Here is a 90,633-nt window from a genome sequence, read left to right as displayed (position 1 = left end):
CCAGCGCGGCCTCCGTCGGCTGGATGCCGTTCTTGTCCTCAGCGATGTCAGCCACGTCCGTACCGCTCCTCGGCCTTCCAGAAGTACACGAAGCCGCCGATTCCCATCACCAGCGCCCAGCCGACGGCCCAGGCCCACACATGGTGCGGCAGCTGGTTCTTCGTGAAGCTGTCGATCAGTGCGAACCGCATCAGGTCGATGTAGACGGCGGCCGGATTGGCGTTGAGCAGGAACTCCACGAACCCCGGGACGTGCTTGCCCTTGAGGATCACGCTGATGCTGAACATCACGCCGGACGCGTACATCCACGTCCGCATGACGAAGGGCATGAGCTGCGCGAGGTCCGGGGTCTTGCTGCCCATCCGGGCCATGACCATCGCCAGGCCGGTGTTGAAGACGAACTGCAGCAGCAGCGCCGGGACGACCAGCAGCCACGACCAGGTCGGCATCTGCCCGCAGCTGAGCAGGATGACGACCAGCACACCCATCGAGAACAGCAGCTGCTGGAGCTGCATCAGGCAGAACGAGATCGGCAGGCACGCCCGCGGGAAGTGCAGGGCCCGGACCAGGCCGAGGTTGCCGGCGATGGCGCGGGTGCCGGCCATCACCGAGCTCTGGGTGAAGGTGAAGATGAAGACGCCGGTCACCAGGAACGGGACGAAGTCGGGAACGTTGTTCCGGGTCCCGATCAGCAGACCGAAGATGAGGTAGTACACGAGCGCGTTCAGCAGCGGCGTCGCCACCTGCCACACCTGGCCCAGCTTCGCCTGGCTGTACTGAGCGGTCAGCTTGGCACTGGCGAAGGCGGAGATGAAGTGCCGCCGGTCCCACAGCTCCCGGACGTACTGCGGCAGGCTGAGGCGGGCCCCGCTCTGCGAGAGCCCGTACTTCTGGGCCCGCTGGGCCGCAGTGAGCCCTTCGTCGGAAGCTGGCGGGGCACTCATGGCGACCGCACTGTCGTGCGTTGTCTCGCTCACAGTTGACACTTTCGTCCTCAATGTGCGCTGCCGGGGCTACGCCCCGGTTCACGCCTGATGCTCTCAGATACGAGCTTGTCAGATGACGGGAGGGCGGCCCAGTCGGGTCAGTCGCCAAACGGTAGCCCACTTCATGGGGCGCCTGGGACCGCAGGGCGTGGTCCAGCCCTCCTTGAAACCCGCCAGCCAGACCCGCAGCGCGGGCCAGGAGGGACGACGGGCCAGGGTGAGCAGGAACCAGACGCCGAGGTAGACCGGAACAAGCGGGGCGGGCAGGTTGCGGCGGGCCAGCCACACCCGGTTACGGGCCACCATCCGGTGGTAGACCGCGTGCCGGCTGGGAGCCATGGTCGGGTGGAGCAGCACCATGTCCGACCGGTAGTCGATCAGCCACCCCGCGTTCAGCGCCCGCCAGGCCAGGTCGGTCTCCTCGTGGGCGTAGAAGAAGTCGTCGGGCAGCCCGCCGATCTCCTGGAACACCTTCGTACGGACCGCATTGGCGCCACCGAGGAAGGTGGTGACCCTCGAGGAGCGCATCGGGTCGGCGGCCCGCAGCCGCGGTACGTGCCGACGCTGGGTCTCGCCGGTGTCCGGATCGGCGATGCGGAAACTGATGATGCCGAGCTCGGGGTCCGCCGTGAACGCCTCGCGGCACAGCTCGGCGGTGTCCTCCCTGGCCAGCAGCCCGTCGTCGTCGAGGAACAGCAGCACATCGACCTCGCTGCCGCCGGGCCCGAACGCCTCGATGCCGACGTTGCGGCCCGCCGGGATGCCGAGGTTCTCCGGCAGCTCGACGGTCCGTACGCCCTCGGGGAGCTCGGGCAGCGGCGAACCGTTGCCGACGACGACGGTCTCGACCCGCTCGCCGTTCTGCTTGGCGACCGAGTCCAGCAGCGCGCGCAGCTCGTCGGGGCGGTTGCCCATGGTCAGAACAACCGCACCGACGCGCATCCGGGACGCCCCCGTCACTTGAGCCTGCTGGAGGCGAGGATGGACACGAGGTGGAGCAGGGTCTGGACGATCGCGATGCCGGCGAGCACGGCCACGCCGAGACGCGAGAAGAACAGGTCGCCCCGGACCGTGTCCAGGATCGCCAGGAAGAGGATCAGCAGGGACGCCTCGACCCCGAGGACGAGCCGGTGGAACTTCAGCGCGGCGGCGGCCTTGCGGGCCAGCGCCATACCGGACGAGCGCGGCTCGGACGCCGCCTCCTTGACCGGCGGCAGGCCGCCCTGGTGCCGGGCGACGCCGACGAGGTCGGTCTCGGCCTTGATCAGGATGGCGCCGAGAGCGGCGAGCGTGCCGAGGAAGGCCCAGAGCCAGTCGATCCGCCCGGAGCCCCACAGGTCGGCGGCCCGCAGCCCGAAGCCCACCAGGACCGCGGCGTCGCACAGGTAGGCGCCGACACGGTCCAGGTACACGCCGCCGAGCGAGAACTGCTTCCGCCAGCGGGCGACCTCACCGTCGATGCAGTCGAGCAGCAGGTAGAGCTGGACCATCACCACACCGAGGACGGCGCCCGCGATTCCCGGCACCAGCAGGGCCGGGGCGGCCAGGACGCCGGCGACGGTCATCAGGTAGGTGAGCTGGTTGGGCGAGATCCTGGTGTTCACCAGGTACCTGTCGCAGCGCAGCGAGATTTCCCGCATGTAGAGGCGACCGGCCCAGTGCTCACCGCTGCGCCGGTCCTTGACACCCGCGGGGTGCACGACCGGGCGGAGTTCAGCTACTGACGGCTTGTGCATAGTCGGCGTAAGCGTCCCTGATCTGGTCGGTGGACAGGTCGAGGTGCTCCAGGATGGTGTAGCGCCCCGGGCGGGTCTTGGGTGCGTACTCGACGGCCGCGACGAATTCCTCGGCGGTGAAGCCGATCTCCTCCGACGTGACCGGCAGGCCGTGCCGGCGCAGCACCTGGACCATCAGCGCGCACATCTCCTTGTCGCCGCGCAGGTGCGTGGCGAAGGCCGCGGCCAGGCCGCACTGCTCGCCGTGGCTCGCCGCCCGCTTGGGGTAGAGGATGTCGAGCGCGTGGTTGATCTCGTGGCAGGCGCCGGACGCCGGGCGGCTGTCGCCGGCCACCGACATCGAGATGCCGGTGAGCACCAGACCCTCCGCCAGCACCTGGAGGAAGGCGTCCTCGCCGACCCCGCCCGGGTGACGGAGCACGGCCTCACCGGCCTGGCGCGCCATGGCGGCGGCCAGTCCGTCGATCGCCTCGCCGGTCTCGCGGTGCGAGAGCTCCCAGTCCGCGACCGCGGAGATGTTGGAGATCGCGTCGCCGATGCCGGAGCGGACGAACCGGACCGGGGCCTCGCGGATGATGTCGAGGTCGATCACTACGGCGATCGGGTTCGGCACACCGTACGAGCCGCGGCCCGCGTCGTTGTCGAGGGTGGCGACCGGCGAGCACAGGCCGTCGTGCGACAGGTTCGTCGCGACGGCGACCAGCGGCAGGCCGATGCGCGCGGCGGCAAACTTGGCACAGTCGATGATCTTGCCGCCGCCGAGGCCCACGACCGCGTCGTAGTGCCCCTTCTTCATGGCGTCGGCGAGCTTGATCGCGTCGTCCAGGGTGCCGCCGCCGACCTCGTACCACTCGGCGCCCGGCAGCGCGGGCGACAGCCGCTCGCGCAGCCGTGCCCCCGAGCCGCCGCTGATCGCGATGGCGAGCTTGCCGGACGCGGAGATGCGCTGATCGGCCAGCAGGCCCGCCAGGTCGTCCAGGGCGCCGGCGTTGATGTCGACGACGACCGGGGACGGGATGAGGCGGGTCAGTACTGGCATGCGATGTCACGGCCCTTCGCGAGGTCGTCGTGGTTGTCGATCTCGACCCACTTGACGTCGCCGATGGGGGCCACGTCCACCTTGAAGCCACGGTTGACGAGCTCCTGGTAGCCGTCCTCGTAGTAGAGGTCGGGGTCGCGCTCGAAGGTGGTCTTCAGGGCGTCGGCCAGCTCGTCGGCGGCCTCGCCCTCGATGAGGGTGACGCCGATGTACTCGCCGGTCGCGTCGGCCGGGTCCATCAGCTTGGTGATGCGCTGGACGCCCTTGGCGGGGTCCACGATGACCTTCATCTCCTCGTCGGCGAGGTTCTTCACCGTGTCGAGGGCGAGGATGATCTTCTTGCCGTCGCCGCGGGCGGCGAGCAGCGTCTTCTCGACGGAGACCGGGTGCACGGTGTCGCCGTTGGCGAGGATCACGGTGTGCTTGATCGAGTCACGGCCGCACCACAGGGAGTAGGCGTTGTTCCACTCCTCGGCCTTGTCGTTGTCGATGAGGGTGAGCTTGAGGCCGTACTTCTGCTCCAGGGCCTCCTTGCGCTCGTAGACGGCTTCCTTGCGGTAGCCGACGATGATCGCGACCTCGGTCAGGCCGATCTCGGCGAAGTTGCCGAGGGTCAGGTCGAGGATGGTCGTGTCCCCGTCGACCGGCACCAGAGCCTTGGGCAGGGTGTCGGTGTAGGGGCGCAGACGCCGTCCGGCGCCGGCAGCCAGCACGAGGCCGATCATGCGGGTTCTCCTTCATCGTGTACGGCGGGTGCTCCGGAGGAGACCCAGAAGCGGATGCTCTCGATGAGCACCAGCAGCGCAAGGACCACGGCAAGGGCCGTGAGCGCGATTGTGAAACCTGTGGGGGACAGCGCGGCGGCCAGGACGGTCACTACGAGGACGCGTCCTTCGTGCCCGCCGGTTGCCCGGACCAGCCATCGCGGCGGCGCCCCGCTGCCACCACGGATGCGGTAGACGGTGTCGTAGTGATGGTAGGCGACCGCCGCGACCAGCCCGAACGCCGCGGGCAGCGCTCCGGGAGCGTCCGACCGGACCGCGAGGACGAGGATCGCGGTGTACTCGCCGGCCCGGAAGAACGGCGGCACCAGCCAGTCGAGGGCGCCCTTGAGCGGGCGGGACACGGCCGCGCCGGCCAGCAGCGCGGAGCAGAGCGCGACGCCGACGGTCAGCCACGAGGCGGGGTCGCCCTCGAAGATCACCCAGACCAGCAGCACCGCGGCCGAGAGAAACGCCATAACCGGGGCGAGGAAGGAACCGGCCCGGCCGCGGCCGCGGGCACCGCCGGCGATCAGCTCGGCGAGCGGGCCGGAGTCGGCGAGATCGGCGAGGGCCTGGGCCGCGCGGTCGGTGCGCCGGGCCCGGCGGGTCAGCGAGCGCAGCACCCGGCCGGCCGTGGTGTAGCAAGCCGCCAGGGCGCAGCCGATCAGCAGGGCGTAGAAGACGATGCGCGGGGTGGTGAGCGCGGTGAGTACGGCGATCATGGCCCAGCGTTCGCCGATGGGCAGCACGATCATCCGGCGCACCCAGACCGTCCAGCCGACGCCGTCCAGCTTGTCGGAGAGCGCGGCGGTGGGGCTGGTGTTGGCCGTGGCACCCCTTGCATCGTGATTCGACTCGTTGAAGGAGAAGTCGACGACGTGGCGGCACGTCTGGAGCACCATCGCGCCGAGCGCCAGCGCCCAGACGTCATCGCCGCCGCGGGCCGCTCCGAGGGCCAGGCCCGCGTAGTACGCGTACTCCTTGGCCCGGTCGAAGGTGGCGTCGAGCCAGGCGCCCATCGTCGAGTACTGGAGCGAGTAGCGGGCGAGCTGCCCGTCGGTGCAGTCCAGGACGAAGGAGAAGAGGAGCAGGAGGCCGGCCGCGACGAAGCCGCCGCGGGTCCCGGTGGCCGCGCAACCCGCCGCGATCAGCGCGGTGAGCAGCGATGCGGTGGTGACCTGGTTGGGCGTGAGCCCGCGGCGCGCGCACCAGCGGGCGAGGTAGCGGGAGTACGGGCTGATGCAGTAGGTCGTGAAGAAGCCGTCGCGGGACTTCACGGCGGTACGCAGCCGTACGGCCTCGTCGTCGACGGCGGCCACGGCCTCCTGCGCGTCCTCGCGCTGCGCCGGGGTGAGGGCGACGGTGGCGACCAGGCTGCCCAGCTCGACGCGGTGCAGGCCGACGTCCTCACGGTCCAGGGACTCGGTGAGGGTGTCGGTCAGGACGTCGGTGAGGTGGGCGGTGCCGGCGCCGACCGGGATCTTGCCGGTCGCCCGGACCAGCGCGGCGCGCGCCTCGGGCTGCACGGTGAGCGCCCCCGGTACGGCGGCGGCCGGGAAGCGCGGATCGGTCAGTGCCAGCCGCAGGGCGTGCAGATGTCCGACGAAGCGGGGGTCCACGACGGCGACCCGATCCTGGGCGGGCACGGCGGCGATCAGCTCCGCCGCGGCCGCGGCATCGTTCGCCGTGCGGACGTCAAAGCCCAGCGTGCGCAGGTCGGCTTCGAGCGGCGACCCGGCGACCGGCGGACCGGTGAGGATGACGGTCGACAGACGAACTCACTCCTTGGATGCTGACAAGGCAGCACGGGCCGGTTCGCAGTCGGTTCCGCATTCGATACGAACTACCCGGGCAGCGGGCGTGGCACACCTGGCACCCGGCGGGGCTGGGTGGCACGTCGGCAGAGGCTATCGGATCGCCGGAGGGGCCCGTTCACCGCGCATTCACCGCACGATCGAGTGACCGACGGCTGCGCCTGCCGCGATCATCATGGTGGATCGGACGGCCATGAACAACCGCCGTCCTGACCAGCCGCTCGATCCCGTGCCGGTTATGAGTGGGCTGGTCACCGGTGGTGCGAGTTGTACCGCGACGGGTGTGGCGAGGGCCATGCGGCAGGTGGCCGATGTGGCCCCTCTCACGGCCGGATGCACCGGTGGCCGGTGATCGTTTTGCATTCGGACACAAAATCGCACACGGATCGGAACCTGACGAACCCTGCGGCATCGTGCACCACCTGCCCCGGTGTGCGCCTGATGTGCACGCGGGTGGGGCAGACTTGGCGTCGAAGACCGACGACAAGGATGGGCATGCCGATCACACCTGCCAACGGACAGACCGCCGGGATCCCGGCGGCGAGCACAGCGGACGGCGCCGCCGAACCGATCATGCTGGAGCTGGTCGACGAGGACGGCAAGACCATCGGCACCGCGGAGAAGCTCGCCGCCCATCAGCCTCCCGGCCAGTTGCACCGGGCGTTTTCGGTCTTCCTCTTCGACGAGAAGGGCCGGCTGCTGCTGCAGCGCCGGGCGGTGTCGAAGTACCACTCCCCCGGTGTGTGGTCCAACACCTGCTGCGGGCACCCGTACCCGGGCGAGACGCCGTTCGCGGCCGCGGCCCGGCGCACGGCCGAGGAGCTGGGCCTGGCGCCGGCGCTGCTCGCCGAGGCCGGCACGGTCCGCTACAACCACCCCGACCCGGCGTCCGGCCTGGTGGAGCAGGAGTACAACCACTTGTTCGTCGGGCTGGTGCGGGCGGATCCCGCGCCCGATCCCGAGGAGATCGGCGAGATCGCGTTCGTGACGCCGCAGGAGCTGACCGACCGGCACGACCGGGCACCGTTCTCCGCGTGGTTCATGACCGTCCTGGACGCGGCGCGCCCGGCGGTCCGCGAGCTCACAGGCGAATCGGCGGGCTGGTAGCCGGAGCGACGAGCGGCAGCTCGGCCCAGATGGCCTTGCCGCCGCTCGCGGTGTGCTCGACGTCGCACTTGCCGCCCGCCTCCGCGGTCAGCACCTTGACCAGCCACAGTCCACGGCCGCCGACATCACCGTCCTCCGCCTCGAGTGCCTTGGGGCGGTAGGGGTGGTTGTCCTCGACCGCGATCCGCAGCCAGTTCGCCCCGATGGTGAGCTGTACGGCGATCTGGGGCGAGAGCAGGGCGGCGTGCTGGACGGCGTTGGTGACGAGTTCGGAGACGATCAGCAGCAGACCGTCCATGATGCCGGCGGCGACCGGCACACGCTGTTCGTCGAGCAGATCCCGTACCGCGTGGCGCGCCTGCGGCACCGACGACTCCAGTGCCGGGGCGGTGAACCGCCACACACCTTCGTACGCGAGCGGGGAGGTCAGCTCCTCGGGGGGTTCTGCGGGGGGTCCGGAAGGCATCCTCACAGGGAGAGTGTTGAGAATGCACTGGCCCGGGCCGGCCCGCTGAACACAAGTCAGCACCTATCGACGCCTTCTGGCCGTTCTGCTGCGGTTCCAGCGCTTCGGCGACCGGTTCTTTTCCTTAAATTCGCCGTCGTGGACTGCGGCGGAAGCCTGGACGAACGGTCCACGCCATGAGGATCGCTCCAGGCGGGTTCCGGAGGGGCCAGATCCGGCCACGTTGCGCTGCCGTCATCTCGACCGGGGGTGTCGTCCGGGCAGGCCCGGTAACGGGAAGCGCAGCGGATCGCCGAACGACAGCAGGCCCGGTGCGAATGCACCGGGCCTGCTGTCGTCACGAGTAGCGGGGACAGGATTTGAACCTGCGACCTCTGGGTTATGAGCCCAGCGAGCTACCGAGCTGCTCCACCCCGCGTCGGTTCGCACCACACTACGGGGCGCCGCGCGCAGAACCAAATCGATTATCGGAGCAGCGGCGCAGCTCACACCGCGCGGTCGGTGATCCGGCCGGCATCGACCTCGATACGGCGCGTGGTGTGGACCGCGTCCAGCATCCGCCGGTCGTGCGTGACCAGCAGCAGGGTGCCCGGGTACGAGGCGAGGGCCGACTCCAGCTGTTCGATGGCCGGCAGATCGAGGTGGTTGGTGGGCTCGTCGAGGACGAGGAGGTTGACCCCGCGGCCCTGGAGCAGGGCCAGCGCGGCGCGGGTCCGCTCCCCCGGTGAGAGCGTGCGCGCCGGGCGCAGGACGTGCCCGGCCTTGAGCCCGAATTTCGCCAGGAGGGTGCGGACGTCGGCGGGCGAGAGGTCGGGGACGCAGGCCCGGAAGGCGTCCATCAGGGGCTCGTCGCCCAGGAACAGGCCGCGCGCCTGGTCGATCTCGCCGACCACCACGCCGGGGCCCAGCGTGGCCTGCCCCTCGTCCGGTACGAGCCGGCCGAGGAGGGCGCCGAGCAGGGTGGACTTGCCGGAGCCGTTGGGGCCGGTGATGGCGACCCGGTCCGCCCAGTCGATCTGCAGGTCCACCGGGCCGAGGCGGAAGCCGCCGCGGCGGACCTCGACGCCGCGGAGGGTGGCCACCACCGCGCCGGCCCGGGGCGCCGCGGCGATCTCCATCCGCAGCTCCCACTCCTTGCGCGGCTCCTCGACGACATCGAGCCGATCGATCAGGCGCTGGGTCTGCTTGGCCTTGGCGGCCTGCTTCTCGGTGGCCTCGACCCGGCCCTTGCGTGCGATCTTGTCGTTGTCGGTGGCCTTGCGGCGGGCGTTCTTGACGCCCTTCTCCATCCAGTTGCGCTGGGTGTGCGCGCGGGTCTCCAGGCCGGCCCGGGTCTCCGCGTACTCCTCGTACTCCTCGCGGGCGTGGCGCCGGGCCCGCTCGCGCTCCTCCAGGTAGGCGGCGTAGCCGCCGCCATAGGTGTTGACCTGCTGCTGGGCGAGGTCGAGTTCGACGACGCGGTCGACGGTGCGGGTCAGGAACTCGCGGTCGTGGCTGACCAGGACCGTGCCGGCACGCAGCCCGGTGACAAAGGACTCCAGCTGCCGCAGGCCGTCCAGGTCGAGGTCGTTGGTCGGCTCGTCCAGCAGGAAGATGTCGTAGCGGGAGAGCAGCAGCGAGGCGAGCGAGGCGCGGGCCGCCTGACCGCCGGAGAGGGAGGTCATCGGCTGGTCGAGGCCGACCGCGAGGCCGAGCTGGGCGGCGGTCTCCTCGGCGCGTTCTTCGAGGTCTGCGGCACCCAGGGCGAGCCAGCGCTCGAGGGCGACCGCGTAGGCGTCGTCCGCGCCGGGGCGCTCCTCGGCCAGGGCCTGAGTGGTGGCGTCCAGGGCGCGCTGGGCGTCGGCGACGCCGGTGCGGCGGGCGAGGAACTCCCCTACGGACTCTCCGGGGCGGCGGTCGGGCTCCTGCGGGAGGTGGCCGACGGTGGCGGTGGGCGGGCTCAGCGCGAGCTTGCCGTCCTCGGGGGTGTCCAGGCCGGCCAGCAGGCGCAGCAGGGTGGACTTGCCTGCGCCGTTGGCGCCGACGAGGCCGATCACCTCGCCGGGGGCGACGACCAGATCGAGACCGGAGAACAGGACGCGCTCGCCATGGCCGGCGGCGAGGTCTTTGGCGACAAGGGTTGCTGACATCAGACCATCGATCGTATCCGGCCGTCGCCGCACGGGCCGCTCTAATATCCGGGCATGGAACCGGCTCTGAAGACGCATGTCAGCGACGGCACGGCGACCGTCACCATCAGCAACATCGGCAAACGCAACGCCATGACCCTGCAGATGTGGCGGGACCTGCCGCCCCTGCTGGAGCGGCTGGCGGGCGACCGGGCCGTACGGCAGCTGGTGCTGACGGGCGAGGGCGGGACGTTCTGCGCGGGGGCGGACATCGGGTCGCTGCGGGAGCCGTCGGGCGTCTCCCCGGGGCCGACGGTGGCGGCGGCCGAGGAGGCGCTGGCCGCCTTTCCCGGGCCGACGCTGGCGGCGATACGCGGGTACTGCGTGGGGGGCGGCTGTCAGCTGGCGGCCGCCTGCGATCTGCGGTTCGCGGAGGAGGGGACGCTGTTCGGGGTGACCCCGGCGAAGCTGGGGGTCGTGTATCCGGCGTCGGCGACCCGGCGGCTGGTGCGGCTGATCGGCCCGTCGGCCGCCAAGTACCTGCTCTTCTCAGGGGAGTTGATCGACTGCGCGCGGGCGCTGCGCACCGGGCTGGTGGACGAGGTGCTGCCCGAGGGCGAGCTGGACAAGCGGGTCGCGGAATTCGCGGCCGTGCTGGGCGGCCGGTCGCTGCTGACGCAGACCGCGGCGAAGGAACTGGCGAACGGGACCTGGGACGTCCCGTCCCGAGTGGCCGAGGAGCGGGGCGCGTACTGGGCGGCGCAGGCACGCGAGAGCGGCGACACCCTGGAGGGTGCCGCCGCCTTCCTGGAGCGCAGGGCGCCGCGCTTCACCTGGCGGGGTGAGCAATAGGGCCGGGCCTACTCCTCGCCGGCGAGGAGGAACCGGCCGCGCTCGCGCATCATCGCGGTGATCTCCGCCGGGGCCTTGTCGGGGGCGCCCGCGTCGTACGGCGGCTGCGGGTCGTACTCGATGCCGAGCTGGATCGACTGGGCGACGGTGTCCCCGGAGATCCGGCCCGCCAGGGTCAGTCCCATGTCGATGCCGGACGACACGCCGGCCGCGGTGACGTACTTGCCGTCGAAGACCACCCGCTCCCCGGTCGGCTCGGCCCCGAGGCCGGGCAGCTGGTCCAGCGCCAGCCAGTGGGAGGTGGCCCGGCGGCCCTTGAGGAGCCCCGCGGCGCCCAGGATGAGCGAGCCGGTGCACACCGAGGTCGTCCAGGTCGTGGTGGCGTCCACGGCACGGATCCAGGCGAGCAGGGCCTCGTTGTCCATGTGCGCGATCTGCCCCGGGCCGCCGGGCACGACGAGGATGTCGGGCGCGGTGACGTCCTCCAGCGTGGCGTCGGCGACCAGGGCGAGCGAGCCGTTGTCGTTGCGGTAGGCGCCGGTGCGCTCGCCGACGAACACCGTCTCCGCGCCCGGCAGTCGGCTGAGGGTCTCGAACGGGCCCACGGCGTCCAGGGTGGTGAAGCGGTCGTAGAGAAGGATCGCGATCTGCATCTGAGGCTCCTGTTGGCAGTTGGCAGTTGGCAGTTGGCAGTTGGCAGTGGTCAGGGGAATGTGGCAGTGGTCACGGGAATCGGACGGGGAAAGCGCGCGGCGAGCCACGGGAACACCGCCCGACCCCGCCGCGTTGTGGCCCCGTAGGGGGCGCTCGTATCCCCTACGGGGAGTGTTCGAGCGCGCCGTAGGGGCACGGCCCGGTCAGCTCACCGGCGAAGGGGACGGCCGGAATCGGCGCCGGTATTCGGCCGGGGCGGCGCCGAGTGTCCGCAGGAAGGCCCGGCGCATCGCCTCCGGGGTGCCGTATCCGCAGTGGCGGGACACCTGCTCGATGCCGTCGGCGGTGTCCTCCAGGCGCCGCCGGGCGGCTTCCAGGCGGGTCCGGTCGACATAGCGTCCCGGCGTCATACCGACCTCGTCGCGGAACGCGCGGGCGAAGTGCCGGGGTGAGAGTCCGGCGCGGTCGGCGAGGGCCTCGACGGACAGGTCCGCCGCCGGGTTCTCGGTGATCCACTGCTGGACGTCGCGCAGGGGGCGCCGCTCCGCGGTCTGGGCGGCGAGCTGAGCGCTGAACTGGGTCTGATTGCCCGGCCGGCGCAGGAAGACGACCAGATGGCGGGCGACGGTCAGGGCGAGGTCGCGGCCCAGGTCCTCCTCCACCAGGGCCAGTGCCAGATCGATGCCGGCCGTGACGCCCGCGGAGGTGACGATGTCGCCGTCGCGTACGTAGATCGGTTCGGGGTCGACGCGGACGGCGGGGAACCGCCGCGCGAGGACGTCGCACACCGCCCAGTGGGTGGTCGCGCGCCGCCCGTCCAGCAGCCCGGCCTCGGCGAGCAGGAACGCGCCGCTGCACACCGACACCTTCCGCCGGGCGCGGGGCGCGTGCGTCCGCAGCCAGTCGATCAGCCGGGGGTCCGGGCTGCGCGTGCCGTTGCCGCCCGGCACCAGGAGGGTGTGCGGCGCCGGAGCGTCCGTGAGTGCGAGGTCCGGGGTGAGGGTCAGCCCGCTGGAGGTGCGGACCGGGCCGCCGTCCAGGCTCGCCGTGCGGATCCGGTAGGAGCCCGGAGCACCGGCGTCGGCGCCGCTGAAGACCTCGACCGGGCCCGTGACGTCCAGGCTCTGCAGGCCGTCGAAGAGGACGACCAACACCTCGCGCTGTTCCATGTCTCCATCCTGGGGACTCCTCACGATGGCCGCAACGACGAATATCCCACCTTTACTGCCATCAGGACCCCTCGGCAGGGGCCGCGGACGCTCCATACCGAGCGGTCGGTAACCTGCTGGGATGACCTCTCACAGCGAACTGCCGGACAACGCCGGACGCCAGTGCCACAACGTCATCAACCCGTATCACTCGACGCACTACTTCGCGCCGGAGTTCCCCGCCGAGCTCGCCAAGATCGGTCTGGAGAACCGCAGCGCCGCCTACTTCGCCGCGCGCGGCGCCGCGATGGGCCCGGTGGGCCCCGGCACCATCACCGCCACCTTCTACAACTTCAAGCACGACCTCGTCGCCCGCCACGTGCCGGGCGTCTGGTCGCTCACCACGCCCGAGGCCGTTCTGGAGGCCCGGCTGCGCGCGGCCGACGCCACCCTGCGCCGGCTGCTCGGTGACGAGGCCCTGGCGTCCGCGGAGATGGCGGAGGCGGCGGAGCTCGCGCTGCGCGCCACCGAGGGCTGCGCCCGCCAGGCCCGGCCGCTGTACGCCGCGCACGCCGACCTCCCGGTGCCGGACGCCCCTCACCTGGCCTACTGGCACGCCGCGACGCTGCTGCGCGAACACCGCGGTGACGGCCACCTGGTGGCGCTGCTGAACGCCGGACTCGACGGCCTGGAGGCGCTGGTGACCCACAACGCCAGTGGCCGCGGCATGAGCTACAAGGGCGTGATGGCGACCCGCGGCTGGTCGCAGGAGGACTGGGAGGCCGCCCAGGACCGCCTGCGCACCCGCGGCCTGCTGGACGCCGAGGGCGAGTTGACCGAGGCGGGCGCCCAGCTCCGCAAGGACCTGGAGCACACCACGGACCGGCTGGACCGGGCCCCGTACGAGCACCTGGGTGCCGAGGGCGTCGCCCGGCTCACCGAACTCGCGACCGGCTTCACCGCCGCCGCCCTGGAGGCCGGGGCGTTCCCCGCGGAGATGTTCGGCAAGTGAATCGGCAGGTCACCGGCGCGTGACGGGCCGCCGCCGGGGTGTGCGTGCGCCTTCTCACACCCCGGCGCGCACGGCTGGGCGGCGCGACAGTGCGGGCCGCCACCCTGCACAATGCAGGCTCAAGCAAGCGCTGGAAGGCGGGACAGGATCAACGTGACGGCATCCACTGTGTCCACCGGGCCTCTCGGGTCCCTCGAAGCGAGGATCGCCGAGGAGCTCGGCGTCAAGGAGCGGCAGGTCAGGGCCGCGGTCGAACTGCTCGACGGTGGCTCGACCGTCCCGTTCATCGCGCGTTACCGCAAGGAAGCCACCGAAATGCTCGACGATGCGCAGCTGCGCTCGCTCGAGGAGCGGCTGCGGTATCTGCGGGAGCTGGAGGAGCGCCGGACCTCGATCCTGGAATCCGTACGCTCCCAGGGCGCTTTGGACGCCGCCCTGGAGGCGCAGATCCGGGGTGCCGAGTCCAAGGCGCGGCTGGAGGACATCTATCTGCCGTACAAGCCCAAGCGGCGCACCAAGGCGCAGATCGCGCGGGAGGCCGGCCTGGAGCCGCTGGCCGAGGGGCTGCTGAGCGACCCCTCGGTGGAGCCGACCGCGGCCGCCGCGGCGTTCGTGGACGAGGGCAAGGGCGTCGCCGACGCGACCGCCGCCCTGGAGGGCGCGCGGGCGATCCTGACCGAGCGCTTCGGCGAGGACGCCGACCTGATCGGTGACCTGCGCGAGCGGATGTGGTCGCGCGGACGGGTCGCGGCGAAGGTGCGGGAGGGCAAGGAGGAGGCCGGCGCGAAGTTCGCCGACTACTTCGACTTCGCCGAGCCGTTCACGGAACTGCCCTCGCACCGGGTGCTGGCGATGTTCCGGGGTGAGAAGGAGGAGATCCTCGATCTCGCGCTGGAGCCCGAGGCCCCGGCGGCGGCGACCGAGGGGCCCAGCTCCTACGAGCAGTCCATCGCGCACCGCTTCGGGATCACCGACCGGGGCCGCCCGGGCGACAAGTGGCTCAAGGACACGGTCCGCTGGGCCTGGCGCACCCGCGTCCAGGTGCACCTGGGGATCGATCTGCGGCTGCGACTGCGACAGGCCGCCGAGGACGAGGCGGTGCGGGTCTTTGCGTCCAACCTGCGCGATCTGCTGCTGGCGGCGCCGGCCGGGACGCGCGCCACGATGGGCCTGGACCCCGGTTTCCGTACGGGTGTGAAGGTCGCCGTCGTGGACGCGACCGGCAAGGTGGCGGCGACCGAAACCATCTACCCCCATGTGCCCCAGCAGAAGTGGGACGCCTCGCTGGCCACGCTGGCGAAGCTGGCGCGGGAGCACGACGTCGAGCTGATCGCCATCGGCAACGGCACCGCCTCGCGCGAGACCGACAAGCTGGCGGCGGACCTGATCGCCGCGCAGCCCGAGCTGAAGCTGACGAAGGTGATGGTGTCCGAGGCGGGCGCCTCGGTCTACTCCGCGTCGGCGTTCGCCTCCCAGGAGCTGCCGGACATGGATGTGTCGCTACGCGGCGCGGTGTCCATCGCCCGGCGCCTCCAGGACCCGCTGGCCGAGCTCGTCAAGATCGACCCGAAGTCGATCGGCGTCGGTCAGTACCAGCACGACCTGTCCGAGGTGAAGCTGTCGCGCTCGCTGGATGCGGTGGTCGAGGACTGCGTGAACGGCGTCGGGGTGGACGTCAACACCGCCTCCGCGCCGCTGCTTTCCCGGGTGTCCGGCATCGGCTCCGGCCTCGCCGAGAACATCGTCGCGCACCGGGACGGCAACGGCCCGTTCCGGTCCCGCAAGGCCCTCAAGGACGTGGCGCGGCTCGGCCCGAAGGCGTACGAGCAGTGCGCGGGCTTCCTGCGGATCCGGGGCGGCGACGACCCGCTGGACGCCTCCAGCGTGCACCCGGAGGCGTATCCGGTGGTGCGCCGGATGGTCGCGTCGGCGGGCGGCGAGGTCGGCTCGCTGCTCGGCAACGGCACCGTGCTGCGCACGCTGAAGGCCGCGGACTTCGTCGACGACTCGTTCGGCCTGCCGACCGTCACCGACATCCTCCAGGAGCTGGAGAAGCCGGGGCGCGACCCGCGGCCGGTCTTCAAGACGGCGACCTTCAAGGACGGTGTGGAGAAGATCGGCGATCTCCAGCCGGGGATGTTGCTGGAGGGCGTGGTGACCAACGTCGCCGCCTTCGGGGCGTTCGTGGACGTGGGCGTCCACCAGGACGGCCTGGTGCATGTGTCGGCGATGTCGAAGACCTTCGTCAAGGACCCGCGGGACGTGGTGAAGCCGGGCGACGTCGTGCGGGTCAAGGTGCTCGAGGTCGACATCCCGCGCAAGCGGATCTCCTTGACCCTGCGGCTGGACGACGAGCCGGGCAAGGGCGCGCCGGCGAGCGGCGGCGAGCGGCGCGGTGGCGGCGAACGCCGCGGCGGGGCGCGTGACGGCGCCCGTGGTGGTGCGCCGCGGCAGCGTCAGGGCGGCGGGGGCGCGGGGCGCGGCGGTGACCGCCGGGGCGGCCGCGACGCCGCACCGGCCAATGACGCGATGGCCGACGCGCTGCGGCGGGCCGGGCTCCTGGGCAAGGAGGGCGGCGGGCGGCGGTAGGCGCCGGTGTCAGGGGCGGGCGGGGGCGATGCCTCCGCCCGCCCGTGCGTCCGGGCCGGTGGCGCCCGGCGGCCCCGTCCGCACTGCGGCCTCGGCTTCCGCTCGTGACAACGGGCCGCGATCGAGGTGGAGTTCCGAGCACCTGGGCGTGCCACGCGGCGTGGTCCGCCGCCCAGTCGGCCCGCCGCGCCGCGATCCCCCAGTCCGCCTCGTCCCGAGCCGGGCCGGCACCGCGTCGATCGGCCGGTCCTGCCGCGGACCGGTGAAGTCCCCGATGCGTTCCGGCCCCCAGGTCCGCATGCCGTCTCATCACCACAACGAGGCGGTCCGGGACCCGTGGCCACCTCGGAAGTCCGCTTGCACATGGGCTATCGGCCCACCCTGTGACAGGTCGCCCAGGGTCTGCGGCAGCTCGTCCAGGAGCGGCGGGGTGAGCGGCATCAGTCCCAGGCGCTGCCGAGCGGGGCCACCGGCTGATCCGGGGCTTCGGCGGTCCGTCCGACTCGGCAATCGGTCGAACTTTCCGATGACGGGGTCGAGTTGGCACGACATCCGCTCACGGTGGGCGTGCCCGCGCCGGGCCTCCGGCCGCGTTCTCCGCGTCCGCGGGCCGTGCTCTCCGCGTCCGCGGACGGCTGTCGAGGGCGCGAAGATCCGTTGTCAGTGGTGGCTGGTACCAATAGAAGCAGCTGAGATGGGGGGTGGGCGTGGTGTACGACGCGAAAGGGGCGGGGCACCGGCCGGTGGTCGACCTGACCGACCGCCGGGCACTGGAGCTCTGGCAGCCGGCGGACCCGGCGGTGGTGGCGGAGGCGCGGCGACTGAAGGAAGCGGCGCTGCTGGACTTCGGGTTGACGGATTCCGTGGTCGCATCTTGGATCTACGCCAAGTGCCCTCACCAGATCCCGACGGCGGCCGTGCCGACGGCCGCCGTGGTGGCCTCGGGGGACGGCACCTGCCCGCTGCTGTACAACCCGGAGTTCTTCGTCGGACTGGGCCTGGCGGGCGTCAAGTTCGTCCTCTTCCACGAGGCGCGGCATCTGGTCCACCGCCATCTCCTCGCCGATCCGGGGCTGCGCGAGGACCCGGTCTTCGCGCTCGCCGCGGAGGTCGCCATCAACCATGTCGCGCTGGTGCGGCTGGGCCGCACGGAGCTCCCGCTGCTCGACGGCAGTCCGACGGGCGTGGACCCGCGCGTGGTCCACCAGGAATACGTCGCCGATCTGACGGACCAGGGCCTGGAGCCCGTGAGCTACGCCGACTTCACCGAGACCGACATGAGCGTGTTCCGCGAGCTGAAGCGGATGACCCGGCCGCCGACGCCGACGGCCTTCTGCGTGCATCTGGACGACGCAGCGGGGGGCGCGGACCAGGAGACCGTGGACGAAGCCGTCTCCTCGGCGCTGCTGAACACCCTGCTGGCCGCCCGCCGCGGACACCCGGGCGCGGAGCGGGAGTTGCTCGACCTGATGGACCGCACGGACGGGGCCTCGGAGCATGCGAGCCAGGTGTGGGGGCGGCTGGGGGCGGGGGCGCTGCGCGGTGAGACGGTGCGCACCAGGAAGGTCGACTGGTGGCAGCGCTGGCTCGTCGACGTCCTCGCCTCGAAGCTGCGGGAGGGCGAGCGCCTGGTCTACCCGAAGAAGCGCGGCGCGCTGCTCGCCGCGCTGGGCCATGAGCCGATGCTGTCGCGGCGCGGGGCGGAGCGCGAGAAGGTCCTGGTGATCGCCTACGACACCTCGGGGTCGATGCCCAACAGCGTGGTGTCCTGGCTGATGAAGCTGGTGGGCGAGATCGACGGAGTGGTGGCGCACTGGCTGTCGTTCGACGGCGTGGTCATGCCGTTCCGGCCCGGCGAGCGCGTCCACGGCGGCGGGGGCACGAGCTTCCAGGCGGTGGCCGATTACGTCGAGGGCCGTACGCAGGTCGACGGCGAGTACTTCACGGAGATACCGGACGCCGTCGTGGTGCTCACCGACGGATACGCCCCGCACATCACCCCCGCCGAGCCGGACAACTGGATCTGGCTGATCACCCACGGCGGCGACGACTGGCCCGAGCACCACACCCCGCAGATGGCCTGCCATCGCGTGACGACTGGAGACCGATGAGCACGTCCACGCCGACCACGCCGCCGCGGATGGCGGAGAGCGAGCGGCCGGGCCGGCGGGCGGCTGCCACCGGTCCGCAGGCGCCGGAGGGCCGGCCGGGTGCGTCCCGGCTGGAGTCGTTCATCGACGCGATGATCGACATGGGGCAGACCGGCCAGATCTTCGGTGAGCACGGCATCGGCAAGACCTCCACCTTCTTCTCCCATCTGCCCCGCGCGTACCCCGATGCCGAGCTGGTCCACGTGCCGGCCGCCAATCTCACGCCGGACGATCTGCTCGCCAACGTGCCGGTGCGCGACGCCGCCACGGGCGAACTGGTGCTGCGGCAGCTGGTGATGAGCCAGTTGCGGCCCGGAAAGCCGTTCGTGCTGCTGATCGACGACTCGCTGCAGGCCGGTGCGACGGTCCAGTCGCAGCTGATGCAGATCGCCTGCAACTGGACGCTCGGCGAGTACGACCTGCGGGCGCTCGGCTGCATCGGGGTCTTCCTGACGGACAACGAGTCGCTGGCGGAGACGGCGGCCCGGCGCAGCGACCTGGCCGTACTGGATCGGATGGTGACCATCCGGATCACCGCGAATGACACGGCCTGGCGTCACGAGCTGGCCGCGAAGTACCCCGAGTGGGATCTGCGCGAGGTGTTCACCCTCTGGGCGTCCCTCGCTCCGGCGCTGCGCGAGCTGCTCTCGCCCCGGACCCTCGACCACGTCCTGGCCAACGCCAGGGAGGGCTTCCCCCTGCGGTGGGGGCTGCCGCTGGTCAACGGCGAGCGTCTGCGGCTGCGTGAGCAGCGCAGCGACGGCAGGCCCGGCAAGGACCGTACGGACGAGGTGCTGGACCGGATCGCGGCGGCGGTCGGTGCGGCGAATCCCGTCACGATCCCCGATCCGGTGCGTTCGGTCGTCCGCGCGGCGCTGCGCAACCGCTGGTCGGTGCTGCTCCAGGGGCCCCCGGGGTGCGGCAAGACGGAGCTGGTGCGCGAGACGGTCCGGGAGGGGCTTCAGGGGCGCGAGCCGCTCTACTTCTCCCTGCCGGTGACCAATGTCGAGGACCTCTGCGCACCCATCCCGACCGTCGACGGCTCGCTGGACAACCTCCTGGCCGGTGCGTTCCTGGGGCCGGAGCCGAAGGCGATCGTCTGGGACGAGTACAACCGCCCCAAGGACAAGACCGCGTTCGCGAAACTGATGGAGATCACTCAGGAGTGGTCGCTGGCCGGGCGGCGGATCGAGAATCTGCGGGGGCAGATCGCGGTGCAGAATCCGCCGTACCACCTCGGCCGCAAGCTCCTGGTCGCCCGGAACAACATCGCCCAGGCGACCCGCTTCACCGCGTCGCTGACGGTCGAGCCCGGCGACATCCCGGCCAACGAGTGGCTGATCGCGAAGTACGGCGCGGTCGCCGAGACGGTCCTGGAGTGGTGGAAGCACGACATCGACGAGGACGGCCGGGCCTGGATCACCAAGCGCACCATCGAGCGGATGATCAAACTCCATCAGCGGGGCCTGCCCCTGGAGATGGCGATGGTGTATCTGGGCGACGGCGAGTACGCGCCGGTGTCCCTGACCGCCCTGATCGACCGGCTGAGCGAACGCCCGGTCACCGGTCTGCGCGAGGTGGCCGAGGACATCGACGCCTGGGAGGAGCGGCTGCGCAAGGCGGCGGCCGAGACGAGCGAGGGGACGAACGACAGCGATCTGGTCCACCAGGTCCTGGCCAACGCCGAGTTGTCGCAGCTGCGGCACCACCAGGACGTGGTGGCCCGGCTGTTGCCCCTGCTGCCGCCCAAGCTGCGCTCCACCTACCTGGTCGGTGCGTCGAGCGAGGTGCAGCGCTTCTGGATCGAGACGTTCGCGCGCATACCCCGCACATGAGACGGGGCCGGCGGGCGGCCGCCGCATCCCCGCCCCGCGCGGCCGGGTGTGCTCACCAGTCGGCCTCCCGGTAGTCCTTGAGGAAGACTCCGGAGAGCGGGTGGCCCGCCTCGCCGCGCACTATCGGGTCGTAGATGCGGGCCGCGCCGTCCACGATGTCCAGCGGGGTACGGAAGCCGGCCCGGGAGCTCCGTTCCTTGACGGGCAGGGGGTTCTCGTCGGTGATCCAGCCGGTGTCGACGCTGCACATATGGATGCCGTGGGCGGCGAGTTCGGGTCCGCTGGTGCGGGTGAGCATGTTGAGGGCGGCCTTGGCCATGTTGGTGTGCGGATGCCGGCCGGTCTTCTTGTGCACCGCGAATCGTCCTTCGACGGCGGTCACGTTCACCACATAACGGCGGGGGTGCGGTGAGGCGAGCAGCAGGGGCAGCAGCCGGTCGCACAGCAGGGTGGGCGCCAGGGCGTTGACCAGCTGGGTCTCCAGCAGTTCGGCGGGGTCGAGGTCCCCGATGCGGACCGTCCAGGAGTTTTTGGGTGAGGCGTCGGGCAGCAGCCCGGCCTCGTCGACGGCGGGCACGGGCGGCCCCCCGGGCGCTGCGGCCACTGCGGGCGCGGGGGCCGCCGGTGGCACGGTCGCTGCGTGCACGGGGGCGGCCGGTGGCGCGGTCGCCGGTGGCGGGGCGGTCGGGGACATGCGGTCGGGCTCGTGCGGCAGCAGCCCGAGGGCGCCGGTGGGCTGCCGGTCCTCCAGGGCTCGGTCCTCCAGGGCTCGGTCGGTGCGGAAGCCGGGGGCGAGGCGTACCCCCTCCGGCTGTCGGCCCCGCTCCCCCGCGGCGAGCAGCGCGTACGACGCGGGCGGGCGGCGGATCGTCTGCGCCGCGTTGTTGACGAGGATGTCGAGCGGTCGGCCCTCTTCCCGCAGGCTCTGGCACAGACCGAGCACCTGGCGCGGGTCCCGCAGGTCGATGCCGACGACGGTGAGCCGGTCGAGCCAGTCCGCGCTGCCCGGGGCAGCGCGGAACCGGCGCCGGGTGTCCTGCGGGAAACGACTGGTGACCAGCAGCTCCGCGCCGTCGCGCAGCATCATCAACGCCAGCTGGAACCCGATCTTGACCCGGCCGCCGGTGAGCAGCACCCGCCGTCCGGTCAGGTCCGTCCGCAGCTCCCGGCGCGCGGCGTTGTCGGCGGCGCACTCGGGACAGAGCAGGTGGTAGAAAGCGTCGGTCCGCCGGTAGTGCGCCTTGCAGACGTAGCAGCGGCGCGGCCGCAGCAACTCCCCGCCCGCACCGGTCCGTTGATCCAGGGCGGTGTCCTCGCGCCGCTCGGGGCACCCGGTCGCCGTCGCGGCCAGCACCGCCGCGTCGGCCGCGGCCTGCTCCAGCCTGTGCGCCCGGCGCCGGCGGAGCCGCGCATCGCGGACGAGCGTTCCGGCAGCCCGCTCCGCCCGCACTCGCCGGGGGTCGTCGAGGGGCAGCGCCCGCAGCCGGGCGAGCGTGCGGTCGAAAGCGGCGAGTTCGTCCTCACCGACCCCGCCGTCCGCGGCCGTCCCGCCGTCCGCGACCATCCCGTCGTCCACGGCGGTCCCGTCGCCCATGGCGGAATCGCCCCGCTGCTCCGCGTACACCCCGGCCCCCCTTGCCGTCCCCGTGGCCCACCGTCGTTCCGTGGCCCGCGATCAGCCTATGCGAGCCGGCGGAACGCGGGCGCAGGGCGGTTCCCGGCCGCGGACGCGGCACCGCTACGTCGTCCCCGCGTACCCCCGCAGCCGCTCCAGTTCGGCCGCCACGTCCGTGAGGGTGGCGCAGTCCGGGTCGGGCCGGAGCTCGGGCCCGGGTGTGCCGGAGCCACGGGCATGCGGGTCCTCCAGGGCGTCGGCCGTGGCGGAGAGTGCCTGGCACAGGCGTTCGGCCTCGTCGGGGCTCGGGCGACGGGCGCCGTGATCGAGACGTACCGCGCAGGCGGTGGCGGCGTCCACGATGCGTTCGGCCGCGGTGACGGTGGTCAGCCAGTCGGGGGTGCGGCCGCGGTCGGCGAGGAGTTCGGCGGCGGCGGTCTCGGCGGTCGCGCGGGCCTCCCCCAGGGCCCGGTAGGCGGCCCGGCGCAGCGCCAGCCGCTCGGCCGGATCCCGGCCCGGTTCGGATGTCAGGACGTGCCGCAGGAAGCGTTCGGTGGCCCGCAGCGCCGCCGTGACGCGCTGGCCGACCCGGCGGCGGGAGTCCGCGAGGTGGGGCAGATGGCCGACGACGAGGACGATCCCGCAGGCGATGGAGGTGTCGACGATCCGCTCGGCGGCGGCCTGAGGATCGCCGCCGACGTGGACGAACGACAGCACCATGAGGGTGATCGCCACGGTCTGCAGCGCGAAGTGGCGGGTGGCGAACGGCAGCAGCGCACCGCCCGCGCCGGCCACCAGGGCGGGCCACCACGTCCCCGTACCCGTCAGCAGAAGCCCCGCCCCGGCGAAGACCAGGACGCCCGCGACGGTCCCGGCGAAGCGGTTGACCGTCCGGGAGAAGAGCGGGCCCAGGTCCGGCTTCACCAGGAAGGTGGCGGTGACCGGCAGCCAGTACCAGTGGTCGGCCCGCAGCAGCAGCGCGACGGCGGCGCTGGCGGTGATGCAGAGGGCGACCCGCAGGCCGTAGTCCCGTCCGGCGGGGCCGAGGAGGCTGCGCCCGGGGCGGGTGCGGCGGCTGACGGCGCCGAGCGCACGGCGGGCCAGTGACGGCCACCCGGGGCCGTCCCGCTCCGGCGGCGCCGACTGCGGCTGTGGTGCGGACCGGGCGAAGGCCACCACGGCGTCGAGCAGGGCGCGGTCGAAGGCGCCCCGGGCCGCGGAGCTGGACTCCAGGGCGGACAGCCGCCCCGGTGGCCGGCCGGTCCGCAGGGCCTCGGCGAACTGCCGGGGGCTCCGGGTGACCCGCTCCGGCAGCGGGCGGGCCTCCCACAGCAGCGCGACGCTGGCCTCGCACAGCGCCGTCGCCGCGACGAACCGCTCGGCGAGCAGCAGTTCTTCGGTACGGGCCGGGCGGCGCAGCAGCCTGCTGGTCAGGCGGCGCAGGCGCAGGGCCTCGTCGGCGCGGTCCAGGGCCGCGGTCAGGCGGCGCCGCGCCGGTTCGGCGCCGGGTCCGCCCGCGGCCGCGAGGGCGTCGGCGAGCGCGTCGAAGACGGTGGCGACGGCCGCGCGCTCACCGCTGAGCGGACCTCCCGCGGGACGCGGGGAGCGCAGTACGAGGCGCAGCAGAAGCAGCCAGAGGCAGCCGGCGAGGACGTAGAGGGCCTTCTCCCAGGGCGCCCCGGGCAGCGGCATGCCGGCGCCCAGGATGGTGGTGGCCAGCATCTGCATCCCGGCGGTGGAGCGCACGGGTCCGGCGACGCTGCCCGCACCGGAGACGAAGCCGACCGCGAACAGTGCGGCGAGGATCCACCATCCGGCGTCGGCCGAACGCAGCAGGGCGCCCAGCAGCATGCCGAAGGCGGAGGCGAGGGCGGGCAGACCGATGTGGACGATGCCGGTGCGCCGGGTGCCGGGGCGGTCGTTGACGCCGGCCAGCATCGAGCCGAGTCCGGCCGGCACACCGATCTCCGGGTGGCCGGTGGCGATACCCACGCCGAGGAGCGGCCCCGCGCACAGGGCGCCGCGGGCGACGGCCGCCCACGGGACGGGCAGCCGCTGCCAGCGGAAGGGGTGGGCGAGCCAGGCGGGCAGGGCGCGCAGAGCGCGGGGCATGGGCTTCCTCATCGGCCGACGGTGCTGCCACCAGCCTAGGGTCCGGGTTTGTCCGGATGACGGCCGGCGGGTTACGCCAAGATCACGTCCCCGTGGCGGCGCGCCGCGCGGGCTGCCCGCCGGACGCACGGGAGCCGGCGGGCCGGCCGTCCACCGCGCGAGCGGCAACCGGGCTGCGCCGGCCCCGTCGTATCCGGCCCGTCGTATCCGGCCCGTCGTATCCGGCCCGTCGCCTGCGCCCTTGTCGCATCCGGCCGGACGCGGAGGGCCGGTGCGTCCGGCCCTCCGCACACTCACCGCTCCGTCGTCCGGGAGCCGGCGTCCCCGGAGCCGGCATCACCGGGTCCGGCGTCGGCAGGAACGGCGTCGGCGAGGACCGCGGCCGCTTCCCCGGTCCCTTCGCCGTTCCCTCCGCCGCTGCCCGGCCCGATCCGGATCTCGAAGTCGCCGTCGTACTGCTCGTGGCCCGCGATGACGGCCATCTCGACGGCCTCCTCGCCCCGTTGTCCCCGCACGATCAGCGGGTCGCTGCGCAGATCCCGCAGCAGGGCCCAGCACATGGCGATCATCACGACCATGAACGGCACCGCAACCAGGATCGTCAGATTCTGCAATCCGGTCAGGGCGTCGCCCGAACCACCGCCGATCAACAGCATGACCGCGGCGACCGCGCCGGTCACCACGCCCCAGAACACCACCACGAAGCGGGACGGTTCGAAGGTTCCCTTCTGCGAGAGGGTGCCCATGACGATGGAGGCGGCGTCGGCACCGGAGACGAAGAAGATGCCGACCAGGACCATCACCAGGATGCTGGTGAGGGTCGCGACCGGGTACTGGTGCAGCACGTCGAAGAGCTGGCCCTCGGAGGTCGTCGCGCCGTTGAGCTGCTTTCCGCTCTGCAGCTTCATCGCCGAACCGCCGAAGATCGCGAACCAGACCAGGCTGACCACGCTCGGCACGAGGATGACGCCGCCGATGAACTGGCGGATGGTCCGGCCCCGGCTGATGCGGGCGATGAACATGCCCACGAAGGGCGTCCAGGAGATCCACCACGCCCAGTAGAAGACGGTCCAGCTGCGCAGCCAGTCGCCCACGTGGCTGCCGCTGCTGGCCTCCGTACGGCCCGCCAGCTGCGGGAGCTCGCCGAGGAACGAAGCGATGGAGGTCGGCACCAGGTTGAGGATCAGGATGGTCGGTCCGACGACGAACACGAAGACGGCCAGGATCAGCGCCAGCACCATGTTGATGTTGGACAGCATCTGGACGCCCTTGGCGATGCCGGAGACCGCGGACAGGATGAAGGCGATGGTCAGCACGGTGATGATGACGACCAGCAGGGTCGTGCTCACGCTGTCCATCCAGCCGAGGACCTTGATGCCGCTGCCGATCTGCAGGGCGCCGAGGCCGAGCGAGGCCGCGGAGCCGAAGAGGGTGGCGAAGATGGCCAGGATGTCGATGACCCGGCCGCCCCAGCCGTTGGCCCGCCGCTCACCGATGAGAGGGGTGAACACCGCGCTTATCGTCTGCCGCCTCCCCCGCCGGAAGCAGCTGTAAGCGATGGCCAGACCCACGACGGCGTAGATGGCCCAGGGATGCAGCGTCCAGTGGAACAGCGTGGTGGCCAGCGCCGTGTCCATCGCCTGCGCGGCGTCCTTGGGGGCGGTCCCCGGCGGCGGCTTGATGAAGTGCCCCAGCGGCTCGCTGACGCCGTAGAACATCAGGCCGATGCCCATGCCGGCGCTGAACATCATCGCGACCCACGAGACCGTGCGGAACTCCGGCTCCTCCCCCTCCTTGCCGAGGGTGATCCGGCCGTACTTGCTCACCGCCAGCCAGATGGCGAATATGACGAAGCCGGAGGCGGCCAGGACGAAGGCCCAGCCGCCGTTGTCGATGACCCAGTTCAGCATCGACGTCGAGACGTTCTTGAGCGATTCGGTGGATCCCGCTCCCCAGGCGATGAACGCCAGGGTGAGCAGCGCGGTGACGCCGAAGACCACCCGGTCGGTCTGTGGAGGCGCCGTCTGCTGCGGATCGTCGGGCAGCTCCACCACCGGCGGCGGGCCACCTCCCTCTCCGTCCCCGTTCTTCTTGAGTGTGTCCGACACTGTTGACCTTTCAATTGGCCATATTTTCCTTACGTGTTACCCCCTATCACATCGCGGCAGTACCGCACCGGCGTCGCGACCGTAAGGTGATAACTGGCCCGTCGGTCCAGCAGCAGCGGGACGAGCGGGCGCAGCGGCTGACGCAGCGGCACGACGGCGCCGCCGGCGGCATCCCGCCGCCATGTCACCCCGTGCAGTGCCAGCACCTTCCTGACCTGCGCGAACCGGGTGGCGTCGAGGCGGTATGCGCAGGGTGGATCGGCCAGGATCTGGTCGTCGGTGGGGGGTTCGTTGTCCGCGCCGCCGAGGAGGACGGGGCCGCGGTCGGCGTATCCGGCGAGGCGTGCGGTGGCGGTGGCCGCTTCGATGCGTCCGCGGTGGACGTCCAGGAAGGTGAACGCCCCCTTGAGGGCCGCCAGTTGGGTGTTCACGCGGCGCCTTCGGGTGAACGCGGGGTCGGCCGTCCCGGCGTCGGCGAGCGCGGTGGGGCGGGAGTCCCCCCGGCCGGAGGCCGCGGGAGCGGCGATGCGGGTCTCGACGAGCAGGCCGACCGATCCCTTCACGCCCGCCGTATTGCGGAGGATCCGCTCCTGGCCGTCGCCCGCGACCTGTTTGACGGGGTCCCCCGTTTCCGGGTCGGTCCAGATGCCGTAGACGCCGGTGGTGAAGCCCGCTTCGTGGACGGCTGGTTCGACGAAGTCCCGGGACAGCGCCCTCGACTCGCGGTGCACCGCGTCCGCGGTGTTGAGGTTGCGCGGCCACAAGGACAGCAGGTCCTTCTGGTAGTACGGGGCGGTGGGATCGTATTCGTGCAGGTCGTAGATGGTGTCGGGGCGGTAGTCGCGGATCGCCGCGGCCATCGCGCGGGCCTCGGCGGTCGCCAGGGCGAGGTGGTCGCGGTTGATGTCCGTGCCGTCGGCATTGCCGCGGGTGTCCGCCGCCCGGCCGTCGGGGTTGGCGGTCGGTACGACCAGCACGCTGGTGCGCGCCAGAAAACGCAGGATCGCCGGGTCACTGGTGTAGGCGAGGTCGCGGATGGTGGTCAGGCACGCCTCGCGCCCGGAGGGTTCGTCGCCGTGCTGCGAGCAGACGAGGAGGACGGAGTTGCCGCGGCGGACGTCCCGGGGGCGCTCGGGGGCCGGGGCGCCGATGCGCACCAGCCGCATGGGGCGGCCCTGCCGGGTGGCACCGATGCGGTCGATCCGTACCCGCGGCGTGGCGCGGTCGACGGCGGCGAGGAAGTCCCGCTCCTCGGGCCCGCTGGTCCACCGTGCGCCGTGGCTGGTCTCGAAGCCGGTACGGGGGACGTGCGGTGCGGCCGCGCCGGCGGGGGGCGCCGGCAGGGTCGCGCCGAGCGTGGACAGCAGGCCGGCGGCCAGCGCACCGAGGGCCAGGCAGCGGGAGCGGAGTCTCACGAGGGGGCCTCCCTTGGGCCGAGGACGTGGGGGGGTGGGGCCGCCCCTCGGGGGGGGCGGCCCCTGCCTGGTCATCCCGCGGACGGCCGGCGGCTGATCGAGCGCGGCGGGGCGACGCCGTCCAGCGGCGCATCCGCCCCCGCCGCCTGCGGCGCGGCACCCGCGGTGGCCCGGGCGAGCGCGGGCGCACCGCCGACGAGCGGCAGTCGGGCGGAGGTGCGGGCCAGGTCGAGGGTCAGCTTCGGCCTGGTGGACGGCGGGTCGATCAGGCCCGCGTCGGTCCCGGCGACGATCAGCGCCAGGCGGTGTCCGGCCGGCACGATGTGGTCGCTCGCGGCCAGGTCCAGGGTGATCGTGTACGGCGTACCCGGCGTGAGCGGGCGGCCCCGGTGGGCGTCCGCGTAGTTGCCGAGGTCGGCCCAGCCGCGGCTGAAGACGGTGTACCCGACCTTCCGGGTGTCGGCGGCGGTCTCCTTGAAGCACCCGGTGTCGCCCTTGGTTCCGGCGCCCCAACAGGTCTGCCGCGCAAGGGTGGTGATGCCCTCGCCGTCGGCCCCGTAGTCACGGATGGTGTCCGGGCCGAGATCGACCAGGACGGCGGACAGGTGCGCGGTCGAGGTGCTCGGGGTGGCGGTGACGGTCACCTTCCCGGACCCGGACAGCCGCAGGGGTGCCTTCAGCGGCGCCGTACGGAACCCGGCCTTGTCCGGCGTCGGACGGTCGATGCCCGCCGCCCAGTCGGCCTCGCTCAGCTTCGGGTCGTCGGTGAACACCGCGGTGGCGCCCTGCGGGGCGGGCGCGCCGCCCAGGACGCCGACGCCGGGCGTGGCACCGTTGCGGGGCCGCAGGGTGGTGGCCGCCGTGCCGGGCGCTGGCCACCGCGCGTCGGTGGACCACGTGCCGGGTGTCCGCTCGACGTCCGCCATCGGGGCGCGCTCGATGCCGTTGTCGTAACCCATCAGATAGTGGTCGAACCACCGGTGGAGCGTTTTGACCCACGCTCCGCGGCGGTAGTCGAAGGGGTCCACATGCCCGGTCTGGGACAGCCACACCTTGCGTTCGACGCCGTGCGCGGCGAGCGCGTCCCACCAGCGGCCGGCGTGCCGGGTACGGACGTTGAGGTCCTGCATCCCGTGCACCATGAGGACGCTGGCGCGGACCCTGCCCGCGTTGCGGACGTAGTCCCGCTCGGTCCACAGCCCGGTCCAGTCGCCGGTCCGCGGCGCGCCCTCGACCAGCTTCCGCTGTACGGCGGCGCAGCGCTTCTGCGCTTCGGGGCTCTCGACGGCCGTCGCCAGCGCGTCGGGGCCGGAGTCGTAGAGCGGGGCCCCCTTGGCGAAGTAGTAGTCGTACCAGGAGGAGATGCCGGCGATCGGGACGATGGTCTTGAGGTTCTCGACCCCGGTGGCCGCGACGCCGTTGGCGATGGTGGCGTCCCAGCTCTTGCCGATCATGCCGGTTCTGCCGTTGGACCAGCCGGCGTCGACGCGCGTGCCTCCCGTACGGGCGGAGTAGGCCCGCCCCCTGCCGTCCAGCCAGTCGACCACCGCCTTCGCCGAGCCGATGTCGGAGCGTCCGCCGATGTCGATGCAGCCGTCGGAGCGGTTGGTGCCCGCCAGGTCGACGAGGACCGTCGCATAGCCGCGCGGCACGAAGTAGTTGTCGTAGAACAGCGGGAACTGGACCGGCCGGCCCTGGTCGTCGTAGGTCTTCTTCTGGCTCTCGTTACCGCGTCCGCAACAGGAGTAGTAGGGACTGGCATCCATGATCACCGGTATCCGGCGGCCCTGCCGGGCGGGCTCGGACGGGCGCACGATGTCGACGGCGACCCGGTCGGTCCTGCCGTCCCCGTCGCCGTCGAGCCGGGTGTCCACCCATACCGATTCACGGATGGCGTGGTCGTAGGAGTACACGGGCGTGCTCTCGCCGGGCGCGGAGGTCGCGTCCGCACCGCCCGGCGCGATGAGCACGGAGAGCAGGGCGACGGTGGCCGCCATTACGAGCGCCGTCCAGGGGATGCGGGGTATCCGCGCACGTATCGTCACGGGCGGACGGTAGCGCGGTCGAACTCCCGTACAGAAGAGGGCCGCAGAGGTCCGTGAAAGCGAGATGTCGGTCATGTGTCAGATAAGGCCATGGACATGACTACGGCCCCGATGAATACATAGGCTCCCAAGAGATCGACCTCCCCTACGAGTTGGAGTACTCGTGCGTCACAGACTTATCGTCCCGGGTGCGGCCGTACTCAGCCTGCTGCTGGCGATCCCGGCATCCGCGGCCGACTTCCGGCCCGGGGCTCCGGGAGTGGGCGACACCTACTACCCCGAGAGCGGGAACGGCGGCTACGACGTCTCCCACTACGACCTGCGGCTCAAGTACCAGCCGAAGACGGACCTGCTGGAGGGCACGGCGACGCTGCTCGCCAAGACCACCCAGGACCTCTCCCGCTTCAACCTGGACTTCGGCCTCAAGGTCGACGAGATCCGGGTCAACGGCAAGAAGGCGGCCTTCGCCACGTCCGGCAAGCACGAGCTGGAGGTCACCCCGGCTTCGCCCCTGGAGAAGGGCAAGCAGATCAGCGTCGTGGTGCGCTACGCGGGCAAGCCCTCCGACCTGAAGATAGACGGCTTCACCGCCTGGGCCCGTACGCCGGACGGCGGCGTGGTGGCGCAGGAGCCGGACTCCGCCGTGTGGTGGTTCCCCAGCAACGACCATCCCACCGACAAGGCGACCTACGACGTGTCGGTGTCCGTCCCGGACGGGACCCAGGCGCTCAGCAACGGCGTGCTGGCCTCGCAGTCCTCCAAGCTCGGCTGGACACGCTACAACTGGCGGTCGGACAAGCCTCAGGCGACGTATCTGACGACGCTGGCCGTCGGCAAGTTCGACATCACCACCGACACGACCGCGAACGGCCTGCCGGTGATCAACGCCGTCAGCAAGGACCTCGGCGCGAACGAGGGCTCGGCGAAGGCGAGCATCGAGCGGACCACCGAGATCACCGAGTGGCTGGAGAGCGTCTTCGGGCCGTACCCGTTCAACGCGGTGGGCGGCTATGTGCCCAATGTGCCGGCGGGATACGCCCTGGAGACCCAGACCCGCCCGTTCTACGGCAAGAAGGCCTTCGACCGCGGTACCAACGTCTCCGTCGTGGTGCACGAGCTGGCGCACCAGTGGTACGGCGACAGCGTCTCGCTCAAGGACTGGAAGGACATCTGGGTCAACGAGGGCTTCGCCGCCTACAGCCAGTGGCTGTGGTCGGAGAAGGAGGGCGAGGGCACCGCGCAGGAGCTGGCGGACTACGTCTACGCCCAGCACCCGGCCGACGACCCGTTCTGGAAGGTCAAGCCGGGTAACCCGGGCGCGGAGAACCAGTTCGACGACGCGGTCTACGACCGGGGCGCCCTCGCCCTCCAGGCGCTCCGCAACAAGCTCGGCGACAAGGTCTTCTTCGGCCTCCTCAAGTCCTGGCCGACGGAGCACCGGTACGGCAACGCCTCGGTGGCCGACTTCGTGGCGTTCGCCGAGAAGAAGTCCGGCAAGAAGCTGGGCGACTTCTTCGACACCTGGCTGTTCCAGCCCGCCAAGCCGGCGGCGAGCGCCGCCAAGCGGGCGTTCGGCACGGCACGGGGACCGCTCGCACAGCCCAGGTCGTGGAAGCAGATCGCGGCCACGCACCATGTGCACGGGGTGCACGGACACTGATCCGGCGGGAGTCGGGGCCCCGGCCCCGGCTCCCCTCCGGCGCCGGAGCCGTCCGCGCCCTCCGGTTCCGTTCCCCTCCATCTCCTACCTCCCGGGTGGTTACCTAGAAGTAACCCCAGCTGGTTGGATGAGCGTCGCCGGATCACGCCCCCACCCCACAGGGAGTTCCCGTGTCGCACTCAGCGCTGCGCGTCTGCCGGACCGCCGCGACCGCCGCAGCCCTGGCAGCCGTCACCCTCACCGCCGTGTCCCCGACGGCGTCGGCCGCCACCACCCCCCACCTGAAGGTGCTCACCTACAACGCCTTCCTCATGAGCCAGAACCTCTATCCCAACTGGGGCCAGGACCACCGCGCGCAGGCGATTCCGGCTGCCGACTTCTTCCAGGGCAACGACGTCGTCATCCTCCAAGAGGCCTTCGACAACTCCTCCTCCGACGCCCTGAAGTCCCATGCCGCGGCGCAGTATCCGCACCAGACGCCCGTCGTGGGCCGCACCAAGGACGGCTGGGACGCCACGGGCGGCGCCTACTCCGCCGTCACCCCCGAGGACGGCGGGGTGACGCTGCTGAGCAAGTGGCCGATCCTGCACAAGGAGCAGTACGTCTATCAGGACGCCTGCGGTTCGGACTCCTACTCCAACAAGGGCTTCGTCTACGCGGTGTTGGACGTCAACGGCACCAAGGTGCATGTCGTCGGCACACACACGCAGTCCACCGATTCGGGCTGCAAGGCGGGCGAGGCGGTCGCCGACCGTGCCCGCCAGCTCAAGGAGATCGACGCCTTCCTCGACGCCAAGCACATCCCGGCGGACGAAGAGGTCATGCTCGCCGGCGACCTGAACATCGACTCGCACGGCGAGGAGTACAACGCGCTGCTCGCCAACGCCGATCTGGCGCCCGCCGACAGCCGCACGGGCCACCCGTACTCCTTCGACACCCAGGAGAACTCGATAGCGAAGGACCGCTACCCGGACGACCCGCGCGAGGACCTGGACTATGTCCTGTACCGCAACGGCCACGCCCGGCCGACGGGCTGGCACAACACGGTGATCAAGGAGGAGTCGGCGCCCTGGACGGTCTCCAGCTGGGGCAAGAAGTACACCTACACCAACCTCTCCGATCACTATCCGCTGCTCGGCGGCTGACCGCCGGGGCCGCGGCCTGCCGCTGCCTCCTCAGTGGTCGTAGACCGTGACGGGTATGCCCTGCCGGGTGAGCCGCTCCGCTACCAGCGGCTCCACCCGGGGCCACCGTCCGCCCGCCAGCCCGCAGCCGATCCGCGGCATATGGACCGACGCCCCGAGCTCCAGGGCCCTGACCGCCACCCGGCCCAGCCCCGCGTCGATGGCGTCGTACCGCACCGGAACGCCCTTGCTGCCCGTCCGGATCCCGCGCTGCCCCACGATGTTGGCCACCCAGAGCCACTCCCCGACCCTGACGAACTGGACCGCCCCGAGCCCGAAGTCGTTCCCCGCCCGATCGCGGTGCCATGCGCGGTAGGCGGCCTCCGGCTCCGGCCAGCGACGGGAGAGCGCCAGCACGAAGCCCTTTCCCCAGCCGCCGAGGTCGTTGCAGACATGCGCGATGATCTTGACGCCCTTGCTCTGCGGCGCGGTGGCGTCCCCCTTGACGTACGAGATCCCCGTGTTCTCAGTCATGCCACAACGCTAAGGCCGACCACTGACAATCCGCCGGGGAGGCACGGCCCTCCGCCCCGGCCGCCGCCCGGACCGACTGCCGGCGCCGGGCAACGGCGCAGGTATCCCGATACCGATAGCAGAAGTCCCCGGCTGAACGGGGGAGATCAGCCGGGGACTGACAAGCGTGTGCCCCCACACACCACGCGGAAACGTCCTCGTCCCTCGAGCGGCGCGCCGACGCTCGGAACCCGGTGGTCTACGCCGCTCCGGCGTTGTCCCGCTCCAGTGCCGCGCGCAGCCAGTCGTCCGCGGAGCCGGGGGTCGGCTCCGGCCGCCCGCCCGGCGGCGTCATCACCACGGCCGTCAGCTCCCAGTACCGGTCCAGGCGCGGCTCGGCCGCGAGCCGCGCGGCCAGCATGCGGCGGAACTCCCGGACGTCCCGGCTGCCGTACGCGCTCGCGTACGCCGCCACGTAGGCGTCCAGCGCCTCGCCCGGGTACGGATCCCTTGCCCGGCGCAGCTGCGGGCCCGCGAGCTCGTACGCCTCGGCGAGGCCCGCGTACAGTGCGGCCGCCCCGCGGGCCCCGGCCACTCGGTGCACGTCCGGCTGGGGCTGCCGGCCGACCAGGCAGGGAGCCGTGGTCATCTCGTGCAGCTGGGCGAAAGCGAGCACCTGCGCCGGGCCCGGCTCGTCGGGCGGCTGCGGAACGGCCACCTCCAAAAACGCCGATGTCCCCCGGGCCGGCATCCGCGGCGGCAGCCAGGCACGCCAGAACCGGGCCAGCGGCGCCGTGCTCGGCGGGACGCTCACCGCGCCGATCAGCCGCAGCCGGTCTGCCTGCTCCGCGGGCGGGCACTCCCGCACCAGTTGCAGCGCCGCCTCCCGCCAGCGCAACGCCTTGAGCTCACCGCCCAGCTCGCGCAGGCGGCGCGCGACGGCGTCCTCCAGCACACGACCCGCCGCGTCCTCGTCCTCAAGGACCCGGCGCACCTCGGGCAGCGGCAGTTCGAGGGCTCGCAGGGAGCGGATCAGCCGCAGCCGCTCCAGCGCCTCGGGGCCGTAGCGGCGGTGCCCGCCGCCGCTGCGTGCCGCCTCGGGCAGCAGACTCCGGTCCGAGTAGAAACGGACGGCCTTCACCGTGACACCCGCGCGCTCGGCGAGCTCGCCGATGCTCCAGACACCCTCGTGCGACGACAGTTGAACCTCCCTCAGGGGGAGGTCCTACGGTACCGGCACCCGCGGGCCGGGGCGTACGCCCCGGCCCGCGGACCACGGCGTACGCGACCGGCGTGACGTCATGTGACGGACCCGAGGAGGGGCCATGACCGTGTTCATCATGGTGGCCGGCGTGTTCACCGGCGCCCAGGTGTGGCAGGAGACGACCGCGCTGCTGGCCGCGGCGGGCGGCGAGGTGCACGCCGTGCCGCTCACCGGAGTCGATGCGGCCCGCCCCGCGGCGTCGGCCCGCATCGATCTGGAGACGCACATCGCGGACGTGATCGCCGTGATCGACGCGGTGGGCGCGGGGTCCGACCGGGAGATCGTGCTCGTCGGCCACGACTACGGCATCCATCCGGTGCTCGGCGCCGCCGACCGGCGGCCACAGCGCGTCGCCCGCGTCGTGTACCTGGACTGCGGGATGCCCCAAAACGGCGTGCCGGCCCTGGCCGCCGTGCCGGACCAGGCCCTGCGCGCGCAGCTGGCCGATCGGGCCCAACAGGGCGAAAAAGACGGTGAGTTGGCGCCACCGGCCCGTGACGAGTGGCAGCGCTGGGGCAGTACCGCCGGCGTCTGCGGCGCGGCACTGGATCGGCTCACCGCCCTTGCCGCGCCACAGCCGCTGGGCACCCTGTTCCAGCCGCTGCGGCTGACCGGAGCGGCTGCCGCGGTGCCCACCACCGGGGTGCTGTGCACCCTCAACGGCGTGAGCGTCGACCTGGTGCAACGGCTCGTCGACCTCGGCGACCCCGCGCTGGCGGCCCTGACCGACCCTCAGGTCACCTTCTTCGAACTGCCCACCGGCCACTGGCCGATGCTGTCCTGCGCCGCCGCGCTGGCGGACGTCCTGCTGCGGGCTGCGGCCGGTGAGGGGCGCCGCCTACGACCGGTCGGCGCCGGCGGGACGCCCGCCCACCTGCGCCCGTTCCCGCTGGACGTGCCCGAGCTGCCCAGGGATCGCAGGGGTCGAGTCGACCTGTACGTCCCCGACGCCGAGGGCCCGCGACCGGCCGTGGTCTTCGTGCACGGCGGCCCGGTGCCCGCCGGGGCCCGGCCGACCCCGCGCGACTGGCCGACCCTGGTGGGGTACGCCCGTCTGGCGGCCGCCGAGGGCATGGTCGGCGTGACCCTCGACCACCGGCTGCACGACGTCGCCGACTACGAGTGCGCCGCCGCGGACGTCGCCGGCGCGGTGGAACTGGCGCGGGCCGATCCCCGGGTGGACGCGGACCGGGTCGCCCTGTGGTTCTTCTCCGGTGGCGGCCTGCTCACCGCGGACTGGCTGACGCGGCCCCCGGCCTGGTTGCGCTGCCTGGCCGCCTCCTATCCGATCCTGGCACCACTGCCCAACTGGGGGCTGGCCGGCAGCCGGTTCCACCCGGTTCGGGCGGTCGCGCACACGGGTGCCCTGCCCGTCGTCCTCCTCCGTGCGGGGCGCGAGACACCCGAGATCGCGGCCACCGTGGAGGCGTTCGTGACCGCGGCCGAGGGCTGTGGGGCGCACCTGGAACTGGTCGACGTCCCGAACGGCCACCACGGCTTCGAGACCCTCGACCCGCCCGAGGAGACTCTCCCGGCCCTGCGCCACGCAATGCGTTCGGTGGTGACCCACCTGACCGGCTGACCCCGGCGGGGCCCCGCACGGCGAGGGGCGGCGGCGGAAGCCCTCGGGCCTCCGCCGCCGCCCCTCGAACCCTCGGGCGTGCTGCCGCTGTGCGTTACTTCGACAGTTCGCGTTCCTTGGCGATCCGGGCCACCCGGCCGCGCACCCCGAACCAGCCGGCGACCAGGGCCACGGCCAGGACCGGGATCAGCATCACGGTCTGCCGTCCGACGCCGTCGTCGAACCACATCAGCACGATGACGCCGAGCAGGAAGACGATGGTGGCGATGTCGGTGACCGGCGTGCCGGGCAGCCGGAAGCGCGGCCGCCGAAGGAGGCCCTGCTTCGTGCGGCGCACGAACGCCATGTGGCAGACCATGATCACGCACCAGGTGGAGATGACGCCGAGCGCCGCGATGTTGATCACGATCTCGAACGCCTGGTCCGGCATGACGTAGTTCAGTGCCACACCCAGCACGCATACCGCGGAGGTGAGCATGATGCCGCCGTACGGCACCTGGTTGCGGTTCATCAGGCCCGCGAACCGGGGCGCCGAGCCGGCCATCGACATCGAGCGCAGAATGCGGCCGGTGGAGTAGAGGCCGGAGTTCAGGCTGGACATCGCCGCCGTCAGCACCACGAGGTTCATCACGTCGCCCGCCGCCGGCACGCCGACGTTGGACAGCACCGTCACGAAGGGGCTCTGGTCGCCGGTGAACTTGTTCCACGGCATCAGCAGTGCGAGCAGCACCACCGAGCCGACGTAGAAGACGCCGACCCGCCACATGATGGAGTTGACGGCCCTCGGCACGACCTTCTCGGGCTCGCTGGTCTCGCCCGCGGTGACGCCCACCAGCTCGACGGCGGAGTAGGCGAAGACGACGCCTTGGAGCACGATCACGACCGGGAGCAGACCGGTCGGGAAGATCCCGCCGTTGTCGGTGATCAGATCGAGGCCCGGTGTGTGCCCGCCGACGGGGTGCTGGGTGGCCAGCAGGAAGATGCCGATGAACATGAAGAGGACCAGCGCCGCGACCTTGATGATCGCGAACCAGAACTCCAGCTCACCGAAGATCTTCACCGAGATCAGGTTGACCGTGAGCACGACCGCCAGCGCGATCAGCGCCATCACCCACTGCGGAACACTGGTGAACATGCTCCAGTAGTGGGTGTAGAGGGCGATGGCCGTGATGTCGGCGATACCGGTCGTCGACCAGTTGACGACGTACATCCAGCCGGCGACGTAGGCGCCCTTCTCCCCCAGGAATTCCCGGGCGTAGGAGACGAACGAGCCGGAGGACGGGCGGTGCAGCACCAGCTCGCCGAGGGCGCGTACGACGAAGAAGGCGAAGAGGCCGCAGACCGCGTAGGCGACGGCCAGTGCGGGGCCGGCGGAGTGCAGTCGGCCACCGGCGCCGAGGAACAGGCCGGTACCGATCGCCCCACCGATCGCGATCATGTTGACGTGGCGGCCCTTGAGCCCCTTGCTGTAGCCCGCGTCGCCCGCATCCTGCTGTGCGCCGCTTCCCCCGTCCGGTGTTTCATTGGCCGCGTCTGTGACGGTTTCGGTGCTCACTGCTGGTGCATCTCGCTTTCAGGCAGGGGCTTGAGCCGGGACCGGCCCCACGGATCGCGCGGGTCGGCCGACGGCACACCTTCCCTGAAGACCGCTCCCTCGTCTGTGCGCAAGATCACATGGCGTGAAAACTCTGTAGGATGTGACGGATTTTTCCCGAATCGTGGGGTCCCGGAGCTTCCCGGGCGGGGGCGGTGCGACGGTTTCCGGCCTTCCTCCGTCGCACCACCGCGAAAAGCGCTTGACCTGCCCCGTTCGGATCGGATGCGCATGCACGGGCCGCGCCCGGCCGTCCGCCCCTTCCCGGTCGGCCGGGCGCTCCGACGGATTCCGTGGCCGCCCCCGGGCATCGGCCGCCACGGTTCGGCGGGAGCAGTCTCGGGGCGGCCGTCGGGTCGCGGCCGGTTCGACGGGCACCGGGGCCGGGGCCGGGCGGCGGGGCCGGGTGCGGGACCGCGCCGTCACGAAAGGGGGCGGACGCGTCAAGGAGGTTTCACAGTAGTGGTGAGACAGCAATACTGTTGAACATGATGGAGTCCGCCACCGCCCTCACGGTCGACGAACTGGCCGCCCGCGCCGGCGTCACGGTCCGCACCATCCGCTTCTACAGCACCCGCGGACTGCTGCCGCCGCCCGAGATCGGCCCGCGCCGGGTCGGCCACTACGGGCCGGACCATCTCTCCCGGCTCGCGCTGATCGAGGAGCTCCAGCATCAGGGCCTGACCCTGTCCGCGATCGAGCGCTATCTGGCACAGCTGCCGCCCGACCTGAGCGCCCAGGACCTGGCCCTCCACCGGGCGCTGGTGGCGAGCTGGGTCCCGGACAAGGCGGAGGACGCGACCCGGGACCAGCTGGAGCGACGGGTCGGCCGGGAGCTCACCGAGGAGGACCTGGACCGGCTGGCCGCCATGAGCGTGCTGGTGCGGACCGACGACCCACGGGTCTTCCGGGTCGACCCGGGCCTACTGCATCTGGGCACCCGGCTGCTGGACGTCCCGATCGCGCTGGAGACGATCCTGGCGGCGCGCACCGTCGTCATCGAGCACACCCGCTCGGCGGCGCGCGAGCTGAGCCGCCTCTTCAAGGACGAGGTGTGGGAGCCCTACCGGGACGGCGGGCCGGACGCGGCGGACCTGGCGCGGATGAAGTCGCTCTCCGCCCATATGCAGCCGATGGTGGTCCAGGCCCTGGTCACCGCCTTCCAGCGGTCGATGAAGCAGGAGCTGCGGGAGTGGTTCGGCGCGGAGGGCGGCGACGCCCGGCCCGCCGGGGCCGGGGAGCGCGAGGGGTGACGCTCCGGCGGCGCTCCGGCGGGAGACGCTCCGGCGTTCCCACCGGAGTGTCTCCCGACCGGCGCAGGTCAGTCGCTGAATTTCTCGCCCCGCTGAGCCTTCTCCACCAGCAGCGCCGACGGCGTGAACCGCTCGCCGTACGCCGTCGCCAGCTCGCGGGCGCGCGCCACGAAGCCGGGCAGGCCGACGAGTTCCTCGCGCCCTGACCCGCCCTGGTATCCGTTGATGTACTGCATCACGCCGCCCGTCCAGCCGGGGAAGCCGATGCCGAAGATGGAGCCGATGTTGGCGTCGGCGACCGAGGTCAGGACCCCTTCCTCGAAGCAGCGGACGGTGTCCAGCGCCTCGGAGAACAGCATCCGCTCCTGCATGTCGACGAACGGGATGGCCGCGTTCTCCTTGGTGAAGTGCTCCCGCAGCCCCGGCCACAGGCCGGTCCGCCTGCCGTCCTCGCCGTAGTCGTAGAAGCCCGCGCCGCCGCTGCGGCCGGGCCGCTCGAACTCGTCCACCATGCGGTCGATGACGGCGTCCGCCGGGTGCGGCTGCCAGGTGCCGCCGGCCTCCTCCACCGCCCGCCTGGTCTCGTTGCGGATCTTGCGCGGCAGGGTGAGCGTCAGCTCGTCCATCAGGGACAGCACCTTGGCCGGGTAGCCGGCCTGGGCGGCGGCCTGTTCGACGGAGGCAGGGTCGAGGCCCTCGCCGATCATCGCGACGCCTTCGTTGATGAAGTGGCCGATGACGCGCGAGGTGAAGAAGCCCCGCGAGTCGTTGACGACGATCGGGGTCTTCTTGATCTGCCGCACCAGGTCGAAGGCGCGGGCCAGCGCCTCCTCGCCGGTTCGCTCACCCTTGATGATCTCCACCAGCGGCATCTTGTCGACCGGCGAGAAGAAGTGCAGACCGATGAAGTCCCGGTCGCGCTCGACGCCGTCGGCCAGCAGCGAGATGGGCAGCGTCGAGGTGTTGGAGCACAGCAGCGCGTCCGGGGCGACGACGTGCTCGATCTCCTTGAACACCTTGTGCTTCAGCGCGACGTCCTCGAAGACGGCCTCGATGACGGCGTCGCAGCCGGCGAGGGCCTGCGGGTCGGCGGTGGGCGTGATCCGGGCCAGCAGTTCGTCGCGCTCGGCCTCGGTCGTGCGGCCCCGCGACAGGGCCTTGGCGAGCAGCCCCTCGGAGTACGCCTTGCCCTTCTCGGCCGCCTCGAGGGTGACGTCCTTGAGGACCACCTGCATGCCGGCCCGGGCACAGGAGTAGGCGATGCCCGCGCCCATCATGCCGGCGCCGAGGACCGCGACCTTCTCGACCGTGCGGGGCTCGACGTCCTTGGGCCGGTTGGCGCCGGAGTTGACCGCCTGGAGGTCGAAGAAGAACGCCTGGATCATGTTCTTGGAGATCTGGCCGGTCACCAGCTCGACGAAGTACCGCGCCTCGATGGTCTGGGCGGTCTCGAAGTCGACCTGGGAGCCTTCGACGGCCGCGGCGAGGATGTTGCGCGGGGCCGGGTAGGGCGCGCCGTTGACCTGCTTCTTGAGGTTGGCGGGGAACGCCGGGAGGTTGGCCGCGAACTTCGGGTGGGCGGGGGTGCCGCCCGGGATGCGGTAGCCCTTGACGTCCCAGGGCTGCTGGGACTCGGGGTGCTCGTCGACGAAGGCGCGGGCCTTGGCGAGCAGTTCCTCGGGGGTGGCCGCGACGTCGTGGATCAGGCCGTTGTCCCGGGCGCGGGTGGCGTTGTACTGGGTGCCCTGGAGCAGCACCTTCAGCAGCGCGTCGGTGATGCCGAGGAGGCGGACCGTACGGGTGACGCCGCCGCCCGCGGGCAGCAGGCCGAGGGTGACCTCGGGCAGACCGATCTTGGTGGCGGGGGTGTCGAGGGCGATGCGGTGGTGGCAGGCCAGCGCGATCTCGTAACCGCCGCCCAGCGCCGCGCCGTTGATGGCGGCGACGACCGGCTTGCCGAGGGTCTCGATGCGGCGCAGGTCGCGCTTGATGCCGTTGCCCGCCTCGAACGCCTGCTGGGCGTGGTCGGGGGTCACCGCGATCAGGTCGCGCAGGTCGCCGCCGGCGAAGAAGGTCTTCTTGGCGGAGGTGAAGATGACGCCCCGGACGGTGTCCTTCTCGGCCTCCAGGCGGTCGGCGACCGCCGTGAGGGATGCCTTGAAGGCGTTGTTCATGGTGTTGGCGGACTGGTCGGGATCGTCCAGGACCAGGGTGACGACGCCGGTGTCGTCCTGCTCCCAGCGGATGGTCGACGCTGCGGTGGGCTGGCTCACTGTGGCTTCTCCGTAAGGGGGTGGGGCGGGCGGTCAGAGGCGCTCGACGACGGTGGCGATACCCATACCGCCGCCGACGCACAGGGTGGCCAGGCCGTAGCGCTTGTCCTGCCGCTCCAGCTCGTCGACGAGGGTGCCGAGGATCATCGCGCCGGTCGCGCCGAGCGGGTGGCCCAGGGCGATGGCGCCGCCGTTGACGTTGACCTTGTCCAGGCTCAGGCCCATGTCCTTGACGAAGCGCAGCACGACCGCGGCGAAGGCTTCGTTGATCTCGACGAGGTCGATGTCGTCGATGGTCAGTCCGGCCTTGGCCAGCGCCTTGCGACTGGCGGGCGCGGGGCCGGTGAGCATGATCGTCGGCTCGGAGCCGGAGACCGCCGCGGAGACGATGCGGGCGCGCGGGGTGAGGCCGTAGCGCTCGCCGACCTCCTTGGAGCCGATGGCGACGAGTGCCGCGCCGTCCACGATGCCGGAGGAGTTGCCCGCGTGGTGGACGTGATCGATCTTCTCGACCCAGTGGTACTTCTGCAGCGCGACGGCGTCGAAGCCGCCCGCGTCGCCGATGGCGGCGAAGGAGGGCTTGAGGCCGGCCAGGGAGTCGGCGGTGGTGCCCGGGCGCATGTGCTCGTCGTGGTCGAGGACGAGCAGGCCGCTGCGGTCGCGTACGGGGACGACGGACCGCTCGAAGCGGCCGTCCTTCCAGGCCGCGGCGGCCCGCTCCTGGGAGAGCGCGGCGAACTCGTCGACATCGCGCCGGGAGTAGCCCTCGACGGTGGCGATGAGGTCGGCGCCGATGCCCTGCGGGACGAAGCCGGTCTCGAAGTTGGTCATCGGGTCGGCGAACCAGGCGCCGCCGTCGGAGGCCATCGGGACCCGCGACATCGACTCGACGCCGCCCGCGAGCACCAGGTCCTCCCAGCCCGAACGGACCTTGGCGGCAGCCATGTTGACCGCTTCGAGGCCGGAGGCACAGAAGCGGTTCTCCTGGACGCCGGCGACGGTGTCCGGCAGCCCGGCGGCGATCGCCGCGATGCGGGCGATGTCCGAACCCTGGTCGCCGACCGGGCCGACGACGCCGAGCACGATGTCGTCGATGGCGGCCGGGTCGAGGCCGGGGAAGCGACTGCGTACTTCGTGGATCAGGCCGACGACCAGGTCGATCGGCTTGGTGCCGTGCAGTGCGCCATTGGCCTTGCCGCGGCCGCGCGGGGTGCGGATCGCGTCGTACACGTACGCTTCGGTACTCAAGTCAACAAGCCTTTCGCATGAGGGTGGGGCGGGGCGGCGGGACCGGGGCCGGTCCGGGGTCAGCCGAGCAGAGAGCGCCCGATGATCTCCTTCATGATCTCGGTCGTGCCGCCGTAGATCGTCTGGATGCGGCCGTCGGTGAATGCCTTCGCGACGCGGTATTCGCTCATGTAGCCGTAGCCGCCGTGGAGCTGGAGGCAGCGGTCGGCGACGCGCTTTTGCAGTTCGGTTGCCCACCACTTGGCCATCGAGGCGTGCACCGCGTCGAGTCGGCCGTCCGAGTGGTCGGCGATGCAGCGGTCCAGGAAGGCGCGGGTGACGGCGCACTCGGTGGCCATCTCGGCTATCTCGAAGCGGATGTGCTGGAGCTTGGCCAGCGGCCGGCCGAAGGCCTCGCGCTCCTTGACGTACTGGCTGGTGATCTCCAGCAGGTGTTCGGCGGCGGCGATCCCGGCGACGGCGATGCCCATCCGCTCCTGCGCGAGATGGGTCATCAGATGGAGGAACGCGCCGTTCGGCTCGCCGAGCAGATTCTCCTTCGGCACCCGGACGTCGTGGAAGAACAGCTCGGCGGTGTCCTGCGCCTTCTGGCCGATCTTGTCGAGGTTGCGGCCGCGCTCGAAGCCCGCCATGCCCCGCTCGACGACCAGCAGGCTCAGGCCGTGCGCCCCGCCCTCGGGGGTGGTCTTCGCGACGACGATGACGAGGTCGGCGAGGATGCCGTTGGAGATGAAGGTCTTGGAGCCGTTGAGGACCCAGTGGTCGCCGGCGTCCTCGGCGCTGGTCCGGATGCCCTGGAGGTCGGAGCCCGCTCCGGGCTCGGTCATCGCGATGGCGGTGATGATCTCACCGCTGCAGAAGCCGGGCAGCCAGCGGCGCTTCTGCTCCTCGGTGCCGAGCGTGGTCAGATACGGGCCGATGATGTCGTTGTGCAGCCCGACGGCGAGCCCGGCGGCCCCGGCCCGGGTGAACTCCTCGGCCAGTACGGCGCTGTAGCGGAAGTCGCTCTCCCCGCCGCCGCCGTACTCCTCGGGCACCGCCGGCCCCAGCAGCCCCTGCCGGCCGGCCGCCAGCCAGGCGTCCCGGCTGACGATGCCGTCCTTCTCCCACTGCTCGTAGTGCGGTGTCACCTCCTTGGCCAGGAAGGTGCGTACCGTCCGGCGGAAGGCTTCGTGTTCCTCGGTGAAGATCTGGCGCTGCATCTGCGCGGTCATTCGGCGGGCCCTCCTCGGAGCCAGTTCTTGACGGTCTCGATCGGCTCGGCGCGTCCCCTCAGCGCTCCCCGTCCTGGGGCTCGGCCCGGGCCTTCGCGGCGGCGAGAGCCGGGAGCCGCCAGTCGCGGGCGATGTCCGCGGTGTCCGCGCCGGGCTGCGCGGGCGGTCTGCGCACCGTGCCAGGGGTGTGGGAGAACCGCGGCGCGGGCGCCGGCTGGGTGATCCCGCCGTGGTCGACGAAGGTGCCGCGGGCGGCGAGGTGAGGGTGCTCCGGGGCCTCGCGCAGGGAGAGCACGGGTGCCACGCAGGCGTCGGACTTCTCGAAGACGGCGGTCCATTCCTCGCGCGTGCGGGTCTTGAAACGGGCCGCGATGGCGGTGCGCAGCGCACCCCAGCCCGCCAGGTCGTCCCGGCCGGGCACCTCCTCCCCGAGGCCCAGCAGGCGCACGAACTCGGCGTAGAAGCGCTTCTCCAGCGCGCCCACGGCCATGTGGCCGCCGTCCGCGGTCTCGTACGTGCCGTAGAACGGCGTGCCGCCGTCGAGCAGATTCGCCCCGCGCCGGTCCTGCCAGCCGCCGGCCGCCAGCATGCCGTGGATCATCGCCGTCAGATGGGCCGTGCCGTCGACGATCGCGGCGTCCACCACCTGGCCCCGGCCGCCCTCGGTGCGGGCGTGCTGGAGGGCGGCGAGCACGCCGATGACGAGATAGAGGGAGCCGCCGGCGTAGTCCCCCAGCAGGTTGGCGGGGACGGCGGGCGGGCCGTCGGGCGGGCCGATCATGCCGAGGGCGCCGGTGATGGCGATGTAGCCGATGTCGTGGCCCGCGGTGTCGGCCAGCGGCCCCTGCTGCCCCCAGCCGGTCATCCGCCCGTACACCAGCCGGGGGTTACGGGCCAGGCACTGCTCGGGGCCGACGCCCAGGCGCTCGGCCACACCGGGGCGGTACCCCTCGACCAGCACATCGGCGCGCTCGGCCAGGTCGAGCACCCGCGCCACGCCGTCCGGGTCCTTGAGGTCCAGCAGCACCGAGCGTTTGTTGCGGTTGGTGACGTCGTACGCCGGGTCGACGCCCAGTCCGGCGCCGCCGGGCCGGTCGACGCGGATCACGTCGGCGCCGAGGTCGGCCAGCAGCATGGCCGCGAACGGCCCGGGGCCGATACCCGCGAGCTCGACCACCCGCACTCCGCTCAGCGGGCCGTTACCTGACTCTGCCATCGCGCCCCCTGCTCCTCCGCCGCGCCTGAAGTCACTGTGACACTTCTGATGTAACACCCGCGATGTTAAGAACGTGTTCCACTTTCCACAAGCCCCACGGGCCAAGTGCCGACCACCGGAAAGGCCCGTGGCGGCGATGCTCGATCGTCATCGCCGCCACGGGCCGTCGCGCGTCCACTACCGCTGGGCGCTATCCCCCGTCGAGCTCGGCGATGAGCTTCTTGGGGGCTATCACGCGGTAGGACTCCTCGGTCCAGTCACACAGCAGCTCGGCGGGCGGCGCGCCGTCCTCCGCCAACGGCACCCGCACCCAGCCGGACCTGCCCAGGCCGTAGCCGGCGGGTCGGGCACCGGGCGAGGCGAGCGCATGACCGTGCGCCTCGGGGTCCGTCAGCTTGATCGTGACCCCGGGCGCGTTCGCGTCGCCGTCGACTCCGAGGAACACGAAGATCTTTTTGTTGACCTTGACGACGCTCTCGCCCCAGGGAAACTCCTCCGCCGACCCGGGCAGCCCCAGCGCGAACCTCCGCACCCGCTCCCGCACCGCCGTCGGACCAACCGCCTTCGCCATCCGCTCCTCCACGTCCGTCGACCCTCCGCGGGGCCCGCGATGCCGGCCGGCCCGCCGCGCCTCCCGCACACCCGGCTCCCCCGCACCCCACGCTAACCGCGACCACCGACAACGGCCCGCCCAGCGCCCTGCGCAGGGCCGACGGAGGGACAATGCACCCATGTCCGACCCACAACTCGCCTTCGCCCTGTTCGACTTCCACCACGGCCAGGGACTGCGTCAGTTCACCGAGCTGGCGCTGGCCCTGCTGCTCTCCTCGCTGATCGGTCTGGAACGCGAGGCCCGGCAGAAGAGCGCCGGGCTGCGGACGCACACGCTGGTCGGCGTGGGCAGCGCGCTGTTCATGGAGGTGTCGATCCACGGCTTCGGCGCGGTGCTGGGCCAGGACGGCGTGGTGCTCGACCCGTCCCGGGTCGCCGCCCAGGTCGTCTCCGGTATCGGCTTCATCGGCGGCGGCCTGATCTTCGTCAAGAGGGACGCCGTGCGCGGGCTGACCACGGCCGCCACGATCTGGCTGACCTGCGCCATCGGCATGGCGTGCGGCGGTGGCCTGCCCCTGCTGGCGATCGGCGCGACGGCGGTGCACTTCCTCATCGTCCGGGGCTTTCTCCGTCGTCTCGGACCGCCTCGGTACGACGCCGTCCTTCGACCGGGTGGAGCTGCGCCTGACCTACCGCGCCCAACACGGACTGTTGGGGCAGATGTTGACGATGTGCACCAGCAGCGGCTTCCGGGTGACCGATGTCCAGGTGGAGGCCGGCGCGGAGGACGACCACGTACCGGCCGAGGTGCTGCTCCGGATGGAGGGGAGCGGTACGCCGTATCCTCTGGTCGAGGCCCTGACCGAGCTGGAGGGGGTGCGCGGGGTGGCGCTGGGGCGGCAGGACGACCATACGGAGTGAGCCGGCGGCCCTACGGCGGGGCGGTGGGCGCGCCTTCGGGCAGCGGCCCGGGTTCCGCGGGCGCCAGATGGTCGTTCGGCGCCGCACGGTCCACCAGGCGGGACAGCCGGCGCGGGACGTCACCGCCCACCAGGACGATCACCAGGAGCGTCAGCCCGAAGGTGAGCACCGCCAGCGCCCGCCCCAGTGGCATCCCCTCGGCCAGCCGGGCCCCCAGGACCGGCGCCACCGCCCCGCCCAGGGCCCCCACGTTGTAGACGAAGCCCAGGGAGGCGGCCCGGGTCGCGGTCGGGAAGTGGCCGGCGATGTACTTCGGCAGGATCCCGGAGATCCCCTGACTCAGCGCCAGCAGCCCGAAGAGCAGCACCCCGAGCGCCACCAGGCTGTCCTGGACCGCGAAGACCGGGAAGACGAAGGCGAGGGAGGCCAGCAGGGTCCACGCATAGGCGCGCCGGGTGCCCAGCCGGTCCCCGACGAACCCGGCCAGCCAGCAGCCCGCCATGGTCCCGAAGCCCGCGGCGAACATCACGTCGGCGACCTGCGCGGCGGAGTAGCCGAGTTCGGTCTTCAGATACGTGGGCAGCAGGGCCTGGAGGGGCCAGCTGTACAGGAACGCGCAGAACACGGTCGCCATCAGGGACACCTGGCGCAGCCAGCCCCGACGGCCACCGAGCTGTACGGCGAAGGCGATCAGGCACAGCGCCGCGACGGCCGACAGCCAGGGGACCTGACCCGCCCCGGCGGGCGTGAAGACGCAGAACAGCGCCGCCGTCGCGGCCACCGCCAGGGCGCCGTTGCACCCGGCGCGCAGGCGGCCGGTGAGCAGCGGCCGGAACGGATGGGGGCGCTCGGCCCGCCCGCCGGCGGCGGAGCCGATCTCGGCCTGCCAGTCGCCGGCCTCGGGAAGAGATCTGCGGACCCAGACGGCGACCAGGACGGGCAGCACGCCGATCCAGAACATCCAGCGCCAGCCCCAGTGCGGGACCACCCATGCGTAGAGCTCGGCGGCGACGATGCTGCCACCGGCGTACCCGGAGATCAGGAATCCGGAGGCGCGGTTGCGCATTCTGGTGGGCCAGCTCTCCAGCACGTACGTCACGCCGGCGCTGTACTCCCCCGCCATTCCCAGGCCGATCACCAGGCGGGCGGCGAACAGGCTGGTGTAGTCCCAGGCGAAGCCGCAGGCGAAGGTGCCGAGCGAGTAGAGCAGGATGCTGGCGATCATCGCGGCCTTGCGGCCGTGGCGGTCGCCCATGGCGCCGAGGACGGCCCCGCCCAGCCATCGGGTGACGAAGGCCCCGGAGATGAGCGAGGCGGCGGTGGGGGTGCTCAGTCGGAACTCGTCGGCGATCTCGGTGAGGACGAGGGTGATCAGGACGAAGTCGAAGCCGTCGAGGAGATAGCCGATCCAGGCGGCGAACATCGCCTTCCACTGCCTGGGGCTCACCTCCCGGTACCAGGCGACGGTGCCGGCGGAAGGGGTCTTCGGGCGCGTCCTCACAGCAGTCCCGCCTCCTCCAGCAGCCGGCGCACGGTGCGGTTGGCGGCGTCGTCCAGCGGCAGTTGCGGGGCCGCCGTCGCCGGGCTGTCGATGACACCGAGATGGTGCAGTGCGGCCTTGAAGGCCCCGAGGGCGGACGAGCTACGTCCCATGTCCGCTTCGTCGCCGACGTCGGTGAGGGCGAACAGCGCGGCCAGCCGGTCCTGTTCGGCCGCCGCCGCGGGCCAGCGCCCGGCCCTGGCGTGCGCGTAGAGCCGCACATAGCCGGCCGGATCGACGTTGCCCAGTCCGGGTACGACGCCATGGGCGCCGGCCAGCAGGGCGCCGTCCACGGAGAGCTCCGAACCGGTCAGCACCGAGAACTCCGCGTTCACGGAGCGCAGCCGGATCATCAGCCGACGCAGCGTGCCCTCGTCGCCGCTGCTGTCCTTGAGGCCGGCGAGCACCCCGTCGGCGGCGAGCGCGAGCACCGTGCCGGCGGGCAGCTTGGTGTGCACCGCCACGGGGATGTCATAGGCGAAGAGCGGCAGGTCGACGGCGGTGCGCAGCCGGGTGAAGTGATTCGCGATCTCCGCCGGATGGGTGCGCGTGTAGAAGGGCGCGGTGGCCACGATGGCGTCGGCGCCCTGGGACTGGGCCGTCCGGGCGTGGTCCAGGACGCGGGCGGTGGCCATGTCGATGGCGCCGGCCAGGACGGGCAGCCGGCCCCGGGCGGCCCCGACGACCGTCTCGACGACGGTGCCGCGCTGGACGTCCGACAAGTAGGCGGCCTCTCCGGTGGAACCGAGCACGAAGAGGCCGTCCACCCCCGCGTCGACCATGCGCTCGGTCAGCGCGACCAGCGACCGGGCATCGACCCGGCCGGCATCGGTGAGCGGTGTGCACAGCGGCGGTACGACCCCGCTGAGCGGTACGGGCAGGAACGGGGAAGGGGGCATCGCGTCCGGCTTTCTGCCGTACGGTCCGGTCCCTGCCGGGGCGGCAGGCGGCTCCCCCGGCCAAACCAGACGTGGGACGTCCTATGTCATGGTGAATCTGGACCTGTCATGACGCCGTGTCAAGACCGCGTGCCCCGGGGACCCCTCTCCCGCCGGCAACGACGCTGCCCCAGAGCATGATTGACGAGGCGCCGACAACGTGCCTAGGGTCCGGACCTCAGGCCGAGAGGAAGCACGATGCGACGGCAGGACACGTCCGGACGGGCCCATGACCTCGTCCTCTACGGCGCCACCGGCTTCGCCGGGGCGCTCACCGCCGAATATCTGGCCCGGCACGCCCCCGAGGGCTGCCGCTGGGCGCTGGCCGGCCGCAGCACCGCCAAGCTGGAGCGGCTGCGCGACCGGCTGGCCGCCATCGACCCGGCCTGCGCCGGCCTCCCGCTGCTGCGTGCCGACAGCGGCGACGCCGAGTCGCTGCGCGCGCTCGCCGCCGACACCCGCGTCCTGGCCACGACCGTCGGCCCGTATCTGCTCCACGGCGAGCCGCTGGTCGCCGCCTGCGCCGCGGCCGGCACGGACTACGTCGACCTGACCGGCGAGCCGGAGTTCATCGACCGGATGTATCTGCGGCACGACGCGACGGCCCGCGCCTCCGGTGCCCGCCTCGTGCACTCCTCCGGCTTCGACAGCGTCCCGCACGACCTGGGTGTGCTCTACACCGTGGGGCTGCTGCCCGAGGGCGCGGCGCTGCGCATCGACGGCTTCGTCCGCACCAACGCCACCTTCTCCGGCGGCACCCTGTCCTCCGCGCTCACCGCCCTCTCCCGTCCGCTGCCGATGGCACGGGCCGCCCGCGAGCGCCGCGCGGTGGAGCCCCGCCCCGCCGGCCGCCGGGTCCGCGCCCCCTTCGGCCCGCCGCTGCGGAGCGGCGCTACCCGCACCTGGGGTGTGCCGCTGCCGACCCTCGACCCGCAGGTCATCGCCCGCTCGGCCGCCGCCCTCGACCGATACGGCCCCGACTTCCGCTACCGCCACTACGCCGGGGTCCGGCATCTGCCGGTCGCGGTGGGCGGGGCGCTCGGAGCCGGCGCGCTGGCCGCGCTCGCCCAGGTGCCGCCCGCGCGGCGCTGGCTGGCGGGGCGCCTGGAGCCCGGCGAGGGGCCGGGCCCGGAGCGGCGTGCCAAGAGCTGGTTCGCGGTGCGCTTCGTGGCGACCGGCGGCGGCAAGCGGCTCATCACCGAGGTCTCGGGCGGCGACCCCGGCTACGACGAGACGGCGAAGATGCTCGCCGAGTCGGCACTCAGCCTGGCCTTCGACGACCTGCCGGAGACCGCCGGCCAGGTGACGTCGGCGGTCGCCATGGGGGACGCGCTGACGGCCCGGCTCCAGAAGGCGGGGATCACCTTCCGGGTGGTCCGGAGCTGACCCGCCGCGGTGGCCACGGGCTCAGGTGCGCGCCAGCGCCCTGCGGCACAGGGCATCGGCGGCCCTGGTCGTCTCCGGCAGACGGTACGCGGCCGCCAGATGCAGCGTGTGCGCGCACGCCCCGTCGAGCTCCACGCGGTGCCCCACCGAGACGAAGACCGGCTTGACGCCCTTCTGGGTCCGCAGTGCCCGTCCCACCTCCTCGCCGCCCTCCTCCTCGCCGCCCTGCTCGCCCTCGGCAGCGCCCCGGTCCAGGAGTGGCGAGGTCGCGCCGCGCTCGGGGCCGGGCGGCTCGTAGCGGAAGGTGAACGGGTTCTTGGCGACGCCGATGGTCGGCAGCCCGGTCAGCACCCCGAGGTGGCTGGCGAGGCCGAACCGCCGCGGGTGCGCCAACCCGTACCCGTCGCAGACCACGAGATCCGGGGTACGGGTGAGGCCGGCGAGCGCCTGGAGCACGGTGGGAATCTCCCGGAAGGCGAGCAGTCCGGGCACGTAGGGAAAGGAGACCCGGCCGACGGCGGTGGCCTCGTCGACGACGTCGAGTGTGCGGGCGTCGAGGGCGACGGCCGCCGCGGCGACCACGTTCCGCTCGTCGTCATAGGCGACGTCCACCCCGGCGACGGTCCCCGCGAACCCCGGTCGCGGACCGGATTCGTCGAGCCGCACCAGGGACCGCAACCGGTCCTGTACGGCGCGGGCCTGCGCCTCGTCCGTCGGCCAGTGCCGCAGTTCGTCGGCACACGAGAGCGTTCCGGGAGTGTCCATGGTGATCGCCACGCTACCGAACGCGTGACCGGCGCAGTCGGCCGCCGCCGTTCGTTCCGCCGTCCCGCGGATCCGCCACGGACTTCCGAGCGGCGCGGCCGCCGTCCCGTATCCGCCACCTCACTCCCCGCGAGGCCCTGATGACCGATGCTCTGCACCACCTGGACGCCACCGACCTCGCCGCCCGGCTGCGCCGCCGCGAGCTGTCCGCCCGCGAGGTCGTCGCGGCCCACCTGGCCCGGATCGAGGAGGTCGACCCGGCCGTCAACGCCCTCGTCACGCTCGACCCGGAGGGCGCTCTCGCCGCGGCGGCCCGCGCCGACGAACGCCTCGCACGAGGCGAGGCCGTGCCGCCACTGCACGGTCTGCCGATCGCGTTCAAGGACACCCATCTCACCCGGGGGATGCGCACGACATACGGTTCGCCGCTCTACACCGATCACGTCCCCGACCGGGACGAGTTGGTGGTCGAGCGGTTGCAGCAGGCCGGCGCGATCCGTCTCGGCAAGACCAACGTGCCGGAATTCGCGGCCGGTTCACACACCTTCAACACCGTCTTCGGCACCACACGCAATCCGTACGACACCACCCGTTCGGCGGGCGGCAGCAGCGGAGGCGCGGCCGCCGCGCTCGCGGCCGGGCTGCAGCCCCTTGCCGACGGCAGCGACATGGGCGGCTCGCTGCGCAACCCCGCGTCCTTCTGCAACGTGGTCGGACTCCGGCCCACTCCCGGACGCGTCCCCGCATACCCCGCCGTCGACCTCTGGGACACGCTGTCGGTCCCGGGCCCCATGGCGCGGACCGTCGCGGACACCGCGCTGCTGCTCTCGACGATGGCCGGGCCCGATCCGCGCTGCCCCGTCAGCCTGGAGACGCCCGGGACGGCATTCGGCGGGCCGCTCGACCGCGACCTACCCGGGCTGCGTGTCGCCTGGGCACCCGACCTGGGCGGACACGCCCCCACCGACCCCGACGTCCGCGCCGTGCTCGAGGGCCAGTTGGCGGTCTTCTCCGAGCTCGGCTGGTACGTCGAGGCCGCCTGCCCCGACCTCACCGGCGCCGACGAAGCCTTCCGCACCCTGCGCGCCCACAGCTTCGCCCTGACCTTCGCCGATCTGCCCGCCGACGCCCGGCGATCCCTCAAACCCAGTCTCCGAGGGAACATCGAAGAGGGCCGTCGCCTGACCACGGACGACCTCCGTACGGCCGTCGCGGCCCGCAGCCGGCTGCACCGCGGCACGGTGGAGTTCTTCTCCCGCTACGACCTCCTCCTCGCACCGGTCAGCCAGGTCGCGCCGTTCGACGCGGAGTGGGAGTACCCCCGGTCGGTCGCGGGCCGGCCCACCGAGACCTACCTGGACTGGATGCGGTCGGCCTATCTCGTCTCCGTCCTGGGCGTGCCCGCGCTGTCCGTTCCCGCGGGGTTCACCCCGGACGGCCTGCCCGTCGGCCTCCAGTTGATCGGCCCGCCGCGCGCCGACCTCGCCGTTCTGAGGGCGGGTCATGCCTATGAAGGCGCCACCCGTCACGGCCGTCGCCGCCCCGGTCCGGCGACGGGCCGACCGGCTGACCGGCTGACCGGCTGACCGGCTGACCGGCTGACCGGCTGACCGGCAACGATGTCTATATTGCAGACATGTTCGTACTGGAGCTGACCTACACCGCGCCCATCGAGCGCGTCGACGCCGCACTGCAGGACCACGTGGCCTGGCTGAACGAGGGGTACGCCGCGGGACACTTCGTCGCTGCCGGCCGCAAGGTGCCGCGCGACGGCGGCGTGATCATCGCCGCCGGCCCGGACCGCGCTGCCGTCGAGCGGCTGGTGGCCGAGGATCCGTTCTCCGTGGCCGGGGTGTGCACGTACCGGATCACCGAATTCGTGGCGACCACGACCGCCCCGGCGCTGGAGGAGTACCGGGAGCAGCTCCCGTCCTGAGCCACCGGGGCCCGCGGCCCGGACGGTCGGCACCCGGTGGCCGCCGACCGGGCCCGGCACCGTCCGGGCAGGCCGTGCGGGGTCGGGCCGGCCTGCACCGGGGCCGGCCCGACCCCGCCTGTCAGAGCGCGGCCTCCGGAGCCGGGGTCTGGGCGGCCGGGGCCGGAGCGGGCCAGCGGCCTCCGTTCGTCCAGTAGCCCTGGATCTCCTCCAGCTGACGGCCCTTCGTCTCGGGCGCGAAGGCGGAGGCGAAGACCAGGGCGGCGAGGGCGAGCAGGCCGAGTCCCGCGAAGGTCCAGGCCGCCCCTGCCCAGGCCATCAGGGAGGGGAAGAACTGGGCGATCAGGAGATTGGCCACCAGGTCGGCGGTCAGCATCACCGATGCCCCGGTGGAGCGCAGCTGGGCGGGGAAGGCTTCGCTCGCATAGACCCAGATCAGCGAGCCGAAGCCGAAGTTGAAGGCCGCGGTGAACAGCAGGATGGCGCCGAAGCCCACCCAGGTCGTGGCGCCGTGCAGGTCGCCCGTGCTGAAGACGGCGGTCAGGACGGCGAGCATCGTGACCATCGTGCCGATGCCGGAGAGCAGCACCGCCCGGCGGCCGAGCCGGTCGATGACGAGGATGGCGAGGACGGTCGCCGCCAGTGAGGCGAGCTGCACGAAGGACGGCAGCAGGAAGTTCTGGCCGTCGCCGGTGAAGCCCATCTCCTCGAAGATCTGCGGGCTGTAGTAGGTCACGGCATTGATGCCGGTGATCTGGCAGAAGAATCCCAGGCCGACGACGAAGAGCGCGGCGCGGGCGTAGGGCTTGCGCAGCAGCGAGTTCGCCGAGCCGCCGCTCTGTTCGGCGAGTGCGGCACGCACGGCGGCCACCTCGGCTCGCGCGTCGACGTCCGGGTCGGTCGTCGCCATGACCTCGACGGCTCGTTCCGTACGCCCCTTGAGCACATACCAGCGCGGGGTGTCCGGCAGGCGGAACAGCGGGATCATGACGAGGGCCGCGGGGATCGCGGAGAGGCCGAGCATCCAGCGCCAGTGGCCACCGCCGGAGAGCCCCCAGTTGACGAAGTAGGTGACGACGATGCCGGCGACCGTGGCGACCTGGTAGGTGGCGACGGAGGCGCCGCGGATGCGCGCCGGGGTCGATTCCGCGATGTAGAGCGGGGCCGCCACGATCGAGATGCCGATGGCGACGCCGAGCAGGAAGCGGACCACGTCCAGCACGACGACGTTGGGCGCGACCGCGGAGAGCGCGACGAAGACGGCGTACGAGCCCGCCACGATCAGCATCGCGCTCTTGCGGCCTAGGGCGTCGGCGAGCTTGCCGCCGATCAGCGCCCCGACGATGGACCCGAACACCAAAATGCTGTTGACCAGCCCTTTTTCCGCCTCGGTGAGGTGGAAGTCCCTGCTGAGGAACACCAGGGCACCGGAGATGCTGCCCGTGTCGTAGCCGTAGATGACCCCGACGACGGCGCCGGTGAGGGCGAACAGTCTGCCGGTGCGGCGCTGGGTCCTGGGCGAAGGCGGCTGGGGCGTCTCGGAGAGCGTGGCAATGGACATCGGGGAGTCCTTTGTGCGGCGGATCGGCCTTGCTGCATGACTGATCTTGCGAGTATTCGGCTCCTTTCACGCAGTTGTCAACAGCTGACAACACCCCTCTCCCACGCCCCTTCATGCCCTCACCCGGGCCACCCAAATGACGTATAAGCGACATTCTTCATCGAAGTTCCGCCACTCGCCCTGTCGCACCCACCCGTTCGAGGGATGGATTCGGGTCGAGGAAATGCGTAGAGTCGCTTGTAATCAAGAAGAAACTTGCAGAATCACGCAGACAGACGTGCATTCGCGGATCACGGGAGGGCGTCCGATGAGCGGGACCTCGTACATGGAGCGGGAGCTGAGCAGTCAGCCGGAGACCTGGCGGGAGGCCGCGCGGATGGGGGCGGCGGGCGGTCCGCTGCCGCAGCCCGGCCGGCGGGTGGCCGTCGTCGGCTGTGGCACGTCGTGGTTCATGGCGCAGGCGTATGCGGCGCTGCGCGAGGGCGCGGGACTGGGGGTGACGGACCCGTTCGCCGCGTCGGAGGCGTTCCTGGGCGCCGCCCGTGGCTATGACGCCGTCGTGGCGATCACCCGCTCGGGCACGACGACGGAGGTGCTGCGCGTCCTGGACGCGGTCAGGGGCCGGATCCCGACGGTGACGATCATCGGCGATCCCGAGACGCCGGCGGTTGCGATCTCCGACGAGACGATCGCGCTGCCGTTCGCCGACGAGAAGTCCGTGGTGCAGACCCGGTTCGCGACGACCGCTTTGACGCTGCTGCGGGCACATCTGGGCGAGGACGTCTCCCGGGCGGTGGCCGACGCCCAGGAGGCACTGGCCGCGCCCGTGGAGCAGGAGTGGGTGGACGCGGAGCAGTTCGCCTTCCTCGGCACGGGATGGACGTTCGGGCTGGCCAACGAGGCGGCGCTCAAGATGCGGGAGGCGTCGCAGAGTTGGACCGAGTCCTACCCTGCGATGGAGTATCGCCACGGCCCGATCTCGATAGCTGCACCGGGCCGGGTGACGTGGCTGTTCGGGCAGGCCCCGGAGGGCCTGGAGGCGGATGTGGCGCGCACCGGCGCCCGGTTCGTCTGCCACGCACGTGATCCGCTGGCCGATCTGGTCCTGGTGCAGCGGGTGGCGCTGGCCAGGGCCCGGGCGCGTGGCCTGGACCCGGACAACCCGCGCAGCCTGACCCGCTCCGTGATGCTCGACGCCCCGGCCGTGCCGTAGCCGCCCGCGACCCCTCCTACGTCAACCCGCCCCGCACGCAAGGGAGTCAGGATCCCATGCCCCTCGTTCCGACCTCATCCATCGTCGACGCCGCGCGTGAGGCGCGGGTCGGTGCCGCGGCGTTCAACGTCATCCATCTCGAAACCGCCGAGGCCCTCGTCACCGCCGCCGAGCGCACGGACATCCCGCTCATCCTGCAGATCAGCGAGAACTGCATCCGCTATCACGGCAGTCTGCTCCCCATCACCCGCGCCACGCTCGCCCTCGCCGAGAGTTCCACCGCGCCGGTCTCGGTCCATCTCGACCACATCACCGACGCGGAACTGGTGCATCAGGGCGTCGCAGCCGGGGTGGGGTCGGTGATGGTGGACGCCTCGGCACTCCCCTACGAGGACAACGTCGCCGCGACCGCCGAACTCACCACCTGGTGCCACGCACACGGCGCCTATGTCGAGGCGGAACTCGGCGAGGTGGGCGGCAAGGACGGCGTGCATGCGCCCGGCGCCCGGACCCGTCCCACCGAGGCGCTGGCCTTCGTCCGGGCGACGGGCGTGGACGCGCTCGCGGTCGCCGTCGGCTCCTCCCACGCGATGCACGAGCGCACGGCCGTACTGGACAAGGACCTGATCGCGGAGTTGCGTGCGGCCCTGCCCGTCCCCTTGGTGCTGCACGGCTCGTCCGGAGTGCCGGACGACGAGCTGCGGCGCGCCATCGCCGCCGGCATGACGAAGATCAATATCTCCACCCACCTGGTGTCCGTCTTCACCCACTCGATCCGGCAGACGCTCGGCGCGGACCCGGCACTCGTCGACTCCCGGAAATACCTCAAACCGGCCCGGGAAGCGGTGGCTTCGGAGGCGGCGAGGCTCCTGGACGTGCTGAGCACCACGGCCACGGTTCCGGAGCAGCTCGCCGCCCAGGCCCCCGCCCGAGGGTGAAGGGCGGACGGCCGTAACGCATCGGCGGACCGGGGCGGTCGGGCACCGGGCACCGGGAACGCCGCCGGTGCAGCGTCCACCCTCGCCGACCCCGCCCTTCGGCACCGGGGAGCGCAACCCGACCGTCGACCTGGGGCGCGCTCCGCCGACCGGTGGTCGGCGGCCGGCAAGCCCCGGTGGCCGCCGAGCCCCGAGCCCCGAGCCCCAGGCACCAGGCACCAGGCACCAGGCCCGACCGCACCGTGAACGATCGGAACGAATTAGGCTCGCCGCATGAAGCGCCATGAACGGATGAACGCACTGCTCGAGCTGCTCGGGGACAGGGGCCGAGTGGATGTCGAGGAGGCGGCGACCGAGCTGGAGGTCTCGGCCGCCACGATGCGGCGCGACATGGACACCCTCGCCGAGCAGCAGTTGCTGACCCGCACCCGGGGCGGTGCGGTGCTCAGCTCGGTGGCGTACGACCTGCCGATCCGGTACAAGCACGCGCACCGGTCCACGGAGAAGGAGGCGGTGGCGCAGGCGGCGGCGAAACTGGTCGAGCGCGGAGACGTGGTCGGGTTGAGCGGCGGCACGACGACCACGGCGATCGCCCGGGTGCTGGCCACCCGCCCGGAATTCGCGGAGGCGGGGCCGCAGCCCCATCTGACGATCGTCACCAACTCCCTCAACATCGCCAATGAACTGGCCGTACGGCCACAGATCAAGATCGTGCTCACCGGCGGGGTGGCGCATTCGCGATCGTTCGAACTGGTCGGTCCGTTCAGTGAGTTGGTGCTCCAGCAGATCTCCGTCGACATCGCCTTCATCGGGGCCAACGGCATGGACCCGGTGATGGGTGCCACGGTGCACGACGAGGCGGAGGCCAGGGTGAACCGTCTGATGGCCGAACGCGCCCGGCGTGCCGTGGTGGTCGCGGACTCGTCGAAGATCGGCGAACGCTGCTTCGCCCGGGTCGGCGACGCCGATGTGTTCGACACCTTCATCACGGACAACGGGGCACCGGAGGCGACCCGCCGCGAATTCACTGACCGGGGACTCAAGGTCGTGACCGCACGGCCGCCGGGCGCCACCTCCACGCCCCCTGACGCCGAGGGCTGACACCAGCGCGGCCGGGCCCGGTCCCGCCGGCCCTGCGGGCCCTGCGGGCCCTATGGGCCCGGGCACAAACCCCTTGCCGTGATCGTCCCGGCATCACCAGGATGGCGCCATGCCTACCTTCACCGCTGACGACGGGACCGAACTCGCCTATCGCGTCGTGGGGGACGGCACACCGCTGCTCTGCCTCCCCGGTGGCCCCATGCGCGCCTCCACCTACCTCGGCGATCTCGGCGGTCTGTCGAAACATCGCCGGCTCATCCTCCTCGACCTGCGCGGCACCGGTGGCTCCGGAATCCCGGCCGACCCGTCGACGTACCGCTGCGACCGGCAGGTGGCCGATGTCGAGGCGCTCAGGATCCACCTCGGGCTGGACCGCGCCGACGTCCTCGCGCACTCCGCGGGCGGCGACCTCGCCCTCTCCTACGCGGCCCGCGCTCCGCATCGTGTCCGGACCCTCACCTTGGTCACGGCCCGTGCACGCGCACTGGGTATCGACTTCACCGAGGCACACCGGCGGGAGGCGGCCGCCCTGCGCTCGGCCGAGCCGTGGTTCGAGGCCGCGTACGACGCCTACGAAGCGGTCTGATCCGGTTCCGCCACGGACGACGACTGGGACGCCATCGCCCCCTTCTTCTACGGCCGTTGGGACGACGCCGCCCGGGTGCACGCCGCATCCGAGGTCGCGCAGACCAACGAACCGGCCGCGGAGATCTATGCGTCCCCCGGAGCGTTCGCCCCGGCCACGGCGAGTGCCACCCTGGCCGGATGGGACGCGCCGGTCCTGGTCCTGGCCGGCGGGAGGGACAGCGGCCCGCTCCCCCGGGTCGCCGCGGCCGTCGCCGAACGGTTTCCCCGGGCCGAACTGGCCGTCCAGCCGGACGCCGGCCACTACCCCTGGCTCGACGACCCACTCCGCTTCCGCGAGACCGTCGCCGCGTTCCTCACGCAGGATGCCTCCGGGCGTTCGCCGGTGTAGCCCGGCCCCTGCACATCCCCGCATCCATCCCCGCATCCATGCCGGCGCCTACGCAGCGAACCGCGTGGCCAACGCCCCCAGCCCCACCGCATACACCGCGTCCCCGAAGGCCGCCTCGACCTGAGCCACGACCTCGGCGGCGCCCTCGTAGGTCGCCGCCCAGCGCACCTCCGTGCCCTGGGCATGGGGAACGGCGGTCAGCGTGGCCTCGTAGTGGGTGAGGGGGAGGAACGGGTCGAGGACGGTGTAGCGGTACGAGCGGGTGGCGTCGTCCTTGGCGAGGAGCCGTTCTCGGGCCACGACCGTACCGTCGTGGATGAACGCCCTTGTCGCGCCGGGGACTTCCGGGTCGACGTCACCCTCGATGACCGAGGGCGGGACCTGCGGGTGCCAGTCGGCGAGGCCGCCGAAGCGGCCGATGGTGCGCCAGACCGCGTCGGGGTCGGCGGAAAGCACGGCGGTGCGGACGAGGTGGTGCATGAGGTCTCCTGTCATCGCGGATCCTGTCATCACGGCTGCTGTCATCACGGCTGCTGTCGCATCACGGCTCCTGTCCCCTCACGACTCACACCGGACGTCGTCGCCACCAGGCCTCCTCACCACCAGGCCTCCTCACCACCAGGCCTCCTCACCACCAGGCCTCCTCACCACCAGGTCTCCTCGTCACCAGGCGTCGTCGCCGCGCAGGACCGCGTCGGCTCCGCCGTCGAGGAAGACGATCTGACCGGTGACGTGGGTGTTCTCCGGGGAGACCAGCCAGGCCAGCAGCGGGGCGACCTGCTCGGGACGGGCATGGCCGTGCAGCGGCATCGGAACAGTCGCATCGACGATCTTGCGCGTCTCGGAGCTGCCGAGCAGGGGCGCGGTCATCGGGGTCACGATCGTGCCGGGGGCCACGGCGTTGAGCGGGATGCCGGCCGCGGCCCAGTCCTCGGTGACGGCGGCACGACGGAGCCACCGGGAGACGGCGTGCTTGGAGGAGCTGTAGATCGTGTGCGCTTCTCCCCGGTCGACGGCGGCCTGGGCGGCGGACACGGCCGCGGCCTCGTCACCGGCCAGGGCTGCCTCGACGATGGCCGGATCGTGGGGGTGGACGGCGGCGACGGAGGAGACCAGGACGGCACGGGGGTCGGTACCGGCGGCGAGCAGCGGCCGCAGCCCTTCGAGGGTGGCAACCACACCGAAGTGGTTGACGCGGACGGTGAGCGGCGTGAAGTGGGCGAGGCCGGCGCAGGCGATCACCGCGTCGAGGCGGCCGCCCGCCAGCTCCCGTGCACGGTCGACAAGTTCCCCGCGGCCGACGGGGGTGGCCAGGTCCGCGGAGATGTCGGTCCCGTCGAGATCGGCGCCGATGACGGTGTGGCCCTGTGCGCGGAGGTGGGCGGTGGTGGCCTTGCCTATGCCGGAGGCGGCTCCGGTGACGAGACAGGTGCGGGGCATGGTCGGCTCCTTCGCGGATGCGTGCCGGTCAGTACCGGTCCGGGGGCGAGGGCCACGGCCGTCAGCCCACTCCGGAGGCCCCCGGAGACCCCGGAGACCCTGCAGGACCCCGGAGACCCTGGCAGGGCCTGGAGACCCCGGAGGCCAGAGGCCCGGAAGCCCCGGAGGCCAGAGGCTCGGAAGCCGCACGCTCACCGTTCCGGCGGCCAACATACGCTTTATTGGCATGGCGTGCCAATAATTTCTTCCATGACAGAGTTGAGCAGGAGTCGGGCAGGAGACAGGCCCCCGACAGGCAGGACCGCACGGCGAGGACGAGGTGGATGACGGCAGCGCGAGGCAGGCCGACGCTGACCGAGCGACGGCGGCAGGAGACCCGGCTGGAGATCGCGGAGGCTGCGGCGGCCCTCTTCGGTGACCAGGGGTACGAGGCGACGACCGTCGAGGACATCGCGTCGGCAGCCGGCATCTCGCTGCGGACCTTCTACCGCTACTGCGCCGCAAAGGAGGACGCCCTCACGCCGGTACTGACCGGCAGCGTCGTCCGGCTCGTCGACGAACTGGCCACCCGCCCCGTCGAGGAACCGCTGACCGATGCGGTGTGCGCGGCGTTCGGTGCGCCGGAGTCGGCCCGGCGCCTGGCGGACACCGAAAGGGCCCGCCGACTGATCCGCGTCATGGGCGAAGTGCCGGCGATCCGCATGCGGTGGATGGGCGCCGGACGCGAGATGCAGGACCGGCTGGTGCCGGTGCTCGCGGTGCGTACGGGCGCGGCGCGGGACAGCCTCGAGGTGCGGCTGCTGGCCTCCGCGCTGATCGACGCGATCACCGTCGCCATGGAGCACTGGGCCCGCCAGGACGATCTCGAGGACATCGCGGAGCTGACCCGTCGCGCGCTGGACTATCTGCGGGTCGATGAGTTGCAGATCACGGCCGGGCGGCGTCCGCCTCCACCCCCGGCCGCCTGACCTGCACCGTTGACCGGCTTCCGGCTTCGCCGGCCGGAGCCCGGATCCCGTTTTCGGGCGTGCCGGGAGCGCCGGCGTGCCCCTGCGCGCCCCCCAGGGCGGATTTCGCCCGGGCGCATATGGACAATGGGGAATGAACGTGCGAAGGCCGGTTCGCTACAGCGGCCCTCGCAGGAGTTGTCCAACGGGGGAGAGACATATGCGGAAGATCATCGCCATAGCGCTGGCCACGGCGGCGTGCGGCGCCTCGCTCACGCTGTCCACGGCCTCCGATGCGGTGGCGGCCGAGCACGCGCCGCAGTGCGTCAAGGTGCGGAAGTCCTTCGACAAGGACCAGCGACACTATCTGCGGCTGGCGAATCTGTGCAGCCGGCGGACCTCCTGCTTCACCATCGTCGTCCCGCACGCCAAGGACCCGCACGGCCGCCTCCGGAGGAGCACGACCAAGGACGTCCCCTACGGCCCCGTGAAGGGCCCGCGGGCGCTGTACGTCAAGAACACGCACTGCTGAGCGGTCTCCCGCGGACCGGCGGGCGTCGCGACGCCGCCGCTGCCGCCGACCGGACACCACCGCACCGGCTTCGGCCCCGGCCCCACCCTCGGACAGCTGTCGGGGGCGGGGCCGGGGCCGAAGTCGTCCGGGCCGCTCACGGCCGTACGGCGACACCGTCCAGCACCATCGAAAGGTACTGGCGGGCGATCTCCTCGGGGCTGTGGCGTCCGCCCGGCCGGTACCAGGACGCAGCGACCCAGACGGTGTCGCGGAGGAAGCGGTAGGTCAGGCGGATATCGAGGTCGGCACGGAAGATCCCGTCCGCCACGCCGCGCTCCAGTGTCCCCAGCCAGAGCTTCTCGAACTTCCGCTGGGAGTCGGCGAGGTAGCCGAAGCGGGGCTGGCCGGCGAGGTGCCGGGACTCCTTCTGATAGATGGCAACCGCGGCGCGGTGCCGGTCGATCTCCCGGAACGACTCGGTGACCAGGGCCTCGATGGTCTCCCGTGGCCCCAGGCCGGCGGCGAGCACCGCGTCGTAGCCCTCCCAGAGTTCGGTCAGGAAGGTGGCGAGGATCTCGTCCACCATCGATTCCTTGGAATCGAAGTGGTAGTAGAGGCTGCCCGCGAGCATGCCCGCCTCGTCCGCGATCCGGCGGACGGTGGTGGCGTTGTAGCCCTGCGCGGCGAACACCTCCGCCGCGATGGCCAGCAGTTCACGGCGGCGCTCCGGGGACGCGTTCGCGGTCGTCGTCTTCTTCTTGGCGGTTGGCACCCGGCCATTGTCGCCGCCCGGCCGCCCCCTCCCGGGCCCGGCCCGGCGCCACGGGCCGTACGGACATTTACTTCACTAGTAAAACACCTGTTAATCTTCTCTCCATGGGGAAGCATGCCAAGCCCGCCGCGACGTCACTGACCACCGCACCCGACGGCGGGGTACGGATCCGTCCGCTGCCCATCCGGAGCACCGTCCGGCTGCGCCGCCCCGTCGACATCTGGCACAAGCCGGCGCTCAGCGCGTTGGTCGCCCTGGCGATCCCCGATCTCACGCTGTTCGCCCTCGGCCGGCTGGACCTGATCCTCTACACCTCGGCCGGGGCGCTGTGCGCCCTGTACGCGCACGGCCTGCCGTACGCCGCACGGGCCCGCACCCTGCTGTGGGTGGTGCTCGGCATGGTGGCGAGCCTCGGCATCGCGCTGACCGCCACCTCGCTGACCACGTCGGCCGCCGTGCTCGTCGTGTTCGCCTCGCTGCTGGCCGCCGTGCACAAGATGGTGTGCGATGCGACGCGCATCGGGCCCCCGGGGAACCTCATCCCGACCTTCGTCGCCGCGTCCGCCTTCTTCGTGCCGCAGCGGCTCGGGCAGGTCCCCGAGCACCTGGCCCTGGCACTCGGTACCGGAGCGGTCGCCTGGCTGGTGTGCATGGCGCCGGCGGTGGTACGGCCGCGGGGCCCGGAGCGGATCGCGACCGCCCGTGCCCTGGAGGCCGCGGCCGGGCTGCTGCGCACCGGGACGGACAGCGGCGCCGCAGCGGCGCACGCGCGGCATGCCACCGCGGCCGCCGTGAACGCCGCCTGGCACCTCCTCTTCCTCGTCCCCGCGCGCACCCCGGCCGGCGCCACGGCACGGGCCGGCCTCGAACGGCTCCTCGTCCGGGCCGAGTCGGCGCTCGGCGGCCTCCCGGGCGACGCGGCCCCGGCCGCGGAAGCGGAAGCGGAAGCGGAAGCGGAAGCGGAAGCGGAAGCCGAACGTCTCGGGGCATGGGCCCGTGCGCTGCGGCGCGGATGGCCGTTGCCCGAGGTCCCGCTCACCACGGCCGAGGCCGCGGAGCCGGCCGGCATCGCGGCGGAGCGGGCGGCGATCGCCGACGCCGGGCCGCCCGCTGAGCCGGAGCCGGCGCCGGGCGGCGGGCGCGCCCTGCCGCCCCGGGCCGACGGCACGGAGTTGCGGCGCCCGGCGCCCGGTCACCCGCGCGGGGTGCGGGCGGTGCCGGCCCGACTGGGGCCCGGCTCGCCGCTGCTGCCGATAGGCGCACGGGTCGCGGCGGGGTGTGTGCTGGCCGGCTGGGTCTCGATGGCGGTCGGCGTCGGGCACCCGCACTGGGCGGTGGTGACCGCGGCCTCGATCTACCAGGCCAACACCACGCTCTCCCGGCAGCGGGCCCTTCAGCGCACGGTCGGCAATCTGCTCGGACTGGTGCTGTTCACGGCGTTGCTGCCGCTGATCCACACCGGGCCGCTCGCAATGGTCGCGCTGGCGCTCGCCTGCCAGTTCGGCGCCGAGGCCGGCATCACCAGGAACTACTGGCTGGGCTCGGTGTGCGTCACGCCGATGGCGCTGCTGCTGACCGGATTCGGCAGCCGCCTGCCCGCGACGGCGCTGATCGGCGACCGCTGGACCGACACCGTGGTGGGCGCTGCGGTGGGCCTGGCCTGCTGTGTCCTGGTGACCAACCGGCGCGCCGCCCACCGGGTCCACGCCGCCCTGGAGCGGGTGGCGGTCGCGGAGGCCGCCGCCGGCCGGCTGCTCACGGCGGCGCCCGCAGCCGGGCCGGAGGACCCGCGGGAGCGGGGCTGGGCCCGGGACCGGCTGGCCGGCTGCCTGGTGGAACTGCGGGAGGCGGTCGATGCCGCGGCCGGCGAGTGGTGGCAGCGGGCGCTTCCCGAGGAGCGGATCGCCCGCGCCGAGCAGCAGGGCCACCGCACCCTGGCCGGTCTCGTGCGGCGCGCCCCGGCGCCCGTGGCGGCCTGATGCGCGAAACGGCCGCACCCGTCCCGGCCGCGGCCATGGGCGACGCGCCGCCCACGGCACGTCAGCTGTCGCGCGGCAGGCACAATTGAGCCCGTGGCCGGGGTCGTCTTCGCGGCCGCGGTGCGAGTGGTACGGCAAAGGGGCCGAGAGGAGAGTGCGGGTGGGCGAGGACATCGTCGCGGGGGTGCTGCGCCAGTGGCAGCAGGTGCACCCGGGGCTGGACACCGGCCCGATGGCGGTGATCGGGCGGCTCAACCGGTGCTCCGCGCTGTTGCAGCAGGCGGCCGACGCACCACTGCGCCGGGCCGGGCTCACCCGTCCCGAGTTCGACATCCTCGGCACACTCCGCAGAATGGACCGCGAACTGACTCCGGGGCGGGTCGCCCGCGAGACGTTCGCCTCCGGGGCGGCGGTCACCAAACGCGTACGGCAGCTGGAGGTACGCGGGCTGATCTCGCGGCGACCCGACGGCCGGGACCGCCGGGTCGCCCATCTCTCCCTCACCGACGAGGGCCGCGAGACCATCGACCGGCTGCTGCCCGAACAGCTGCGGTACGAGGCGGCGCTGCTGGAGGGCATCGGAGAGGCACGGCAGGAGGAACTCTCGACGGCGCTCGGTGAGTTGCTGGTGGTACTGGAGGGGCGGCTCGGCAGCCTGATGGACTGACGGCCGGACCGGTCAGGCGGCCCCGTCGGCCGCATCCCGGGGGAACGGCTCGTTGCTCCAACGGAACCACGCCGCATCGTCCTCGATGTGCAGCAGGAACTCGGCCACCGGCCCGGTCGGCGCCACCAGCCGTACCCCCTCGGAGGCGCGGCTGTAGGCGTCCTCCCAGGCCGCCACGTCGTCGTCGATCGTGTCGACGAGCTCCAGTTCACGGGCGAAGTGCGGCCGTAGTTCCGGGTAGCCGGGGCCCGGCACGAACCGACCGTTCAGCCAGGGGAAGTCGGCCTCCATGACCGTGATCTCCCCGACCACTTCGGTCCCCCGCTCCACCCGCCACACTTCGCCGATGAACGGCATTGCCGCCTCCCCTTGGTCCCTGCGGTGGCACGCGCGGGCGGTCCCGGCGCACCGCGCGGGGCACGCATGGCGCGTGACGGTCGGGGCTCAGGATCTCAGAACGGGCGTGTGCGGGCGGGCTCTTCGGCGCTGCGGGCGGCCATCCGCCCCCCGGGACCGTCGGAGAGTCCGCTTCACGGCTCCCACCGTGCCACCCGGCCCTGTTCGCCCGCCGCCCAGCAGCCCAGGTCGGGGGCGCAGTCGACGGTGTCGTACGAGCCCGTGCCGACGGGGCGCCAGGTGCGGCCGCCGTCCGTCGTCAGATCGCTGCCGGTCGGGCCGACGGCCAGGGCGGCGTACCGGGTGTGCGGGAGCCAGGCGACGCCCGAGCGGTAGGCCGCGGGGGGTGTGTCGGCCGGGGCCCAGCCGGCACCGGCGTCGGCACTGGTCGCGGCGGCCCGGGGCGAGGGCTGCCCGGGGCGGTAGTCGCCGCCGACCGCGAGGCCGTGCCTGCGGTCGCGGAAGGCGAGAGCGAAGACGCCCCGGGCCGGGTCGCCGGCCGGGAGGGGGGCGACGGCGGCCGTCCAGGTGCGGCCTCGGTCGGCGGTGTGCAGGACGCGGGCGCGCGCCGCGCCGCCGGTGGCGATCCAGGCGTCGTGGCCACCGGAGGACACCAGGCACTGACCGCTCGCGGCGAACGCGGCCTCGCCCTGCTGGGCCGGCGGCATGCCGTCCGACGGCAGGACGCGCCAGCTGCGGCCGCCGTCGGCGGTGGACAGGAGGCGGTACCTGCCGTCGACGGGGTCGCCGAGGGCGAGACCGTGGCGGCGGTCGAAGAAGGTGAGGCAGTCGTAGAAGGCGTCAGGGTCGGTGTTGTGGAAGCTCTCGGTCCAGGTGGCTCCCGCGTCGTCGGTGCGCAGCACGCGGGACGCCTCGCCCTCGCCGATGGCGAGGACGACGGCGCGGCGTGCGTCGAGGACCTCGATGTCGCGGAACTCCAGCGCGCCGGCACCGGGAGGTGAGACGTCACGCCAGTGCGCGCCGCCGTCGCGGGTACGCAGCACGGTGCCCCCGGTGCCCGCGACCCAGGCGGTCGTCCGGCTGACGGCCGCCAGGCCCCGGAAGCGGGCGGCGGACGGGGAGTTGGGGGTGGACGGGGAGTTGGGGATGGTGTGGCGGGTGTCCTTGAGGTCCCAGTGCCAGCGGGGCGCCGGTGTGCGGTGCCGCGACTGCGCCGCGGCCCCCGGGCCGGACGCGCCGAGCAGCGCGGTACCGGCCAGCAGTGCGACGGCCACCCGCACGGCGGGCCCCCGGGACATCCTTCGCCCCCGCCTCCCCTGCCTCGTCCCTCTCGAACGCCCGCTGCGCCGCATGCGCCCCACCCCACCCCGCTCGTGTGGCCCCACGGGCCAGACCTCATCCGGTCCGCATGGCCCTTCGGGGCCTTCCGGCTGTCGTCGGGCTGGAAGCTAGCCCAGCCCGGCAACCCCGTCCAGACCGCCCCGAGTCGCCCGCACACCCCTCGCGGCCCGGGGCCCGGGCCGCGAAATTCCCCCGGACGGGCTGCGCCCCGCCGCGGCGGGGCGCAGCCACCGGTCCGGACCTTCGCGGCAATGCTTGCATTTCGCATGCGTAAAGAGGGCATACCCTCGCATTCAAAGAGTGGTGATGCAGGTCACGCAGGGATTCAATGCACGGTCGAGATGACCTGCGCGTCCTACTCGTTGTAGGGACAAGGACCTACCTCGAACGCAAGGGAGCCGGCGATGCCCACCGTCATCGAACAAGCCGTTCAGGCCCGACTCATCGCGAACGCACCGCGGTCGCGGGAGATTCCGGCAACCCTTCGCTACGACCGCGCCGATCCGTTCGCGGTGCGCCTGGTCTTCCCGCCCGCCGCGTCGCTGGACGGTGCCGAGGTGGCGTGGACGTTCGGCCGCGACCTGCTGGAGGAGGGGTTGCGGCACTCGGTCGGGACGGGCGATGTGCACGTCTGGCCGTGCGGCTCCGACGGCGTCGTGGTGGAGTTCCACACCGCCGGCGGGATGGCGCTGGTGCAGTTCGAGGCCCAGGATCTGCGGCTCTTCCTGACCCGCTCGTACGCACTCGTCGAGAGGGGCGGCGAGGCGCGGCATCTGGATGTCGACGCCGATCTCGCCGACCTGCTGCGCGAGGCGTAGGGGGAGTTCCCGGGTGACGGCCTCCCGACTCCGGGGCCGACGCCCCGGCAGCGGCCGGGCACGTGGACACCGCAGCCGGAGCGGCCGGCCACCGGCCACCGGCCACCGGCCACCGGCCACCGCAGGGGCGGTCAGCGGGCGGCGTCCGGCTCCTCGGCGCCGAAGAGCCCGGTCAGTTGCCGGTCCAGCAGCCGCAGAGCCTGCTCCGGGCCGTGCACGTCCAGGAGGATGTACGTGGAGAGCCCGTCGGCCATGCTGATCAGCAGCATCGCCTCTTCCTCGGTGGCCCGGTCGGGCGGCAGTTCGCCGCGCTCGGCGGCCCGGCGCAGCTGATCGGCGAAGAAGGCGCGGAGCTTGGGGATGCCTTCCTTGGCCTCGGCCCGCAGAGCCTCGTCGTGTACGGCGCGGTTGAAGTACGCGGCGGCGACCAGCGTCCCGACCCGGCTCTCCGCGTCCAGCGGCAGCATCCCGGACAGGCAGGCGCGCAACACCTCACGCGGCGTCGGCTCCTCGGTGAGCGCCGTGATGCGTGCGCGGATCCGCTGGTCGGCCAGGCGGTTGATGTGCCGGAGGGCGAAGGCGAGCATCTCGTCCTTGGTGCGGAAGTAGTGCTGCAGCCGGCCGAGGGAGATGCCGGCCTCGGCGGCGACATCCCGCAGGCTCGCGCCGTCCAGGCCATGGGTGCTCGCGATCCGCCAGAGCGCCTCGGAGATCTCCCGGCGTCTGGCCTCGTGGTCCACCTTCTTCGGCACGGCGGGCCTTCCTTCCTCATCGCGCGTCGCCAGGGGCGTCCCTCGACGGCCCGCTTTCACAAGTCGCTTGTACCGTTATAACGTACCGCTACTCAATACGATTGACTTGGAAACGGTGACCCGCATGCCCGAACACGTCGCGCCCCTCCTTCGCCCACCCCGCCATCGGGTCGATCCGCGGGCCCGCCGCTGGTGGACCGTGCAGGCACTGCTCACCGTCAGCGGACCGATGCTGGTCACCGCGCTCGCCCTGGTGGTGCTCGCCGTGCTGTTCTTCCCCGGAGCACTGCCCTGGCTCGGCCCGCTGCTGCTGGTCACGCTCGTCCTGCCGGCAGCCGGCTACCTCGCCGTCATGCCGCGGTGGCGGTATGCGGTGCACGCCTGGGAGTTGGGCGAGCGCGCGGTCTACGCGGCGGGCGGCTGGTTCTGGCAGAAGCGGCGGATCGCGCCGCTGTCGCGGGTGCAGACCGTGGACACCGCCCGTGGGCCCGTACAGCGGTGGTACGGGCTGGCCACGGTGACCGTCACCACCGCGTCCACCGCGGGCGACATCAAGATCGCGGGGCTGGCGGACGCGGCTGCCGAGGAGTTGTCCCGGCTGATCGGCGAGGCCGCGCAGGACGTACCGGGTGATGCCGCATGAACGGCCCCGCCACCGCCCCCTGGCGCCGCCTCGATCCCCGCACGCTGCTGGTGCACTGCGGCTGGATGGGCGCCCCGCTCGGCTCGCTGACCCTGACCGCCCTGGCCACCGAGGGCCGGATCACCCCCGGCGCATGGATCACGCTCGCCGTCATCGCCGCCGGCTTCGCCGTCGTCACCGCGATCGGCCTGATCCGCTGGGCGCGTACGGAGTTCCGGGTCACCGACGACAGCTTCGAGGTGCGCAGCGGGCTGCTGACCCGGCGGCTGCGCAGTGTGCCGCTGCACCGCATCCGCACCGTCGACCTGACGGCGACCCCGCTGCACCGGCTGCTGGGCGTCACCGTGCTGCGGGCCGGAACCGCGGGGTCCGGGGACGGCGGGAGCGAGCTGTCGCTGGAGGCGCTCAAGGTCGCCGAGGCGGAGGGGCTGCGCGCCCGGCTGGCCGCCCGCTCGGACGTCGGTACGCTCACCGACGACCCGGTGCTCGCCCGTCTCGACTGGCGCTGGCTGCGCCGCGCGCCGCTCACCTTCTGGGTCGTCGGCGGGGTGTTCGTGGCGGCCGGCACCGTCTACCGGGTGCTGGACGGCATCGGCGTCGACGCCTGGCGGATCGGCTTCGTCCAGCGGGCGTTTCGGGAGTTCGGCAGCAGTGTGCTGTGGCTGACCGTCCCGCTCGCGCTCCTCGCCGTGCTGGCCCTCGGTTCGGCCGGCGCCATCGTGCTCTACGCCGAGAACTGGTGGAACTACCGCCTGGAGTGGACCGACGCGCACACCCTGCAGGTGCGCCGCGGACTGCTCACCACCCGCGCCGTCACCATCGAACGGGCCCGGCTGCGGGGCGTGCTGCTGCGGGAACCACTGCTGCTGCGGGCCGGCGGCGGCGCGCTGGTGCGCGCGGTGGCGGGCGGTCTGGGGAACCGCGAGGAGAACCGCAGCCGCAGCGACCTGCTACCGCCGGCACCGCGCCGGGAGGCGGTACGGGTGGCCGGCGGTGTCCTGCGCGCCCCCTTCCCCGCACCGGACCTGACCCCGCACCCCCGTGCGGCACTGCGCCGGCGACGGGTGCGCGGGCTGCTCTTCGCGGTGCTTCCCGGCACGGCCGTCCTGGCCGCCGCGGGGGCCGTTGTCACGCCGGTGTTGCTGCCCTGCGCCTGGGGCTACGCGCTGGTCGCCACCGCGGCGGTGGAGTGGCTGGCCCGGGACGCGTACCGCAGCCTCGGCCACGGGATACGCGGCAGCCGGCTGGTCGTCCGCTCGGGCACGTTCAGCCGCGACACCCTGGTCCTGGAGCGCGCGGCGATCGCCGCCTGGACGCTCACGACCTCGCCCTTCACCCGGCGGTCCGGGCTGGTCACGCTGACCGCGGCGGTCGCCGCCGGCGAGGACGGCTACCGCCTGCCCGACCTCCCCGCCGCTGCCGCTCCGGCCCTCTCCGCCGCGGCGGCCCCGGGGATCCTGGACGAGTTCCTGGTGTACCCCGAGCCCCCGCAGCCCCCGGAACCGGCGCGCTCGCTCAGATCTCGATGACGAGCTTGCCGCGCACATGGCCCGCCTCGCTCAGCTCCTGTGCGCGGGCGGCGTCGGCGAGCGGGAAGGTCCGGACGACGGGCACGGTCAGCCGCCCCTCGACGGCCAGGCGGGCCTGCTCGGCCAGGACCTCGCGGACCCTCTCCGGCGGCGTACCGCCGGCGGAGAAGGGCACGCCGTGTTCGGCGGCGTTCACGTCCGCGATGGTCACGATGCGGTCGGTGGTGCCGCCGCGCAGGGCGATCGACACCGGGAGCACGTCGTGGCCGGACGTATCGAAGACCGCGTCGACACCCTGCGGGGCGGCCGCCCGGACCCGGTCGGCGAGTCCCTCCCCGTAGGCCACCGGGACGGCCCCCAGCGCGCGCAGGAACGCGTGGTTGGCCGGGGACGCGGTGCCGATGACGGTGGCGCCCAGGGCGAGGGCGAGCTGGACGGCGACCTGGCCCACCGCGCCGGCCGCGCCGTGCAGGAGCAGGGTCTCGCCGTCCTTGAGGCCGAGCGCGTCCAGGACGCGCCGGGCGGTCTCACCGGCGACGGGAAGTGCCGCCGCGGCAGCGAAGGAGAGCTCGGCGGGCTTGCGGGCGATGTCTCCCGCGAGGGCGTACTCGGCGTACGCACCCGTCGCGGCCCAGCCGAAGACCTCGTCGCCGACGGCCACCGCTGTGACACCGTCGCCGACCGCGTCCACGATCCCGGCGAACTCCAGGCCGGGCACGGCGGGGAACGTCGTCGGGTAGAAATGCTCCACCCAGCCGTAACGCCGCTTGTGGTCAAAGGGGTTGACGCCGACCGCCACCACCTTCACGCGCACTTCGCCCGCCGCGGGTTGGGGCTTGTCGAGAGTCCCGTAGGTGAGCACCTCGGCGCCGCCGAATTCGTTGTAGAAGATCGCTCGCATGCCGGTTTCCCCGTTCGGTGGGTGGAAGTCGGTGGGTCGAGACTTCAGCCTGGTCCACGGGAACGCGCGGCCCGGCCGGTCATCGGACCAGTCCCACCCGGCCGAAAGGCCGGGCCGCGCCCGGACGCCCCTGGCTACGCTGCCGCTATGGAGTTGACCGGATCCGTGCCCGCCCTCACCGCCGCCTACGAGGTGATCCGCCGGCCGCTGGGCGAGATCCTGCCCCGGCTCTCCTCGGTGCTGGCCGACCTGGTCCCGCACCGGGCGGCGGCCGAACTGTCCACCCACTGCGCGCACTCACCGTTCAAGACGCACGGCGATCCGGAGATCACCGGCCGGCTGGCCACCGCCGATCTGGTGCCGCTGCTCGCCTCGGGCACGCCGGGACACCCCTGGCAGGGCACCCGCACCCTGGCCGGCGCCGAGCGGCCGGTCCTCGCCGTCACGAGCCACGCGACAGCGCGCGGCGCCGTCCTGCTGCTCGTACGGGAGAGCGCCGCCCCCGTCGACGCGGCGGCCGCCGCCCTGGTCCAGGCGCTGTGGGACGTGGTGACCAGCCACTTCGACCGGCTGGCCACCGAGGCCGTGCCCGGCGCCCTGGCCCGCTCGCGGACCGCCGCCGGAACCCGGGCCCGGGTGATCGCCGAGCTCGGCGAGGCGTACTCGACGGCGCTCACCGGGCTGCTCGGCGTGCTGCGCAGCCGACAGCTGGACGACGCGGCGGCCCGCGCCACCGCCACGAACCTGGCCGTCTCGGCCCTGGTGGAGCTGCGGGCGGACGCGGAACGGGACCAGGAGATCGCCGAGGAGCCGGCCGCGCAGGCGTTCGCCCGCCTCGCCGACTCGCTGCGGCCGCTGGTGCGCCACAGCCCCGTCCGGCTCGAACTGGCCGCACCGGACTGCTCCCGGACGCTGGCCGCCGACGTGGCCCATACGGCGCGGGCCACCGTCCGGGCGGTGCTGCTGAAGGCGCTGGAGCAGGAGGGCGTCGGCCGCGTGCACGTCGGCTGGCAGATCTCCGACGGCGAACTGCGCGCGACGGTACGCGACGACGGGCCCGGCACCCTCACCCTGCGGGCCCTGTCCGCCGGGCTGCTGCGGGAGCGGCTCGACATCCTGGGCGGACGGCTGGACGTGGATGCGGTGCCCGGCTGGGGCTCCACGGTGTCGGCGACGATCCCGCTGTCGGCGGCACAGGATCCGGCGCCCGATCCACTCACGGCCCTGGGCGAACGGGAGGTGCAGGTGCTGGCCCGGCTCGCGCTCGGGCACCGCAACCGGGCCATCGCGGAGGAACTGCACATCAGCCAGTCCACGGTGAAGTTCCATGTCGCGAACATCCTGTCCAAGCTGGGGGTGGAGTCGCGGGGCGCGGCGGCGGCGCTGTTCCGCACGGCGGCGTAGCGGGCGTCGACGGTGCGCGGGCCCGTCCGCCCGGTGGGGCGTCACCCGCCCCGGGCGGCCGCACTATGACGCAGATCACATCGATCAGTCCCCCGTCACCTGCACGGCGACGGCCGGCCCGGCGTCCTAGTGGACGAACCGAGAACACCGCGTCCGGGACCTGTGTCCACGACCACCAGCCGTGAGGGAGCCGCTCGATGCCCGGCGTCATCGATCAAGCCGTCCAGGTCCGCCTGATCGCCACCGCTCCCGGCCCGCACGCGGTGCCCGCGGTGCTGCACTACCAACCCGGCGACCCGCTCGCCGTACGGATGTCCTTCCCGCCGGAGATCTCGCTGGACGGCGCCGCGGTGGACTGGGCGTTCGCCCGCGAGCTGCTGCACGACGGGCTGCGCGGACCCGCCGGGCAGGGCGACGTACGGGTGCGGCCGTCGGGCCCGGACCGGACGGTGATGGAGTTCCACGCGGCGGAGGGCATCGCCATGGTGCAGCTGCGGACCGCGGACGTCCGGCTCTTCCTGGCGCGCTCCTACGAAGCAGTGCCGGCGGGCCGCGAACAGACGCAGTTCGCCGTCGAACGCGGCCTCGCGGAGCTCTTCGGCGCGGTCTGAGTCCGGCGGTCTGAGTCCGGCGGCCGGCGGCCGGGCGGCGTCCGGGCCGCGGACCGCCCGCCCCGGACACCGCCCGGCCCCTACCTCTGCGGGAACCCGAACCCGTAACCCTGCTGCGCCAGCCACGGCAGCAGCAGGTCCAGCGACGCCACGGTCCTGGCACGGTCGCCGCCGCCGTCGTGGAAGAGCACCGTCGGCCCGTTGGAGAGCTCGCCGCGCACCGTCGACTCGATCGCCGCGACGCTCGCGCTCTCGAAGTCCTTGCTGTCGATGTTCCAGCCCAGCGGACGCATGCCGTGGGAGGCGGCGAGCTGCCGGCTGTACGGGGTGAACGCGCCACCGGGGGCGCGGTAGTACTCCACCGCGACGCCGCCCGCCGCCTTCTCGATCATCTTCTGGGCGTCGAGGATCTGCTGCGACTGGTAGCTCTGCGGCCGGTGGTCCATGGCGGTGTTGTGGCTGACGGTGTGGTTGCAGAGCTTGTGCCCGGCGGCCACCACCTGCTTGACCAGGTCGGGATGGGCCGCAGCCTGCGGGCCGATCATGCAGAACGTCGCCTTGACGCCGTGCTTCTTGAGGACCTCGAGCACCTTCGGCGTCCAGACCGGGTCCGGGCCGTCGTCGATGGTGATGTTCAGGCTGCGGCCGGGGCGGGCCGAGGCGTGCACGATCGACGACTTCACCGCGGTCCGGGACCGCTGCCCGGCGTGCCCGCCCGCCCCGTCGACGGTGTCGGCGCTGGCCTTCACGGCCGCACCGGGCTGGGCGAACGCGAGCACCCCCGCGATGGACAGGGACACCGCCGCCGCCGCGACCACCCCGATGATCCCGCCCCCGAAACCGAAGCGCCGTGCCATGTGAATCCCGTCCCTCACCCGATGCTCGTGTACGTACCGCCGGCGGTGGCGCCGTCACGCGCGCCGCCTCGCACCACGAGAGATGCACGGGATCCCGGGCAGGCTGCTCCTGTTACCGATCCATCATGAAACTTGTCGATACTGTCCCCATGCCACGTGTACTTCTGATCGAGGACGACGCCGCCGTACGGGACGGAGTGACCCTCGCACTACGGCGGCGCGGCCACGAGGTGGCAGCCGCGGCCAGCGGCGAAGAGGGGCTCGAGGCGCTCCCGGGCTTCCGGCCGGACATCGTCCTGCTGGACCTGATGCTGCCCGGCAAGGACGGCTTCGAGGTCTGCCGGCTGATCCGCGCCGAGCGACAGCTGCCGATCATCATGCTCACCGCTCGCGGCGACGACCTGGACGTGGTGCTCGGTCTGGAGGCCGGTGCGGACGACTACATCGTCAAGCCCGCCCGGGGCGAGGTGCTGGAGGCACGGATCCGTGCGGTGCTGCGTCGTACCGCGCTGCCCGCCAACGGCGACACCCCCGGTGCGGAGCCGGGGCCCGCGCCCGTCGAGACGTACGGGGAGCTCGCCATCGACCGGGCCGGTCTGGTCGTCGGCAAGGGCGGCGAGGACCTGGCGCTGGCCCCCTCCGAGATGAAGCTGCTGCTGTTCCTGTCGGCCACTCCGGGGCAGGTCTTCAGCCGCCAGCAGCTGCTGGAACACGTCTGGGAGCACAGCTACCACGGCGATGCCCGGCTGGTCGACGCGTGTGTGATGCGGCTGCGGACGAAGATAGAGGACACCCCACGCAGCCCCCGTTACGTCCAGACCGTGCGCGGCTTCGGTTACCGCTTCGGACCACTGTGAGCCGCCCGGGCCGACTGCTGCCCACCCGTCTCGTACCCACCCGGCTGCGCGGGCTGCGCGCCCGGCTCGTCGTCGCCTTCGTACTGGTGGCCGCCGTGAGCGCGCTGACCACCGCGAGCCTGACCTACCGCGAGGCCCGCAACGCCATCCTCCAGCGCTCCCAGGACATCGCGGTCAACGACCTGCGGGCGCAGATCAATTCGCTGGCGCCGGAGCTCCCGGTGCCGCCGTCCCAGTCGGACCTGGACTTCTTCCGGGTCCAGCTGGAGCGCTCGGGCACCTCCCGGGACTGGGACATCTCGGTGCACTACAGCGGCGTCCCGGACAGTGAGGACAGCGGGCTGCAGCGCAGTGTGGTGGTGCCGACCGGGCTCCGCGACTCGGTGGAGAAGCGCCATGTGCCGGTCTTCCAGCGCATCGACCGGGCCGGCGATCCCTGGCTGCTGATCGGCATGCCGGTACGGCAGTCCGAGGGGAAGGCGTCCGCGCTGACGGTCTACGCCCAGCTGCCGCTGAGCGCCGAGGAGGCCAACGTCGAGGCGCTGGTGAGCGCGGCCCGCGGCGGCGCACTTCCGGTGCTCGCACTCGCCGTGATCCCGGCGCTGCTCGCCGCGCGCGGCGTGCTCCGGCCCGTACGGCGGCTGCGGCAGGCGGCCGGGCGGCTCGCCGAGGGGAAACTGGACACTCGGCTGGAGGTGAAGGGGACCGACGAACTGGCCGATCTTTCCCGGACGTTCAACGACATGGCCGCCGAGCTGGAGGAGAACGTCGCGGAGCTGCGGCGGCTGGAGGCCAACTCACGGCGGTTCGCCGCCGATGTCTCGCACGAGCTGCGGACGCCGCTGGCGGCGATGTCCGCGGTCACCGACGTACTCGACGAGGACGCCGAGTCGCTCGACCCCGACACCGCCTCCGCGGTCCGGCTGATCAGCCAGGAGACCGGCAAGCTGGCGCGGATGGTGGAGGACCTGATGGAGGTCTCGCGGTTCGACGCCGGGGCCGCGGCGCTGCATCCGGACGAGGTGGACGTCGCCGAGACCATCCGCAAGACGCTCCAGGCCAGGGCCTGGCAGCAGCGGGTGAGCGCGGAGCTGCCGACGGACGTACGGGCCCGGCTCGACCCGCGGCGGCTGGACGTGGTGGTCGCCAACCTGGTCGGCAACGCCCTGCACCACGGCGGCGAACCGGTCCGGGTGGTGCTGCACGCCCCGGAGCCGGACGCCGACCGACTGCACATCGAGATCTCCGACAGCGGCCCGGGCATAGACCCCGAGGTGCTGCCGCACGTCTTCGACCGCTTCTACAAGGCCGACTCGGCGCGCGCCCGTTCGGAGGGCAGCGGTCTGGGGCTGGCCATCGCCCTGGAGAACGTACGGCTGCACGGCGGCACCCTGCGCGCCGCCAACTCCCCCGAGGGCGGCGCGGTGTTCACGGTGGACCTGCCGCTGCGCCGGGGCCCGCAGCACACCGCGGACGACGGCCGGGACGACGGCCGTCCCGGTACCGGGAAAGAGAACGACGCATGAACGTCCCCCATGCCGTGCTCGGTGCGCGGGCCCGGCGGATCGCGGCGGGCGGCCTGCTGGCCGCCGTGCTGGCCGGCTGCGGTATCGCACCCACCGACGTGATCGATGCGGGCGAGCCGGCCACCGGCCTGAAGTCGCCCGGCCAGCCCGCCGCCGACGTCCAGCTCTTCTTCTACGGCCCGAACGGGCTGCGCTCCGCGACCCGGCCGGCCAAGGCACCGGTCGGTCCGCAGGACGCGATCGACATGCTGATGGCGGGCCCGAACCACGCCGAGCGCCAGCGCGGGCTCTCCAGCGTGCTGCCGAAGTTCCCGGGCCGGCTCCTGGCCACCACCGGCCGGGGCACCGTCGCCCTGAATCTGCCGATGAACGCGAAGCTGCTGGACTCCGCGTCGCTCAACCAGCTGGTGTGCACGGCGGCCAACGCCCGGGTCCCGGGAGACAAGCCGCCGGGCGAGGTCACCGTCACGGTGGTCGGCGACGGCGTCCGCGTCGGGCCCATGGTCTGCGGCGGCAACAACGCCTTCCCGGTGGTCCAGCCGAGCCCGAACACCGCATCGCCGGAGCCCACCGACTGAGCCGCGCACCGCGGGCCGGGCGCGTTACGGTGAAAGCGGGCACGCGCGTGCCAGGAGGACCCCACCCCTCACTCGGGAGACTCACGCGATGACCGAACGCAAACCGCCCGGTATCGATTTCGAGAGCTGGACCGACAAGCAGATCCGGGAGGCGACGGAACGCGGCGCGTTCGCCGGCCTGACCGGCGTGGGCAAACCGCTGCCCCACCTCGACCGGCCGTACGACGAACTGTGGTGGATCAAGGACGCCGCTGGAGGGTCCGCCGCTCGGCATCGAGCCGTTCGACGTCGACGAGGCCGCACGCAACTGGCGTGCGCGCCGGGAGAGTTGAGCCGCCACCGCGTCACGGCCCGAGCCGCACCCGCAGAAAGCGCGGCCGGTAGAGGCGGACGTCCCCGTTGACCTGCGCGTCGGGTGGGACGCCGGGCGGGCCGAGCCAGTTGACGTCGTAGCTGAGCAGCAGCCGTCCGGCCGCGGTGGACTCGGGATGCGCCTGGGGGTTGTACGCGGCCACGTACTGCGGCTCGGCGGCGCCGGGCCGGGGTGGGGTGAGCCGGCCGTTCGGGCCGCGCCAGGGGCCGTGGGGCGAGCAGGACCAGTAGCTGGTGATCGTCCGCAGTCCGGCCGCGCCGCCGCGCCCGGCGTCCATGGTGATCAGCACCCAGGTCCCCCCGCCCCCGGCTTCGCCCGAGCGGGCGGCGCCCTCGCCGGCGCGCACCACGGAGAAGGCGCTGCCGACGCCGCGCCGACCACCCGCCCGCAGCACCGGCACGGCGCGCCCGGCCCGCCGCTGCCAGTGCGCGCCGTCCCAGAAGCGCCAGCCGTAGCGATCCCCGAGTCGCCCGGCCGGCACCCGGGCGAGGTAGGCGGCGGAGGCCCGGGACGACGCCGGGTCGTCGCCCCCGAAGACATAGGTCCAGGTGCCGTCGCGCACCGCCGCGGCGCCGTAGAGGACCCGCCGCCCCGGGTCCGGCACCGAGTGCTGGTCCACGGTCCGGGCGATGCCCCTCAGGCGCAGGTCCGGCAGCGAGAGCGTGGCGACCTCGGTGCTGTGCGGTACGCCGAAGATCCACCGACCGGACCCGGGCCGGCGGTGCCACAGCAGCACGCGGACGACCTTCTCGTGCGCGCCGGGCACCCTGGGCTCCACCCTCGCGGCGACCGGCCAGCGCCGGCCGCCGCCCGGCGGATCCGGAAAGAGGGGGCCCGGGGCGGCCGGGGTGCCGCCGGTCAGCGTGCGCTCCGGGCGGCCCGAACGCGCCGTCACGACGGCCGAGTTGTGCCGCAGAAGGGGAGTGCCGCCGTGGTCCGCGGTGCGCCGGCGGTACGGCCGGCCTCGGGGGTCGGGCGGCGGCAGCACCCGGTCCAGAAAGGTGTCGGAGAAGAGCCAGAGCGTCCGGCCGTCGGGGAGGCGCACCGAGTGGGTGCCGTCGCCGCCGGTCCAGTCGTCGAGGCGGGTGTTGTCGTTCCCGTAGCGGGCGAAGGCGGCGGCGGGCCCGGGATCGACGGACCAGGAGGTGATCCGGCGGCCCGTGCAGGGCGCGCCGTGGCCGGGAGCGGCTGAGGGGGGCGGCACCCACAGGGGCAGAGCGGCGGTCAGGAGCACGGCGGCCCGGACGGCGGTGCGGGTGGTCGGAAACCTGGGCATCGTGCTCCTCCGGGGGCCCGCTCCGTGAGAGCTCGGGGGAGGGTGCCGCGCCCACCGTACCGAACCGGAAGACCGCTTCCGGGCAGCGCCGCGGCCGGTCCGGGCAGGGCGCCGTCCGGGTGACGTCTCCGCGATGTCGGCCGGAATACGGACAAACGCCAGGCCAAAGAGGGCAAGGTCACAGCGGGAGCCCCTGCTCGGGCTAACGGTCGTTCGCCTAGCCTGCTGCCATGACCGCCGAGTCCCCCGAACTCCCCCTGGCCGCTGCATTCCCGGACGCCGACCGCGAGCAGTGGCAGCGACTTGTCGAAGGCGTGCTGCGCAAATCAGGCATCACCGAAGCCGCCGGTGCCGCCGCCGAGGACGCGCTCGCCACCGACCTCCAGGACGGGATCCGCATCCGCCCGCTGTACACCGCCGAGGACGCGCCGGCCCCCGTCGGCCACCCCGGCTTCCCACCGTTCGTACGGGGCGGCCGCCCCGAAGGCGGGGCCGTGGCCGGCTGGGACGTACGCCAGCGCCATGCGCACGCCGACTCCCGACACGCCAACGAGTCCGTGCTCAACGACCTGGAGAACGGCGTCACCTCGCTGTGGCTGGCCGTCGGCGACGGCGGCATCCCGGTGGCGGAGCTGCCGCAGGCGCTCGACGGCGTCTATCTGGACCTCGCCGCGGTGGCCCTGGAGGCCGGCGCCGACTTCGCCGCGGCCGCCGAGGAGCTGCTGCGGCTGTACGCGACCCGCGGCGTGCCGCTGTCCGAGGCGGCCGGCAACCTCGGCGGCGACCCGCTCGGCCTGCTGGCGCGCACCGGCGACGACGGCGCGCTGGACGACCGGTTGACCGCGGTGGCCCGTCTGGCGCAGCGCTGCGCCGCCGAGGCACCCGGGCTGCGGGCGCTGGCCGTGGACGCACTGCCGTACCACGAGGCGGGCGGCTCCACCGCCGAGGAGCTGGGCGCCTCGCTGGCCACCGGAGTCGCCTACCTGCGCCGGCTCACCGCCGCCGGGCTGGGCATCGACGACGCCTGCCGGCAGCTGGAGTTCCGCTACGCCGCCACCGCCGACCAGTTCCTGACCATCGCCAAACTGCGGGCCGCACGTCGGCTGTGGGCGCGGGTCGCCGAGGTCTGCGGGGCGTCCCCCGGGGCCGCGGCGCAGCGCCAGCACGCGGTGACCTCCACGGTGATGATGACCCGCCGCGACCCCTGGGTGAACATGCTGCGCACCACGGTCGCCGGGCTGTCCGCGGGGGTGGGCGGCGCGGACGCGGTGACGGTCCTGCCGTTCGACGCGGCGCTCGGAGCGCCGGACGCGTTCGCCCGCCGGATCGCCCGTAACACCCAGTCCGTCCTGCTGGAGGAGTCGCACCTGGCGAAGGTGATCGACCCCGCCGGCGGCTCCTGGTACGTGGAGCGGCTGACCGACGAACTCGCCGAGGCCGCCTGGGCGTTCTTCCAGGAGATCGAGGCCGCGGGCGGTCAGGCCGCGGCGCTGCGCTCCGGGATGATCGGCGAGCGGCTGGCGCAGACCTGGCAGCGGCGCTCGCGGGAGCTGGCGCACCGCCGCGAACCGATCACCGGTGTCAGCGAGTTCCCCCATCTGGCCGAGCCCCCCGTGCACCGCGAACCGGCCCCCGCGCCGGCGGGCCGGGGGTCTTCCCGGACGGAATCCGGGGGAGGGCTGCCGCGGGTGCGCAGGGACGACGCGTACGAGACGCTGCGGTCCCGCTCCGACGCCCGCCTGGCGGCCACCGGGGCACGCCCGAAGGTGTTCCTGGCCGCCCTGGGTCCGGTCGCGGCGCACACCGCGCGGGCGGCCTTCGCCGCCAACCTCTTCCAGGCGGGCGGCATCGAGACCGTCCAGGAGAGCGTGGACGCCGGGTCGGTGGCCGACGCGTTCGCCGGCAGCGGCGCGACGATCGCCTGTCTGTGCGCGAGCGACGCGGTGTACGGCGAGCAGGCGGCGGCCGTGGCCGCCGCGCTGAAGTCGGCGGGGGCGCGCCAGGTGCACCTGGCGGGCAAGCCCGGTGAGCACCGGGAAGAACTGACCAAGGCCGGTGTGGACACCTTCGTCTTCGCGGGCTGCGACGCGGTCGAGGTCCTGTCCTCGTCCCTGGATGTCATGGAGGTGGCGTGATGGGAGAGCCGACGCAACAGGCGGGCGCCATCCCGGACTTCAGCACGGTGGAGCTGGGCGGGGCGAGCGCCTCGGACGGCTCCGGGCAGTGGCCGGAGGCCGTGCAGCAAGCCACCGGCAAGGGCGTGGCGGACCTGACGTGGGAGACCCCGGAAGGCATCGACGTCAAGCCGCTGTACACCGACGCCGACCTGGAGGGGCTGGACTTCCTGGGGACGTACCCGGGGATCACGCCGTATCTGCGCGGCCCGTACCCGACGATGTACGTCAACCAGCCCTGGACGATTCGGCAGTATGCCGGCTTCTCCACCGCCGAGGAGTCGAACGCCTTCTACCGCCGCAACCTCGCGGCCGGCCAGAAGGGCCTGTCCGTCGCCTTCGACCTGCCGACCCACCGCGGCTACGACAGCGACCACCCGCGGGTCACCGGTGACGTCGGCATGGCGGGCGTCGCCATCGACTCGATCTACGACATGCGGCAGCTGTTCGAGGGCATCCCGCTGGACAGGATGACGGTGTCGATGACGATGAACGGCGCGGTGCTGCCCGTTCTCGCCCTCTACATCGTGGCCGCCGGGGAACAGGGCGTACCACCCGAGAAGCTGGCCGGGACCATCCAGAACGACATCCTCAAGGAGTTCATGGTCCGCAACACCTACATCTACCCGCCGCAGCCCTCGATGCGGATCATCTCCGACATCTTCGCGTACACCTCGCAGAAGATGCCGCGCTACAACTCCATCTCCATCTCCGGGTACCACATACAGGAGGCGGGCGCGACGGCCGACCTGGAGCTGGCCTACACCCTCGCCGACGGGGTGGAGTACCTGCGCGCGGGCATGGCGGCCGGCATGGACGTCGACTCCTTCGCCCCCCGGCTGTCGTTCTTCTGGGCGATCGGCATGAACTTCTTCATGGAGATCGCCAAGCTGCGGGCGGCCCGGCTGCTGTGGGCGCGCCTGGTCCGGCAGTTCGAGCCGAAGAACCCCAAGTCCCTCTCGCTGCGCACCCATTCGCAGACGTCGGGCTGGTCGCTGACCGCGCAGGACGTCTTCAACAACGTCACCCGGACGTGTGTGGAGGCGATGGCCGCCACCCAGGGCCACACCCAGTCGCTGCACACCAACGCCCTCGACGAAGCCCTCGCCCTGCCGACCGACTTCTCCGCCCGGATCGCCCGGAACACCCAGCTCTTCCTCCAGCAGGAGTCGGGCACCTGCCGGGTCATCGACCCGTGGGGCGGCAGCGCCTACGTCGAGAGGCTCACCCACGATCTGGCGCAGCGGGCCTGGCAGCACATCGAGGAGGTCGAGGCGGCCGGCGGCATGGCCAAGGCGATCGACGCGGGCATCCCCAAGCTGCGCGTCGAGGAGGCCGCGGCCCGTACCCAGGCGCGGATCGACTCGGGCCGGCAGGCGCTGATCGGCGTCAACAAGTACCGGGTGGAGACCGACGAGGAGATCGAAGTCCTCAAGGTCGACAATTCCTCGGTGCGCGCCCAGCAGATCGAGAAGCTCAAGCGGCTGCGCGCGGAGCGCGACGAGGACGCCTGCCAGGACGCGCTGCGGGCGCTGACCGCGGCGGCGACGTCGGGGCCGGGCGAGGGGCTGGAGGGCAATCTGCTCGCGCTGGCCGTGAACGCCGCGCGCGCGATGGCGACCGTCGGCGAGATCTCGGACGCCCTGGAGTCGGTGTACGGACGCCACTCCGGCCAGATCCGTACGATCTCCGGTGTGTACCGAGACGAAGCAGGCCCCTCCTCCGGTGTCGAGCGCACCCGGGCCCTGGTGGCCGAATTCGAGCGTGCCGAGGGGCGCCGGCCGCGCATCCTGGTGGCCAAGATGGGCCAGGACGGCCACGACCGCGGCCAGAAGGTGATCGCCACGGCCTTCGCCGACCTGGGCTTCGACGTCGATGTCGGCCCGCTCTTCCAGACCCCGGCCGAGGTGGCCCGCCAGGCGGTGGAGGCGGACGTGCACATCGTCGGGGTGTCCTCTCTGGCGGCCGGGCATCTGACGCTGGTGCCCGCCCTGCGCGAGGCGCTGGCCGCCGAGGACCGGGAGGACATCACGATCGTGGTGGGCGGGGTGATCCCGCCGCAGGATGTGCAGCCGCTGCGCGACATGGGCGCGGCCGCGGTCTTCCTGCCCGGCACGGTCATTCCGGATGCCGCCCACGACCTGGTGAAGGACCTGGCGTCGGTCCTCGGCCACGAGCTGTGATCGGGGGGTCATGCCTGCGACGATCGATGTCGAACGCTATGCCGAGGGTGTCCGGGCGGGCTCCCGGGCCTGGATCGCCCGCGCCGTCACCTTGGTGGAGTCCACCCGGCCCGACCACCGGGCGGCGGCCCAGCGGCTGCTGATCGAGCTGCTGCCGCACTCCGGTGCGGCGTGCCGGGTGGGCATCAGCGGAGTGCCGGGCGTCGGCAAGTCGACCTTCATCGACGCTCTCGGCATGCTGCTGACCGGGAAGGGCCATCGGGTGGCGGTGCTCGCCGTCGACCCGTCCTCCAGCCGTACCGGCGGCTCCATCCTGGGTGACAAGACCCGGATGGAGCGGCTGGCGACGGACCCGGCGGCGTTCGTCCGCCCCTCCCCCACGTCCGGGACGCTGGGCGGGGTGGCGCGGGCGACCCGCGAGTCCATCGTGGTGATGGAGGCCGCGGGCTACGACGTCGTCCTGGTGGAGACGGTCGGCGTCGGGCAGTCCGAGACCGCCGTGGCCAACATGGTCGACACCTTCCTGCTGCTGACGCTGGCGCGCACCGGCGATCAGCTCCAGGGCATCAAGAAGGGCGTCCTGGAGCTGGCGGACCTGGTCTCCGTCAACAAGGCGGACGGTCCGCACGAGCGGGACGCCCGCTCGGCGGCCCGCGAACTGGCCGGTGCGCTGCGGCTGTTGCAGCCTCCGGACGCCGCCTGGACCCCGCCCGTGCTGACCTGCAGCGCCCGCGAGGGCAGCGGTCTGGAGGAGGTGTGGGAGCGGGTCGAGCAGCACCGCACCCTGCTGGACTCCACCGGCGCCCTGGCCGAGCGACGCCGCGCGCAACAGGTCGACTGGACCTGGTCGATGGTGCGCGAACGCCTCATCGACCGCCTCCAGGAGCATCCGGAGGTCCGCCGCCTGGGGCCGACCGTCGAAGACGACGTGCGCGAGGGCAGGATCACGGCGACGCTGGCGGCCGAACGGCTCCTGGACGCCTTCGGCCTCCAGGACGGCTCCGGAGCGGGCCACCAGCGGGGCCCGGCCCGGGATACTCACCCGGGCACCTGAGTAGCCGGGCTCATGACACCCCCGGACCGGTCCCCGAGTATGTCGGTGACACACACACCGACCGGGTCCGGGGGGTCACCATCCATCCGCAGGACGTCGCCCACGGCCTCTACGCAGGCAACCCGCTGGCCGATCTGATCGACGGGTTCTGCCTGGCGTTCGGAGCGGACGGGGATCTGGAGGCGCGGCCGGTCGTGCACGTCCAGCTGCGGCGTGGGGCGGTGCTGTCGGCCGTGGAGGCGGACCGGCTGGCGCGGGCGTGCCAGCGCGGCGTGCTGCGCCGTCTCGCCGCGGTCGGGGACGGCGCGGAGTCGCCGGAGGACGACCCCGCGGCGGGTGAGACGGCGATCGCCTTGCACGCCCACGGCACCGGCCCGTTCGCCCGCCCCGGGGCCATCAGGGACCGCTACCTGATCCGCGGCCGGGCCTGACGCGCGCTCCGCCCGGCCGCCCAGGGCGTCAGCAGCGCCCCCGCCACGCTACGACGGCAGGGTGCCCGTCCTCACCGCGGCCCGCCCGCCCGGCCCGGCTGCCGGAAGTGGGCGACCGCCAGGTCCCGGAAGCGGGCGGCGGCCGTGGAGAGATAGCCGTCCTCGCGCCGGACCAGGCTGAGGGTGCGGGTGCAGCCGGGGGCGTCGACGCGCAGCCAGGAGAGTGCCGCGCCGGAAAGGTCGGCGCGGGCGAGGGACGGCATCAGGCCGATGCCGAGGCCGGCCTCCACCAAGTGGTGGGTGGCGCCGGGCTCGTCCCCCTCGCAGGAAATGACCGGTGAGCGGCCGGTCGGCTCGAACAGCCGCTCCAGCAGCGCGCGTTGCCAGTGTCCGGGCCGGGTGGTAATGAACGGCTCGTCGGCGAGATCGGCCGGCGACACCCGCTCCCGGCCGGCCAGGCGGTGGCCGTCCGGCACCACCAGCAGCACCTCCTCGTGCAGCAGCCGCACGGCACCGAGCGCAAGCCCGGGCAGCGGCTGCGAGGCGAAGCAGAAGTCCACCTCGCGGTCGCGGAGTTGACGCAGCATCACCTCGGGTGTGGCCTGGAAGCAGCGGACGGTCACGCCCGGGTGGGCGCCGCGGAATCCGGCCAGCAGACCGGAGAGCGGCAGCAGCGTCTCCGCGGCGACGGCGACGCTGCCCTGGTCGAGACCGGCGGCGTCGGTCATCTCCCGGCACGCGTCGTCGAGTTCGTCCAGCACTCGCTCGACACGGCGCAGAAAGGCCCTTCCGTAGCGGTTGAGTCGGATCGTCCGGCCCTGCCGGTCGAAGAGCGGAACGCCGACCTCCGCCTCCAACCGGGCGATGGTGCGGCTCACCGACGGCTGGGCCACCCGCAGTTCCTCGGCGGCGCGGCTGATGTGCTCGTGGCGGGCGACCACCCGGAAACAGCGTAGGGACAGCAGATCCACCGGGCGTCAGCCGCGCGTCGAGACGGTCGCCCAGACGGTCTTCCCCAGCCGGTCCGGCGGGGTCCAGCCCCAGGCGTCGCTCAGCAGGCCGACGATGTGCAGTCCGCGCCCGGACTCGGCGAACGCGTCGGGCTCGCGCACGACCGGGGCGGTGGTGCCGGAGTCCGAGACCGCGCACAGCACCGTGGCCTGCTGCCGGGTCAGCGCGAGCCAGGCGGGGCAGATGTCGCCGAGTCCGCCGTCCGAAGTGCCGTAGCGCAGGGCGTTGGTGACGAGTTCGGAGACGACCGTGGCGGCGTCCTCGGCGACCCCGGCGCACAACTGCCAGCTCTCGATGGTCGCCCGGGTGAAACGGCGGGCGTCCGCCACGGTCCGTGCGGAGCCGCTGAGGGCGCAGGCGGCGAAGCCGTTGGGGCCGGGCATCCACCAGGTGTCGTCACACGGCTCCTCCCGAAGGGCGTGGTGGACGGTCTCGGCCGGATGTGTGGTCATCACCATCTCCGCGAAGGGCTTTCGGGTCTGGGCGGGGAGTGCTCTGGAGAGCTAATATCCTCGTCAGCCGCCCCCCGCTGCAAGTGCATCTGCAATTACATCGGTAAGGACGGTCGCTCAGGAGCTCGTTCACGCCAACATGATCGCGAGCTCGGAACGGTAGGAGGCCCGGCCTCCAGCAAGGGAGCAGCTCTGATGGAGTCAGTGACCAACGGCATGCCGGCGACCGGCATCGAAGGCGTCCAGTGGCGCAAGAGCCGCCGCAGCAACCCCAGCGGCAACTGCGTTGAGCTGGCCGTTCTTTCAGACGGCGGGGTGGCGGTGCGCAACTCCCGGTTCACGTCCGGACCGGCGCTGGTCTACACGCACGCCGAGATGGCAGCCTTCGTCCAGGGCGCCAAGGACGGCGACTTCGACGATCTCATCGGCCGCGGCTGACGCCGGTGGCGCATATGTCGGCCGGATAGTCACCATGGCTGTACGTCCACAACGGCCGATGGGACACTGGGCTTTCGCCCGACCACTCAGGGGAGTCACGATGACCGCCGCGAAGCCGAGCAGCCAACCGTCTCTGCGCCGGTATCTGGACCATCCGCGGGGCGGCCCCACCGTCCTGCGGATCGTGCTGGGCACGCAGCTGAGGCGGATGCGCGAGGCCGCGGGCATCACCCGCGAGGCGGCCGGGGACGCCATCCGTGGCTCCCACGCCAAGATCAGCCGCCTGGAGCTCGGCCGGGTGAGCTGCAAGGAGCGGGACGTCTCCGATCTGCTGACGCTCTACGGCGTCACGGACGAGGCGGACCGCTCCGACTTCCTCACCCTCGCCCGCCGGACCAGCACCCCGGGCTGGTGGCATCAGTACGGCGATGTGCTGCCCAACTGGTTCGAGACCCATATCGGGCTGGAGGAGGCCGCGTCCGTCATCCGCACGTACGAGGTCCAGTTCGTGCCGGGTCTGCTGCAGACGAGGGACTACGCGCACGCGGTGACCAAGCTCGGCCATCCGCGGGCCGCCGCGGAGGAGATCGAGCGGCGGGTGGCGCTGCGCGTGAAGCGTCAGGAACTGCTGTCGGTGCCGGACGCACCGCGGCTGTGGGCGGTCATCGACGAGGCGTCGCTGCGCCGTCCGCTCGGCGGACCCGCGGTGATGGCGGATCAGCTGCGGCATCTGCGGTCGATGGCGGAACTGCCCAATGTGACCTTGCAGGTGGCGCCGTTCAGCCTCGGTGGGCTGGCGGCGGCCGGTGGCCCGATCACGATCCTGCGGTTCCTGGAGCCGGATCTGCCGGACATCGTCTATCTGGAGCAGCTGACCAGCGCGCTCTATCTGGACAAGCGCGACGACGTCGACCACTACCTCGCCGTCATGGACCGGCTCAGCGCCCAGTCCGAGTCGCCGCGCGAGTCCCTGGCGATCCTGGAGCGACTGATCAAACAGGAGAGCTGACGGCCCGAGGGCCGGCCACGGGGGTGACACGTGGCGAGGCGGGACCTTACGGGGGGTCCCGCCTCGTCGCACGCCCTGGCCCGGCGGCTACACCTTGCGGGCCACTCCCCCGAACTCGATCCATTCCTTGGTGAGTTGCCGCGGACCGACGTCCGCATCCTGCTTCCAGGTGGAGACCTCCACCAGGCCGGGCTCCTGGACCTCCAGGCCGTCCAGGAACGACGTCAGCTCGTGCGCCTGCCGTACCCGGCCCCACTTGCCCTGGGTGCTCTCGTCCATGAACTTGGTGACGAAGTCACGGGTGGCCGCGTCCTCGCTCACCAGCTGGCACACCACCAGGAAGCTGCCGGGCACCAGGCGGTCGGCGACCCGGGCTATCAGGCCGGCCGGGTCGTCGGAGTCCGGGATGCAGTGGAGTACGGAGACGAACAGCGCGGCGACCGGCTGCTCGAAGTCGATCAGCCGCTCCACCTCGGGGCTGCCGAAGATGCCCTCGGTGTCCCGCATGTCCGCCTGGATGACGGCGGTGTTGGCGTTCTCCTCCAGCAGGGCGCGGCCGTGCGCCAGCACGATGGGGTCGTTGTCGACGTACACCACATGGGACGACGGGTCGATCTCCTGCGCGACCTGGTGGACGTTGTCCTGGGTCGGCAGGCCGGATCCGTGGTCGATGAACTGGCGGATTCCGTGCTCGCGGGCCAGCCAGCGGACCACCCGCTGCAGAAAGCGCCGGTTGTTGATCGCCAGCACCTGGGTGCTCGGTACGACCTTGCTCAGTTCGTCGCAGGCCTCGCGGTCCACGGCGTAGTTGTCCTTGCCGCCGAGGTAGTAGTCGTACATGCGCGCCACACTCGGAATACTGACATCTACGGCGCTGGACTGCGGTTGCGTATCTTGGCTCATTCCACACTTTCCCGTCGCTTCGACAGTCACCAGCCATACGGCAGCAGCGCGCCGTTCCGTGTCGGGACGACTACGCCGTGCGGCGTCCAACATACCCACCGGGCGGCCGTTGTTGCAGGCAACAGACGTGCGAATAAAGGGCGTTCATCCAGCCATCGGCCCGCGAAGCGGCCGGTCCCCGCCGTCGGTTTCGGGCCGCCTTCTCATCACGCTCTCATCCCTCGCTTGTCGCCCCGTCACACCGCCTCCCTATCGTCGCGGCAGATCCGTCGCCCCGCCGTGCGTCCCCGGCCGACGGACCCGAGGAGAGTGCAGCGTGTACCACCTGACCGGCGTCACCACGCGCGAGAGGAGCGGCCGGGACCCGGTACGGGCCCTGGACGGTATCGACCTCTACGTCGAGGACGGCGGCGCGCTGGTGGTCCGGGGGGCGGCGGGCGCGGGGAAGTCGACGCTGCTGCGGGTCCTGGGCGGGCTGGAGCGGCCCAGCCGCGGCAGCGTCGAACTCGACGGCACGGACCTGGCCACCCTGACGGAGTGCCGACTCGCGCGGATCCGGACGGAGTCGATCGGCACGGTGCCCAACGGTGGCGGCCTGGCACCCGGCTGCACCGCGCGGCAGAACGTCGCGAGCGCGCTGATACCCCTGCGGCTGCTGCCCGCCGACCGCTGGGAGCTGGCGGGTGAGGCCCTGTGGGAGGTCGGTGTGGACGGTCGAAGCGACCTGCCTGCGGCCGAGTTGGGCGCGTCGGCGCGGCAGCGGGTCGCGCTCGCCCGGGCCCTGGTGAAGCGGCCGACCGTGCTGCTGGCCGACCGGCCGACGGCCGGGCTGGCGGGCGCGGGCCGGAAGGAGATCATCGAGCTGTTCGTCCGGCTCTGGGGCGAGCGGCGCCTGACCTGCGTGGTGGCCACCGACGACGCGGAACTCGCGCGGCGGGCGCCCCGGCTCGCGACGATGTCCGACGGCAGGGTGGCCTCGATCGGCCGCTACCCGTCTGCCGCCACGGGCGGATAGCTGGTGAGCCAGCGGTGGCCGACCTCCCAGGTGCCGCCCTCGCGGGTCGCGCCGCGCAGACCGTGGAGCGTGTCCGGGCCGGCCAGCGCGGGCAGCCGGGAGTCCTGCAGGGAGGCGAACGCCACCGTGCGGGCCGGCTCCCAGTCGGTGCTGTGCCGCAGGCGGCGGGCGAGCTGGACGAAGCCCAGCGGGGCCGCGGCGATCACCCAGGCGTCCGGCTGCGGTGCGGTCAGGCGCTTGGCCGGGCGCAGCCACGAGGCGGCCGACTCGGGCCAGTCGACGACGGCGAGCACCGCGCCGCCCCGGGCCTGCCACGCGGCGACGCACGCCTCGGCGGCCGCACGGGAGGCGGTGTCGCGACTGTGGCCGATGGTGACCGTCTCGATCCGGGCCTTGGGACGGGTCAACTGCCCGATGACGGCGGTGAGTTCGGCCTCGGTGTGGGGCGCGGGGGGCGACAGGTCACCGTATGCGGCGAGGGACTCGGTCAGGTCGTCGTGGCCGATGAGGGGTGACGCGGCGCCCTCGCGCGGTACGTGGGTGCCCATCAGGCGGCGTCGTGGAAGACCAGCCCGAGGGCGTGGCGGCGGCCGGAGCGGACGGTGCTCACGCCGTGCCGCATGACGCCGGCGGACCAGCCCCGCTTGGTGGCCACCGGGTGGTCGCGGGTGGTGAAGATCAGGCCGTGGCCCTGCCGGAGCACATGGGTGGTGCCGCGCGACTGCGCCCGCGGCCGCTGTTCGACGAGCAGGAACTCGCCGCCGGTGTAGTCGGTGCCGTGCTCGTCCAGCCCGATGACGACCTGGAGCGGGAAGAGCATGTCGCCGAAGACATCGCGGTGCAGGGCGTTCCAGTCGCCCGCTCCGTAGCGCAGGAGGATCTGCGCGGAGCGGTCCTGGCCCGCCTCGTGGCACATGGCCAGCCACTCCTGGAGGGTGTCCGGCCAGGGCGCCGGCCGGCCGAGCCGGGCGGCCCAGTCGCGGGCGACGGCGAGCAGATGCGGGTAGAACGCGGCGCGCAGGGCGGCGACCGGCTCCGGAAGATCGTGGTGGAAGTAGCGGTACTGGCCGGAGCCGAAGCGGTAGCGGGCCATGTCGATGGTGGTGCGGAACAGCTCCTCCTTCTCGTACAGCGCGGCGATGTCGGCGCACTCTGCGGGGGTGAGGAGCTGCGGTGTGAGCGCGCCGCCGTAGGTGTCCAGCTCGCCGGCCAAGGCACCCCAGTCGGCCGCGTCGACGTGCCGCGCGGCCCGGGCGGTGGCGTTCTTGGTGGTCATGTGGGCTCTGCTCTCCGGAAGGGGGGTGCGGTCAGGCCGCCGGGGTGATGCCTTCGAGCGCCAGCAACTGCTCCTTGCGCTCCAGTCCGCCGGCGTAGCCGGTGAGCGAGCCGTTGGCGCCGATCACGCGGTGGCAGGGGCGGACGACGAGCAGCGGGTTGCGTCCGATGGCCGTGCCGACCGCACGCACCGCGGCACGCGAGGCGCCGATCTGCGCGGCGA

General features: G+C 72.5%; 77 protein-coding genes, 1 tRNA gene and 3 pseudogenes (1 of these 81 cut by a window edge). 38 read left to right on the top strand and 43 right to left on the bottom strand.

The window, feature by feature from the left end:
* Positions 1-47 precede the first annotated feature (47 nt).
* From ACGFML_RS31325 to ACGFML_RS31300, 6 genes are all read right to left on the bottom strand, one after another.
* Positions 48-977 carry an ABC transporter permease gene (locus ACGFML_RS31325; protein WP_393548995.1) on the bottom strand — a complete coding sequence of 310 codons (930 nt, stop codon included), beginning with the start codon at positions 975-977 and terminating at the stop codon, positions 48-50.
* A gap of 78 nt (positions 978-1,055) precedes the next feature.
* Complete coding sequence (locus tag ACGFML_RS31320) at positions 1,056-1,928, bottom strand: glycosyltransferase family 2 protein (protein WP_393548994.1); 873 nt, start codon at positions 1,926-1,928, stop codon at positions 1,056-1,058.
* Between the two features lie 14 nt (positions 1,929-1,942).
* Entirely contained in the window at positions 1,943-2,722 is a 780-nt protein-coding gene (locus ACGFML_RS31315; protein WP_393548993.1) for a CDP-alcohol phosphatidyltransferase family protein, read from the bottom strand.
* On the bottom strand, positions 2,700-3,761 hold the full coding sequence (locus ACGFML_RS31310; RefSeq protein WP_393548992.1) for an iron-containing alcohol dehydrogenase family protein: 1,062 nt from the start codon (positions 3,759-3,761) through the stop codon (positions 2,700-2,702). Before ACGFML_RS31310 ends, ACGFML_RS31315 begins: the two co-directional genes overlap by 23 nt.
* Complete coding sequence (locus ACGFML_RS31305) at positions 3,749-4,486, bottom strand: sugar phosphate nucleotidyltransferase (protein ID WP_393548991.1); 738 nt, start codon at positions 4,484-4,486, stop codon at positions 3,749-3,751. The genes ACGFML_RS31310 and ACGFML_RS31305 overlap by 13 nt, the downstream gene beginning before the upstream one ends.
* Positions 4,483-6,297, bottom strand: coding sequence for a DUF5941 domain-containing protein (locus tag ACGFML_RS31300; protein ID WP_393549007.1), 1,815 nt, complete (start codon positions 6,295-6,297; stop codon positions 4,483-4,485). Before ACGFML_RS31300 ends, ACGFML_RS31305 begins: the two co-directional genes overlap by 4 nt.
* A gap of 537 nt (positions 6,298-6,834) precedes the next feature.
* Between ACGFML_RS31300 and idi the strand changes: the two genes are divergently transcribed.
* Positions 6,835-7,446: an isopentenyl-diphosphate Delta-isomerase gene (gene idi / locus ACGFML_RS31295; protein WP_393548990.1), complete on the top strand. Its 612-nt coding sequence runs from the start codon at positions 6,835-6,837 to the stop codon at positions 7,444-7,446.
* On the opposite strand, the gene ACGFML_RS31290 is transcribed toward idi, so the two are convergent.
* The 3 genes from ACGFML_RS31290 to ACGFML_RS31280 all read right to left on the bottom strand — a co-directional run bounded on the left by ACGFML_RS31290 (position 7,421) and on the right by ACGFML_RS31280 (position 10,041).
* Positions 7,421-7,912 carry an ATP-binding protein gene (locus ACGFML_RS31290; protein WP_393548989.1) on the bottom strand — a complete coding sequence of 164 codons (492 nt, stop codon included), beginning with the start codon at positions 7,910-7,912 and terminating at the stop codon, positions 7,421-7,423. The genes idi and ACGFML_RS31290 overlap by 26 nt on opposite strands.
* A 344-nt stretch (positions 7,913-8,256) precedes the next feature.
* Positions 8,257-8,330 (bottom strand) — tRNA-Met (locus ACGFML_RS31285).
* A 67-nt stretch (positions 8,331-8,397) separates the two neighbouring features.
* Entirely contained in the window at positions 8,398-10,041 is a 1,644-nt protein-coding gene (locus ACGFML_RS31280; protein WP_393548988.1) for an ABC-F family ATP-binding cassette domain-containing protein, read from the bottom strand.
* 54 nt (positions 10,042-10,095) lie between these two features.
* Between ACGFML_RS31280 and ACGFML_RS31275 the strand changes: the two genes are divergently transcribed.
* The gene (locus ACGFML_RS31275; protein WP_393548987.1) at positions 10,096-10,872 is read left to right on the top strand and encodes an enoyl-CoA hydratase/isomerase family protein; all 777 of its coding nucleotides are present in this window, start codon (positions 10,096-10,098) and stop codon (positions 10,870-10,872) included.
* 8 nt (positions 10,873-10,880) lie between these two features.
* On the opposite strand, the gene ACGFML_RS31270 is transcribed toward ACGFML_RS31275, so the two are convergent.
* The gene (locus ACGFML_RS31270; protein ID WP_393548986.1) at positions 10,881-11,525 is read right to left on the bottom strand and encodes a DJ-1/PfpI family protein; all 645 of its coding nucleotides are present in this window, start codon (positions 11,523-11,525) and stop codon (positions 10,881-10,883) included.
* Between the two features lie 204 nt (positions 11,526-11,729).
* A complete protein-coding gene (locus ACGFML_RS31265; RefSeq protein ID WP_393548985.1) occupies positions 11,730-12,695 on the bottom strand; it encodes a GlxA family transcriptional regulator in 966 nt (321 codons plus the stop codon).
* Positions 12,696-12,816: 121 nt separating this feature from the next.
* Here ACGFML_RS31265 and ACGFML_RS31260 point away from each other — a divergent pair, with 121 nt between their 5' ends.
* The 4 genes from ACGFML_RS31260 to ACGFML_RS31245 all read left to right on the top strand — a co-directional run bounded on the left by ACGFML_RS31260 (position 12,817) and on the right by ACGFML_RS31245 (position 20,260).
* The gene (locus tag ACGFML_RS31260; RefSeq protein ID WP_393548984.1) at positions 12,817-13,686 is read left to right on the top strand and encodes a hypothetical protein; all 870 of its coding nucleotides are present in this window, start codon (positions 12,817-12,819) and stop codon (positions 13,684-13,686) included.
* A gap of 153 nt (positions 13,687-13,839) precedes the next feature.
* Positions 13,840-16,275 carry a Tex family protein gene (locus ACGFML_RS31255; protein ID WP_393548983.1) on the top strand — a complete coding sequence of 812 codons (2,436 nt, stop codon included), beginning with the start codon at positions 13,840-13,842 and terminating at the stop codon, positions 16,273-16,275.
* A gap of 707 nt (positions 16,276-16,982) precedes the next feature.
* On the top strand, positions 16,983-18,386 hold the full coding sequence (locus ACGFML_RS31250; protein WP_393548982.1) for a hypothetical protein: 1,404 nt from the start codon (positions 16,983-16,985) through the stop codon (positions 18,384-18,386).
* Complete coding sequence (locus ACGFML_RS31245; RefSeq protein WP_393548981.1) at positions 18,383-20,260, top strand: AAA family ATPase; 1,878 nt, start codon at positions 18,383-18,385, stop codon at positions 20,258-20,260. Before ACGFML_RS31250 ends, ACGFML_RS31245 begins: the two co-directional genes overlap by 4 nt.
* A 52-nt stretch (positions 20,261-20,312) precedes the next feature.
* Here the strand turns inward: ACGFML_RS31245 and ACGFML_RS31240 are convergent, their stop codons facing one another.
* From ACGFML_RS31240 to ACGFML_RS31220, 5 genes are all read right to left on the bottom strand, one after another.
* Entirely contained in the window at positions 20,313-21,824 is a 1,512-nt protein-coding gene (locus tag ACGFML_RS31240; RefSeq protein WP_393549006.1) for an SDR family NAD(P)-dependent oxidoreductase, read from the bottom strand.
* 174 nt (positions 21,825-21,998) lie between these two features.
* Entirely contained in the window at positions 21,999-23,987 is a 1,989-nt protein-coding gene (locus ACGFML_RS31235) for an FUSC family protein (protein WP_393549005.1), read from the bottom strand.
* 293 nt (positions 23,988-24,280) lie between these two features.
* Positions 24,281-26,041, bottom strand: a complete 1,761-nt coding sequence (locus ACGFML_RS31230) for a BCCT family transporter (protein WP_393549004.1) — start codon at positions 26,039-26,041, stop codon at positions 24,281-24,283.
* Positions 26,042-26,124: 83 nt separating this feature from the next.
* Positions 26,125-27,510 carry a M14 family zinc carboxypeptidase gene (locus ACGFML_RS31225; protein ID WP_393548980.1) on the bottom strand — a complete coding sequence of 462 codons (1,386 nt, stop codon included), beginning with the start codon at positions 27,508-27,510 and terminating at the stop codon, positions 26,125-26,127.
* A 71-nt stretch (positions 27,511-27,581) separates the two neighbouring features.
* The gene (locus tag ACGFML_RS31220; RefSeq protein ID WP_393549003.1) at positions 27,582-29,507 is read right to left on the bottom strand and encodes a Xaa-Pro dipeptidyl-peptidase; all 1,926 of its coding nucleotides are present in this window, start codon (positions 29,505-29,507) and stop codon (positions 27,582-27,584) included.
* 211 nt (positions 29,508-29,718) lie between these two features.
* Between ACGFML_RS31220 and ACGFML_RS31215 the strand changes: the two genes are divergently transcribed.
* Both ACGFML_RS31215 and sph read left to right on the top strand, forming a co-directional pair.
* Positions 29,719-31,215 carry a M1 family metallopeptidase gene (locus tag ACGFML_RS31215; protein WP_393548979.1) on the top strand — a complete coding sequence of 499 codons (1,497 nt, stop codon included), beginning with the start codon at positions 29,719-29,721 and terminating at the stop codon, positions 31,213-31,215.
* Positions 31,216-31,385: 170 nt separating this feature from the next.
* Complete coding sequence (gene sph / locus ACGFML_RS31210) at positions 31,386-32,360, top strand: sphingomyelin phosphodiesterase (RefSeq protein WP_393548978.1); 975 nt, start codon at positions 31,386-31,388, stop codon at positions 32,358-32,360.
* A gap of 30 nt (positions 32,361-32,390) precedes the next feature.
* Here the strand turns inward: sph and ACGFML_RS31205 are convergent, their stop codons facing one another.
* The gene (locus tag ACGFML_RS31205; RefSeq protein WP_393548977.1) at positions 32,391-32,873 is read right to left on the bottom strand and encodes a macro domain-containing protein; all 483 of its coding nucleotides are present in this window, start codon (positions 32,871-32,873) and stop codon (positions 32,391-32,393) included.
* A gap of 238 nt (positions 32,874-33,111) precedes the next feature.
* Positions 33,112-33,993 carry a MerR family transcriptional regulator gene (locus ACGFML_RS31200; RefSeq protein ID WP_393548976.1) on the bottom strand — a complete coding sequence of 294 codons (882 nt, stop codon included), beginning with the start codon at positions 33,991-33,993 and terminating at the stop codon, positions 33,112-33,114.
* Between the two features lie 184 nt (positions 33,994-34,177).
* Between ACGFML_RS31200 and ACGFML_RS31195 the strand changes: the two genes are divergently transcribed.
* On the top strand, positions 34,178-35,698 hold the full coding sequence (locus tag ACGFML_RS31195) for an alpha/beta hydrolase (RefSeq protein ID WP_393548975.1): 1,521 nt from the start codon (positions 34,178-34,180) through the stop codon (positions 35,696-35,698).
* Positions 35,699-35,792: 94 nt separating this feature from the next.
* Here the strand turns inward: ACGFML_RS31195 and ACGFML_RS31190 are convergent, their stop codons facing one another.
* Positions 35,793-37,253 (bottom strand): amino acid permease, encoded by a 1,461-nt coding sequence (locus ACGFML_RS31190; RefSeq protein WP_393548974.1) that lies wholly within the window; start codon positions 37,251-37,253, stop codon positions 35,793-35,795.
* Positions 37,254-37,780: 527 nt separating this feature from the next.
* On the opposite strand from ACGFML_RS31190, the gene ACGFML_RS31185 reads away from it, so the two are divergent.
* Positions 37,781-38,545: a MerR family transcriptional regulator gene (locus ACGFML_RS31185; RefSeq protein WP_393548973.1), complete on the top strand. Its 765-nt coding sequence runs from the start codon at positions 37,781-37,783 to the stop codon at positions 38,543-38,545.
* Positions 38,546-38,613: 68 nt separating this feature from the next.
* On the opposite strand, the gene ACGFML_RS31180 is transcribed toward ACGFML_RS31185, so the two are convergent.
* From ACGFML_RS31180 to ACGFML_RS31160, 5 genes are all read right to left on the bottom strand, one after another.
* Complete coding sequence (locus ACGFML_RS31180; protein WP_393548972.1) at positions 38,614-40,818, bottom strand: 3-hydroxyacyl-CoA dehydrogenase NAD-binding domain-containing protein; 2,205 nt, start codon at positions 40,816-40,818, stop codon at positions 38,614-38,616.
* 33 nt (positions 40,819-40,851) lie between these two features.
* Complete coding sequence (locus tag ACGFML_RS31175) at positions 40,852-42,066, bottom strand: acetyl-CoA C-acetyltransferase (RefSeq protein ID WP_393548971.1); 1,215 nt, start codon at positions 42,064-42,066, stop codon at positions 40,852-40,854.
* Between the two features lie 59 nt (positions 42,067-42,125).
* Positions 42,126-43,268 carry an acyl-CoA dehydrogenase family protein gene (locus ACGFML_RS31170; protein ID WP_393549002.1) on the bottom strand — a complete coding sequence of 381 codons (1,143 nt, stop codon included), beginning with the start codon at positions 43,266-43,268 and terminating at the stop codon, positions 42,126-42,128.
* Positions 43,269-43,338: 70 nt separating this feature from the next.
* Positions 43,339-44,496, bottom strand: coding sequence for a CaiB/BaiF CoA transferase family protein (locus tag ACGFML_RS31165; protein WP_393548970.1), 1,158 nt, complete (start codon positions 44,494-44,496; stop codon positions 43,339-43,341).
* Between the two features lie 190 nt (positions 44,497-44,686).
* A complete protein-coding gene (locus tag ACGFML_RS31160) occupies positions 44,687-45,067 on the bottom strand; it encodes an MmcQ/YjbR family DNA-binding protein (RefSeq protein WP_393548969.1) in 381 nt (126 codons plus the stop codon).
* 160 nt (positions 45,068-45,227) lie between these two features.
* Here ACGFML_RS31160 and ACGFML_RS31155 point away from each other — a divergent pair.
* Positions 45,228-45,969: pseudogene (locus tag ACGFML_RS31155) on the top strand (MgtC/SapB family protein).
* 10 nt (positions 45,970-45,979) lie between these two features.
* On the opposite strand, the gene ACGFML_RS31150 reads toward ACGFML_RS31155, so the two are convergent.
* Both ACGFML_RS31150 and ACGFML_RS31145 read right to left on the bottom strand, forming a co-directional pair.
* Positions 45,980-47,470, bottom strand: coding sequence for a sialate:H+ symport family MFS transporter (locus ACGFML_RS31150; protein WP_393548968.1), 1,491 nt, complete (start codon positions 47,468-47,470; stop codon positions 45,980-45,982).
* Positions 47,467-48,408 (bottom strand): dihydrodipicolinate synthase family protein, encoded by a 942-nt coding sequence (locus ACGFML_RS31145; protein ID WP_393548967.1) that lies wholly within the window; start codon positions 48,406-48,408, stop codon positions 47,467-47,469. Before ACGFML_RS31145 ends, ACGFML_RS31150 begins: the two co-directional genes overlap by 4 nt.
* 237 nt (positions 48,409-48,645) lie before the next feature.
* Here ACGFML_RS31145 and ACGFML_RS31140 point away from each other — a divergent pair, with 237 nt between their 5' ends.
* Entirely contained in the window at positions 48,646-49,833 is a 1,188-nt protein-coding gene (locus ACGFML_RS31140; RefSeq protein ID WP_393548966.1) for a saccharopine dehydrogenase family protein, read from the top strand.
* 21 nt (positions 49,834-49,854) lie between these two features.
* On the opposite strand, the gene ACGFML_RS31135 is transcribed toward ACGFML_RS31140, so the two are convergent.
* Complete coding sequence (locus tag ACGFML_RS31135; protein ID WP_393548965.1) at positions 49,855-50,598, bottom strand: endonuclease V; 744 nt, start codon at positions 50,596-50,598, stop codon at positions 49,855-49,857.
* Positions 50,599-50,738: 140 nt separating this feature from the next.
* Here ACGFML_RS31135 and ACGFML_RS31130 point away from each other — a divergent pair, with 140 nt between their 5' ends.
* Both ACGFML_RS31130 and ACGFML_RS31125 read left to right on the top strand, forming a co-directional pair.
* Positions 50,739-52,184: an amidase gene (locus ACGFML_RS31130; protein ID WP_393548964.1), complete on the top strand. Its 1,446-nt coding sequence runs from the start codon at positions 50,739-50,741 to the stop codon at positions 52,182-52,184.
* Positions 52,185-52,234: 50 nt separating this feature from the next.
* On the top strand, positions 52,235-52,534 hold the full coding sequence (locus tag ACGFML_RS31125; protein WP_393548963.1) for a YciI family protein: 300 nt from the start codon (positions 52,235-52,237) through the stop codon (positions 52,532-52,534).
* A gap of 121 nt (positions 52,535-52,655) precedes the next feature.
* On the opposite strand, the gene ACGFML_RS31120 is transcribed toward ACGFML_RS31125, so the two are convergent.
* On the bottom strand, positions 52,656-54,095 hold the full coding sequence (locus tag ACGFML_RS31120; protein WP_393548962.1) for a sugar porter family MFS transporter: 1,440 nt from the start codon (positions 54,093-54,095) through the stop codon (positions 52,656-52,658).
* A 307-nt stretch (positions 54,096-54,402) separates the two neighbouring features.
* Here ACGFML_RS31120 and ACGFML_RS31115 point away from each other — a divergent pair, with 307 nt between their 5' ends.
* The 4 genes and pseudogenes from ACGFML_RS31115 (at position 54,403) to ACGFML_RS31100 (ending at position 58,323) form a co-directional block, all read left to right on the top strand.
* A complete protein-coding gene (locus ACGFML_RS31115; RefSeq protein ID WP_393548961.1) occupies positions 54,403-55,308 on the top strand; it encodes an SIS domain-containing protein in 906 nt (301 codons plus the stop codon).
* 56 nt (positions 55,309-55,364) lie between these two features.
* The gene (locus tag ACGFML_RS31110) at positions 55,365-56,246 is read left to right on the top strand and encodes a ketose-bisphosphate aldolase (protein WP_393548960.1); all 882 of its coding nucleotides are present in this window, start codon (positions 55,365-55,367) and stop codon (positions 56,244-56,246) included.
* A 273-nt stretch (positions 56,247-56,519) separates the two neighbouring features.
* The gene (locus ACGFML_RS31105) at positions 56,520-57,347 is read left to right on the top strand and encodes a DeoR/GlpR family DNA-binding transcription regulator (protein WP_393548959.1); all 828 of its coding nucleotides are present in this window, start codon (positions 56,520-56,522) and stop codon (positions 57,345-57,347) included.
* A gap of 109 nt (positions 57,348-57,456) precedes the next feature.
* A pseudogene (locus ACGFML_RS31100) lies at positions 57,457-58,323 on the top strand (alpha/beta fold hydrolase).
* Positions 58,324-58,371: 48 nt separating this feature from the next.
* Here ACGFML_RS31100 and ACGFML_RS31095 read toward each other — a convergent pair.
* Complete coding sequence (locus ACGFML_RS31095) at positions 58,372-58,818, bottom strand: SRPBCC family protein (RefSeq protein ID WP_393548958.1); 447 nt, start codon at positions 58,816-58,818, stop codon at positions 58,372-58,374.
* A gap of 168 nt (positions 58,819-58,986) precedes the next feature.
* Positions 58,987-59,763, bottom strand: a complete 777-nt coding sequence (locus tag ACGFML_RS31090; protein WP_393548957.1) for an SDR family oxidoreductase — start codon at positions 59,761-59,763, stop codon at positions 58,987-58,989.
* Positions 59,764-60,086: 323 nt separating this feature from the next.
* On the opposite strand from ACGFML_RS31090, the gene ACGFML_RS31085 reads away from it, so the two are divergent.
* Positions 60,087-60,731: a TetR/AcrR family transcriptional regulator gene (locus tag ACGFML_RS31085; protein WP_393548956.1), complete on the top strand. Its 645-nt coding sequence runs from the start codon at positions 60,087-60,089 to the stop codon at positions 60,729-60,731.
* 199 nt (positions 60,732-60,930) lie between these two features.
* A complete protein-coding gene (locus ACGFML_RS31080; RefSeq protein WP_393548955.1) occupies positions 60,931-61,242 on the top strand; it encodes a hypothetical protein in 312 nt (103 codons plus the stop codon).
* A 136-nt stretch (positions 61,243-61,378) separates the two neighbouring features.
* Here ACGFML_RS31080 and ACGFML_RS31075 read toward each other — a convergent pair whose 3' ends face one another.
* Positions 61,379-61,996: a TetR/AcrR family transcriptional regulator gene (locus ACGFML_RS31075; protein ID WP_393548954.1), complete on the bottom strand. Its 618-nt coding sequence runs from the start codon at positions 61,994-61,996 to the stop codon at positions 61,379-61,381.
* 104 nt (positions 61,997-62,100) lie between these two features.
* On the opposite strand from ACGFML_RS31075, the gene ACGFML_RS31070 reads away from it, so the two are divergent.
* Both ACGFML_RS31070 and ACGFML_RS31065 read left to right on the top strand, forming a co-directional pair.
* Positions 62,101-63,975, top strand: coding sequence for an FUSC family protein (locus ACGFML_RS31070; protein ID WP_393548953.1), 1,875 nt, complete (start codon positions 62,101-62,103; stop codon positions 63,973-63,975).
* 160 nt (positions 63,976-64,135) lie between these two features.
* On the top strand, positions 64,136-64,642 hold the full coding sequence (locus ACGFML_RS31065; RefSeq protein ID WP_393548952.1) for a MarR family winged helix-turn-helix transcriptional regulator: 507 nt from the start codon (positions 64,136-64,138) through the stop codon (positions 64,640-64,642).
* 12 nt (positions 64,643-64,654) lie between these two features.
* On the opposite strand, the gene ACGFML_RS31060 is transcribed toward ACGFML_RS31065, so the two are convergent.
* Both ACGFML_RS31060 and ACGFML_RS31055 read right to left on the bottom strand, forming a co-directional pair.
* Positions 64,655-64,999 carry a hypothetical protein gene (locus ACGFML_RS31060; RefSeq protein ID WP_393548951.1) on the bottom strand — a complete coding sequence of 115 codons (345 nt, stop codon included), beginning with the start codon at positions 64,997-64,999 and terminating at the stop codon, positions 64,655-64,657.
* A 173-nt stretch (positions 65,000-65,172) separates the two neighbouring features.
* A complete protein-coding gene (locus ACGFML_RS31055; RefSeq protein WP_393548950.1) occupies positions 65,173-66,297 on the bottom strand; it encodes a WD40/YVTN/BNR-like repeat-containing protein in 1,125 nt (374 codons plus the stop codon).
* Positions 66,298-66,744: 447 nt separating this feature from the next.
* Here ACGFML_RS31055 and ACGFML_RS31050 point away from each other — a divergent pair, with 447 nt between their 5' ends.
* The gene (locus ACGFML_RS31050; RefSeq protein ID WP_393548949.1) at positions 66,745-67,158 is read left to right on the top strand and encodes an SsgA family sporulation/cell division regulator; all 414 of its coding nucleotides are present in this window, start codon (positions 66,745-66,747) and stop codon (positions 67,156-67,158) included.
* Positions 67,159-67,289: 131 nt separating this feature from the next.
* On the opposite strand, the gene ACGFML_RS31045 is transcribed toward ACGFML_RS31050, so the two are convergent.
* Positions 67,290-67,910 (bottom strand): TetR/AcrR family transcriptional regulator, encoded by a 621-nt coding sequence (locus ACGFML_RS31045; protein WP_393548948.1) that lies wholly within the window; start codon positions 67,908-67,910, stop codon positions 67,290-67,292.
* Positions 67,911-68,034: 124 nt separating this feature from the next.
* On the opposite strand from ACGFML_RS31045, the gene ACGFML_RS31040 reads away from it, so the two are divergent.
* Entirely contained in the window at positions 68,035-68,553 is a 519-nt protein-coding gene (locus ACGFML_RS31040) for a PH domain-containing protein (RefSeq protein ID WP_393548947.1), read from the top strand.
* Positions 68,550-70,082, top strand: a complete 1,533-nt coding sequence (locus tag ACGFML_RS31035; protein WP_393548946.1) for a PH domain-containing protein — start codon at positions 68,550-68,552, stop codon at positions 70,080-70,082. The genes ACGFML_RS31040 and ACGFML_RS31035 overlap by 4 nt, the downstream gene beginning before the upstream one ends.
* On the opposite strand, the gene ACGFML_RS31030 is transcribed toward ACGFML_RS31035, so the two are convergent.
* Positions 70,069-70,983 (bottom strand): NADP-dependent oxidoreductase, encoded by a 915-nt coding sequence (locus ACGFML_RS31030; protein WP_393548945.1) that lies wholly within the window; start codon positions 70,981-70,983, stop codon positions 70,069-70,071. The two genes, ACGFML_RS31035 and ACGFML_RS31030, sit on opposite strands and share 14 nt — an antisense overlap.
* A gap of 147 nt (positions 70,984-71,130) precedes the next feature.
* On the opposite strand from ACGFML_RS31030, the gene ACGFML_RS31025 reads away from it, so the two are divergent.
* Both ACGFML_RS31025 and ACGFML_RS31020 read left to right on the top strand, forming a co-directional pair.
* Positions 71,131-72,387 carry a LuxR C-terminal-related transcriptional regulator gene (locus ACGFML_RS31025; RefSeq protein ID WP_393548944.1) on the top strand — a complete coding sequence of 419 codons (1,257 nt, stop codon included), beginning with the start codon at positions 71,131-71,133 and terminating at the stop codon, positions 72,385-72,387.
* Between the two features lie 197 nt (positions 72,388-72,584).
* Positions 72,585-72,998, top strand: coding sequence for an SsgA family sporulation/cell division regulator (locus tag ACGFML_RS31020; RefSeq protein WP_393548943.1), 414 nt, complete (start codon positions 72,585-72,587; stop codon positions 72,996-72,998).
* A gap of 80 nt (positions 72,999-73,078) precedes the next feature.
* Here the strand turns inward: ACGFML_RS31020 and ACGFML_RS31015 are convergent, their stop codons facing one another.
* Positions 73,079-73,855: a polysaccharide deacetylase family protein gene (locus ACGFML_RS31015; RefSeq protein ID WP_393548942.1), complete on the bottom strand. Its 777-nt coding sequence runs from the start codon at positions 73,853-73,855 to the stop codon at positions 73,079-73,081.
* A 149-nt stretch (positions 73,856-74,004) separates the two neighbouring features.
* Between ACGFML_RS31015 and ACGFML_RS31010 the strand changes: the two genes are divergently transcribed.
* The 4 genes and pseudogenes from ACGFML_RS31010 to ACGFML_RS30995 all read left to right on the top strand — a co-directional run bounded on the left by ACGFML_RS31010 (position 74,005) and on the right by ACGFML_RS30995 (position 77,148).
* Positions 74,005-74,712, top strand: coding sequence for a response regulator (locus tag ACGFML_RS31010; protein WP_393548941.1), 708 nt, complete (start codon positions 74,005-74,007; stop codon positions 74,710-74,712).
* Positions 74,709-76,238 carry an ATP-binding protein gene (locus ACGFML_RS31005; protein ID WP_393548940.1) on the top strand — a complete coding sequence of 510 codons (1,530 nt, stop codon included), beginning with the start codon at positions 74,709-74,711 and terminating at the stop codon, positions 76,236-76,238. The genes ACGFML_RS31010 and ACGFML_RS31005 overlap by 4 nt, the downstream gene beginning before the upstream one ends.
* Entirely contained in the window at positions 76,235-76,816 is a 582-nt protein-coding gene (locus tag ACGFML_RS31000; protein WP_393548939.1) for a hypothetical protein, read from the top strand. Before ACGFML_RS31005 ends, ACGFML_RS31000 begins: the two co-directional genes overlap by 4 nt.
* Positions 76,817-76,904: 88 nt before the next feature.
* Positions 76,905-77,148 (top strand): annotated as a pseudogene (locus ACGFML_RS30995) (DnaJ family domain-containing protein).
* Between the two features lie 12 nt (positions 77,149-77,160).
* Here the strand turns inward: ACGFML_RS30995 and ACGFML_RS30990 are convergent.
* Positions 77,161-78,465, bottom strand: a complete 1,305-nt coding sequence (locus ACGFML_RS30990) for a DUF4185 domain-containing protein (protein ID WP_393548938.1) — start codon at positions 78,463-78,465, stop codon at positions 77,161-77,163.
* A 230-nt stretch (positions 78,466-78,695) separates the two neighbouring features.
* Between ACGFML_RS30990 and ACGFML_RS30985 the strand changes: the two genes are divergently transcribed.
* The 4 genes from ACGFML_RS30985 (at position 78,696) to ACGFML_RS30970 (ending at position 84,307) form a co-directional block, all read left to right on the top strand.
* Positions 78,696-80,600: a methylmalonyl-CoA mutase family protein gene (locus ACGFML_RS30985; protein ID WP_393548937.1), complete on the top strand. Its 1,905-nt coding sequence runs from the start codon at positions 78,696-78,698 to the stop codon at positions 80,598-80,600.
* Positions 80,600-82,822 carry a methylmalonyl-CoA mutase gene (gene scpA, locus ACGFML_RS30980; protein ID WP_393548936.1) on the top strand — a complete coding sequence of 741 codons (2,223 nt, stop codon included), beginning with the start codon at positions 80,600-80,602 and terminating at the stop codon, positions 82,820-82,822. The genes ACGFML_RS30985 and scpA overlap by 1 nt, the downstream gene beginning before the upstream one ends.
* Before the next feature lie 10 nt (positions 82,823-82,832).
* The gene (gene meaB / locus ACGFML_RS30975; protein WP_393548935.1) at positions 82,833-83,876 is read left to right on the top strand and encodes a methylmalonyl Co-A mutase-associated GTPase MeaB; all 1,044 of its coding nucleotides are present in this window, start codon (positions 82,833-82,835) and stop codon (positions 83,874-83,876) included.
* 194 nt (positions 83,877-84,070) lie between these two features.
* Entirely contained in the window at positions 84,071-84,307 is a 237-nt protein-coding gene (locus tag ACGFML_RS30970) for a hypothetical protein (protein WP_393548934.1), read from the top strand.
* 71 nt (positions 84,308-84,378) lie between these two features.
* Here the strand turns inward: ACGFML_RS30970 and ACGFML_RS30965 are convergent, their stop codons facing one another.
* Positions 84,379-85,278, bottom strand: a complete 900-nt coding sequence (locus ACGFML_RS30965) for a LysR family transcriptional regulator (RefSeq protein ID WP_393548933.1) — start codon at positions 85,276-85,278, stop codon at positions 84,379-84,381.
* A 6-nt stretch (positions 85,279-85,284) separates the two neighbouring features.
* Positions 85,285-85,770 carry an ATP-binding protein gene (locus tag ACGFML_RS30960; protein ID WP_393548932.1) on the bottom strand — a complete coding sequence of 162 codons (486 nt, stop codon included), beginning with the start codon at positions 85,768-85,770 and terminating at the stop codon, positions 85,285-85,287.
* Between the two features lie 195 nt (positions 85,771-85,965).
* On the opposite strand from ACGFML_RS30960, the gene ACGFML_RS30955 reads away from it, so the two are divergent.
* Both ACGFML_RS30955 and ACGFML_RS30950 read left to right on the top strand, forming a co-directional pair.
* Entirely contained in the window at positions 85,966-86,208 is a 243-nt protein-coding gene (locus tag ACGFML_RS30955) for a DUF397 domain-containing protein (RefSeq protein WP_393548931.1), read from the top strand.
* A 100-nt stretch (positions 86,209-86,308) separates the two neighbouring features.
* A complete protein-coding gene (locus ACGFML_RS30950) occupies positions 86,309-87,217 on the top strand; it encodes a helix-turn-helix domain-containing protein (RefSeq protein WP_393548930.1) in 909 nt (302 codons plus the stop codon).
* 87 nt (positions 87,218-87,304) lie between these two features.
* Here ACGFML_RS30950 and ACGFML_RS30945 read toward each other — a convergent pair whose 3' ends face one another.
* A complete protein-coding gene (locus ACGFML_RS30945) occupies positions 87,305-88,120 on the bottom strand; it encodes an SAM-dependent methyltransferase (RefSeq protein ID WP_393548929.1) in 816 nt (271 codons plus the stop codon).
* Between the two features lie 316 nt (positions 88,121-88,436).
* Between ACGFML_RS30945 and ACGFML_RS30940 the strand changes: the two genes are divergently transcribed.
* Complete coding sequence (locus ACGFML_RS30940; protein ID WP_393548928.1) at positions 88,437-89,135, top strand: ABC transporter ATP-binding protein; 699 nt, start codon at positions 88,437-88,439, stop codon at positions 89,133-89,135.
* On the opposite strand, the gene ACGFML_RS30935 is transcribed toward ACGFML_RS30940, so the two are convergent.
* The 3 genes in view from ACGFML_RS30935 to ACGFML_RS30925 are tightly spaced (at most 31 nt apart) and all read right to left on the bottom strand, a layout consistent with a single transcriptional unit that may run on beyond the window.
* Positions 89,108-89,683, bottom strand: a complete 576-nt coding sequence (locus ACGFML_RS30935) for a hypothetical protein (protein ID WP_393548927.1) — start codon at positions 89,681-89,683, stop codon at positions 89,108-89,110. The two genes, ACGFML_RS30940 and ACGFML_RS30935, sit on opposite strands and share 28 nt — an antisense overlap.
* Positions 89,683-90,411 (bottom strand): 2OG-Fe(II) oxygenase, encoded by a 729-nt coding sequence (locus ACGFML_RS30930; RefSeq protein WP_393548926.1) that lies wholly within the window; start codon positions 90,409-90,411, stop codon positions 89,683-89,685. The genes ACGFML_RS30935 and ACGFML_RS30930 overlap by 1 nt, the downstream gene beginning before the upstream one ends.
* A 31-nt stretch (positions 90,412-90,442) precedes the next feature.
* Positions 90,443-90,633, bottom strand: the final stretch of a protein-coding gene (locus ACGFML_RS30925; RefSeq protein WP_393548925.1) for a methylated-DNA--[protein]-cysteine S-methyltransferase. Its footprint extends 316 nt past the window's final position; the window shows 191 of its 507 coding nt (coding positions 317-507); its start codon lies beyond the right edge, outside the window; the stop codon is at positions 90,443-90,445.

The sequence above is a fragment of the Streptomyces sp. NPDC048650 genome, from assembly GCF_043199095.1.
GTDB lineage: Bacteria > Actinomycetota > Actinomycetes > Streptomycetales > Streptomycetaceae > Streptomyces.
The sequence above is the reverse complement of the archived record's forward strand: the minus strand, read 5'-3'. Positions and strand labels throughout refer to the sequence as shown.

Bases quoted from the DNA above. Each gene is read 5' to 3' on its own strand.
- ACGFML_RS31320 (WP_393548994.1), bottom strand. From the start codon at position 1,928: ATGCGCGTCGGTGCGGTTGTTCTGACCATGGGCAACCGCCCCGACGAG.
- ACGFML_RS31315 (WP_393548993.1), bottom strand. From the start codon at position 2,722: ATGCACAAGCCGTCAGTAGCTGAACTCCGCCCGGTCGTGCACCCCGCG.
- ACGFML_RS31310 (WP_393548992.1), bottom strand. From the start codon at position 3,761: ATGCCAGTACTGACCCGCCTCATCCCGTCCCCGGTCGTCGTCGACATC.
- ACGFML_RS31305 (WP_393548991.1), bottom strand. From the start codon at position 4,486: ATGATCGGCCTCGTGCTGGCTGCCGGCGCCGGACGGCGTCTGCGCCCC.
- idi (WP_393548990.1), top strand. From the start codon at position 6,835: ATGCCGATCACACCTGCCAACGGACAGACCGCCGGGATCCCGGCGGCG.
- ACGFML_RS31290 (WP_393548989.1), bottom strand. From the start codon at position 7,912: ATGCCTTCCGGACCCCCCGCAGAACCCCCCGAGGAGCTGACCTCCCCG.
- ACGFML_RS31280 (WP_393548988.1), bottom strand. From the start codon at position 10,041: ATGTCAGCAACCCTTGTCGCCAAAGACCTCGCCGCCGGCCATGGCGAG.
- ACGFML_RS31275 (WP_393548987.1), top strand. From the start codon at position 10,096: ATGGAACCGGCTCTGAAGACGCATGTCAGCGACGGCACGGCGACCGTC.
- ACGFML_RS31270 (WP_393548986.1), bottom strand. From the start codon at position 11,525: ATGCAGATCGCGATCCTTCTCTACGACCGCTTCACCACCCTGGACGCC.
- ACGFML_RS31265 (WP_393548985.1), bottom strand. From the start codon at position 12,695: ATGGAACAGCGCGAGGTGTTGGTCGTCCTCTTCGACGGCCTGCAGAGC.
- ACGFML_RS31260 (WP_393548984.1), top strand. From the start codon at position 12,817: ATGACCTCTCACAGCGAACTGCCGGACAACGCCGGACGCCAGTGCCAC.
- ACGFML_RS31245 (WP_393548981.1), top strand. From the start codon at position 18,383: ATGAGCACGTCCACGCCGACCACGCCGCCGCGGATGGCGGAGAGCGAG.
- ACGFML_RS31240 (WP_393549006.1), bottom strand. From the start codon at position 21,824: ATGGTCGCGGACGGCGGGACGGCCGCGGACGGCGGGGTCGGTGAGGAC.
- ACGFML_RS31235 (WP_393549005.1), bottom strand. From the start codon at position 23,987: ATGCCCCGCGCTCTGCGCGCCCTGCCCGCCTGGCTCGCCCACCCCTTC.
- ACGFML_RS31220 (WP_393549003.1), bottom strand. From the start codon at position 29,507: ATGGCGGCCACCGTCGCCCTGCTCTCCGTGCTCATCGCGCCGGGCGGT.
- ACGFML_RS31205 (WP_393548977.1), bottom strand. From the start codon at position 32,873: ATGACTGAGAACACGGGGATCTCGTACGTCAAGGGGGACGCCACCGCG.
- ACGFML_RS31195 (WP_393548975.1), top strand. From the start codon at position 34,178: ATGACCGTGTTCATCATGGTGGCCGGCGTGTTCACCGGCGCCCAGGTG.
- ACGFML_RS31185 (WP_393548973.1), top strand. From the start codon at position 37,781: ATGATGGAGTCCGCCACCGCCCTCACGGTCGACGAACTGGCCGCCCGC.
- ACGFML_RS31170 (WP_393549002.1), bottom strand. From the start codon at position 43,268: ATGCAGCGCCAGATCTTCACCGAGGAACACGAAGCCTTCCGCCGGACG.
- ACGFML_RS31165 (WP_393548970.1), bottom strand. From the start codon at position 44,496: ATGGCAGAGTCAGGTAACGGCCCGCTGAGCGGAGTGCGGGTGGTCGAG.
- ACGFML_RS31160 (WP_393548969.1), bottom strand. From the start codon at position 45,067: ATGGCGAAGGCGGTTGGTCCGACGGCGGTGCGGGAGCGGGTGCGGAGG.
- ACGFML_RS31145 (WP_393548967.1), bottom strand. From the start codon at position 48,408: ATGCCCCCTTCCCCGTTCCTGCCCGTACCGCTCAGCGGGGTCGTACCG.
- ACGFML_RS31140 (WP_393548966.1), top strand. From the start codon at position 48,646: ATGCGACGGCAGGACACGTCCGGACGGGCCCATGACCTCGTCCTCTAC.
- ACGFML_RS31135 (WP_393548965.1), bottom strand. From the start codon at position 50,598: ATGGACACTCCCGGAACGCTCTCGTGTGCCGACGAACTGCGGCACTGG.
- ACGFML_RS31130 (WP_393548964.1), top strand. From the start codon at position 50,739: ATGACCGATGCTCTGCACCACCTGGACGCCACCGACCTCGCCGCCCGG.
- ACGFML_RS31125 (WP_393548963.1), top strand. From the start codon at position 52,235: ATGTTCGTACTGGAGCTGACCTACACCGCGCCCATCGAGCGCGTCGAC.
- ACGFML_RS31120 (WP_393548962.1), bottom strand. From the start codon at position 54,095: ATGTCCATTGCCACGCTCTCCGAGACGCCCCAGCCGCCTTCGCCCAGG.
- ACGFML_RS31115 (WP_393548961.1), top strand. From the start codon at position 54,403: ATGAGCGGGACCTCGTACATGGAGCGGGAGCTGAGCAGTCAGCCGGAG.
- ACGFML_RS31110 (WP_393548960.1), top strand. From the start codon at position 55,365: ATGCCCCTCGTTCCGACCTCATCCATCGTCGACGCCGCGCGTGAGGCG.
- ACGFML_RS31105 (WP_393548959.1), top strand. From the start codon at position 56,520: ATGAAGCGCCATGAACGGATGAACGCACTGCTCGAGCTGCTCGGGGAC.
- ACGFML_RS31095 (WP_393548958.1), bottom strand. From the start codon at position 58,818: ATGACAGGAGACCTCATGCACCACCTCGTCCGCACCGCCGTGCTTTCC.
- ACGFML_RS31090 (WP_393548957.1), bottom strand. From the start codon at position 59,763: ATGCCCCGCACCTGTCTCGTCACCGGAGCCGCCTCCGGCATAGGCAAG.
- ACGFML_RS31085 (WP_393548956.1), top strand. From the start codon at position 60,087: ATGACGGCAGCGCGAGGCAGGCCGACGCTGACCGAGCGACGGCGGCAG.
- ACGFML_RS31080 (WP_393548955.1), top strand. From the start codon at position 60,931: ATGCGGAAGATCATCGCCATAGCGCTGGCCACGGCGGCGTGCGGCGCC.
- ACGFML_RS31070 (WP_393548953.1), top strand. From the start codon at position 62,101: ATGGGGAAGCATGCCAAGCCCGCCGCGACGTCACTGACCACCGCACCC.
- ACGFML_RS31060 (WP_393548951.1), bottom strand. From the start codon at position 64,999: ATGCCGTTCATCGGCGAAGTGTGGCGGGTGGAGCGGGGGACCGAAGTG.
- ACGFML_RS31055 (WP_393548950.1), bottom strand. From the start codon at position 66,297: ATGTCCCGGGGGCCCGCCGTGCGGGTGGCCGTCGCACTGCTGGCCGGT.
- ACGFML_RS31050 (WP_393548949.1), top strand. From the start codon at position 66,745: ATGCCCACCGTCATCGAACAAGCCGTTCAGGCCCGACTCATCGCGAAC.
- ACGFML_RS31040 (WP_393548947.1), top strand. From the start codon at position 68,035: ATGCCCGAACACGTCGCGCCCCTCCTTCGCCCACCCCGCCATCGGGTC.
- ACGFML_RS31035 (WP_393548946.1), top strand. From the start codon at position 68,550: ATGAACGGCCCCGCCACCGCCCCCTGGCGCCGCCTCGATCCCCGCACG.
- ACGFML_RS31030 (WP_393548945.1), bottom strand. From the start codon at position 70,983: ATGCGAGCGATCTTCTACAACGAATTCGGCGGCGCCGAGGTGCTCACC.
- ACGFML_RS31025 (WP_393548944.1), top strand. From the start codon at position 71,131: ATGGAGTTGACCGGATCCGTGCCCGCCCTCACCGCCGCCTACGAGGTG.
- ACGFML_RS31020 (WP_393548943.1), top strand. From the start codon at position 72,585: ATGCCCGGCGTCATCGATCAAGCCGTCCAGGTCCGCCTGATCGCCACC.
- ACGFML_RS31015 (WP_393548942.1), bottom strand. From the start codon at position 73,855: ATGGCACGGCGCTTCGGTTTCGGGGGCGGGATCATCGGGGTGGTCGCG.
- ACGFML_RS31010 (WP_393548941.1), top strand. From the start codon at position 74,005: ATGCCACGTGTACTTCTGATCGAGGACGACGCCGCCGTACGGGACGGA.
- ACGFML_RS31000 (WP_393548939.1), top strand. From the start codon at position 76,235: ATGAACGTCCCCCATGCCGTGCTCGGTGCGCGGGCCCGGCGGATCGCG.
- ACGFML_RS30990 (WP_393548938.1), bottom strand. From the start codon at position 78,465: ATGCCCAGGTTTCCGACCACCCGCACCGCCGTCCGGGCCGCCGTGCTC.
- ACGFML_RS30985 (WP_393548937.1), top strand. From the start codon at position 78,696: ATGACCGCCGAGTCCCCCGAACTCCCCCTGGCCGCTGCATTCCCGGAC.
- scpA (WP_393548936.1), top strand. From the start codon at position 80,600: ATGGGAGAGCCGACGCAACAGGCGGGCGCCATCCCGGACTTCAGCACG.
- meaB (WP_393548935.1), top strand. From the start codon at position 82,833: ATGCCTGCGACGATCGATGTCGAACGCTATGCCGAGGGTGTCCGGGCG.
- ACGFML_RS30960 (WP_393548932.1), bottom strand. From the start codon at position 85,770: ATGACCACACATCCGGCCGAGACCGTCCACCACGCCCTTCGGGAGGAG.
- ACGFML_RS30955 (WP_393548931.1), top strand. From the start codon at position 85,966: ATGGAGTCAGTGACCAACGGCATGCCGGCGACCGGCATCGAAGGCGTC.
- ACGFML_RS30950 (WP_393548930.1), top strand. From the start codon at position 86,309: ATGACCGCCGCGAAGCCGAGCAGCCAACCGTCTCTGCGCCGGTATCTG.
- ACGFML_RS30945 (WP_393548929.1), bottom strand. From the start codon at position 88,120: ATGAGCCAAGATACGCAACCGCAGTCCAGCGCCGTAGATGTCAGTATT.
- ACGFML_RS30935 (WP_393548927.1), bottom strand. From the start codon at position 89,683: ATGGGCACCCACGTACCGCGCGAGGGCGCCGCGTCACCCCTCATCGGC.
- ACGFML_RS30930 (WP_393548926.1), bottom strand. From the start codon at position 90,411: ATGACCACCAAGAACGCCACCGCCCGGGCCGCGCGGCACGTCGACGCG.